The following is a 110,780-nucleotide window of genomic DNA, read 5'->3' on the forward strand; positions in this document are numbered from 1 at the left end:
CCCGCGCCAACGATCCCCTCTCGGTAACGCCGCGATCTACGAGCTTCTCGCCTCCGCCACCACGAGCTTCAGCCCCTTCCTCGAGCTGACCGCGACCGAGGCGCACACCGCCAGGGACAACGTGGCCGTCGCCTGGCACGGTTCCGCCATCACCCGGGACCTCAAGCCGGTCAACTGGTCGGGCATCAACGTGCTCGAGCCGCCCCGGCCAAGACCGCAATGGAGGAATGCGGCGAGCGACTCCGCAGGACACCGGTTCCCTCGAACTTCGGGGCTCCGGAGCTTCCGGCCGCGGGTTCAACAGCAGAGCCATGCCCGCTGCCCGCCGCAGGGCTAGAACAAAGACCTCGCCACGCCCACTGAGGCCGCGTACGTCGCAGCCCGATCAACGGGAGATGATTAATGCGCTTCGTCGAGGAGGGTGATCGCATCGTGGACCGGGCCAAGACGCGTGGGCCGTACGCCAAAACGGCGGCCCGGCGGGCGGAGATCGTTCGTGCGGCGCGTGCCTGCTTCGCCGAGCACGGCTATGCCAACTCCTCCCTGCGCACCATCGCGGAACGAGCCGGGATCACGCACGCCGGTCTCCTGCACCACTTCCGTGACAAGGACGAACTCCTCGCCGAGGTGCTCGCGCAGCGGGACTCCGAGGAATGGCGGCAGGGCCTGGAGGAGGTCGAGGGAATCGACCAGCTCGGGTCCTACCTCGCCGGGCTCATCCAGCGTCATCAGCGGGCCCCCGAGCTGATGCGGCTGTGGATAGAGCTCGCGGCGGCCGCCTCACGCCCCGACCACCCCGCCCACACCTACTTTGTCGAGCGGTACGAACTCAGCCGGGCCCAGTTCGTCGAAGGGCTCCCCAACGAGGCGGCCCGCACCCGACTCCGCGAGGGCGTCAGCCCGGAGAGCGCCGCCGTCCTCTTCCAGGCCGTGCTCAACGGGCTTCAACTGCAGTGGGTTCTTCAGCAGGACCTGGACGTCGTGGGACCGGTGACCGACTTCGTACGCCTGTTGTTCGCCCAGGACGACGACGCGGGCGACACCGCCTGAGCGACGGCGACGTCCGGCCCCGCCCGCCCACCGCTGCACCCGCCCCTGGCCGGTAAGCCGATCCGGCATGCCGCCCCCACCCCCATCGGGAAAGAGGGCTCCAGCCTGTCCGCCCGGGCCCCCCGGCCCGTTCGTGCGTTCTCAGCGCGCCGGGGCCGGGTCGGCCGGGGTCCGGTGGCGGGTGAGCAGGGTCCGGGCCGCGGCTGCCACCGCGGTCGCCGCGAGGGCGGCCAGCAGCAGCGTGGTGTGGGAGCCGGCGCTGTCGGCTGCCCGGGCGACCGGGTTGGGCAGGCCCAGGCGGTCGGCCAGCCAGCCCACGGCCGCGACGCCGGTGAGTACCGCGCCCGTCAGCCGCGCCGCGGGCCCGCCCCGCAGGCGGGCCAGGACAAGCAGGGACGGCAGGGCGAGGCACACCAGCAGGAGCTGGACCAGTTCGATGCCCAGGTTGAAGCCGAGAAGGCTGGTCGCCAACTGGCCGGTGGTCAGCCGCATCTCGGCGAGGACGAAGGAGAACGCCATGCCGTGACCGAGCCCGAAGATGCCGGCCACGAGTGCCTCACGGCCCGGGAAGAGGGGCCGGACGGCGTGGATCGCGCCGACGAGAATGCTGGCCGCGATGAACGCCTCCACCGGCCGGGCGGGCAGGTCGAGACGGCCGAACGCGGTGGCGGCCAGTGCGGCGGAGTGGCCGAGGGTGAAGGCGAGGGTGATCCGGCCGATGCGGGCCAGGGCTTTCCTGGGGCCCACCAGGCCGTTCCAGCGCCCTGCGTTCGCCGCGAGCGGGGCGGGCAGCAGCAGGATGAGCAGGAACAGCAGATGGTCGGTGCCGGTGAGGATGTGGTCGCCGCCCAGCCGGAGCATGGCGACGAAGCCCCGCCAGGCGCTGCCCGCGCCCAGGTCGACCTTCAGTGCCGGGACCTTCATGGTGCGGGTGTCGACGCGGATCGTGCCCACCTGTGTCGTCCCCTCGCCGTCGACCTGTCCCGCGGCCCAGTCCTGGCGGACCGACACCAAAGCCGTGTGGGTGACGACTTGGTGGACGATGACGTCGTAGCCGAAGGTGAAGTGCCGTACGTCGGCGCCGGCGGGCGGGGTGAGCACGGCCTGCGCGATCAGCTCGCGGTACTCGCCGGTGCCGGTCTGGACGGCCCGGCTCAGGCTGAGGCGGCCGACGGCGACCTGCCAGGTGCGGCCGTCGGTGGTGGTCGGGTGGATGTGCGCGGCCAGGTAGGCGCGGATGGCGCCGGTGCGGTCGGCCGGCGTCTTCTCGGGCACGCCGAGCCCGGAGGCGCGGGTGAACTCGTCGACGGGGACTTCCAGGCGGGCGGAGACCGAGTGTTCGTACACGTCGAGCCGGACCACCGAGTGCGGCATCGGATGCGCGGTGGCCGGCGGCGCCCCGATGAGGAGCGCCGCCGCTACCGCGACCGCGATCCCGGCAACCCGGCGCAGTGCCCTGGTCAGCCAGTTTCGCGGTCCGGTCATGAGAAGGAGAACTCGCTGCCGTAGTCGCGGGTGTGGTCGCGGTACACGGTGTGGTAGTGGACCTTGTCGCGGTACACCACACCGGTCTGGCAGATGAACTCGACCCAGACGCTCGGGCCGTCGATACGGACGTAGTCGCCGTTGGTGTCCAGGCCGGTGCCGCCGGAGTAGCTGATGTAGGTGTCCTTCAGCTCCTTGGCGTAGGTCTTCATCAGCTGCTTCGCGGTGGCGTCGTCGACGTCCGCGACCCAGGGGTGGATGGCCGCGAGGACGAGCTTTTGCTGCTTCGGGGAGAGGTCGCCGGCCTTCAGGCCCTGCTTGGTCGCCGGGAACTCGCCGTCGGAGCCCGGGCCGAGGAGTACGTCGCCGAAGGACGCGGACAGCTTGGCCGCGGCCAGCTGCTCGGTCGTCAGGCTGCCGGTGAGGGCGAGCATGCCGTCGCGGAACTCGGCCATCGGCTCGTAGGTCGTGCCGTCGTCCGCGGTCCAGCTGGTGGGCTCGATGCCGCTGAAGAACGGGCTGGCGCCGGCGACCTTGCCGTTCTTGAAGGTGATGTTGACGGCGAGGTGGTGGCCGCCGAAGTGCAGCTGCCAGGTGCCGGTCTTGGACGGGGTGCCGAGGAACGCCAGGTAGTAGTAGCCGCTGCCGTACGCGAAGCCTCCCCCACCGCCTCCGGTGCCGCCGGAGGGCGGGGCGCCCGTCGGGACGTCCGTCGGAGCGGTTGTGCTGGTCGCGGTGCCGGTGGCCGTCACGCTCGGCGCCGGGGTGGGTGAGCCGGTGGACTGCGCCGAGGCGAGCACGTCGTCGGCGAGGACGGTCTGCATGACGTGGTCGTAGCCGGTGTCCTTGCCGGACCCCAGAGCCACCTTCAGCACGCTCTCGGCGGCGGCCAGCTGCTCCTCGCTGAGCGAACCGAAGTCGATGCCGGGGCGGCAGGTGCCGGCGCACGGCAGGTTCGACCAGGCGGTCGCGTTGGCCTGGCTGAAGTCCAGGACGGTCGCCGACTGCTGGTCGGCGTCCAGGGTGTTGAGGAACGCGTTGGCCGCGCTGACCACGGCGGCGGTGCCGGTGGCGTTCTTGCTGACCGGGTAGTGCGCGGCGGCCTTCGTACCGGTGGAGGACGCGGCGTTGGCCGCCGCGAACCCGCCACCGACGAGGAGGACGCCGGCGGCCACGCCGGCGACACCTCGCCAGGTCCGTCGCCTACGCGCCTGACTGGTTCTTTCCCTACTCACGAACACACTCCCTGGGGACAAGGGCTGGGATGGACGCGCGCGCTGCCGACAGGACTATCAGCAAAATTGTTGACACCTCAATGCGCGCGCGTCCGGGCCTGTCCCTTTTGGGGGCCGTGTGACGCGTATGCAAGAAATAAGCATGGCCTGCTGACAGGTTCCGCTCATCGCGACCCCAGGCGCCGGGCGCCGGGCGCCGGGCTCATCTCATGAGGAGACCGGCGCCCCGCCCTGCGACGGACGCCGGTCGGTGACCCCTTCAGTGCTCGAAGAGCGCCGTCGCCACCGGCACCGCCAGCAGCAGGCTGAGTCCGACCGTGGGGAGGCGGTCCAGCCACACGACGGCAGCGAATTCGCGCAGGGTCGCGGCCGGCCAGTAGGCGGGTGAGGTCGGGGCGCCCACGACGTGCACGGGTACGCCGACGCGGCGGGCCAGCAAGGTCGTGCGGTAGACGTGGAAGCCGCTGGTGACCACCGTGGCCCGGTGGCCGGGGCCGGTCTTGTCCACGAGGGCCGCGCTGAAGCGGAGGTTCTGCCCGGTGTTGACGGAGCGGTCCTCCCGCATGATCCGGTCGGCGGGTACTCCGCGTCCGCGCAGATAGTCGGCCATCGCCTCCGCCTCGGAGCGGACCTCGTCGTCGCCCTGGCCACCCGAGACGACGAACACCACACCAGGTGTGTGCGGCGGGCGGGCGGCCTCGATCGCGAGGGCACGCTCCAGCCTGCGGGCCAGCAGCGGGCCGGGCCGGTCGCCGTCGAGCCCGGCCCCCAGGACGACGACATGGGTGGTTCCCGCGCCGGGGGTGCCCCGGCCCCGGACGAACACGTGGCCGGCGAAGACCAGGAACAGCAAAGTCAGGTATCCCGCGGCCGCGTTCACCGCGAGCACCAAGGCACCGAACGCCTCGCCGCCGGCCACGTGGAAGACCGCGTCCAGGCCGAGCACCGCCAGCACCGCGCAGCCGGCGGCCCCGGTCGCCAGCAGGGCCGGCTGCGCTCCGTAGCGCCGGACCAGAAGGAGGCCGTCGGCCAGCAGCAGCAGACCCACCGCGAGCGCCAGGAGCAGGGCGGCGACGGCCAGGACGGTGACGACGGCCGGGTGGGCCGCCGCACCGCGAACCGCCACGCCGAGTCCGGCAGAGGTCGCCGCCAGGCAGAACAGGACAGCGGTGGAGAACCGATGCGGTGCCAGCAAGGCGCTGACGACGCCACCTGCGGCGAACACGCCCGCGACGAGATATTCCGGGTACTCCGGCATGTACGGCACCGCTCCGCTCTCCCGCCCGCCTCGCCTCGCCTCCCGCGGGCTCCCGGACCCGGTACGGACGACTGCCGGCCATCCTCCCAGACCCGCTGTGGCTGATCGGCTTGGGAGTCCCGAACCGCTCCGGGGCGTCCGGCCTCCCGGGTGCCGGACAGCAGCCACGGTGACGTGGTGGTCGGCTCGGCTTCGACCCGCCGCGCCCGCACGGCCTGGACTCGGTGAACTCGATCAAGGCGATGCTGGAGGGCCGCGTCAAGGTCTTCCTCGCCCTGGCCGGGAAATTCGTGCGCGCAGCGCCCGACAGCGAGGCCACCGAGAAGGCGATGCGTCGTGCCGGCTGACCGCCCACATCTCCACCAAGCTCAACCGCTCGCACACCGTCTGCGGCGACACTGCCCTGATCCTGCCGACGCTGGGGCGCACCGAGCGTGACATCCAGGCCGACGGCGAGCAGTTCGTCACCGTCGAGAACTCCATGAGCGAGGTGCACACCTCGCGGGGACGGATCGAACCGGCCTCGCGCATGCTGCTCAGCGAGGTCGCCATCCTGTGCCGGCTCGCCCGGCTCAGCGTCGACGGCACGGGGGACATCCCCTGGGCGAAGTTCGAGGGCGACTACAACACCATCCGCGGCAGCATCTCCCGGATCGTGCCGGGCTTCCACGACTTCAACGCCCGGGTGACCCGTCCGGGACCGCTACCGGGGCATCCACGGCAGCCGCCACGTCGTCCTGGTCAACCCGGCCGGCCTGTCCGCGCTCGGCCTCGCCCCAGGCGACCGGGGGGACCTGGTGAGTGTCTGGGAGGACGGCACCGAGCGGCGGGCCGAGAACTTCGAGGTCGTGTCCTACCCGGCGGCCAAGGGGCCGGCCGCCGCCTACTACCCGGAGACGAACGTCCTGGTGCCGCTCGACAGCGTCGCCGACATGAGCAACCAGCTCACCTCCAAGGGCATCGTCGTCCGCCTCGAACCCACGGGCGACCGGTCCCGGCCGGCACCCGTCTGACCGGAACGGGGGCCGGGGCCGGCGACGTCGTGCCCCGGCGGGGCCCGCACACGGGTGGAGATGAGTTGAGTTGTTGTCCTGATCCGGTAACCGGCAGCGATTCTCCGCTGTATCGGACATCACCCGTGTCCCAGAATGAGCAGGCCGCGAGCGCTGACAACCGCGGTCGGCCACGGAGGGGGAGCGGGAAATGGGTATCGCCACGAGGTTCACCGGACTGCTCGCGGGCGCGGCGCTTGCGGCGGGGGCACTCTTCGCCACCGCGGCTCCGGCCCAGGCGTACAGCCCGAACCCGACGTTCCACGCGTACTACTACGACACCGACGGCTGCCCGTGCAGCGGCGGCAACCTCACCGACCCGTTCGACAACACGTACTTCGCACGGGACGCCGGCGGTTACGCCGTGAAGATGGAACTCACGAACGCCGGCGCGTTCGTCGGCAAGGTGGAATTCCACCCCAACGACGAGAAGCTGTGGGTGTACGACACCGCGAACGACGGTGACACCTACTACGTCAAGGTCAGCTACACGTCCGGCGGTACGACCCGCAACCTCGGCACCTTCAGCCCGCTCGGGACCTCGGCGGTGCTGGACTACGAGGTGGAGGACTTCGATCTGCCCGAGGGCGCCAACGTCGACATTTCCGTGTACGACGACGCAGGGCTCACCGACCTCATCGGCGCCGCCCGCGGCACCGGAGCGGCCGTCGCGTAGCGGCTTCGCCAGGACGCCGGGGCGGCCGCGCGCGGGCGGGCCCGGTACGCGGGGGCCGGTACGCGGGGGCCGGTCCGCGGGGGCCGGTCCGTGCCCGCGAGGCGACAGGAGACGATAGCCGGGGGCGCTGAGGTGGTCACGGCCGAAAGGTGGTCCTGCCAGGGGCCGGTGAGCTCAGGTGGGCCGTTCTGGTTGTGGTGGTGCGGGTCCTGGGGGCCAGTGCCGCGCGGAGTGCCGGGGCGAGGACGTGGCGTGCCTCGGAGGGGGTGAGGGCGGCGGGGGTGAGGAGGGGGTTGAGGTAGCGGGTGTAGATGAGGCCGCCGAGGATCGTCACCACGGCTGTGGCGCGGGCGGTCGCGTCCCGGCCGCCGAGGAATTCAACAAGCCGGGCCAGCAGCTCCTGTTCCAGGTATTCGCGGATGGCGTCGGCAGCCTCGTCGCCCTGGGCGGTGAGCCGGCGGAAGTCGGCGTCTTCCCACAGGTGTGTCACCGCGTCGATCAGCCGGTCGGCAAGGGTGGCCGGGTCACCGGCGAGGACGTCGTCGACGGTCAGCGCACGGGCGCACTGGAACTGCATCACGTCCGCGAACAGGCCCTTCTTCGAGCCGAAGTGGTACGCGATCAGTGCCGGGTCGACCCCGGCGGCCCCGGCCACCGCGCGCACGGTGGTGCGCCGGTAACCGCGTTCCAGGAACAGCGTCCGGGCGGCCGAGACGATCGACTCGCGGGTCGGCGGGTTGCCCTGGGGACGGCCCCGGGTGCGGACGGGCGCGGCAGCGGCGATATTCATCAGCGTTGAGCGTGCGGTTCGTGAGGGGACACAGTCAAGGGCGTTCCGCGAACCCCACGAAGGGATGCCCCGACACCATGCGTATCGCAGTCTTCGGCGCCAACGGACCGACCGGCCGCCACCTCACCGGCCAGGCCCTCGCCGCCGGACACGAGGTGGTCGCCGTGACGCGCCGTCCCGGTTCCCTTCCCGCACGGCCCGGCCTCACGCTGACCGTCGCCGACGCCACCGACCCGGCGGCCGTCGACACCGCCATCAGCGGAACGGACGCCGTCCTGTCCGCGCTGGGCGCGCGCTTCAGCAAGGAGACCATCACCACCTACTCGGCGAGCGCCACGGCCATCACCGGTGCCATGACCCGCCATGGCGTCAAGCGCCTGCTCGCCGTCAGTTCCAGCATCGCCGACCCGCACTGGCGGCCCACCGGAGCGCACTTCTTCAACCATGTGCTCGACCCCCTGGTGAACCGACGCCTCGGCCGCACCCTCCACGAGGACATGCGCCGTATGGAAGCGGTGATCCGTGCGACAGACCTCGACTGGACCCTCGTGCGGCCTTCTGGTCTGTTCGAGCACCCCGCCGCCACGGACTACCGCACCGCTGAGAACAGCGCCGACGGCGTCTTCACCGCCCGCGTGGACCTTGCCGCGAGCATGCTGCGCGAACTGGAGGAACAGCGGTACGTCCGCACGGCCATGGGCGTCATCACCACCGCTGTGAGACCGAACATCGCCAAGCTGATCTGGAACGAGGGCGTGAAGAAGAAGTGAGCCACTCCCGGTTCTCGACTCCGCCCTTCACCACCGCGTGTCGGGCGCCCCTGGCGGGCTGCCGGGGCGAGGCGCTTGCGGACACCGTGCACTGCACCACGCCAGGCACCGTGGTGAGCTGCGTGGCAGCGGCCTGGAAGCTGCAACCCCTCCCCCGCGGGCTCAGGGCTACGGGCCGTCAGACGTCGTGCCCCGTCGGCGCGGACATCGTCGAGGTGCTCTTGCGGACCGGTCCTACGCTGGAGGCATGGCCACCGATCCCTTGCTGAGACAGGGCCCCGACTCGACGGATCTGGTCCTGCGCGCCGGCCCGGCCGGGCCGGCATGGAACGCGCTGACCTCGGCAGGGCCGGCGCTGTTCGCCCCGCTCGTCCTGGGCGTGCCGACCCTGCTCGTCGCCTTCTGGATGGCGCTGGCCGGGGCGCAGGCGTCGACCGTGTTGACGGTGGTGGGGGTGATCGCCGGGCTGGAGTACCTGATCGGCTGGCCGGTGCTGGCCCTTTCCCGGGCCCGCGACATCTGGCGGGTGGAGTTCGCGCCGACCGGGGTGCCCGCATCCCTGCGGCTCGTCCGGGCCACCGGGCCCGACGACTGGCTGCCCGTCACGACCCTGCGCGAGGTCCGGCTGACACACAAGGTGGAGGAGCCCTACCAGGGGGACCACAAACCGGCCGTCTCCACGCTCACGCTCGAACTCGTCCTGAAGGGAACCCGGGAGCAGCTCACGCTCCCGTCCGGCGGCGACCCGCAACGGCTCACCGACGCGCTGGAAGCCCTGCTCGGCCCGGCCGGGATCGCGGTGGAGCTGCGCACCGAGCGCAGCACGCGCACCCGGCCGCAGCGAAACTCCGTCTGGACCTCCGGCGGTTCGGCCTCGGCCGGCTCGGGCGGCGGCTGACCCCGGGCTGAGATGGGTGTCTTCGAGCTGCACCCGTCGGGCGCGCTGGCGGCCCGGGCCCCCGAGGAGGCAGCGCGCCGGGCGCTGCTGGGCGAGTGGTCGTACCGCCTGCCAGGCGGCGAGGCCCTCGCCGATGTCGCGCTGCGTGTAAGGGACTTCACCACCGAGCTCGCCCGGACCGTCCACGAACTGCCGCCGGTCCCCGACGCCTCCGTCACGCACTGGCGAGGCGACGGACGCCACCTGCGGCTGTCCAACTGGGGCCAGATCGCCCACCTCACTGGTCTCCCCCTCGCGGAAGGAACGTCATGAGCGATCAGCAGCACCCCACCGATCCCGTGCTCTCCCGCGTCCAGCGAGTGCCCGGCGGCCTGTACGGCGACGAGCCCTACGAGGCCGCGCTCAGCGACCTGCGGGCGGCCGTCGCCCAAGTGTCCGCGGCGCTGTCGAGAACCCAAGATCCGTCCGTCAGCGAGTACCTGACGCGCTATCAGGCGGACCTCAACCGCGCCCAGCTCCAGCTGCACCCGCACGGCAGCGCCGCCCTTGAGCGTGCCCACGCCCTGTGCCGCACGGTGCGCCGCTACCTGACCACCGGGGCGGCGTGAGTCCAGTGCCGACCACCGAGGGTCAGCTGCCGCTGGAGGATATCCGGCACCGATGCTGTGGTCCGGCCGGACGGGGAGCTGGGGTGCGGGCAGGCTCACAGGGCGCCATTGTTTTCTCTTCGATCAGCCCTTCTGTCCGGTCTTCTCGACCATGCGGGCCAGTTCGATGCGGGAGCGCACGCCCAGCGCTGCGAAGACCTTTCTCAGGTGGTAGTCGACGGTTCGAGTGCTGAGCGAGAGGGTCAGTGCCACCTCCCGGTTGGTGGCGCCCTCGGCCACGCACCGGGTGATCCGCAGTTGCTGCGGGGTGAGTGCGTCGAGGCCCGGGCCCGGCCCCGGTGCTCGCCCTGCGCCGCTCTGCGCCACGCCGCCGGCCCGTAGTTCGGCCCGGGTCTGGTCCGCCCAGACGCGTGCGCCGCAGCGTTCGAACCCGACCAGGGCTGCGCCGAGTCGGTCGCGTGCCTCGCTCAGCCGGCGGCGTCTGCGCAGCCACTTGCCGTGCAGCAGTTCGGTCCGGGCGCGTTCGAAGTCGCCGCCGCCGGCCGCGTCGTGCAGGTCGAGCGCGCGGCGGTACAAGGTGTCGGCCCGGTCCGGCGGAGCCAGCAGCGCACGGCAGCGCGTCAGTTGGGCGGGGGCCTGCGGATCGGCGCCGAATCCGGCCCACCGGGCGAACTCCTCGACGACGTCGGCGACTTCGGTGACGCCGTCGTCGGTCCGTCCGGTCGAGGCAGCAGCTTCCACGAAGCACGGTACGGCGAGCATCCACACCGCGAAGTGCCCTCTGCGCGGGCCCGGGTGGACGAGTGGCCCGAGGCGGTCCGCGGCTTCCCGGGGGCGCCCGCCGGCCAGGTCGGCGCGGGCGATCGCCCACTGCGCCAGGGTCGCGGCCTGGACGAGTCCGTGCCGCCGGGCGGTGGCCAGCGCGGTGTCCGCGTGGGCGGCCACCTCCTCGGGGGTGCCCTCGATCGACGCGGCGAGGGCGAGTACCGCGTGGTGGTGGGCGGCCGTGTTGCGCTGCCCCGTCCGGTGCGCGGCCCGCAGCCCCTCCTCCGCATGGGTCCTGGCCAGCGCGTGCCGTCCGGCGCGCAGTTCCGCGTAGGCGAGGTACTCCCGGGCCCGCGCGCGGGCCGCGGCGGTCCCGGGGGTGCCCGCGGCGGCCAGGGCCCGCGCCCCGGCGCGGCGGGCGGCCGCGAGATCGCCAAGCAGCAGGGCGGCAGCGGACGCGCGCAGCGCGGTGTCCGGCTCGTCGGCCCCGGCCGCACCCGCGGCACCTGCGGCTTCCGCGTCCACGATCAGCCGCCGCAGTGGCCCGGCCGCCTGCGCGAACTTCCCTTCGAGCAGGGCCCGGAGACCGGCCCGGTATCCGAGGTCTCGGGACAGTTCGGTGCGATTCCGTGCGTCCGGGGCCGGGGCCTGGGCCTGGGCCTGGGCCGAGGCCGGAGTTGGGGGGTGCGCCGCGGGCCGGGGGGTGTCGGCTGTGGTCAGGGCGTGTAAGCAGCCCTGGGCGTCGCCCGCTGCCCAGGCGGCGTCGACCGCGGCCAGCAGGGCCGACTCGGACTTGTGTGGGGACGACTCGGCGAGCAGGCGGGCCGCCAGGAGCAGGGAGGCTCTGGCCTCGTCGACCGCGCCGTCGTACAGGACCACCGTGCCGCGTATCAGTTCGGCGCGGCCGCGCAGCGCCGTGGGTGCGGCACTGTCCCGGGCGCGGTCGAGCAGGCGCAGGGCCCGGTGCGTGCGGCCGGTGTGCAGGGCCTGTTCGGCTGCGGCCGTGTACCACTGCGCGCGCCGGGTGCCGTCGTCGGTGAGGTCGGCGGCGTGGGTGTAGGCCGCGCACCGCAGGTTCCGGGGGTGTGTCCGGTCGTCGGCCGCCGCGGCCAGTGCGGTGGCCGTCCCGGGCCCGGGCGCGGCGGTGGACCGGGCGCGGTGCAGCAGGACGGGCAGGCCGGTGGATCCCGTCTCCTCCAAGGCCCGGGCCAGCGCGTGGTGCGCGGCCCGGCGCCGCTCGGGCCGCGCGTCCGCGTACACCGCGCGGCGCAGCAGATCGCTGTGGAAGCCGACCTCGGCGTCGGTGCGGACGAGCAGTTCGGGCAGTGGGCCGATGGAGTGGGCGGACTGTGCGCCGGGAGGTGTCCCCCGCAGTTGTTCCGCCGCCCGCCGGGCGAGCGTCAGGGCGATCCGGGCGTCCTGCGTGTCGTGCGCGTACCGGACGGCCGCCGCGACCGTCAGCAGCAGGTCCTCCTGCGCGGGGGTGCACCCGGTCAGGAAGTGGCCGGCGAGGCCGGTCAGCAGCTCGGCGTCGGCCGGTGGAGCGGGCAGCCGGCGGTGACCGCGGATCTGGGCGGGCGACAGCCGGCGGACCATTCCCAGCAGCAGCGCCGGGCTGCCCTCGGCCGCGTCCACCAGGTCGTCGCGGACCGCCCGGTCGAGGGCCCCGTCCGTCGCCTCGTCCAGGAGCGTGGCCGCCTCGTCCGGGGAGAGCGGGTCGACGCGCACCACCGGCGCGCCGAGAGCACGCAGCAGGGCGCGCAGACCGCCGAGGGGTACGGCCGAAGCGACCGGGTCGGCCCGCACACCGACCACGTACGCGGCCGGGTATGCGCGGGCGGCGCGGGCCAGGAACGCCGTGCGGCCGCAGCCGGGTTCACCGGTCACCACCCGCACACCGCCGCCGTGGGTCGTCTGTCCGCTCATTCCCGTGACGGTACGTACGGGTAGCGGGCTGCGGAAGCCGTGCGACCGGTTCGGCGCCAGCGTCGCCGCGGGCTGTTCCGGGCCTGCCACCTGGGGGTTCGTGTGCGACGGCGGTGGCAGACCTTGTGCCGGATCCCAATGGCCGCCGCCGCGCCGCGTGCACCGGCACAGCGACGGCGGCGGCGGCCACTGCGGCTGCTGCTGCGCCGGTGGCGGTGCCGTTCTCCTCGCGTCGTCTCAGGACGTGTGCGGGCAGTTGCCCCGGTACTCGTCGATCGTCGTGCTCGGCCGCGGGAGCGGGCACAGGAACTGCTCGTAGCGCGTGTCGTTGTCGATGAAGCGCTTCAGCCACGAGATGCCGTACTTCGCGATCGTCGTGTTCGAGGAGTTGGGGGTGAAGTGGGTGGCGTTGTTCAGCTCCAGGTAGGCGCGGTCCAGGGAGGACGGCAGGCTGGTGTAGAACGGCTCGGCGTGGGTGGCGACGGGGGCGACGGTGTCGCCGTCGGAGCCGACGATCAGTGTGGGTGTGGTGATCTCGGGCCAGGTCTTGTCGAGGTTCCACGGCGTCAGCGGGATCGCGGCCTGGAGGGAGGGCCTCGCCTTCGCGGCTTCCAGGCTGCCGCCGCCGCCCATCGAGTGGCCCATGACGCCGAGGCGGCTGCTGTCGACGCGGGTGCGCACGGAGCTGACCTGGGTGAGGTGGTCCAGGGCGGCGAGCAGCTGACGGCCGCGGGAGTCGGGCTGGTCCAGTGTGGTGAGGGTGTCGATGGTGAAGACGACGAAGCCCTGGGACGCCAGCCGCGGGCCGAGCCAGGCGAGGGAGGACTGAGTGGCGGTGTAGCCGGGCGCGACGGCGATCGCGCCGAAGGTGCCGTCGGCCGTGCTGGTCGGGTAGTAGATCGTGCCGCCGCCGAAGCCGGTCACGGCGAGCGGGGAGACGGTGGTCTGGGACACCGCGTACGGACCGCGCAGTGCCTCGATGCTCGCGGTGGTCGGCGCGGGGCCGCGCTCGTAGGGGTTGTCCGCCGCCTGTGCGCCGGGGCCGCTGAGTGTGGTGAGGCCGACGACGGCGGCGACCGCCGTGGCGAGCCGGGCGAGCTGTCCCGACCCGGGGAGGTGGGACCTGCGGTGGGGGGAGCCGGTGGAGACGCGGTGGGGCGCACCGGTGCGCATGGGAAGCTGCACGACGAGTCGTCCTCTCGGTCGGGCGGGCCGCGAGGGGCGCCGCCGCTGGACTGGCGGTGCCACTGTCGGGGTCCGACCGGTGCGTGGGGATCGGTGATGTCACCGGTCTCACGGTTTTTCACCGGAAGGGACCTTCCGCTCGTCCTCGGCCCGGTCCCGAGGACGTAGGGCCTCCGGTGGAGCGGACCTCATCGGCGGCCTCGACGGCCGCGCCCCTTGGCCTGCGGCGGCAAGATCTTCGACGGCAAGAGCTGTCACGTCAAAGGCTGCACCTGTGCTGCGCGGTTCGTGGGCAGGAGCCGGGCGAGCCAGTCGGTGCGGGTTCGGCGGGCTGTGGCCGAGAGGTGTGCCTGCGGGTACAGGGCGTCGAATCCGTGGAAGCCGCCTGCCCAGACGTGGAGTTCGGCCTGGCCGCCGGCTGCCCAGATGCGGGTGGCGTAGTCGGTGTCCTCGTCTCGGAAGACTTCGGCGGAGCCGGTGTCGATGTAGGTGGTCGGCAGGCCGGCGAGGTCGTCGGCCAGGGCGGGTGAGACGTATGCGGGTACCTCGTCGTCGGTGAGGTCGCCGAGGAGGCAGCGCCATCCGAATCCGTTCATCTCGCGGGTCCAGACGCCGGGCCCGTCGGAGTACTGGAGGCTGGAGGTGGTGGTGTTGCGGTGGTCGAGCATGGGGCCGATCAGGACCTGGGCGGCGATCGTCGGGGTGCCGAGGTCGCGGGCCAGCAGGGTGACGCCGGCGGCGAGGCCGCCGCCCGCGCTGGCGCCTGCGACGATGATCCGGGCGGGGTCGATGCCCAGCTCTTCGCAGTGTTCGGCGATCCAGAGCAGTCCTCGGTAACAGTCGTCGACCGGGATACTGCCGGTGGCCTCGGGTGCGAGGCGGTAGTCGACCGAGACCACGACGGCGCCGAACTCGTCGAGCCACTCCAGTGGGATGTCGATCTGTGAGAAGCGGTCACCCATGACCATCCCGCCGCCGTGCATCCAGTAGACGCAGGGTGCGGCGGCGGTGCGGTCGGTGTTCGCGGGGCTGAAGACGGACAAGGGGATCGTGGTGCCGTCCGGACTCGCAGCGGTGACTTCGCGCCGGTCGATCGCTCGGCCTTCGAGGAGGGGTTCGACGGGTGTCGAGGAGAAGGGGCGTACCTGCGCCAGCACTTCCGGGCTGAGGTGAGACATCAGCGGCATGTCGGCCAGGAGTTCACGCAGTTCGGGGTCGAGGGCGGGTCGTGCCGTGGTCATGGTGGTCGCTGCCTTTCGCGGGTGGTGGCGGGACGTGGGACGAGGAGGGGGGCGCCTTGGCGGGCACCGTGGCGGCAGGGGCTTGGGGCTGGGGGGTGGGGGGTGGGGTGTTCGGTGGGTCAGAAGGCGGTCCTGCCGCGGACCGGCACGTAGTCGGTGTACTCGGACTCCTTGGCCAGCAGTGCGCCGATCTGCGCCACGATGGCCCGGGCGGCCTCGCCGGCGAAGATCCGGTGGTGATCGTCCTGGCTGGTCCAGCCCTCGGTGACGTGGACGACGTCGGGGGCGGACGCGGAACGGGAGACGAGGTAGACCACGCAGTGCTCGCTCGCGCCGGGGCTGCCTTCGTGCAGGCCGGTCAGCAGCAGGTCGACGAGCCGGTCGCCCATTCCGGGCCGGGCGGTCAGCGTGGCGTTGAAGCCGTATGCGGCAATCATGGCGGCCTTCTTTCTGCGTTGATGGAGTGAGGTGATTCCATTCAATCGCCGTGACCTGCGAAAACGTTAGATCGATGCTCGCTGGTACTTGCACGATCCTCGCGCGCACGGGAATTTCAGCACGGAGCGGTGCTGCAATGGACGCATGCACCTCGAAGAGTTCCGCACCCTGCTGGCCCGGCATGCCCGGCCCGACTGGACCACCGCCATCGACGGCGTCCTCATCTCCAGGGTCGAGCGGCCGGATCCGCCGGCGCCCTCGATGTCCGGCACGGTGCTCGCCGTCATCGCCCAGGGCGCCAAACGCCTTGCGCTGGGCGACCGGGTCTACGCGTACGGTGCCGGGCAGTACCTCGTCGCATCCGTCGACCTGCCCGTCACCGGACAGTTCACCCAGGCCGCCCCCGAGCAGCCGGCCCTCGGCTTCGGCCTCACGCTGGAACCGTCCGCCGTGGCCGAACTGCTGCTGCAAGCCCGTCCCGGCGACATCCCCCGCCCCGCCGCAGGCACTCCGTCCGCGATCGCCGTCAGCGACGCCTCGCCCGCGTTGCTCGACGCGGTGGTCCGGCTGCTGCGCCTGCTCGACGAGCCCGGCGACCGCGCCGTACTGGCCCCCCTGATCAAACGCGAGATCCTGTGGCGCCTGATCACCGGCGAGCAGGGCGCGACGGTGCGCCAGCTCGGCCTCGCCGACAGCGGCCTCAGCCACGTGTCCCGGGCCGTGCGCTGGATCCGCGAGCACTACGCCGAGCCCTTCCGGGTCGAGGACGTGGCGCGGCTGTCCGGGATGAGCGTCTCCGCGTTCTACCGCAACTTCCAGGCGGTGACCGCGCTGAGCCCCATCCAGTTCCAGAAGCAGATCCGGCTCCAGGAGGCCCGGCTGCTGCTCGCCACCCACCCGGGCGACGTCACCGGAGTCGGCCACCGCGTCGGCTACGACAACCCGTCACAGTTCAGCCGCGAGTACCGCCGCCAGTTCGGCGCACCCCCGAGCCGGGACGCGGCCCGCCTGCGGAGCACCGCAGGCGTCCTTCCTTGAGCGGACGGACAGTTGGGGAGGATCGTGCAAGACGAAGCGACGATCATTGTACTGTTTCAGCAGGTCAGAGCGATTCAATGGGATCACCGGTTCTTCCGCGGGGCAGAAAAATGCCTGTCCATCCGCGGATCCCCCTCCATCGCTAAGGACTACCGCATGAAGACAGTTCTGATCACTGGCGCCTCGTCCGGATACGGACGGGAGACCGCCCTGTACTTCCACTCGCAGGGGTGGAACGTCATCGCCGCGATGCGCACTGCGCGCGCGGGCGTCCTGCCCGAGTCTGACCGGCTCCGCGTCGTCGAGCTCGACGTGACCGAGCCCCGGACCATCACCGCCGCGTTCGAGGCGGCCGGGCCCATCGACGTCCTGGTCAACAACGCGGGCGTGCCGTCGATCGGCGTGTTCGAGGGCACCCCCATGGCCCGGGTGCGGGAAGTCTTCGAAACCAACACGTTCGGCGTGATGGCGACGACGCAGGCGGTGCTGCCCCAGTTCCGCGAGCGCGGCTCCGGCGTAGTGGTCAACGTGACCTCCAGCGTGGTGCTGGGCCACATGCCGCTCTCGGCCGTCTACAAGGCGAGCAAGATGGCCGTCGAGGGGTTCACCGCATCCCTCGCGCTCGAGCTCGCGGCCTTCGGTGTGCAGGCCAAGACGGTCCAGCCGGGCGCCTGCCTGACGACGAACTTCGCGGCCAACGCGACGAAGGGCGCCTCGCTGGACGAGCTGGTCCCGGCGCCCTACGCACCGTGGGCGAAGAAGGCCATGGGCGACTTCACGGGCCAGGACCTGTTCACCAAGGAGAGCGACGTCGCCGAGACAGTGTGGCGAGCCGTGCACGACACGACCGGCCAGCTGCGCTTCCCCGCCGGCCCCGACGCGGTCTCGCTCGCCCAGGCGAGGTGATCAGCCCATCAGTACGTCAGGGAGGGCTTTCGAGGCCCCCTCGGATCGGTCACCATAGGGGTCCGTCGGCGATCCGAGGGTGGGGATGAGCGAGGGCGGGAACGTTCTGGACGAGCGACGGAACAGACCGGAGCAGGTCGGACCCGCGCCGTGGCTGGCGCTTGCCTGTCTGGTCGGGCTGTTCATGGCCTACCTCGTGCTGACGCACTTCACCGCAGAGCTGCGGGCGGCGCTGTGGGGCGAACCCGGGACCGTGACGGCAGCCGACTGCCGCACGTACGACAACACCGTGGCCAATGCGGGAACGTCGACGTCCTGCTCGGGTGCCTTCACCCCGGACGGCGGCGGCTCGTCGTTCGACGTCCCCGTCGAGGGCGACATCGATGCGCGACCGGTCCGCGCGCGGCTGGTGGACGGTACCTCGGGCACCGCGTACGTCTCACCGACGCTGTGGGCGGGGGTGCTCCCGGTGGGGCTGTCCCTCCTCCTGGCCGCTCTCCCGGCGGTGGTGACGGTGAAGTACCTGCGCCGCGTCCGCGCACAGCGCCCTGGGGAGCCGCTTCACGGATCGGACGCAGAGTCGAGTGCGTGATCGACGACGACGAGCACGACGGGTTGGCTTCGACGGGCCCTGCCTGTCCAGGTCTGTCCCTGTCACAGCCGGCGGCCGGCGACATCCCCGCCGGGGTCGTCGGCCAGCACGATCGCCGTGGTGATCCGCTTGCCCACCGGTTCGCGGTGGACGGCGAAGCTCTGGCAGACCGCCATCACGATCTCCAGCCCGTGCTGGCCTATCCGGGTCGGGTCAGGCGCAAGGACGGCGGGCGGGGTCGGGTTGCTGTCCCAGACGGTCACCTCGACGGCGCCGCCGCTGATCTCCAGGGTGAGCAGGCAGGTGCCGGGTGCGTACTTGCGGGCGTTGGTGACGAGCTCGCTGACCACGAGCTGCACCGTTCCCATGGCGCGGCCGGAGACCGGAAGCCCGTGCAGCGCCTGGACGTCGGTGAGGAACGTGCGGGCCAGGTCGCGGGCGACGGCGATGTCCTCGCTGCCCTCGAACGCTCCGGACACCGACAGGACGTCCCGCAGGACCAAGGACCCGCCCTTGTTCTCCGCTGTCTGCTCCATGCCGGTCCGCCTCCCCGTGCTCTGATGTGCCTTGCCGCGTTTACCCCCGAACCTTCACTTCAGGCGCGGGCAGGTCAGGGGCGGCAGACCAGTGCGCCGCCCGGGCTGCCTGCGGCCTTGGCCCCGGCCTGCCGGGCTGCGGCTTCGGCCTTGGCCTTCACTCGGATCGGGGAGCTCGTCCTGCACCCGGACTGCGGTCCCGGCCACTGGAGCCAATGACGCAAGAGGAGATGCGGGGGGCGTGGCGGGTGAGCCGGGCGCCGGCCAGGTGGCCGGCGTCGACGCCGTTGAGGCCGGCCTCGCCGACAGGCCGGGGCCACGCTCCTTCACCCTCGGGCCGCGGAGGTGGGTCACGCTGGGGTGAGCAGCTCTGCGTGGCCCGTTCGCCGGAGGTATTCGATCACCGCGTCTCGGCTCTTCTCCAGGCACACGATCCTGTTCTCGACGACGCGCAGCTCGCGAGCGAGCTCCTGTGCCAGGGTCTGGGTGCACGCGCCTGCTGCGTCCTGGGCCGAGGGAGCCTCGATGTCCAGCACGATCTTGATCATCCTTGTCGACAGACCAGCCTCGACGAGCGCCCGGACGTGACGTGCGTGCTCGACCTGGTCCTCGGAGTAGTCGCGGTAACCGTTGGTTGACCGCGACGACTCGATGAGCCCCTGCTGTTCGTAGTAGCGGAGCATCCGAGCCGGGGCTCCTGTTTTTTGGGCGGCCTCACTGATCTTCATCACTCGCTCCTCCTCGTCAGCCGACGACTTGACCTTGACACTGATGTCAAAGTTTACGGTGATTCTCGAGACCCCAGCGACCAGAACACACTGGGGCAAGACGAATACGGCAGGGACCTTCTGATGACCGACTACAGCTCGAACTCCACCTCCCGGGACATCCTCATCATCGGAGCCGGGGAGCTCGGCATGCCCGTCATCCGCAACGTCGTCCGACGAGCGAAGGACGTGGAGGGCTCCTCCGTGAGCGTGCTTCTGCGGGCCGGCGCCCTCGCGTCCACTGCACCCGACAAGCAACGCGACGTCGCTGAGATCGAGAACCTGGGCGTGAAGATCGTCGAAGGGGACCTCGTGAAGAACACCGTCGACGAGCTCGCCTCCCTCTTCGCCGACTACGACACGGTCATCGGGTGCACGGGTATCACCGCCGGCCTCGAGACCCCCATGAAGGTCGCCCAGGCAGCCCTCCAGGCACGGATCCCGCGGTACTTCCCGTGGCAGTTCGGCGTCGACTTCGACGTCATCGGCCGAGGAAGCCCGCAGGACATCTTCGACTCCCAGCTGGACGTCCGTGACCTGCTCCGGTCCCAGGACCGGACCGAGTGGGTCATCATCTCCACCGGCATGTTCATGAACTACCTCTTCGAGCCCGGCTCGGGCATGGTGGACCTGCCCAACGACACCGTCAACGCACTGGGAAGCCTCGAGACGGCGGTCACCGTGACGACACCCGAAGACATCGGCGTCCTGACCGCGGACATCCTCTTCGCCGAACCTCGTATCCGCGACGAGATCGTCTACCTCGCCGGTGACACCATCACCTACGGCGAGCTGGCCGAAACGCTCGAGACCGTGCTGGAGCGTCCGTTCCGCCGTGTGGTGTGGACGGTTCCGTCGCTGCTCGACGAGCTGGCCGCCGACCCGGACAACATGACGCGGAAGTACCGGGCGGTCTTCGCACAGGGCCGCGGCGTCGCGTGGGCGAAGGACGACACCTACAACGCACGCCGCGCGATCCCCGTGACCGGCCTCCGCCAGTGGGTCGAGAAGAACCTCGCCGGCTGACGCACTCTCCGCCCCTGCACCGGCCGGCTCCCCCGGCGGGCGCGATCCGGCTCCCCGCTGGGGCAAGCGGATTCCAGCCCGCCGACACGCACCACGCGGCGTGCCCCCCTGGCAACGCGCGTGAACCAACAAAGGACACGACCACCCGTGCCAGGCCGACTCCCCCAGCAAGACCTTCTGATCAACGGCCGGTACAACCGCAGGCCATGCAACGGCCAAAGCCCGCCCGGCCCTCGGTGGTGCCGCAGTCGGTCGGCAGACACACCACCGCCCGCATCTCCCTGTTCGAGCCGCCCCGCATCAGCACCCCGCCCCTGACGACCATGTCCACCGGGCAGACCCGAAGCGTCACACCCACTCCGTGTACATGCCTGGACCATGTTGTCCGGCGACGGCGCGTGCGCATCGGTCCGGGCGCGTGGGGCAGACTCATCCCCTCAGGCCCGAACGCGGGCGCGCCCAGGACAGCCGAGGACATGGTGAGCGACAACGACGTAGCGGGCAGACCGGAGCTCTTCATCGAGGAGCGCTTCGTCGACGGGGCCCGTGTGGTGAGCGTGCGGGGCGAGATCGACCACGACGGCAAGGACGTCCTGCGCAGTGTCCTGCTGTCCGGCGCCGGCGCGGCGCCTGCCCGGCTGGTGGTGGACCTCAGCGGTGTCCCGTTCATGGACTCCAGCGGTATCAACGTCTTCGTCGCCGCCCACCAGGCCGTCTCCGGCACCGCAGGCTGGGTGCGAATCGCCGCGGCCCAGGAACCCGTTCTGCGTGTCCTCGAGCTGGTCGGCGTCGACGCGGTCATCACCTGTCACCCGACCCTGGAACAGGCATTGCGCCCCTGAGCGGGCGCTGTCCGGATGAGCCCGGGGAGCCGTCCTGGCGCCTGTGCCCGCGCCGGCAGGCAGGCCCTGGCACGAGCGCGGCTCCGGCGGTGTGTCCGGGGACGGTCGGACGTGGACGTCAGATGTGGACCTTGCCGAAGATGTGGTTGGCGGGGGCGTGAGGGTCGTCGCCGTAGAAGAACTCTTCGAGTGCCCGGTGGAACTCCTCGCGGTCCAGTCCGCCGGAGCCGTCGAGGTCCAGAGCGGCGAAGACGGCGGCGCAGTCCTGGCCGGGGACGGCGGCGACCGAGTCGAACATCTGCTGGAACTCGGCCTGGTCGATCTTGCCGTCCGCGTTGAGGTCGACGAGGTCGAAGAAGCAGTTGGTGACCGGCTCGATCTGGTGCGGGTAGAGCGCGCGGTCGGTCAGGACGCTCTTGAAGCCTTCGGTCATCTCCCGCACGTCGACCTTTCCGTCGCCGTCCTGGTCCATCGGGGCGATGACGTTCGACCAGAACTGGTCCATACCCTCGGTGAGCCGGCGGGCGGTCTCCGGGTCGGGAGTGGTCTCGCGGGCGTTGATGTAGCGCTCGCTCATCATGCGGACGTCGCGCTGGGTGATGAATCCGTCGCCGTCGACGTCGGCGCCCCTGAACCACTGGCCGTACTTGAGGTCTTGAAGTGCAGTCATGGCTGCGGATCGTAATCACCGGTTCCGGCGGCGCAGGCGTCCGCGGGGAGGGCGGGCGCAGGGCGGGCCTGCCGGCCGGGCGCCCGGTGACGGTGAACACGGCAGACGTGCCCGTCGCGGAGGGGGCTTCGGTTCAGTGTTCGAGGTGTGGTGGTGTGAAGGCGAGTACCTCCTCGAGCGGCCCGTCGTAGGCCTCGACGTCGACGAGTGCGCTGTGTGCGCTGGGTCCCTGGGACAGACGGGAGCAGCCGCGGTCGCCGGTGAGGGTGTTGGGGTTGCCGTGGCGGTCCAGGGTTCCGCTGCGGCCCGGCTGGGCCGGGTCCCACCACGCTCCGGTGGACAGCTGGACGACGCCGGGCATGACGGCGTCCGACAGGATCGCGCCCGCCAGGCAGCTGCCCCGGTCGTTGAAGACGCGCACGATCACGCCGTCGTCGATGCCGCGTGCTGCCGCGTCCTGCGGGTTGATCGTCACGGGCTCGCGGCCGTGGATCTTCGACTTGAGGCTGTGGCCGCCGTTGTCGTACTGGCTGTGCAGGCGGGAGGCGGGCTGGTTCGAGATCAGGTGCAGCGGGAAGCGGCTCGCCAGGCCGGCGCGGAGCCACTCCACGGGTTCGAACCACGCCGGATGTCCGGTGCAGTCGTCGTAGCCGAACGAGTCGATCTTTTCGGAGAAGATCTCGATCCGGCCCGAGGGGGTCGTCAGGGGGAAGCGCTGCGGATCGGCGCGCAGTGCTGCGAAGCTGCCGGGGAACGGCCCGCCGAGGGACGGCAGTTCGACGCCGCGGGCGCGTTGCCAGAAGTCGTCGAAGTCCGGCAGGGCCGCGTCGTCGCCGAGGTCCGCACGGGTCCGGGTGTAGAGGTGGCGGACCCATTCGATCTCGCAACGTCCTTGGGTGAATGCGTGCTCGTAGCCGAGCCGGGCCGCCAGAGCGGCGAAGATCCGGTGGTCGGTGCGTGCCTGGCCGGCCGGTTCGCGGACCTTCGGCATCGCGACGAGGTGGGGGTCGGAGAATCCCGCGGCGAAGTCGTCGCGCTCCAGGCTGGTCGCGACGGGGAGCACGATGTCGGCGAACTTCGCGGTGGTGTTCCACCAGGCTTCGTGGACCACCACGGTGTCCGGGCGCTGCCAGGCCCGGGTGAGGCGGTGGAGGTCCTGGTGGTGGTGGAAGGGGTTTCCGCCGCACCAGTAGATCAGGCGCAGGTCGGGCAGGGTCAGGCGCCGGCCGTCGTAGTCGATGGTGGTGCCCGGTTCCAGCAGGGTGTCGGCGATCCGGGCGACCGGGATGAAGTCCGTGACAGGGTTCGCCGCCTGCGGCATCGACGCCACGGGCGGGCGGCCGGGGGCGACACCGGTCGCGTCCATCGTCGCGTAGCCCGCGCCCCAGCCGCAGCCGGGCCGGCCCAGTGAGCCCGCCATGGCGGCCAGGACGACCGACATCCAGATCGGCTGCTCGCCGTGGTCCGCGCGCTGTACGGCGTAGTTGACCATGACGAGGGAGCGCTGTGCGGACAGGCGGCGGGCGAGATCGGTGATGGTGTCGCGGTGGATGCCGGTGATGCGCGCGGCCCAGTCGGCGTTCTTGGCGATGCCGTCCGCGTCGCCGGTCAGGTAGGGGGTGAAGCGGTCGAACCCCTCGCAGCAGCGGGTGAGGAAGTCCTCGTCGTGCCAGTCGTTGACCAGCATGGTGTGGGCGATGCCGAGCATCAGGGCGGTGTCGGTGTTGGGGACGACCGGCAGCCACTCGGCGTCCAGGAAGCCGGCGGTGTCGCTGCGGATCGGGCTCACGTTGACGAACCGCACCCCGGCCTCACGGCACTTGCGTTGCAGGTCCCGTGTCTGGTGGCGGGCCAGTCCGCCGGGGTTGATCTGGCTGTTCTTCAGGGCCAGTCCCCCGAACGCCACCACGAGCTCACAGCTCTCGGCGATCTCGTCCCACATCGGCATCCGGGACTGGTAGCTCCACGGAGCCCCGCCGATCACATGCGGAAGGACGACCTCGAGGGCTGCGGTGCTGTAGGTGTTGCGCGAGTCGGTGTAGCCGCCGCCGAGCGCCAGGAAACGCTGGAGCTGGCTTTGCGCGTTGTGGAATCCGCCCGCGCTGGCCCATCCGTACGAGCCGCCGAACACCGCGCTGTCGCCGTGCTGTGCGCGGACGCGGCGCAGTTCGTCGCTCACCAGTGTGAGCGCTTCGTCCCAGCCGACCTCCACGAAGGCGTCGGAGCCTCTGGCGGTGTCACCGGCGCGCGGTAAGCCGTCGAGCCATCCTTTGCGTACCGCGGGACGCAGTATCCGCGCGCTGTCCTCGGCGGCCGTCACCATGCCCGGGCCGATCGGCGAGGGGGCGGGGTCATCGCCGCGGGGCTCGATGCGCACCAGCCGGCCCGCATCGACCACGGCCTCGAAACTGCCCCAGTGCGTCGCCACCGGCATGCGTCGTTCCACCGTGCCTCAACTCCCTCCCTGAGGTCCGTCCGGCTCTCGAACAACGGCCGCTGCGCCACAGGGGTTTCGCGTCGGTCAGCGGTCCGCCCGACTCAGGCTCCCCCCGGCGGATGCGGCCCAATCCTGCCGGTTCGTACGATTCCTGCCGCCGGCGCCCGGGCGGAGCACGGCACGGTCATCACATCGCCTGCAAGCCCTTGGCCGGCACGGAGAGGCCGCCGGTCCGCAACGCGCGCGCCCTGCGCCGGTCAGGTCTGGGGCGGGGTCACCGGTGGCACCGGCGGTACCGCGCCGCGCGCCCGCAGGTCGGCGGCGCCGCCCTCGCCGAGGACCCCGGTGGTCCGTTCCAACTCCTCGGACGGCAGCGCCGACAACGACCGCCGTGCCACCGCCGACACCACCAGCGGCAGCACCGGACGCAGCGGCTGCACCAGACGCAGCCACGGGGGCGCGTAGACGCTGACCGCGCGCCGCTCCACCCCGCGCACCAGCCATCGGGCGACCTGCTCGGGGCTGTGCACGCGGCGGGCGGGGGCGGGCTGATGGGAACGCAGGGCCCGCAGCACCGGATGCTCGTCGAGGGCCGCGATCATGTCGGTGCCGGTCCAGTGCAGGTACGCGATGCCCACCCCCACGCCCGCCGGGCGCACCTCGGTGCGCAGGGCCTGGGCGAACGACTCCACGCCCGCCTTCGAGGCGCAGTAGGCGCTCATCAGCGGCGCCGAGCCGAACGCGGCGGTGGATGCCACCTGGAGGAAGTACCCGCCGGTGCGCACGAGTTGGGGCAGGAAGACGCGGGCGGTGTTCGCGCTCCCGATCAGGTTGACCTCGACCACCCGGTCGAACAGCGAGGCCGCGCACGTGGCGAACGGGCCCGCGGCGGCGATGCCCGCGTTGGCGACCACCACCGAGGCGGGCCCCAGCCGGGCATCGACGCTGCGGGCCGCGCCCTGGAGCGCCGCCTCGTCGGTGACGTCCACCTCGAAGCAGTGCGCCTCGGTCGGCAGCCCGGCCGCGACCTTGCGCAGCGAGTCGAGTTCCCGGCCCAGCAGCGCCACCCGCATACCCCGCAGGGCCAGCCGGCGTGCCACCGCCGCTCCCACGCCGCGTGCCGCCCCGGTGACCACAGCGATCCGCGCGTACGGTCCGCCCTGCGCCATGACCGCCTCCAGGCCCGTCCTTACGACACGACCCGCGCCGCACCGCGCACCCGGCCAGTCGACCACGCCCCCGCGCGGGCCGCCCGCCACCGCGAGCCACGAGGGTGACGGCACCGCGGTCCTGGGGGCCGTGGCTCGGGGGGCCGGGAGGACGGGTGCTGGGGGGGGGACGGTGGTCGCGGAGGTGAGGCCGGTGCCGCCGAGGGCGGCCAGGACCGGGCCCGTACGGCGCACCGCGCAGGCGGCGATGGCGGCGGCCGCTGCGGCGCCGAGCGTGCCCCGGAGCAGGTCGGGGCGGGCGCGCGCGGAGGGTTCAGCCGGTGCAGGCGCATCCGGCGGCTGCCTTGGCCTCGGCCGGGGTCCGGGCGGGGTCGACGCTCTGCTCGCCGGGGGTGCAGCAGCCGGTGGTCCCGCAGCAGGCGTCCGGTGCGCTGTCGGCGCTCTTGCCGAGGGTGTCGGCGTCGGCCTTGACCACGTAGACCTCCCACGGCTCCTTGCCGGGGCCGTGGACCCACACCTTGTCCTGGAGGGCGTAGCAGCAGGAGGTGTCGTTCTCCTCGAAGGTGGCCAGGCCGGCGTCCTTCAGGCGGGTGGTGGCGGCGTCGACCTGGTCGGTGGAGTCGACCTCGACTCCGAGGTGGTCCAGGCGGGTCTCCTCGCCGCTCTCGCCCTCGATGAGGACGAGCTTGAGCGGGGGCTCGGTGACGGCGAAGTTGGCGTAACCGGCGCGGCGCTTGGCGGGCTCGGTGCCGAAGAGCCGGGTGTAGAAGGCGATCGAGGCTTCGAGGTCGGCGACGCGCAGGGCGAGCTGGACACGGGACATGGCGGTCTCCCAACGGCTTGTTTCGACATCTGTCGATACAGCCGACCTTGCCACCGACATCGACAGCTGTCAATATTGAAGAATGTCGAAACAAGCTGGCCTGCCGGTGCTCGGACAGGACGACGCCGCGTGCTGCGCGCCGATGGTCCGCGAGCCGCTCGGCGAGGACGCCGCGGCCGAGCTGTCGCGGATGTTCAAGGCCCTGTCGGACCCGATCCGGCTGCGCCTGCTGTCCCTGATCGCCTCCCACGAGGGCGGTGAGGCCTGCGTGTGCGACCTCACCGGCCCCTTCGACGTCTCCCAGCCGACGATCTCCCACCACCTGAAGGTGCTGCGCGAGGCCGGGCTGGTCGGCTCCGAGCGGCGCGGGACCTGGGTGTACTACTGGGTGCTCCCCGAGGCGCTGGTGAAGCTGTCCGCCCTGCTGGAGATCCCCGCGATGTCCGCGAGGACGCCCGCGTGAGCGCGTCCGCGCCGCTGCTGCGCCGGGCGGCGGTCGAAGGGCTGGGGACGGCCGCGCTGGTCACGATGGTGGTCGGCTCCGGGATCCAGGCCTCCGAACTCACCCGCGACGCCGGCACGCAGCTGCTGGCCAACTCCCTGGCCACCGTCTTCGGCCTCGGCGTGCTCATCGCCCTGCTCGGCCCGGTTTCCGGGGCTCACTTCAATCCTGCGGTCACCCTGGCGGCCTGGTTCACCGGCCGCCGCACCGGCGACGGCCCCGGCCTGCGCGACGTCGCCGCGTACCTGCCCGCCCAGGTCGCCGGGGCGATCGGCGGCGCGGTGCTGGCCGACGCCATGTTCGGCAAGCCGCCGGCCGCCTTCTCCACCCACGACCGGTGGGCCGGGCACCTGTGGCTGGCGGAAGCCGTGGCCACCGCCGGACTGGTCTGGCTCGTCCTCGGCCTGGCCCGCGCCGGCCGCGCGCACCTCGCGCCGCTGCTGGTCGCCTCCTACATCGGCGCGGCGTACTGGTTCACCTCCTCCACCTCCTTCGCCAACCCGGCCGTCACGATCGGCCGGGCGTTCACCGACACCTTCGCCGGCATCGCCCCCGCCTCCGTGCCGCCCTTCCTCGCCGCCCAGCTGGCCGGCGCCGCTGCCGGTCTCTGCCTGGTCGGCGTCTGCTTCGGCCGCCCGGCCGCCGCAGACGCCGCAGACGCCGCAGACGCCGACCAGGCTGTCGTCCCCCACGGCGGGCAGCAGCCCGCCGCTCCCGCCCGTTCCGCCGAAGAAAGCGCCCTGACCCGATGAGTTCCCCCTCCGCCGCGTCCGCCCCCTCCGCTGCGTCCGTGCTGTTCGTCTGCGTGCACAACGCCGGCCGGTCCCAGATGGCCGCCGCCTTCCTCACCCGCCTCGGCGGTACCCGCGTCCAGGTCCGCTCCGCCGGATCCGCCCCCGCCGACACGGTGAACCCGGCCGTCGTGGAGGCCCTGGCCGAGGTCGGCATCGACATCTCCGCCGAGACCCCCAAGGTCCTCACCACCGAGGCCGTGCAGGACTCCGACGTCGTGATCACCATGGGCTGCGGCGACGCCTGCCCGTACTTCCCCGGCAAGCGCTACCTGGACTGGCAGCTGAAGGATCCGGCCGGGCAGGGCGTCGCCGCGGTGCGGCCGATCCGCGACGAGATCGAGCGGCGCATCCGCGGCCTGCTCGCCGAACTCGGGATCGAGCCCGCGGCATGACGGCAACCGGCACCGGCGTACGCATCGCGCCCCTGCGCGCGGAGCACGCCGAGCAGGTCCTGGCGATCTACCGGCTGGGCATCGACGAGGGCAACGCCACCTTCGAGACCACCGCCCCCACCTGGGAGGCGTTCGACGCCGCCAAGCTGCCCGACCACCGCCTGGTCGCGCTCGACGGCGGCCGGGTGCTGGGATGGGCCGCTGTGGTGCCGGTCTCCGACCGGTGCGCGTACGCCGGCGTCGTCGAGCACTCCGTCTACGTCCACCCCGACGCACGCGGCCGCGGCATCGGCCTGACCCTGCTGAGCGCGCTGCTCGACTCCACCGACGCAGCCGGCATCTGGACGGTGCAGTCCGGCATCTTCCCCGAGAACACCGCCAGCCTCGCCCTGCACCGGCGCGCCGGGTTCCGCGTCATCGGCACCCGCGAACGCATCGGCCGCCACCACGGCACCTGGCGCGACGTCGTCCTCGTCGAACGCCGCAGCCCCGGCGTGAACTGAGAGCGGCGGCCGCCACGGACGATGCCGAAGCGTCTGCCGCCCTGCCAGGCACCCGGGAACCGGCCGCCACCGAGGATCTGACGCGCCATCAGGCGTACTTCGACGGTGTCCCCCTGACTGACGTTGTCATTCCACGGCCGACAGCACCTGCCGTTCGTGGTCGACACGATAGGACTTGCCTCGTTCCAGCTGGTGATCGGGAACATTGAGCACGGCGAGGTCAGCCGCTCCCTGTTCCCTCAGCCGAGGGGAGACGTAGCTCAGAGCCGCTTGCTCCATCTGTTCGCGGCTGGGGGCTTCCGCTCCGGGGAGGTTGACCACTCGGTGGACGTGATGGATCGTCCCACTGCCTCGGTCGTAGACGACGAACACATACTGCGATGCGGGCTCTGTGGAGCCGTCGGTTCCTTGCGGCAGCATGATCAGCTCCAGCGTAGGATGTTGCAGACGACGGTGCCTTCTTGGTGTGAGCCGAGCGCGAGCGCGAAGGTGACACTGGTCAGGCTCTGATCGAATACGGTGTTCGGCCAGTTGTAGAAGTTGTCGCCGAAATCCGTCACGTTCTCCGGCCCTGCGGGATTGGGGCGGGTCCGAAAGCCTCGGATGCCTGAATTGCAGAGGCCTTCACCATCGGCCTGCCCCAGGCTGGCCTGTCCCACGGCTTTCTGGGCGCCGATGTTCATTTCCAGCGTGCCGCCCCCGGTGCTGGACCAGAGGATATTCCAGTTCATATCAGCGATCGGCATGGGTGCCCTCTTCTCGCTGGAGTTCAGTGCCGGGGTGGCAACCTGCACGGCGGCTGCCTGCGCGCAACGATCAAACGATCTTCCTGCGCTTTGGAATCCTCTTTTCATCATCATCCTTGGCCCAAGGGCTCGCAACTTTCGGTAGGCACCAGGCCAGGATGACGAGTTGAGGATTTCAGCGGCTTCGATGAAACGTGGCCGCCGGCATCCGGCGGCTGCTCAGCCGGGCGGGACGGCCGGGTCGACGATCCGGTATCCCACGCCGGGTGTGGTGGCGATGACCGGGGTGTCGCCGAGCTTGCGGCGCAGGCGGCTGACGGTCACCGTGACGGTGTTGGTGAACGGGTCGGCGTGCTCGTCCCAGACCTGTTCGAGGAGGTCCTCCGCGCTGAGGAAGGCCGGGCTCGCCTCCAGGAGGGCTTCGAGCACCGCGAACTCCTTGACCGACAGGTCGAGTCGGCGGCCCTCACGCCCGGCGGTGCGGCGCACCGGGTCGAGGTCGATGCCCGCCGCGCTCAGGGTGCGGGACCGGACGGCGGGCCGGCGGCGAGCCAGGGCGCGGATGCGCAGGACGAGTTCGGGAAAGTGGAAGGGCTTGGCGAGGTAGTCGTCGGCGCCCAGGGTCAGACCGCTGACGCGGTCGCCGGGTGAGCCGGCGGCGGTCAGCATCAGGACCATCACGCGGCTCTCCCGCCCGGTGATCATCTGGCAGAGGGTGTCGCCGTGGATGCCGGGCAGGTCACGGTCGAGCACGACGACGTCGTACGCGTTGACGTCCAGCTTGGCCGCGGCGTCGAGCCCGTCATGGGCCACGTCCACGGCCATGCCCTGGTCCCTCGGCGACGACCTCGGCGAGGGAGCGGGCGTCCTCCACCACCAGGACCCTCAACGCGCCGCCCCCGCCCCGGCGCCGGGGCCCCCGCCGTCGCCCCGCCGCTCGTGCGGGGCAGGGTGACGGTGACGCGCAGGCCACCGCCCGGGCGGGCGCGCAGTTCCAGGGTGCCGTGGTGGGCCCGGGCGACGGCCGCGACGATGGACAGGCCGAGCCCGCTGCCCCGGCCGGCGTTGGTCCGGTCGGCGCCGAGGCGGCGGAAGGGCCGCGCCAGGTCCGCCACCCGCCGCTGGTCGAGGACCGGCCCGCTGGACTCCACCACGAGGGACACCGCGTCCGCCGCGTCCCCCTCGGCCCCTACCGTGACACCGATCCAGCCTCCGGGATCGTTGTGCGCGATCGCGTTGTCGACCACGTTGTCGACCATACGGCGCAGCAGCGTCCGGCTGCCCCACACCCACGCGCGGTCGTCGATCCGGCTTTCACGCACCGTCAGGCCCTTGGCCGCGATGTCCGTGTCCCGTGCGGCCAGGGCGGTCCGCGCGAGCCGGCCGAGGGCCAGGCGCGCCGAGTCGGTGAACTCGCCGTGCCCGGCGCGCGCCAGGACGAGGAAGCCTGCGCGCGGCCGCGGGCTCGGTCCTCTACCTCGTCCTCGTCGCCCTGCTCGCTCTCGGCGTGGCGACGGCGGTACGGGAGGCGGCAGGCGCCATCGGGCTCGTCCTCGGGCTGCTCTACCTCTTCCCGGTCGTCGCCCAGGTGGTCGGGGACCCGCAGTGGCAGCGTCATCTCCAGCAGATCTCGCCGATGACCGCCGGACTCGCGGTCCAGGTCACCGTCCGTCCGCACGAGCTGCCCATCGGCCCCTGGGCCGGCCTGGGCGTGCTCGCCCTGTGGGCCGCGGCCGCGCTGTCGGCCGCCGGCCTGCTGCTGCACCGGCGCGACGCGTAACCGGAACGGGCTGTGCGTGTATCTCGATGGTGTACACAGTCGGCCGGTCAGTGTTCAGATCTGACAGACAGACCCGACCTACAGACAGACCCGACCTGCCGGAGGCGGGTGTATGCGCGGCGCCCCGCCGCCGGAGTCCGGGGGCGGGGCGCCGGAGCGGCCGGGAGCGGGTTGTCAGTTGGCGCAGATGGCGTAGACGCTGATGCCGACGCTGCTGTAGGCGTTCTGCCGGCCGAGGGCGATCCAGCCGGTTGCGTCGGGGGTGGGGAAGCTGCCGACGAGGATCGCGTCGTTGCCCTGGGCTTCGGCTCCGCCGCCGATGACGTGCTTGCCGGACGGGCAGTAGGCGGTACGGCGCTGGAAGTTCGGGACGTTGGCGTTGGGGAGCGTGACGATCTGGTAGCCGTCGACGACGCGGGTGTGTGCGGGCTTGGTGGCGGGGGTGTGCACGGGGGTCGCCTGGGCGGCCCATCCGGCTCCGGCAGCGAGGGTGAGTGCCAGTGCGCCGGCGGTGAGGGCCGTCTTTGCTCGCATGCGTTTCCTCCTGGTCGTGCGGGGCGCGGCGCCCCGTCACGAGGCGTAACACTGCCGCGAACGGAGGTTGAGGGGCGGGCTGTTGAGGGTGAAACGCCCTGATCGTGGGAGGTGGATGCGCGAGGCACGGGAGAGGCGTGAAGGCAACCGGGATGACCGGTGGGTGCGCGGTCGCGCGTTCCCCGGGGGCGTTCGCTCCTGCGACCGCTCGCCGTCGCGTCCGGGGCGGGGCCGGCGCGTAGGTCATCGCGGCCGCCGTACGTCATCCGTTCGCGTAAGGGCCCGGCTGTCCCACCCCCCCTTCGGCCTGGTGCTCTCGGCGGCCGTCCCGAGGAGAGAACGCGCTCGGGGACCGGCCCGGACCGGAACCCTGCGCGGGCGGCGAAGTGACAGCGGCGGGGCGCGCGCTGGTGCCGGACGACAGGGCCTGGACGTCGTCCGCGCACAGGGCCGGCACCGTGCCGATCGAAGGACTCGCGGGTTCGGACGGCACGGGCGCCTGTGAGCGTGGCCGGCGCGGGAGCTTAGGGTCTCCGTCCATGAACCGAACCACGCCGCCCCGCCCGGTGAACGTCGAGGCACTCTTTCCGAAACTGGGCGCGTTGCGTGGGACGACGACCCGGCTGCACCCGCGGCCGGGGCGTCCTGATTCTTCGGTCAGCTCGATCGGCGGGCCTTTGCTGTGGCCGGCCGACGAACCGTGGCCGCTCTGCACCGAGCCGCACAAGCGCAGCAGCGGGTACCGCATCACGGACATCCGGCGCGAGCGTCAGGTGCTCGCGGATGCCTGGGCCCGTGACCGGCCCACCGACGAGGAACGAGTCCTTCTCGAAGAGCTCGGCCGCAGGCACCGCGAGCGGGAGATCGCTGACACCGATCCGATCCCGCTGATCGGCTTGGCCCAGCTGTACCGGCGAGACGTGCCCGGCCTTCCGCCCGGCCCGGACGGATGCGACCTGCTCCAGGTCCTCTGGTGTCCGTTCGAGGCACATGGCCCGAGCCGCTACGGCCTGGCCCTGCACGTGCGCTGGCGCCATTCCGGCCAGGTCGCCGTGCCGCTGGACACTCCGCCGCGGCCGGCACTGGTCGGTTTCAAGGGCTCGGTCGCCGAACCCTGCGTGCTGCACCCCGAGCAGGTCGTCACCTACCCCTACGCCGGCTCACTGCCGGCCAGGCTGTGGAGAAGAATCGATTCCTGGGAAGAGGCGCAGGCCCGTAAGGCGGAACGACGCGGCCTGGACGACGAGCCGCCCACCTACCACCACGACCTGTCGATTCCCCAGGGCTGCCGAGTGGGTGGCCTCCCCTCCTGGCACTCCACCGACCCCCACCCGATGAACTGCGAAGCCTGTGCCGCACCGATGGTGCTGCTGCTGACCCTCGACAGCTGCGAGTGGAGCGGCGCCGACGGAAGCTGGATGCCCGACGAGGAACGGACCATCGCCGAGCGTCTACGGGAGCGCTGCCCCACGCAGCTCACGATCGGCCGAGACGGCCTGCTGAACGTCTTCGTCTGCCCCGCCGACCCCGGACACCCGCACCAGTGGTCCCTCCAATAGACCGGGCAGAGCCGCCTCGGGCCGGCTCTGGAGACCCCTCGGTGCGACCATCGCGCTGTTCGTGCTGGTCGCCCCCAGGGAGGCGCTGGTCTCCGCCGTGATCGTGGCCGGTCTGCTGTCGGCGGGCGCGTTGTCCCTCCTCGTCCTGCTGACGCCGGCCCGTGAAGCGCTGGAGACCGAGCCCGGCGAGACGTCACAGGCCCTGCGGCGTGACGCGAAGGGACCGCCTGCCTGCCGATGGAACCCGGGGGTGCACCGTCTGCTGCGGGATCCGGCTTCCCCATCTGCTCGCGGCAGCCGGTCACGTCTGACGGGTGATCGGGCCGCGCCGGGCAATCCCGTCCGATCCGTTGACGCCTCGACCGGAGGGCGCTCATCATCGGGCCACCCGATGTCATCGTTGACACAAGTCATCGATGACACTCTCTGGCCGACGGTGCGGACAGCATCGCGGGCCAACGGCCGCAGCACAGGAGAGACATGAGCTCTGGACGTGTATCCCGGCACGCCCGCGTGCGGACGGCCGCCGCGGCGGCGGCCGTCTGCGCCCTGTCCGCCACCCTGCTCGCCCCTCGGGCCGCAGCGGCCGACACCCCGCCGTACTCCGAGACCTACCGCCCCCAGTTCCACTTCACTCCGGAGAAGAACTGGATGAACGACCCCAACGGCCTTGTGTACTACAAGGGCGAGTACCACCTCTTCTACCAGTACAACCCCGACGGCAACGCGTGGGGCGACATGTCCTGGGGCCATGCGGTGAGCACGGACCTCGTCCACTGGCAGCAGCTGCCGCTCGCCCTACCGCACGACGACAGGGAGATGGTCTTCTCCGGCAGCGCCGTCGTCGACGAGGAGAACACCACCGGTTTCGGGACGAGGAAGAACCCGCCCATGGTGGCGGTCTACACCAGCCACAGCAAGACCACCGGCATCCAGTCGCAGGCACTCGCCTACAGCACCGACCGCGGCCGCACCTGGACCAAGTACCAGGGCAACCCCGTCATCGACATCGGTTCGAGGGACTTCCGCGACCCCAAGGTCCAGTGGTACGAGCCGACCAGGAGCTGGCTGATGACGGTGTCGCTGTCCGCCGAGCACAAGGTGCGCTTCTACTCCTCCAAGAACCTCAAGGACTGGACGCGGCTCAGCGAGTTCGGGCCGGCCGGTGCGACGGGCGGGGTGTGGGAGTGCCCCGACCTGTTCCCCCTCGCCGTCGACGGCGACACCAACAACATCAAGTGGGTCCTGGTCGTCAACATCAACCCCGGCGGGATCGCGGGCGGTTCGGCCGCCCAGTACTTCATCGGCGACTTCGACGGCACGAAGTTCACCGCCGACGACAACGGCGCCTACACGCCGCCCGCCGGCACGGTGGTGCAGGACTTCGAGGGCACCGGCTTCGGCGCGTGGACGGCCACGGGGAGCGCGTTCGGCCCGGGCCCGGCGGCCGGAACGCTGGAGGGGCAGCAGACCGTCTCCGGCTTCGACGGCCGGGGCCTCGCCAACAGCTTCCACTCCGGGGACGCCACCACCGGCACCCTCACCTCGCCCTCCTTCACCGTGACCAGCCCCTACCTGAACTTCGAGATCGGCGGCGGCCGGCACCCGCACCAGTCCGGGAAGCTCCTCGCCGACTTCGACGGCGGCACCTACGCCGGCTGGACGACGACCGGCGACGCCTTCGGCCCGGCACCGGCCACCGGCACCCTCCCCGGCCAGCAGCAGGTCTCCGGCTTCCAGGGCGGCGGCCTGGTCAACACCTTCCTCGGCGGCGACGCCACCACCGGCACCCTCACCTCGCCCGAGTTCACCGTCGACAAGCGCTACGTCAACTTCCTCATCGGCGGCGGCGATCACCCCGCCGACTCCCCCGGCCCCACCGCCCTCGAACTCCTCGTCGACGGCGAGGTCGTGCGCAGTGCCACCGGAAAGGACGCCGAGGCACTCGAGACGGCCTCCTGGAACATCCAGGACCTCGCCGGCAAGAAGGCACGGATCCGGGTGGTCGACGGCAACACCGGCGGCTGGGGCCACATCAACGCCGACCAGATCGTGCTGTCCGACACCCGGGCCCGGCCCGGCGCCCAGGAGACCGCCGTCAACCTGATCGTCGACGGGCAGGTCGTGCGCACCGCGACCGGATCCGACAGCGAGATCCTGGACCGGGCCTCCTTCGACACGCGCCCCTACCTCGGCAAGGAGGCGCGGATCCAGCTCGTCGACATGAACACCGGCGGCTGGGGCCACATCCTCGCCGACCAGTTCACCGCCGCCGACGCCCCCGCCCTCTCCGCCTTGCAGCGCGCCGGCTGGGCCGACTACGGCAAGGACTACTACGCGGCCGTCTCCTGGGAGAACGCCCCCGGCGGCAAGCGGTACATGATCGGCTGGATGAGCAACTGGGACTACGCCGGCGCCGTCCCCACCTCCCCCTGGCGCGGAGCGCAGAGCATCCCCCGCCAGATGGCACTGCGCACCGTCGACGGCCGCGTCCGGCTGACCAGCAAGCCGGTGAGCAGCGTGAAGTCCCTGCGGCAGGCCTCCCCGGCGACCGCGACCGCCGGCATCGTGACGAACACGTCGAAGGCGCTGGCCGGTCCCGCCGCCGACGGCGAGACGCTCGACATCGAGGCCGCCTTCTCCCTCAAGGACGCCGAACGCTTCGGGCTCAAGGTCCGCACCGGCGCCGCGGGCGAGGAAACCGTCATCGGCTACGACACCACGGCCCAGGAGCTGTACGTCGACCGCACCCGCTCCGGCGCCGTGGACTTCGACGGCACCTTCCCCGGCGTCCAGAGCGCGCCCCTGAGGGCGGTGAACGGCAAGATCAAGCTGCGGATCCTGGTCGACCGGTCCTCCGTCGAGGTCTTCGGCGGCAGCGGCGAAGCCGTGATCACCGACCAGATCTTCCCCGACCCCGCCGCCCAGGGAGTCCAGGTCTTCGCCGAGAACGGCTCGGTGCAACTCGACAAGGCCACCGTCTGGCACCTCGACTCCGCCCACCGCTGACGCAACGGCCCCGCCGCCGCGGCATCACGCGAAGACACGAGACCTGAAGGAAACGCTGCTCGCAGAGTTCACCACCTGTGAAGGAGCAGAAGACGAGGGCGCCTGCCAGATCGGGCCGAGTGGAACGCCAAGCTCAGACGTTCCCGTCGTGGGTCCGCGTACCGAGATCGTCTGCCCACTCGAGTGCCCACGCCTTGAGTTCTTCGATCTGCTGGGAGTTGAGCCCGTACGCGGTGTAATCCTCGTCCTCGTACCAGTCCGCGCCGGTCAGCCGGTCCCTGAGGTCTTCGAGGCTGAACTCGTCGTGGGCACGACGGCGGCCCAGGGATTCGAGGTCGGCGGTGGAGCGGTGACGGGAGGCAGCCTGGACGTCGATGAGGTCGCGCACGGTGCCGCGGTCGGCGAGGGCACGAACCTTGGTGCCGATCACGTCGTCGAGGGAGAGAACAGGGCCGTAGGGGGTCTGGGCGGGCGGAGCCCAGAACGCCTCCTTGAGGACGTCGACCTCGCACTCCTCACCGGTGTCCGGATCGGTGACGAGAAAACGGCCGCTGAGGGGATCGGTCTGAACGTGCGTGGTCCGCCAGCCGCGCGCGCTGAGGCCTGCCGTGAGTGAGGCAACGATCTCCTGCATCGGAGCGGGATTCTCGGTGGCGACGTCGAGGTCGCGGCTGACGCGTTCGACCAGGCCGTGGGCCTGTACGGCGTATCCGCCGGTGAGGACCAGAGGATAGGGGGCACCGAGGTCGAGGATGTCGGCGAGGAGACGCTCGTGGAGCGGAGTGAGCCTCACGCGGCGGTCGTGCCGGCCGTAGGGAGCAGCTCGGGAAAGGCGTCTTCCCAGACTTCGCGGATGTAGGGACTGATCAGGCGCCGCAGCACGGGCCACTGCTCGGCGAGCAGTCGGTGGTGCAGGAGGCCCACCAGGTCCTCGCTCAGCCCTTCGGCGAGGACGGTCCGGTAGAGCGTCATGCGGGACTTCGGCCGGTCCAGGCTGTAGCTCGTCCGTCCGGACCAGACGATGTGGAGCGGCAAGTCCACTGTGCCCTCGACGGGGCCGGCCAGCTTCTGCAGCCGCGCGGGCAGTCGGCTGCGGTAGCGGTCCCGCAGTACCTCGGCGCGGGGAGCGGTGATCGTCGGGTCCATGCCTCGAGTATCGCTGCTGAGCAGCGGTGGCATGGCGGGTGCGGGGCTTTCCTGTCGTTCGTACAGGTCGGGCGCCAGCCGCCCTGCCGTCGAGATCTCACCCCGTTGGCGATTAGCGCATCACGGCCTACCCGCGAGCGCACAGGTGGTGCGACAACCGGCTGCCCTGCCGACCTGAGGCAGCCACCCTCGCGGGTGCGAGTGATCATGACGCGGCCCAGCCTCCCGAGGGGAGCCAGGCACCGGCGGCCGGGTCCCCTCGTCGATGCCGCCTGGCCAGCAGGCCGGGACACTCCCCGCGCCCGATGCCGACCGTCCGGCGGCCGAGCGTGGCCATCGAGCCCGCTCCGAGCGCCTCGGTAGCGTCCGGCCGGGCAGAACCAGGTCAGAAGGCGATCCGGACCTTCAGCGCCTCGCGGGTGTGCATCGCGTGGTAGCCGCCGGGGACGCCGTCGAGGTCGACGGTGCGGTCGAAGACCAGACCCGGGTCGATCGCGCCGGACAGGACGTCCGGCAGCAGCTCGGGGATGTAGGCGCGGGCCGGGGCCACGCCGCCGCGCAGCGAGACGTTGCGGTCGAACATCTCGCCGATGGCGACGCCGGCGCTGCCGCCGTGCGGGACGCCGACGTAGCCGACCGCGCCGCCGTCGCGGGCGATCGAGATGGCCGTCCGCATGGACTCCTCGGTGCCGACGGCCTCCAGCACGGCGTGGGCGCCCTTGCCGCCGGTCAGCTCCCTGACCGCCGCGACCGCCGCGTCGCCGCGTTCGGCGACCACGTCGGTGGCGCCGAACGCGCGGGCGATCGCGGTGCGGTCCTCGTGCCGGCCCAGCGCGATGATCCGGTCGGCGCCGATCCGCCGGGCGGCGAGCACGCCGCACAGGCCGACCGCGCCGTCGCCGACCACCGCGACGGTGGCGCCCGGCCGCACACCGGCCGTCACGGCCGCGTGGTGGCCGGTGCTCATGACGTCGGAGAGGGCGAGCAGGCCGGGCAGCAGCTTCTCCTCGCCCGCCGCATCCTTCGGCAGCTGCACCAGGGTGCCGTCGGCGAACGGCACCCGCACCGCCTCGCCCTGGCCGCCGTCGGAGCCGACCTCGCCCCAGAAGCCGCCCTGCGGGCAGGAGGTGTGCAGGCCCTCGCGGCAGAAGTCGCAGGTGCCGTCGGACCACACGAACGGGGCGACCACGAAGTCGCCGGGCCGGAAGCCGTGCACCTCGGCGCCGACCGCCTCGACGACGCCGAGGAACTCGTGGCCGATCCGCTGGCCGGCCGTCCGGGCGGCAACACCGCGGTACGCCCACAGGTCGCTGCCGCAGATGCAGGCGTTCACCACGCGGACCACCGCGTCGGTGGGATGCCGGACGACCGGGTCGGGCACCTCCTCGATCCGGATGTCGTCGGGGCCGTGGATCACGGTGGCACGCACGGAACTCTCCTGGCACTGCTCGGGGCTGGGCTGGAACAGCCAGGGTCGCCGTACGCACGTTCCCGTGTCCAGCTACATTTCCTACAGCACCTCTTTAAGCTGAGCTAATGCTCGATGTGCGACGACTCGTCCTTCTGCGCGACCTGGCCGCCCATGGCACGGTGACCGCCGTGGCCGAGCTGCACGGCGTCACGCCCTCCGCCGTCTCGCAGCAGCTTCGCCTGCTGGAGGACGAGACCGGGACCCGCCTGCTGGAACGTACGGGCCGCTCCATCCACCTCACCGCCGCCGGGGAGCAGCTGGCCGGGGACACCGAGCACGTGCTCACCGCTCTCGAACAAGCCCAGGACAGGCTGTACACCGCCGTCGGGGAGCCGACCGGCGCCCTCCGTCTCGCCTGTTTCCCCAGCGCCCTCGCCCCCGTGGCCGCGCCTCTCGGCGAGGCGCTGGAAGGCACCCACCGGAGCCTGCGTCTGCACATCACCGAGGCCGAACCCGAAGCCGCCGTACGGCTGCTGCTCCAGCGACGCGCCGACATCGCCCTGCTCTACCGCTACACCAACCTCGCCACACCGCCGTATCCCGGCGTCGAGACCTGCGTCCTGCGGACCGATCCGCTGGTGGCAGTCCTGCGGGACGACCATCCGGCTGCCGGCCCCGCCGGGAACCCGGTCGACCTGCGGGAGCTCGCAGACACCCCGTGGATCTCCGCCCCGCCGCAGACAGCCTGCGGGGACGCCGTCCTCCAGGCCTGCCGGTCGGTCGGCTTCACCCCTCAGGTGCGGCACACCTGCACCGACTTCTCCGCCATGATCGCCCTCGCCGCGAGCGGCGGCCACACCGTCCTCGTCCCGCGCATGGCCGCGACCCGTCTCCCGCCGGCGCTGACCGCACGACCGGTGACCGACACCACCCTCACTCGCACGATCGAGGCCGCCGTCCGTCACGGCACGGCGCACGAACCCGCGATCGCCGCCGGCCTCACGGCACTTCGCGCTCTCGGCGACAGCACGACAGACACCGCACAAGACTCCACACCGGCTGCCGGCACTTCCCATCTGACGGCAAACCCGCAGACAAAAAATCTCAATAGCCCACGACCTTCATCTCCGTCCCTCAGCTCACAGAGATAGCCGACTTGCCCCGGCCCTAAAGGACCGGGCTTGGAGGTGGCGCCCAACTGGCTGCCGGGTTGACTCCTCGGCCCAAACACCTCTGTCGGGGGCAGGGACGCGTGACTCACGCCCCGCATTCCACGCGCTCTGGCCACGGTGTGCGCTTCTGTTTCGGCTCCAGCCTGGCGGCAGGTGCGGCAAACCTGGCAGACAAGGTCCTGATCGACGTCGCCCAGCCACTGGACCACTCCCAGGGGCACTGGTGAAGGCCTGGAAGCTGTCTGGGTTCGTCCACCGGTAGGCCGAGGTCATGGATAGGCTGGCCACGGCGGCGGAAGGAGGACAAACGATGACGACGGCGTGGGATGCGCTCCCGCACTGGATGCTGCCTCCCCGACCGAGTGGGTGGGAGGCCGATGACCTCGATCACGCACCGGCTCTTCCCCGACACACCGAACTGATCGATGGATCGCTGGTTTTCATGACGTCCCCTCAGCGTTCCTGGCACGCGCGTGTCGTCACCCGGCTGACAGTCACTCTGGAAAATGCGGCGCCCGGGGAATTCGTCGTCGACCGGGAGATGACAGTTAAACTGAATGAGAAGAACCGGCCTGAGCCTGACGTTCTTGTCGTTACAGTCCCGTATGACCCCGACCGCACCCGCTACCTCGCTGAGCAGGTCACTCTTGCCATTGAGGTGGTCTCAGAGGAGTCCGCCGACCGGGATCGGTCATTGAAGCCATTCAAGTATGCAGAGGCGGGTATCGCGCATTACTGGCGCATCGAGGAGGAAAACGGAATTCCCGTCATCCATACCTACGAGCTGGACGCCACCACCCGCTCCTACGTCGCCACTGGGATTTACCGCGAGCGCTTGAAGACCGCGGTTCCGTTCGCCATCGACATTGAGCTGGCCAGTCTCGTCCGGTAATTTCAGGCCGCCGCACGTCACATCAGCCCGTACGAGTTCCTACATGCCTGGAGCCGGTGGTCCGGCGGGCTTCGATGCAAGGTGTCGCAGACAGTGGCTCGCGCGTACTGGAGGGTCTCCTGTCGGTTCGCTCGTCGTGGGTTTGACGCTTCGACCCGCTGGTGGCAGGGCGGACCGCCGGTCAGTGCGGAGTGTGCCTCGTCAGGCCGATGAGGTGGCTCCACCGGCCCGTGGTGCACCATGTGTCGCCGTGCGGCCAGATGGTGTCGGCGCCCATGTCACGGACGAGTTCGATGAGTTCTCGGTCGGGTTCGGCGGGCAGGAGGATCGCCTTGCGCAGGACACCGGGGGTGTGGCGGGTGTAGTGGGCGAGCTGTCCGATGGCCATGCGGACGTCGTCGGTGGGGTTCGGGCCGGCCTTGGCCTCGATGAGCAGATCGAGGTGGGCGATCCAGGTGTCGGTGAGCATCGGGGAGCAGCCCGCGGTGTGCCGGATCCCGAGGCGGTGGACGGCGTAGCCCTGGCTCATGACGTAGCGTTCGAAGGCCTTGGACAGTCTGGTCTCGGGCCGTTCGCGGGTCAGGGGGGTCTCGCGGGCTTCGCGGCACAGCAGGTCGCAGCGCTCGACGCGGCGTACGTCCACGTAGCGGGGATCGCCGGGTGGCAGGAGCTGTCCCGGCCGGTGGGTGACGCTGTCGATGCTGCGCAGCCGGAACAGCGGGTAGCGGGCCGGTGGTCCGCCGGGGTGGTGGGCGACGGTGAGTTCTCCGGCGATGTCCTCCAGCATGAAGGAGTCGACGAACCGCCACAGCCGATCGCGGCGGACGGCGGGGGCTTCGAGGATCTGTAGGCGCCAGCCGCGGCTCCAGGCCGTCTCGATCGCCTTGTTCGCGGGGTGGGACTCCCAGTTGGCAGTACCGGAGCGGCCGCAGGCGCCGGCGTAGTAGTAGAAGCCGTCGTCCCGCCATCCGCTGCCGGGTGCGTGCTGCATGCCGAACAGGAAGACGTGGGTGCTCTTGGTCGTGGGAGTGATTCCCGACATCCGTGAGCCGCCGTAGCGCTCGTGCAGCGCCGCGCGTGACGTGAAGTCGCCCTGGCTGAAGATCCATCGGTCCGGCGTACGCGATGTGAGCACTTGGCCCGGCTCTCCCTCGGTCGTTACGGGCGGGCCAGGTTAACCGGTGGCACTGACAGCCGGGGGCGGCCGAAGGGCTGGGGAGGCCGAGGGTCCGGTGGCGACCGGGGGCGTCATGGGAAGGCCCGTCCCCGGCGGCTGCGATGCCGGGGACGGGCCGATGCGCTGCGGTCAGGGCGCGGGGGTCAGGTGCGTACCGTGAAGTAGAGCCAGCCGCTCCAGGTGCTCACGTTGGTGAGGTCCTTGGTGGAGCGTTCGTACTCGGAGCGGACGCGGAACTTTTGGTTGAGGGCGTTGGTGAGGGTGAGCTGCGCTTTCGTGCTGCTCGTGGAGGACAGGGCGTGGCAGCCGGATGTGGTGAGGGTGTGCCAGGCGGCGCTGTAGTAGCGCTGGACCTGGAAGCGCTCGCACTGGCCGGCCTTGTCGGGTGTGACGGTCGCGGTCACCGTGGGCTTCACCGTCTTGTGGAAGACGCGGTAGGTGATCTTGCTGTAGGTGGTGCTCGTGTAGGAGCCGGAGAGCGCCGTCGCGATCTTCACGTAGCCGTTGACGGCGCGGGTGGCCGTCGCGGGGGCGTAGCGGTAGTCGCCCGCGAAGGACGCGGTGAAGGTGGTGTTGCGGGTGATCTTGTAGGTGACCTTGAGGTTGCCGTTGGCGTCCGCGGTGCCCGTGGTGAGCAGGGTCTTCGTCCCGCCGTAGGGGGTGGCGTAGAGGGACACCGTGCGGCCGTTGTAGGTGGTGCCCAGGTGGGCGGTGACAGTGGCCGTCGCGCCGTACGCGTACGAGGGGGCGCTGCTGGTGAGGGTCAGGGCACTCGCCGCGCGGGAGACCTGGACGGTGGCGAGGGCGGTGGCCGCCCGGTGGGAGGCGTCGCCGGGGTAGGTGACCGTGTAGGTGGTGGCGCCGCCGGTGTCGGGGGTGTCCTTCACCGTGAGGGTGCCGTCGGCGGCGACCGGCGCGGTCCAGGTCACCGGGGTGCTGTGGGCGGCGTCCTTGCGGGAGACGGTGACCGTGCGGCCGGCGCCGTACGGGCCGTCGCCGAGCTTGCCGTTGAAGGACAGGGCCGCTCCCCGGGCGGCGGTCGCCGGGGCGCTCAGTGTCAGCGCCGGGGCGTAGGGGGCGACCATGATGCCCATGCCGCTCTCGGACGGCTGGTGGGTGGTGTCCCCGGCGTAGGTGAGGAGATAGGTGAACGAGCCGGCGCTGCCGGGGGCGTCGGTGACGGTGAAGCGGAGGGTGGCCGGGTCCACGGGGACGGATCCCAGCGGCACGCTCTGCTGGGTGGCCTCGTCGCGCCGGGCCACCTGGACGGTGGTGCCCTGCGGGAAGGTGCCCAGGCCCAGTTGGGCCGAGAGGCTGCCGGTGAGGACGACCGAGCCGGGGCTGGCCGAGGTGATGTCGGTGCCGACGACGTTGGTGGGCAGTTTGGCCACGTTGACGGTCAGTGAGGCCGTCGCGGGGCGGTGGGTGGCGTCGCCTGCGTAGGTCACCTGGTAGGCGGGGGTGCCTTCGTCCTGGCGGAGGTCGGTGAACGTGAAGGTGCCGTCCGCGCCGAGGGTGGTGTCGGGCAGGGCGGTGCCGTCGCGGGTGACCTTCAGCGCGGCGCCGGCCGGCAGGAGGCCGCGGGTGCTGAGCGAGCCGCCGACCGTGTACCGCTCGGTCGGCACCGCGTACTGCGGGTGCCGCAGGGTGAGTTCGGTGTCCGTCAGCTTCGGGGCGCCCAGCACGTTCAGGCTGTAGGCGCCCGAGGAGTCCTTGGTGACGGCGTAGAGGGTCGTGCCGTCGGCGCCCCACTCCAGGCCGTCGGGGGCGACGGTGCCGGACGGCAGGGTGAGGTGGTTCTCGGCGAGGGTGTTCGGGCCGGCGTAGAGGTAGATGCCGGAGGTGCCGGCGACGGCGACGGTGCCGTCGGTGTCGACGGCCACCGAGCCGGGGGCGGAACCGGAGCCGCCGGTGAAGTAGGCGCCCGGGTCCGCGGCGGCGAGGTCCGTGGCGCGGTAGGCCCGCAGGGCGAGCTGCTGCGGAGCGGCGAGCAGCACGCGTGTGCCGTCGCCGGTGACGGCGAGTGCGGTCGCCGTGCCGCCGTAGACCCAGGTGTCCGCCTTGACCGACGCCGTGCCCGAAGCGACGGCGAAGGTCGCCACGTGGCTGAGGCCGCCCTGCGGTTCCTCGGCGGCGAGCACGTCGCCGCCCGTGGCGAGCAGCGGGGCGGTCGTCCACTGCGACAGGGCGGGCTGCGGGGTCGCCGCCGGTGCGGGCGCGGACGGGTCGAGCGAGCCGATGCCGCCCTTGCCGCCGGCCGTGTAGCCGTACCAGACGCGGCCGCCCGCCACCGCGACGGAGACCGGGGAGCTGCCCGCGCCGGTGGACCAGCGGGCGGTCTCGGTGAGCGTCGTGGTGTCGATCGCGGCGATCGCTCCGCCGTCCGCCAGCGCCGCGTACAGGGTGCCGCCGTCGGGTGACAGCGCCAGACCGGTGGCGCCCTGCTCCCCCGCGACGGTGGTGACCGGGGTGCCGGACAGATCGGTCACCACGATGCCGGTCGAGCCGGCGCCCTGGCTGATGAAGACGTGCTGGTGGGCGGTGTCGGCCACCAGGTGTGCGTAGCCGGTGAGCGGCAGCGCGGCCGTGTCGTCGGCGTACGCCGCGGAGCCGGGCAGCACGAGGGTGACGGTGGTCAGGCCGGCCACGAGCGAGAAGGTCGTGACCAGGGAGGCCTGTCTGAGGCGCATGAGGCTCCTGTGAGAAAAATGAACAAGCAGCGGGACGATAACCCGCCGGTACGACAGGCCCGGAAGGAGGGGCCCGCTGCGGGTGGGCGGGCGGCAGGCGCCGGGGATGTGGGGTGCGGTCACATCGGCGGCGTCGGCGGGGAGTTCGGGGCGGGTCCGCGCGGGGCGAGTTACGGCGCCGGGTGCCGGTACTGGTCCGGGGCGTGTCGGTGGCGTGGTCGGCCGCGCCGGGCCTACCGGGGGTTTCGGGGCCCGGATGCCCGGTGGTGCGGCTCTTTTCGGCCATGTCCCTGTGACGTCCCTGTGTGGAAAGGTACTTCCGCAAAGAGGCATGCACCTGACATCTTGCTTCCACCATTCGTTTCGTACGGCCCCGCCGGTGCTCTCAGCGCGGCGGGGCCGTTTCCGGAGGACGCATTGACACCCCCCATATCCGGCCGACCCAGACGCACGCTGGTGCTGGCGGCCACGCTCGGCGCCGCCCTCGCGTTCGGCGCCCCGGGCGCCCTCGCGGGCACGCTCCCCGTCACCCCCTCCACCGCGCCGGCCGCCAAGGCCCCCGCACCGGCTGCCAAGAGCCCCGTCACGGCCGCCGCTCCGGCTGCCCGCAGCGCGAGCGCTAGTGCCGCCTGGGTGGCCGGCACGCGCGCCTACCTCGTGATCAGCGCCCCCGGTGACAGCTCGGCGGTCCGCTCCGCGATCGTGGCCAACGGCGGCACCGTCTTCTCGGCCTTCGACGCCATCGGCGTGATCGTCGCCCACTCGGCGTCCAGCACCTTCGCCGCCACCCTGCGCGGCGTCGCGGGCGTGCAGCAGGTCGGCGCCACGCGCACCTCGGACGTCCCGGCCGCCGCCTACGACCCGGCGCTCCCGGCCGATCCGGCCCAGGCCACGACCCCGGCCGGGGAACCGGTCCGGGCCGACATGAGCCAGATCAAGGCCGACCAGGCCTGGGCCGTGAACCCGGGCTCCGCCTCCGTCAAGGTCGGCATCCTGGACACCGGTGTGGACGACCGGCACCAGGACCTGGCGCCCAACTTCGACGCGGCCGACTCGGTCTCCTGCGCCTACGGCAAGCCCGACACCCGGGCCGGCGCCTGGCGCGACGTCGACACGCACGGCACCCACGTGGCGGGCACCGTCGCCGCGGCCAAGAACGGCAAGGGCGTCGTCGGCGTGGCCCCCGGGGTGAAGATCGCCGCGGTCCGGGTCGCCGAGCCGGGCAACTCCTTCTTCTTCGCCGAGAACACCGTCTGCGGCTTCGTCTGGGCCGGTGACCACGGCTTCAAGGTCACCAACAACAGCTATTACACGGACCCGTGGCAGTTCAACTGCCCCGACAACATCGACCAGGCCGCCATCATCGAGGGCGTCAAGCGCGCCCAGGAGTACGCCGAGAGCAAGGGCTCCCTCCAGATCGCCGCGGCCGGCAACGAGAACTACGACCTCGCCCACAAGACGACCGACTCCGCGAGCCCGAACGACTCGACGCCGGTCACCCGCACCATCACCAACGCCTGCCTCGACATCCCGACCGAACTGCCGGGCGTGGTCACGGTCGCGGCCAACGGCACGGGCGTCACCAAGGCCTCGTTCTCCAACTACGGGCAGAACGTCATCGACGTCGCGGCGCCGGGCAGCAACGTGTACTCCACCGTCCCCGGCGGCGGCTACGGCAGCAAGAGCGGCACCTCGATGGCCACCCCGCACGTCGTCGGCGTGGCGGCGCTCATCGCGAGCGCCGAGCCGGGCATCACCCCGGCGCAGATCCGCGCCAAACTGGCCGCCCAGGCCAACGACATCGCCTGCCCCTCGGACAGCCGCTGCACGGGCACGACGGCGAACAACTCGTTCTTCGGCGAAGGACAGGTCGACGCCCTCAAGGCCGTCGGGACCACCCCGCCGCCCGGCGCGTACTTCGAGAACCTCACGGACTTCGCCGTCAACGACAACGCGACCGTGGAGAGCCCGATCGCCGTCACCGGCGTGAGCGGCAACGCCCCGGCCACCCTCAAGGTGGGGGTGGACATCAAGCACACCTACATCGGTGACCTGAAGGTCGACCTGGTGGCGCCGGACGGCACCGTCTACACCCTGCACAACCGCACCGGCGGCAGCGCCGACAACATCGCCCAGACCTACACCGTGAACGCCTCCTCGGAGGTCGCGAACGGCACCTGGAAGCTGCGCGTCAACGACAACGCCGCCTCCGACACGGGCAAGATCGACGCCTGGAACCTGACCTTCTGACGCCCTGGCCTTTTGAGGCCCTGGCCTTCTGACGCCCCGTGTCCGCGCCGACCGTACGGTCGGCGCGGACACGGTCGCGCGCGCCGCGGCCCTGAGGGGAACGGGTCACCTGGAGGACAGGCGGTCCCAGAACGGGCAGGCGTGTGCGGCATACGCGTCGACCGGATGGATCCCGCCCGGCCCCGGGGCCAGCGACAGCACCGTCGGTGTGTGAGACGAAGACGGGCGCAGGGCGGGCCATCGCGGGGCGTCGGGGGTGCCGGAGGTGTTCGGGTCGCCGGTGCGCGCGAAGACCGTCCAGTAGCCGGCCATCCGGTCCGCCAGGGCACGCTGGCCGTCGGTCAGCGGCCGCTCGGTGGGGACGGAGGGGAACAGGAACGGCATCTCGAAGCCGTGCGCCGCACCGTAGGAAAAGCCCGGGTCCGCCGGGAGACCGGCGAGGACGGGAGCGTCCGGATCGCTGAACTCGTAGCCGTACAGGGGCAGGCCGGGAGCGTGCGCGGCGATGGCCCGGCCGGCTGCCAGCGTGGTGCACGTGAAGGAACGGTCGGTCAGCACCGCCGCCCAGGCCAGCGCGGGAGAGGCGTGGTGTGCCGCCGGATACCGGGCCTCGACGGCCGGGGCCGCGGGACCGAAGGCGTCCGCCAGACGGGCGCGGTAGTCGGCCTCGGTACGGATGGGGAACGCGGCGAGCGAGAGGCCGACGAACATCCGCATCTCGTCGTGGTTGGTGCCCAGCACGACCGGCACGCGGTGGAAGCGTCCCGCCTCCAGTGCCCGGCCGGGGGCGACGGGAAGCAGCCCGTTGCCGAAGGCGGGCCGGTTGAAGGACTGCATCAGCTGCGCGGTGGCGAGCCGGTCCGTGCTCAGCCGGCGCAGGCACGCCAGCACCTCGTCTCCCCCGCCGGTCGTGCAGCCCAGTTGGCGGGCGGCTTGTTCCCCGGCCGTCCGGACGTCGGCCTGTGCGGCGAACGGCTCGTACGCCGGGGTCGCGGGCCCGAGTGCGCCGCGCGGGAACGACGTGAGGCAGGAACCGCTCTGGAGCACGGCGCGCTGGAAGAGTCCGGCGGCGGTCGGCGAGGTGAGGTGTGCGCAGATGCTGAGGGCGCCGGCGGATTCACCGAACAGCGTGACCCTGCCCGGATCGCCCCCGAACCGCGCGGCGTTCGCCCGCACCCAGCGCAGGGCGGCCTGCTGGTCCGCCAGCCCGAAGGGCGGGGCCGCGCCCAGGGCGGAGTGGCCGAAGTAACCGAAGATCCCCAACCGGTAGTTGACCGTGACGACGACCGCGTCCCCCCGGACCGCGAGCCGTTCAGCGCCGTAGTCGCTGCCGGAACCGCCCAGGAACGCGCCGCCGTGCACCCACACCAGCACGGGCCGCTTCTTACCGGCCGGCTTCGTCGCCGGCACCGTGACGTTCAGGTAGAGGCAGTCCTCCGAGCCGACGACCGCGCCCGCGCCCGCACCTGGTGCCGGCATCTGCACACAGCGTTCGGCCGGCCGCCTCGCATCGCGGACACCGCGCCACGCGGCGGCCGGTACGGGGGCCCGCCAGCGCAGCACTCCGGTCGGCGGCGCGGCGTAGGGGATGCCGTCGAAGGTGATGTACGAGCCGTGGGAAAGACCGCGTACCAGGCCCTGTTCGGTCCGTACGACGGCACCGCCGTGCCCCGAGGAGTCGGAGGAACGGGGGCCCGAGCCGGCCGCGGGCACGGTGAGGACCGAGAGGAGTGCCGCCGCGCACAGCAAGGGGAACAGCACCGCACGCAGTGCGGCTCTTCGGCATGGACGCGGTGCTGTCAGGGTCGGGGTCGGGGTCATACGCACCCACCGTTCTCGGGTCGGGAAGGGCAAGGGGACGACGCCGCAGCAGGCCGCACCAGGCTGTCGGGCCGTATGCGGCCGCGCCGGTCCGGCCGGAGCGCAACGGGCTCCGGGCCGCGGTTGACGGTGCGGCCCCGGCGGCGTCGGTGATCAATACGCTAGGACCTCCCGCGCGCTGGAGGTTCAAGGGACTGTGACGCACGACACGTGGAGCATCGGTGAACTGGCGGCCGGAACAGGGGTCCCCGTCAAGACGCTCCGCTACTACTCCGACAGCGGTCTGCTGCCGGTGGCCGTCCGCAGCCCCGGCGGCCATCGGCGCTACGGCCCCGAGGCGTGGGAGCGGATCCGGCTCATCAGACGCCTGCGGGCGCTGGACACCCCGATCGCGGCCATCACGCAGGTGGTGACGGGCGAGTGCACGCTCGCCGACCTGGTGGCCACCGAACTCGAAGCGGTGCAGGAACGGCTGACCGCATTGCGGTGGCGCGAGGCCACCCTCAGGTCCCTGGACGACTGCACCGGCGAGGAACGGCTGCGCCGTCTGGAACTGCTGTCCCGCGTGCAGCGGCTCCCCCAGGCGCATCGCACGCTCACCGACCACTGGTACCGCGAACTGTCCGCGGCCATGCCCGAGCGCCGGCTCGACATCATGATCGCCATGCTGGCCCCCGCACCGCCGCAGGACCCCTCCCCCGCCGCGGCGCTGGCCTACGCCGAGTTGCACCTGCTCATCGCCACACCCGGTTTCACCCGCTGGACCCAGGACCACGACCAGGAGATGCGGGACGGTCCGGCCTTCTACGCGGAGATCGACGAAGCCGCCGCCCTGACGTCCGCCGCCCTGGCCCAGGGGCTGGCGCCCGGCGCCGGGGATGCGGTGGACGCGTTCGTGTCCGCCCACGCGCGAGCCCGGCGGGAGTCGGACACCCCCGCCTTCCGCGCCCGCCTGCACGCGCTGGTGTCACGCTCGTCCGGCTTCGACCCCCGGCTGGAGCGGTACTGGGCCCTGGTCGGCACCGCCACGGGCGGGCGCGTGCTGAACATGACCGTGGCGCACCGCTGGCTGACCGACGGACTGTCGATCTCGATCGGCGGCAACGCACAGGGGACTTCGGGGAGTTCGGGCTGACCCGCCGCGCGCGGTGCAGGCCTTCGCCGGCCTCGCGGGCTACGGAGCCTGCACCTCGGTCTCAGCCCCGGCCCCGGCCCCGGTCTCGGTTTCGCTCTCGCTCTCGCTCTCGTGGGGGACGACGAAGAAGTCGGTGAGGAAGCAGGCGACGCTGCCGTCGGCGGCGCGGCCGATCCAGGTCGGGTAGGAGCCGTCGCCCCAACCGGACGTGAATCCGGCGAGGTTGTGGCCGTCCTCGCCCTGGGCCATGAAGACGTCGGGTCCGTGCCCGACCGACTCCATGGCCGCCCACACCGCCCCTTTCTCCTCCTGCGTCCCCGGGAAGGCGTTCTCGGCCGAGGCGTCGTAGAAACAGCCGGTCCCCGCGTCGACGCCGTAGCCGAAGTACTCCTCCTCACCCAGTTCCGCCGGATCCTGCCCGGGCAGCAGCGCGAGCTCCCAGCCGGCCACCTCCACGTCACGTATCACCAGCCGGACGGCCGCGACGCGCGTGTGCGGGCGGGACTCCGGCTCGGCGCCCGGCCGGACCAGCGTGGCGACGGCGGCGTCCACGGCGTAACGGCCGGGCTCCACCGCGACGGTGAACGGCTCCACGTCCCCGCTGCCCAGGTACACGAACGGGTCGCACGCCACCACCTGGCCCGTGGACAGGGCGAGTTCGCCCACGCGCACCGCGGACAGCGTCCCGGTCATGTCGCGTCCGCAGGCGAAGGAGGTCCCGTCGGTGAAGTACCGGGAGTAGTCGGGGGCGGTGATGGGCATGCGAGGAACCTTCCGTGGCCGGTGCGTATGCGGGGGATCCTAGAAGCAGGCACTGACATCTCCCGTGGCACGTCGGGGGCACCGGTGGCCTTCGATGACTCCGACGGACAGGGAGCGTTTCCTTCGATGACCGCACGGCCCGTACGTTCGAAGCGCAGCGGTCCGGGGGCCGCCCCGGCCATGGGTGTCTGCGATGCGCCGTTCAAGTCCTCTCTGGTCAAAGCGGTGTTCAGGGACGTGACCGCGATGCATGTCTCCCGCTCGGCCGCGTGGGCCGCCGCGTCGGTGACGCGGACCGTGGTGGCGGGGGTCGTCGACGGCGCGCGGCGGGTGGCGGCGGCGGAGGGCCGCACGAGGCTGGTTCCGGGGGACCTTCTCTCGGCGATCGACCGGGACGTCGAGCTCGAGGTGGGGAGCACGTGGTACGACCACAGCCCGACGTTCCGGGGCCTGACCGGTGTCCTGTACGACGCCGGGGGTGTCGTGGTGCCTTCCCGCGGGCGTGGCGGGTCGCGCAAGGTGGGTGCTGTGGTGGGTGCCCACAGGTTCGAGGCGGGGGTCAGGAAGGTGCTGCGCGGCCAGGGGGTGACGGCCGTCCCGGCGATGGTGCGTGACCTGGACGGGATCGCGAGCGTGTTCCTGACGGATCTCGCCCGGGACGCGGCCGGGGTCGTGCGCGAGGGCGGGGCCGGTCGTTTCGGCGCGGTCACCCTGGTGATGCCGGGCGAGCCGGCCTCTCCCCCGCTGCGCAAGGACTCCTTCCGGGCCCGGCCCGCGCGCCGGGGGGACGGGCGGACCATCGGCAGGGACGACGTCCTGGCCGCCGCCAGGGTGCGGTTGTCCGGCGGCCGGCTCGGACAGCGGGCCCTCACCGAGGCACGCGCGGCGGCACCGGACACTCCGGGTCACTGAGCGGGGGCGACCGGTATCGCCGTCTGCGCCCTCGGCCGTCGGCGCGGACTCGCGTGCGGGGCGGGGATCAGGTGGGGTCAGGCGTTCTGGTCGGCGCCGGTCATCAGGGCGAGCACGCTGTGCGGTGCGTGTTCGTCGATCATGAGCCGGTAGAAGCCGTCGTCGTCGGCCTCCACGGTGGCGGCGCGGGCGTACATGGCCTCTTCGTTCGCGGCGAGGGCCGTCGAACTCCTTCGCCACCCGTGCGGTGAGGGCTGCGGGGTCGGTGGTGTCCAGGCCTGCGAACCAGTTCTGGGGCTTGCTCAGTTGCGCGTAGGTGTGCAGGGTTCCGCCGCCTCCCGGTGGGCCAGCAGTCCCACGGCTGCACGCGGACGACGGCGACGGCACGGACCGGGAGGCCTTCCTGGAGGACGCCGCCGCGCAGTGGGCGCAGATCGACCCCGGCCGGTACCCGTTCGTGCACGCGGCGGCGACCCGGCTGGGTGAGCACGACGACCGCGAACAGTTCCTCGTCGGGGTCGACATCTTCCTCGCCGGCGTCTCGGCGCTGGGGTGACGGGCAAGGCGACGCCCGGGCAGGCTAGGTTGCTCGGGTGAGTCTTCTTGATGATGTGGCCGAGCGTGACGGCTGGCGGTGCTGGGTGTGCGACGAGCCGGTCGACCCCGGCAAGTCGGTGAACGATCTCCAGGGGCCGAGCGTCGACAGCCGGACCGCGGACCGCAAGGCCAAGGTCGCCGAGCGGCTCGCGCACCGCGGCTGCAACTCCCGCAAGGGCGCGGTCAAGGTGGTCATCGCCTGGCCGGACCGGCTGTACGTGGTCGAACCCGCGCCGCTGCTCGCCGTCGCCGCGCGACTGGAGCGCAAGGGGGGCCGCGAGACGGTGGGGCGCTGTCCGACCAGGCAGGACGCGCAGGACGCGGCGGACTGGCTGGTCGACAGGTTCTCCCGGCTGACCCCGGGGCTGCCGGTGACCGCCGGCGTCGAGCCGGGCGGCGGTCAGTTCCTCGTGGTCCTGGCGACCGGCCGCCGCTGACCGCGCTCACCGTACGGCCCGGCCGGAGGCGGCCGGGTCGGAGGCCGGGGCGCACGGCGCGTTGCGCCGCGGTCCCCTGCGCAGGTCTGACGTCCGATCAGGCGGAGGCGAAAGCCTCCTCGGGGACGTCGTCCAGGACGAATCCGTTGTCGAGGCGGACGCGGACCGTGACACGGAGCATCCGTAGCCGGTGGGCGATCCAGTGCTCCTCCAAGGCTTCCACCTGCTCTTTCAGTTGCCTTCTGCTCTCCGGGGGCATCTGGTGGCCGAAGTCGTCGAGCAGCGACTTCAGGCGCAGGTACTCGCCGACCTCGTGGCTCTGCCGGCGGCGATGCTCGTGCACCCGCTCGACGGTGCCTTCGACGCCCGCCGCCAGGGCCACCGAGCCGGTGAAGGCACCCGCCTCCTCCGCCTCCTCCGCAGGCTCCCCGGCCGGGGTCACCGACCCGGCCAGCCGAAGGTCCGCCGCCAGCCGCACCCGTTGACCTACGTTCAGCATGATCGGCCCTTCACCTTCCTCGTCGGTGCGGTCCGGTCAGGCGTGCGTCGCCAGGCGTGCCGGACAGAACTGGATCATCCCATCCGCCCGCGCTCCCCCGGCACGGGCGAGCCTGGGCACCGCCGAGACCGAGCAGGTCCTGCGGCGCTTCACCCGGGGCGGGCCCAAGCACCCGACGTGCGAGCGATCGAAGAGCTGGTCCGGGCGGTACGTACTTCGTTCGTCTGCGACTACCTCGCCGATGTCGAGATGCACCAGAAGATCCCTCCGAGCGACGGTGCCCGGCGCGCGCACCTCGCACGGGGAGACAGTCGCAGCCACGGCGTGACACCTGGTGACCTGTTCGGTGGGTCCGACGAGTTCGGCGGGCAGAGCGCCGGGGCAGCCGGATTTCCTTTCCTGCTCGGATCCCGGCGGGGCGACCCTTTCCACTCCATCCGATGTGCGGCAGGACAACAATCGGGTGAGTACGAGCAGAAATTCCCGGGACGGTCAAATCATCTTCTCCCCGACCAGACTTTTATCAATTCGTCAAGGCCGGACTTGCCACTTTTCCCGGCGGTCGCTGCGGAAGAACGAGATCAGTGAAGAACCGCACATCAGAGGGATGATCCGCTGCTGACGGCAGGATTTCGGTGTAGCCTTCCAAGGCACACAAAATTGCTTTCCGGTTGGTAGTCCGGACCGCAGGCACGGTTTTCCGCTCCACTGCGTCAACGTCCTCCCCTTCAGGGGAGTCCTGGTGTGCTCCGAGTACGAGAAGAAATCTGCACTGGGAGTACTGTGTCTGGAATGCGTATCGTCATCGCCGGCGGCGGACTCGCCGGGCTGACGCTGGCCCACTACCTGAACCGGAACGGCCTGGACGTGGCCGTCCACGAGCGCGACGCCAACGTGGCGGCACGTGAGGCCGGGTACCGGATCCACATCAATTCCACCGGCACCTCCGCGCTGCACGCAGCGCTGGAGCCGCGTCTGTGGGAGCTGTTCCTGGCGACCTGCGGCATGCCGAGCGACGACATGCTGCTGTTCGACGAACAGTTCAACCTCCGCCCTGGCCGGGACAAGTCGGCCACCGAGGGCACCGGGGTGCCCACCGACATCCCCGAGCACCTGGTGGTGTGCCGCTCGACCCTGCGCCGCATCCTCTGCCTCGGCCTGGAGAAGGCCGTGCACTTCGGTTCCCGGGTCACCGGCTACCGCACCCACCCCGACTCGGCGATCACCGTGCTGCTGGAAGGCGGGGCCACGGTCGAGGCCGACGTGCTGATCGCCGCGGACGGCATCAACTCCTCCGTACGCGCCCAGCGCCTGCCCCAGGTCCGGATCGCCGATCTCGGCTCGCGGCACATCGCCGCGAAGATCCACCTCACCGACGAGGCCAAGGCCAAGCTGCCGGAGCGGATGTTCAACGCCTTCTCGCTCGCCTACGCCGCCGACTTCACCGGGCTGACCCTTGGCCCGCTGGAGCGCACCGACCCCGCCTCGCCGCTGATCGCGGAGCAGGGGCCCGACTTCCGGCGCGAGGCCACCGCCGACTACGCGCTGAGCATCTTCAACTCCCTCGCCGGCCAGATGCTCCCCGACGAAGAGCTGTTCACCGCCGGCCCGGACAAACTCAAGGCGCATGCCCTACAGCGCGTCGCCACCTGGCATCCCGCCCTGGTCGACACGGTCCGGCTGTGGGACACCGCCACCGTGCAGGCCCTCAAGTGCCGCAGTTGCGTGCCCGTCGACGCCTGGGAACCCTCCCACGTGACCGTCATGGGCGACGCGATCCACGCCATGAGCCCCGCCCTGGGCATCGGAGCCAACACCGCGCTGCGCGACGCGCACACCCTGGGCGAGCAACTGCTCGCCGTCGCCCACGGCGACAAACCGCTCATCGAGGGCATCGGCACCTACGAGGACACCATGCGTGACTACGCCTACCACGCGGTGCGGACGTCCGCATTCGTCGGTCAGAAAGTGATCGGGCACCTCCCCCTGCCTGAATAGTCACCGCGCCGCTCGGGTGGTGCGTATGGACGCACCACCCGAGCCCGCCGGCTCTCGGCGGACGAAGCAACACCGGATCGACCGCCAGGACGAGACCGCGCCGCGCGGGCTTCCGCGCCCGCCGCAGAGGCGCGCAGGGGTCGTGGCGCGCCGCCGGGCCGGCAGCGGTTGACGTAAGCCGAGAACAGGGCCGTCACGCGTGCCTCAGGATCCCCCGAAGCAATTACTTGGCTAGCCACACATTCGGTGCTACTTTTATGTGGCTGGCCACAGAAGTGGGCGGCAGGGCACCTCCCCGAGGAGAGCACCGTGATGAAGGCCATCGTTTTCGACGCGTTCGGCGGCACCGAGGTCCTGCACGAGACGGAGATCGACGTTCCCGAGCCCGGCGCCGGCCAGGTGCGGGTGCGGGTACACGCCGTCGGCGTCAACCCGGTGGACGGCAAGATCCGCTCCGGCGGCATGGAGGCCATCTTCCCCACCACGCTGCCCGCCGTCCCCGGCGGGGAGATCGCCGGTGTGGTCGACGCCGTCGGCGAGGGCGTCGACGACCTCAAGGCAGGGGACGAGGTCCTCGGCTGGTCGGACACCGGCTCTTACGCCCAGTACGCCCTGGCCTCCGCGGCCGTCCTCGCGCCCAAGCCGGCCGGCCTGGACTGGACGCACGCCGCGGCCCTGCCCGTGGCGAGCGACGGCGCCGAACGCGTACTGGACCTGCTCGGCGTCACCGCCGGCGAGACGCTGCTGATCCACGGGGCGTCCGGCGCGCTCGGCACCATCGCCGTCCAGCTCGCCGTCGCACGCGGCGCCCGCGTCATCGGCACGGCCGGAGCCGCCAACCAGGAGTACGTCACCTCGCTCGGCGCGACCGCGCTGGTCTACGGGGACGACCTGGTCCGGCGGGTCCGCGAACTCGCCCCCGACGGAGTGGACGCCGTCTTCGACGCCGCGGGCAAGGGCGCGCTGGAGGACTCCATCACGCTGCGCGGCGGCACCGACCGGATCGTCACCACCGCCGACTTCCGCGCCCGCGAACTCGGCGTCGTCTTCGCCGAGGGCCCGCAGCGCCGCTCCGCGAAGCGGCTGGCGGAACTGGCCCGGCAGGCCGCGGACGGCACACTGGTCACCACGATCAGCGCCGCCTACCCGCTCGCGGAAGCCGCCAGGGCACAGCAGGCCAGCGACGCCGGTCACAACCGCGGCAAGATCGTCCTGACCGTCAGCTGACCGGTCGCCCGCAACTCTTCAGGCCAGGGAGCAGAACATGTCCGACCCCACCGCATCGGAACTGCCGGACGCGGCACGCGACGGGCGCCTGAGCTACGCCATCTTCCAGCTCGCCCGCGCCCACCGCGGTCACGCCGCCGCCATGCTGCGCGCCCTGAACCTGCACCCGGGACAGGAACTGCTGCTGATGCAGCTCTTCGACCGTGACGGCCAGACCCAGGGAGAACTGCTGGAGCGTGCGGGCCTCGACCACTCCACCGTCTCCAAGTCGCTGCGCCGCATGCAGGAGGCCGGGCTGCTCACCCGCGAGCCCGCCGCCCACGACCGGCGGGTCATGGTGGTCAGCCTCACCGACGCCGGCCGCGCCCTGCGCGAACCCATCGCCGACATGTGGCGCACCCTGGAGCGGATCTCCGTACGCGATCTGACCCCTGAGCAGGTCGACCTGTTCACCACGTGTGCGCGGACCATCGAGAAGTCGGTCAGGGACCACAGCCGGCAGACACCCGCCGGGTAGGGGCGAGCCGTCCCCCGGCCCTCGCCGCAGGGCGAGCATCGCGCGAACCTCCCGCCGAGGTCCTCGCCGAGGTCCTCCCGCCCCGCCCGTCCGTCCGTCGTCTCTGTTCCGTCCCGCTCAGGAGACCGGCTCGGGAACCTCGCCGGGCCTGACCGGGACGATCTCGACGCGGGTGCAGCCCACGGCCTTCAGCTCGGTACGGCGGTGCTTCGCGGACCGCTTGTCGTACCGGCCGGCGGACGCCTGCGGAGTGCCGTCCGGGTCGGTCCACAGGAGACCGTAGTTCTGCGTCGCGCTCGTCATGGAGATCATCACTTCCCCGGTCCCGGCAGCCATAAGCACGCCGATGGTAGCCCCCATCGGGCTCGCGGGGAGGGCACTCCCGCGGGGCGCGTGGCGGTACGCCGGCCGGGCCGTGCGTGCGCCTGGCGGGAACGGGGGCGGCCCCCGGGGCGGCGAGGCCGCCGGCCGGGGGCCGCGGAGAAAAGGGGTGTGGTCGTGGAGGGCGGTCGCCTACGCGGCGAAAGGCTCTGCGGGGCTTCAGCCGGACGATCGTCCCCGCAGGCAATAGGTGAGGCCCGGGGACACTGTCCCCTCCACGACCACACCGTTCACAACACAGCCCGCCGCGTGGGCATTCCCGCACCGCGCGGCGGGCGTGCTGTCAGCCCTGGCGTGCCTTGAAGCGGGGGTTCTTCTTGTTGACGACGAAGACCACGCCCCGGCGGCGCACCACTTGGGCCCCCGGTTTCGACTTCAGCGCACGCAGTGACTTACGCACCTTCATGGTCTGCTCCCTTCTTCCGCGATGACGGCCCGCGGCCGGCCCGGGTCAGGACCGGGTCAGGACCGGGCCGTTGCCGTGCGGCCGTAGCGGCGCTCGAACCGTTCGACCCGCCCGGCGGTGTCCACGACCCTCGAGGTCCCCGTGTAGAACGGGTGACTCGCCGAGGAGATCTCGACGTCGATCAGCGGGTAGGTGGTGCCGTCCTCCCACTCGATCGTCCGGTCCGAGGTCGCCGTGGAGCGGGTGAGGAAGAGGGCGTTCGCGGCGCGGTCACGGAAGGCGACCTGCCGGGATTCGGGATGGATGCGGGGCCTCATGGTGTTCCTTCCTTGTGCCTGTGTGCCCGGGTCGGGAGCGTGGGTCAGCGTTCCTCGCGGAAGGCGACGTGCTTCCCGGCGAGCGGGTCGTACTTGCGCAGCACGAGCCGGTCGGGGTCGTTGCTGCGGTTCTTGCGGGTCACGTAGGTGACGCCGGTCCCGGCCGTCGACTTCAGGGTGACGACGGGACGCATGCTGTTGCGTGCCATGGGGTCCTGGTCCTCCTTCCACCCGCACCCTCCGGAAATGACCGGAGCATGTCAGGTTCATGCGGTAGAACACCCGCCCCGGCCACCGCATTCCCGGAGCGCGAGGACGGCGACTGCGACGACGACGGCGCGGCGGGGCGCCGCCCGGTGGGTACGCTGCCCCTGTGTCCGAGCCGCCTCCCTTCAGTCCCACCGTCGCCCTGCTCACGGTGGGCCGGGGGTGGGAGGCCGCGCTCGCCGAGGGGCTGAAGCCGCTCGGGCTGACCACCCGCAAGTACGGCCTGCTGGGGCACGTCCGCGCGGCGCCCGGCATCTCCTTCAGCGAGCTGGCCCGGCGCTCCCGCATCACCGTGCAGAGCGTGCACAGCGCGGTCGCCGCCTTCGTGGCGGCCAAACTCGTCGACGACGGGACCGCGCACGCCGGAGCCGCCTCCAGCCTGCGGGTCACACGGGAGGGCGAGGCCCTGCTGGCCCGCGCCGCCGAGGTCGTGGCCCGCCTGGACGCGGAGTTCGCCGTCCGGCACCCCGAACTGACCGAGGCGCTGCGCGCCCAGACGGCACGGGCGGCGGCGCGGACCACCTGACCTCCGGACTCACCTTCAGCCCGACCTTCAGTTAGCCTGAAGGTTATGGAATTCCTGTTGCCGTACGTCCGTGTCGTGACAGGCGCCCCCCGCGTCCGCCGCATCCGCCCCGCCCGTGCCGTCCGCCGCGTCCTGCGCGTCGTCGGACCTGCCGCATGCGGGGAGGTGCGTGGCGCATGAGCTTCCGTCACTACCTGCGCCGGGCCCCGGCCGTCAGCGCGGCCGAGGCGGTTCGCCTGGTCGCGGACGGCGCTCTCGTCGTGGACGTCCGCCGCGGCTTCGAGTGGAACCGTGTGCACATCCCCGGCGCCGTCCACATGCCGCTCGAAGTCCTGCCCGCACGCTGCCTGGAGCTGCCCGAGGACCGTCTGCTCATCACCTTCTGCACCGGCGGCCTGCGCTCCGCCGGCGCGGCGAACCTCCTGGTGGAGCACGGCTTCGACGCGGTCAACATGAGCCGCGGCCTCGTCGACTGGCGCGCCGCCGGCGGACCGCTCACCAGCTGAAGCCGCTCCTGGGCCGATGAGTTTTCCGGCCGATCGGGGTCTTCATCCAGGACGGCACCAAGGACGGCGCACTACGCCGGCCGGAGCGGAGACGACATGGCGGACAGCGAACCGGAGGCCGTGCTGGGGCCGTTCTCGTCCCCGGACGCGCGAGCGACGCCGTGGGCGTCGGCGCTGGCGCTCCTTCGCGAGGCGGAGGTGTTCTGGCTCTCCACGGTGCGGCCCGACGGGCGGCCGCACGTGACGCCGGTGCTGGCGGGCTGGAGCCTGGGCGGCATGTGCTTCACCACCGGCGCCCGGGAGCGCAAGGCGCACAACCTCCGGGCCAACCCCCACTGTGTGCTGACGACCGGCACCAACGCCCTGACCGGCACGGACGTCGTCATCGAGGGAGTCGCCGCCCTGGTGGGCGAGCGCTCCGCGCGGGAACGGGCCGTCGCGGACCTCGAGCGCAAGTACGGCCCGCACCTGACCAGCCCCGAGGGCACCTGGTACGGGCTGGGCGAGGCCGTCGTCGCGGGTGACGTCGGGCTCTACCGGGTCGAGCCGGCCGTCGCCTTCGCCTTCGGCAAGCTGCCGACGTCCGGCCAGACCCGCTTCACCTGGCCGGACCGGTGACCATGAACGCCGCATTGCAGCGCGAGGTCCAAGGCGTCCTGGACGAACTCGTCGCCACCGGCGCCGAGAGCGGTCTACAGGTCGCCGTGTTCCACCACGGGGTCCGTGTCGTCGACGCCGTCGCCGGTGTCGCCGACGGCCGGACCGGGCGCGAGGTGACCCCGCACACCCCCTTCTTCAGCTTCTCCGCGGGCAAGGCCGTCACGTCCGTCCTCGCTCATCTGCTGGTCGAGAACGGTGCCGTCGGATACGACACGCCCGTGGCCGACCTGTGGCCGCGGTTCGCCGCCCACGGCAAGGCGGCGGTGACCCTGCGGCACGTGCTCACGCACTCGGCCGGCGTGCCGGCGATGCCGCGGGGCATCGGTGCTGCCGACCTGGCGGACCGGTCACGCGTCTGCGACGCGATCGCCGACGCCGCACCGCGCTGGGCCCCCGGGACCCGGACGGGATACCACGCGTTCACCTACGGCTTCCTCGTCGGCGAGATCGCCCGCCGGGCCACCGGCAGAGCGATGCGGCAGCTCCTGCACGACCGGCTCACCGTGCCGCTGGGGCTCGACGGCGAGCTGTACTTCGGTGTGCCCGCGGCCGACCTGGCCCGCCTGGCACGGCTCGAGGACGCCGCACCGCCCCCGCCCGCACCGCCCGGCGGTCCCGGCGGCCCCCGCCTCCTCGCGCCCTGGGAGGCGCGGCCGAGCGCGGCCCTGGGCAACAGCGAGGAGATCCTGCGAGCGGACATCCCCTCGGTCGCCACCTTCACCGCCCGGGGGATCGCCGCCGTGAACGCCGCGTTCCTCGACGGCCGGCTCATCGGCCCGCACCGCCTCGCCGAGGCGACGAAGACGGCCTTCGAGGGCACCGACCAGGTCTTCGGCAACCACGTACGGCTGGCCCTGGGCTGGCCGCTCGGCCGCATCGGCACCCAGCCGGACGACACCCCCACCACGTTCGGATGGATCGGCGGGGGCGGCAGCTACGTCTACGCCGACACCGCCACCGGCATCTCCTTCGCCCTGACCAAGACCCGCCTCACCCCCCACTTCCGCACCGCACAGCGACTCGCCGACCTGATCACGGCCGGGACCACTGCGCCCTGCGTCAGGGCGGTCAGGGCGTGAGGTCCAGCACCCGGACCGGCTCCCCCGCCCACCGCCGCGGGGCAGTGGTGGCGATGATCGCACCGTCCGGGCGATCGGGGGTGGGCTGAGCCGCGTGCTGGCAGTGCGCGGCAGCCCACGTCTCCTGGCGTGCGACGGCCAGTGCGGCAGCCAGGTCCAGTTCAAGGACGGTGATGCCCGGCAGAGAGGCAAGATGCTCGGCTGTTCCGGGCCTGGCTCGGTCGGCTTCCACCAGCGCACACGCCGGGGCGTACAGGAACCAGCCCGATTCGGCGTGTGCACGGTGGATCAGACGGGAAGCAAGAACGTTGCCCTGCCCGGCTGCGGCCATCGCGGTGTCGTCCAGGACGATGTGCATCGCATCGCTCACTGGCCGGCCGCCTCGGCCAGACGCCGGTCCAGTTCACTGTCCAGGTCACGCGCTTCGGCAGCAGTCGGCGCGTAGCCGTTCCAGTCCTTGAGCGCAGCCCGAGCCTTCTCCGCACGCTCGGCCCTCTCCGACGGGGTCAGCATCGTCTCGGCAAGACGAGCGAGATACGCACGCAGCGACAGGCCCTCGGCCGCGGCAATCGCGGCCAGGCGGTCTTTGGCTTCCTCAGGGATACGGACATTGGCATCAGACATGGTCGTGCTCCTTCCCATGCCCCAAGGGTACGGGTACGGGTACGTACCCGCTAGGGGCTCGGTTGCGATCCGGTCGTCAGACCGCCGCCAAATGCGCGGAGGGTCCAGCATCACCGGCAAGGCGCCGGCGGACCCGGGGAGAGCCCTCGCCGATGCACCCGCACGGGTTAAGCGGGGAGGCTATATCCGGGGTTAAGCGTTGCTAGTGTGGTGGCGGAGGTGGATCCCCCATGGCGTCTCAGGAAGAGCTGTTCGCGTCGGTGGACGCGCTGCTGCACGAGGAGCCACAACTGCCGCTCCCGGCAGAGCGGGCGCGGCTACGGGAAGAGGCCGGCATCACGCAGGCACGGCTGGCGCAGGTGCTGAAGACGACGCCTCAGACGGTGAAGAACTGGGAGAACGGGCGCAGTGAGCCGCGGCCGCCGCGGCTGGAGGCATATCAGAGGCTGCTGGAGGGTTGGGCGGCGAAGTACCCGAAGACGACTCCCGCCGCCTCTGCCGCGCCCGCCCCTTCCCCCGCTTCGGAGCCGGTGGCGGACATCTCGCCCGCCCAGGCCCCCGCACCTGCCCCGAAGACTCCAGCGGCATCCCCGGAACCGAGCGCGACCCGGGACCCGGCGCGCCGTCCTGCGCGGACCGCAGCGCGGACCGCCGCCCCGGCCGTCGCCGATCCGCGTTTCCCCCACGGGCCGCTCGTCGTGCTGGACGGTGACGGCACCGCCCACGGCGTCGGCGGGATCGTCCTGGACTGCCCGGCCGCCACCGTGCCCGAGCTGGTGGAGTGGACGCTGCGGGGGGCCGGGCTCGGGGCGGGACGGCTGCACCGGCACGGCAAGGATGCCGACCCCCTCGTCGTCCTCACCCGCGAGGCCGCCGTACGGCTCGGGCTGCCCGAACGGCTGGCGGACCGGCGCGGACTGCGCCTGGAGGAGGGCCACCCGGTCCTCAAGCAGCTCGCCCGGGCGAAGTGGAAGCTGACCCGGCGCGGGTTCGGGCCGTGGGCGCGCGTCTACCGCCCGGCCGAGCGCGGCGAGCGGCAGTGCGTGCAGCTGGCCGTGGTGCCGTGGGACGCCTTCGACGCGCGGGCCTGGCCCGGTGTGGAGGGGATGGGGCCGGCCGAACTCGCCCGTGTGCTCGGGGTGTACGCGCAGCGGGTCCTCACCCCGCGCGGGTCGACCGCGGTGTCCGGGCTGGAACTGATGACCGCCCTGCGCCCGCCGACCCGGGCCGTGCGTGACGCCGCCACGGGCGGGTGGGTGTCCGGCTACAACCCCGGCTCGCTCGGCACCGCTGCCGTGGACCCGGCACCGCCGGAGGCGCCGGCCGAGCATCCCGTCGCGCGGGACTGGGAGGGCGGGTTCCTGGACGAGGAGGCCTACCAGTGGGTGCGTGACGTCGATCTGCTCACCGGGGAGGAGGCCTCGCTGCCGTGGGCGGTCGGCCTGGACGTCAACACCGCCTTCCTGGCGGCGGCCTCCCGCCTCACCGTCGGGCTGTCCGCCCCCGAGCACGTCGTCCGCCCGGTGTTCGACCCGAAGATCCCCGGCTGCTGGCTCGTCGACCTGAGCCATGTGGACGTCGACCCGCGCCTGCCGTCGCCGTTCACGCCGAGCGGCGTACGGCCGTCGGGGCCCGCCTGGTACGAGACCCGCACCGTCGCCTACGCGCAGGAACTCGGCTGGAACGTGACGCCGTCGCAGGCCTACCTGCGGCGGGCCACGGGCGCGTACCTCGACCCGTGGCACGACCGGCTCAGGACCGCCTACGTCGACACCATGGCCGACCTCGGCGTCACCGCAGGCCTGGACGACACGGCGCTCCTCGCGGCGATGGAACACCACAAGGACACCGATCCGGCGATGGCGGCCGTCCTCGCCGCGGTGAAGGCGACCGTGAAGGGCGGGGTGGGCAAGCTGCGCGAGCGGCCGCAGGGGCGTCACTACCGCGACGGCGAGCGGTGGCCGGCGCTCGAGCGGCCGACGTGGCGGCCCGACATCCGGGCCGCGGTCATCGCCAAGGCGCGCGTCACCATGCACCGCAAGATGGCCAACATGGCGGCCGCGACGGGCCTGTTCCCGCTCGCCGTGCTCTCCGACTGCGTCGTCTACCCCTCCCCCGGCCGCTCGCCGCTGGACTTCCTGCCCTACAGCACCTCCGGCAAGCCCCTGCCCGGCGTCTTCCGCATCGGCGTCACCCCCGGGCTGTGCAAGGTCGAGGGCGTGCAGAGCATGGCGTGGGCGGTGGACCTGATGGAGGAGGGCGCCAACCCCGCCCGCCACATCAAGGGCGACGGCCACGACGCCGCCCTCGACGAAGGAGAATGACCCGGCGTGGGAGACATCGACGAAGCCCTCGAACGCGCCGGGCAGGAGGCGTTCACCCGGGAGCCGCCCAAGAGCGTCAGAGCGCGGATCGGCTTCCTGACGCGCCGGCTGGGCAGTACGCGGGCCGTGGCGGCGGAGGTGGGCGTCAGCCGGCGGTCGGTGGAGCGCTACCTCAAGGGCGAGCGCAAGCATCCGCCCGCGGACATCGCCGCCCGCATCGACGCGGCCGTGCGCGCCCACTGGCAGCCGCGGGTGCGCAGCCGGGCGCGCAAGCAGGCCGCCACGGCCGGCGGGATCACCGTCGAGACCCGCGCCCGCTTCGGCTACAGCGCCCCCGCCGGCTCCACCGACGACGGACGCCTGCGCCGTCTGACCGTCCACCTCCCCCCGGCCTACGCGGGCAGGCTCTTCGACGCCCAGCGCGACGGCGCCGGTGACGCGGAGCTGCGCGCGATCGTCGCCGAGGGGCTTCAGGAGATCTACTTCAAGGACGGCGGCCGCCGTGCCGACCACCTCGAAGTCGAACTCAACGACATCGACTACATCGACGTCAGCTTCTGAGCGGCGAGCCAGTCGGTCAGCAGGCCGTTGACCTCGTCGGGGCGTTCCTGCTGGATCCAGTGGCCGCAGTCTTCCAGGAGGTGGGAGGCCGACAGGCCGGGGAGGGTGGTGGGGTAGGCGTCGATGGCGTCGGACATCCAGAGGGTGGAGGCGTCCAGGGCGCCGCCGATGAACAGGGACGGCTGCTCGATCGGGGCTCCGCGGTGCGGGGCGAGGTCTTCCCAGTCGCGGTCCATGTTGCGGTAGCGGTTGAGGGCGCCGGTCAGGCCGGTGCGCTCGAACTCCCCGGCGTAGACGTCGAGGTCCTCCTCGCTCAGCCATGCCGGGAGCGGGCCGGCGGGGAAGCGGTCGCGCAGCCGGCCGCCCCGGGCGACGAAGTGCGGGTCGGGCTCGCCCCGGGCGGGCATGGTGTCGGCGGACAGGGCCGCGTAGAAGCCCGCGAGCCAGCCGCGGACGTCGGGCTCGATCTCGGCCTCGGCGCGGCCGGACTCCTGGAAGTAGGAGACGTAGAACTCCTGCTCGGGGCCGCCGAGCCGGCCGAGGACGTCGGTGGGGCGGGGGCCGCCGGGCGGCGCGTACGGGACGCTCAGCAAGCCGGTCGCGCGGAAGACGCCGGGGTGGAGCAGGGCGGAGGCGGCGGCGATGTTGGAGCCCCAGTCGTGGCCGACGATCACCGCGCTCTCCTCGCCGAGGGCGCGCACGACGGCGACGTTGTCCTCCACCAGGTCGAGCATGCGGTAGGCGTCGGTCGCGGCGGGCCTGGAGGAGCGGCCGTAGCCGCGTACGTCGATCGCCGCTGCCCGGTACCCGGCTGCGGCGAGAGCCGGGAGCTGGTGGCGCCAGGAGTACCAGGACTCGGGGAAGCCGTGCACGAGCAGGACCAGCGGGCCGGTGCCCTGCTCTGCCAGGTGCAGGCGTCCGGCCGGGGTCCGGACGGTGCGGTGGCGGAGTGCGGTGGCCGGCTCGGATCGCGATCGCATGGAGGACCTCTCCTCGGTTCGGGGGTGGCGGGGACCCGTCGATCATGCGGCGTCGCGGCCGTTCGGCGCGATCGGCGTTGCCGTTCTGGCAAGGTTGCAGGACAGGGCGGTGATGCGGCACGGCGGGAAGGAACGGGGACGATGGCGGGTGACGACGTGACCCGGACGCTGGCGGCGATGGGGCCCCGGCTGCGGGACGTGCGCGAGCGCCGTGGCGTCACACTGGCCGCTGTCAGCGGCGCGACCGGCATCTCGCCCAGCACGCTGTCGCGGATCGAGACCGGCCGGCGCAAGCCCACCCTGGAGGTGGTGCTGCACCTGGCGAAGGAATACGGCGTCTCCCTGGACGAGCTGGCCGGCACCGCACCCGCGCCCGAGGCCGAGCCCCGCGGCGCGGCGCCGCACAGCTTCGGCGACGACAAGGCGGTGCTGCCGCTGACCCGGTACGTCGGCGGCCTGCACGCCCACAAACACGTGCTGCCCGCCGTCGCGGGGCCGTCCGGGCGGCCCCGCCAGGTGTCCCACGAGGGCTACGAGTGGCTGTGCGTCCTGTACGGGCGGTTGTGGGTCGCACTCGGCGACCAGGATCTCGTCCTGACGGCCAGGGACGTCGTCGAGTTCGACACCCGCATCCCCCACGGGGTCGCGAACGCCGGATCCACCGGACCGGTCGAGTACCTGATCATGTTCGGGCCTCAAGGAGAACGTCTACGGCAGCGGACCCTCCAGCCGCCGGTCGCGCACCGGTGACAGAGCAGAAAGGGTGCTGAACCCTCAGCGGCAATGGTGAGCCGTGTCCGGTGCGAGGGCGTGTCCGGTGCGGGCTGCGGGGGCCATGGGGGCGGGGAAAACGCAACTTCGACAGGGGGCGCCGGGGCGGTTACCTTCGCCTGGTTCTCGGCGATCGCCCGCTGGCGCACAGGAGTTGCTTCAGGCCGGGCCGCCCGCGCGCCGTAGCGAGTCGGTCGTGCCCGGCGGCTCCTCGTGCGCCGTGTGCCGAGCCGTCGGACCGGGTCCGCACCAGACACCCCGACCAGGGAGAGACGACGCATGCCCCGACTTGCGCTGTACACGTTCGGCGTCCTGAAGACGCCTCTCGCCGATCCCACGCCCCTCATGCGCGAGTTCTACGACGTTGGTGGGGCCGTCTACCCGGAGATCGGCCGGCGGCCCGGCTACCTCGCGCACGCGGAAGCGGCGGGCGGTGCGCAGGGCGTGCTCTTCGGGGCGGACTGGGGCGCCTGGGGGGAGTTCGCCGTACCGGCCTGGTACGGCAAGGGCCGCACGCCCGGGACCACCGCGCTGGCCGCGACGCTCTCCCTGTGGACCGGGCTGCGCCCCGCCTTCGACGCCGTCTACGCCGGTGTGCACCGTGAGGCGCTGAACCGGCGCTACGACTGGTTCGAGAGGACGGGGCACCCCAATCACGTGTCCTGGTGGGTCTTTGACGAGGTGACACCCACCTGGCAGGACGGGGTGTCCCGGCTGGAGCACCTCCACGAGCACGGCCGCGCGCCGCACGCCTTCACCTTCCACGACGCGTTCGCCCCGGACGGCACCCCGGCCGGCGTCAAAGGCACCGGGCCGTCTTCAGGACGCCTTCGGCCGGGATCCGATCACCAGTAGTGGCGGTGTCCGGCGACGGCGTGTCCCATGGCGCCGAGGATCCACAGGACGGCTCCGACGGCCAGCAGGATGATCCCGATGGTCCACAGGGCGGCGATGCCGGTGACGAGACCGATGACGAGCAGAATGACACCCAGGATGATCACGGTGTCCTCCTTGAGGGGTGGCGGCCGCTCCCCCGTGAGCGGCCGGGTGGGATGTGCGGGCTCCGAGTACCCGTTTCTGCGGCGTCGCGAACGAGGCCGGGCGCAAGGCCGCGGGAGGGTTGGGGATCACGTACCGCTCATCGGCGTTCAGGCCCCGCCGTTGCGGTGATCGTGTTCGATGCGTGTTCCGGGGCCCGAGCGGACAACATCGGCTGCCGGGGAGGAAGCGGTGGCTGCCGTGGGCCGTCTCGGACAGACTCCCGGGCATGTCCGACCACTCGCTGTTCGTCGCCGGTCTCACGGGTGCGACGGCGATCGCGGCCAGTTCCCTGGCGAGCTGGCTGACCAGCAGGGGCACCACCCGTGCCGCACGGGTCCAGGTCGACGCCAGCACTGAGGCGCAGCGCCGCGAGAGCATCCGTCAGACCCGGCGCGGCGCCTACCTGGGGCTCATCGAGCAGGCCCAGGTGGTGGCCGACGGGCTGCGGGGCGTCGACGGCCTCTCCCCCGGCGAGTCCGCGGCCGCGCTGGCCGCCCATCGCGAGCGGCATCAGCAGCTGCGCCGGGCGGTGACGCTGATCGACCTGGAAGGCCCCTCCACGGTCCAGGTCACCGCGTCGAACCTGCTGATCATGTCGGGCACCCTGGCCACCGCCCTGGCCGCCATGGCCGAGAACGCCGGCCGGGACAACCGCCGCGAGTTCCAGGAGACGCTGCGCGCCTACATCCGGCTGATCACGCCCTTCGTCGACGCCGCCGCGGCAGCCCTGGACGACACTCACCCGTGAAGTGCCGTCCGGTGTCCGGTCCTTCACGGGTGGATCAGGATTCCGTGCCGGCGGCCGCTTGTTACTCTTCCCGATCATGCGAGCCCTCTTCCCGGGGTCCTTCGACCCGATCACCCAGGGGCACCAGGACATCCTGCGGCGCGCTGCCCTGCTGTTCGACTACTGCCGCCGGGCCGGCATCGACGTCGTCGTGCGCGGGGTCCGCGGGGTCCGCGACCTGGACTACGAGATGCCGATGGCCCGTATGAACCACGAGCTGGCCGGGGTCGAGACGTTCTTCCTCGCCGCCGACCCCGCCCTGGCCCACATCTCCTCCACCCTCGTCACCGCGATGGGGCGACAGGAGCGCGCCCCCGGGTGACGAAAATGACGACGTGAGCGGGCCCGCGCCGGCGGCCGGAGAAGAAGTGCGGGAAGAACGTGCATACACCTCCCGGCCGGGGGCAGCAGGCGAGTAGGAGCTCGACACGATGCCATCCCCCCGGCCGTTCGAGCGCACGCCGGCCCCACCCCCCTCCCCCCCGGGGGCAGTGGGGCCGGCACATCTCTCCCCCTCACGGATCCGGGCCGCCGGCGCCGGCCTCCCGCCCACGCACGCACCGGTGGGTCTCGGGACGCCCGCACGGGACACGCCCGGAAAGAACTCGGGCGGCGTTGTCGATCCGGCCGGGTCCCGTTCGACATCCTGATGTAGGACGCATCGCCCTACGGAGTCGACAGAGCCTGATGAGGTAAGACATGGATCAGCTGCTGCGGGTGCAGAACTTCACCGTCTCCAGCGACGGCGTCGCCGCCGGTGAGGGGCAGAGTCTGGAACGGCCCTTCGGTCACGACGTCGATCCGGGACAGCTCTTCTTCTGGGCCGGCGCCACGGCGAGCTGGCCCAACCGCACGGAGCCCGGGGGAAGCCGGGGCCTGGACGACTACTTCGCCCGGGACTTCAGCCACAACATCGGCGCCGAGATCATGGGCCGCAACAAGTTCGGCCCCCAGCGCGGCCCGTGGAACGACCACGAGTGGCGCGGCTGGTGGGGTGACGAGCCGCCCTTCCGCACTCCGGTGTTCGTCCTGACCCACCACGAACGCCCGTCGTTCACGCTGTCGGACACCACGTTCCATTTCGTGGACGGCGAGCCCGCCGACGTGCTCGCGCAGGCGCGCAAGGCCGCGCAGGGCAAGGACGTCCGGCTCGGCGGCGGCGTGAGCACCGTCCGGGAGTTCCTCGACGCCGACCTCGTCGACACCCTGCACGTGGTGGTCGCGCCGGTGGAGCTCGGTACCGGGCTGCGCCTGTGGGACTCGCCCGAGGAGCTGACGGACCGCTTCCACCTGGAGGTCGTCCCCAGCCCGAGCGGCGTGACGCACCACCTGTTCTGGCGTAAATGACCTCGTGAGTGACCTGCCGGGCGGGCCGGGAAGGGGTGCTTGTGCGGCACGGGGTCAGGCCCGTGCCGCACAAGCGGTCAGGGGGCGACGGCCGCCATCTCGCCCTCGGGGGCGGGGTCGGGGTCGGTGCGCAGGACCCGGGCGCCGACGGCGGTGGTCACGCACAGCAGGGTCAGCAGGACGAAGGCGTGGTTGAGGGCGACGAGGTGGGTCAGCCAGCCGATGACGGCGGGGCCGGCGAGCATGCCGACGTAGCCGAGTCCGGCGACGCGGGAGACGTTGGCGCCGGCGGCCGCGGGGTCGGCGTGCCCGGCCGCGCTGAACAGCTGCGGGACGCAGCCGGACAGGCCCAGTCCGAACAGGGCCCAGCCGGTGAACGCGGCCCACATCCACGGGCCGAGGGCGACGAGGGTGATGCCGACGGCGGCCGTGGCCGCGCCGTGGCGCAGGATCGCCTGGGAGCCGAAGCGGGCGACGAAGCGGTCGGCGAGCAGCCGGCCGAGGGTCATGGCGGCCGCGAAGGTGCCGTACGCGAAGGCGGCGGTACCGGCGGGCGCGCCCAGGACGTCCTTGAGGTGCAGGGCGCTCCAGTCGTTGGCGGCGCCCTCGCACAGCATGACCATCAGCGCCAGGACGGCCAGGAGCCAGACCCGGCCCGTGGTGGCGGCCGTCCTGGAGGCGGCCGGTGCCGCCCCGGCCTCCCCGGCCGGGGCGGGGCTTTCGGCGCCGGGGGCGGGGTCGGGGCTTTCGGCGGGGGCGGCGGGGAGCAGGGCGCGGGCCGTCGCCAGGGAGATCACGATGCCCGCGGCTCCCATGGCGGCCATGCCCGCGGCCGGGTCCAGGCCGGCGCCGGCCGCGCCCGCGGCGAGGAGCGCGGCGAGGACACCGCCGACGGAGAACGTGGCGTGGAAGCCTGACATGACGGGCCGGCCGTAGGCCTTCTCCACGTGCACGGCGTGGGCGTTCATGCTCACGTCCAGGCAGCCGTTGCAGAACCCGAAGACCAGCAGGGCGCCGGCGAGCGTCCACAGGTCGCGGGCGAGGCCGGGCAGGACGAGGGTCGCGCCGCAGAGCACGCCGCCGGCGGGGACGACGACGCGGGCGCCGAGGCGGTCGGTCAGGGGGCCGGCCGCCTGCATTCCGATGAAGGCTCCGAGCCCGAGCAGCACCAGCAGGCCGCCGAGCGTGGCGTGGCTGATGCCCACGCGGTCCTCGATGGCGGGGATGTGCACCACCCAGGCGCCCATCAGGGTGCCGCACAGGACGAAGTAGACGTAGGTCGCCCCACGGGCGGCTCGAAGCGAACGTTCCATGCCGCCACCATAACGAACATATTTTTTGTTCGAAAGCCGGGCAAGTGAACAGATTGCTTGTTTGTTTTCCGGTGGTGTTCAATCGCGGTATGAGCAACGCAGACCGGCACGCCCTGATCGCGAAGACCGTCAGGGACTCCGCAGGCGCCACGGTCCAGGAGCTCGCCGGGCTGACCGGCGCCTCGGAGATGACCATCCGGCGCGACCTCGACACCCTGGCCGCCCAGGGCGTCCTCGAACGCGTCCGCGGCGGGGCGCGCACCCTGCTGCTGCGGGGCGAGGAACCGCCCTTCGCGCTGCGCGCCCACGAGGCCGTCGACGCCAAGCGCCGGATCGCGGCCGAGGTCTGCGCGCTCGTCGCCGACGGCGAGACCGTCCTCCTCGACAGCGGCACCACCTGCCTGGAGGTCGCCCGCCTGCTGCGCGAGCGGCCCGTCACCGTGATGCCCCTGTCCCTCCAGGCCATCCACCTGTTCGCCGAGACGCCCGGACCGGCCACCCTGATGGTGCCCGGCGGCCAGCCCCGCGCCGCCGAAGGAGCCCTCACCGGCCCCCTCACTCTCGCCTCCCTGGCCGCGCTGCGCTTCGACACCGCCGTCATCGGCTGCTGCGGGCTGAGCGCGGCCGACGGCCTGACCGCCTACGACCTCGACGACGCCGCGGTGAAGAAGGCGGGCATCGCCTCCGCCCGCCGTACCATCGCCGCCACCGACGGCGGCAAACTCGGCCGCACCGCCTACGCCCACGTCGTCCCCGCCGCACTCCTGCACACCCTCGTCACCGACACCACCGCCCCCGCCGAAGAGGTGGCCGCTCTCGAGGGCGCCGGCACCGTCGTCAAGACCGCCTGATCACCGTGCGGGCACGGGCCGGGGGTGCGGGCGGGCGGTAGCGTTCGGGGCATGACGCCAGCGACGCCCCGGTTCCCGCCGTATCCGATCCGGGGCGTCGGCGTGCTGCACCAAAAGCAGAACTGCGCGCCGCACTTCGCGGGGATCGAGGTGGACTTCGAGCCCGCCGCCGAAGGCTTCGTCTTCGAGGTGGCCAACGGGCTGACGGTGGATCACGAGCCCGCCGAGGAGCTGCCGTTCTTCTTCGCGGCCGCCGCCACGGGGATCGAGGAGCAGCTGCGCCTGCCCGAGCACGGTCTCGTGATCGCCACCCGGGTGGTGCTGCGCCGGGCCCGCGCCGACACGTTCGGCTCCCACCGTCAGGCCTTCAGGATCGCGGGCTATCTCGCCGCCCGCAAGGCCCTGGAACGGGCGGGCCACCTGCGACCCTGAACGCCCCGGGCGCCCGCGGTGCCCGTCACACATCACGACGGGCGCCGCGGACGCCGCGGACGTCAGGGCCGTCGTGCCTGCCGGCCGGCCGCAGGGGCCGGCGCGGGAGAGTCCGGGCCCCGCAGGACCGCCCGGTGCTCTCCCCCGTCGCCGGACACGGGCCGCTGCGCCGGGCGGCCCTCCAGCTCCCGTTGCCGGGCGGCCAGGGCCCTCGCCAGCATCTTCGCCCGGAAGGGGTTCGCCGCCCCGAGGGCCTTCGCCACCTCCACGGCCTCCTCCAGCAGGGCCAGCCGCTGCTCGGGCAGCTCCCGCACCAGGGGCGAGGCGCTCGCCTCCACCAGGACGTAGGCCAGCTTCGACCCGTAGATCTCCGGCTCGACCTGTGTCAGAAGGCGGTAGATCCACAGCCCTTCCGCCCCGCGCACCACGCGCCGGTTGGCGCTGAGCAGCCTGACCCTCGCCTGTACGACCATGTCCTGATCCATCGTTCCCCCTTCGTCGCGCCACCCCCGGCCCGGTGCCTGTCACACGGCGAGACAGCACGACGAGCGCGCCGGCAGCCGATCAGGGCTGCCGGCACGTCGGCCGGAGAGTGGATGACGACGAGTCTGACGCGGGGCACAAGCGCTCACAAGGCTGAAAGCACGTGCGCTGTGTCCTACCGAAACCGCCCCCGAACAGCCATGATGGACCTGACACTCACTTAGGAGCAGGGGGCCGTCTCCTCCCCGGCCCTCTCTCCTCGCCCCGCGTCCACCGATGGGGTCACTCCTCATGCGGTACTTCGACCGGGGCATCCTCACCGTGGCCGACGAACTCGCGGAGGCGTACGCGGAGGTCTTCACCGCCCCTCCCTGGGAACACCGCGACCGCGAGGAGACCCGGGCCGCGTTCGCGAAACGGCTGGAGAGCGACGCGCACCGTCCCGGCTTTGTTCCTGGCGCCGCGGTGATCGTCGGCCGGGCGTGGGTGGTGTGGGGTGGGGGCAGGAGTGGGGCAGGTGCGAGGGTGGAGGAGTGTCGATGGGTGAGGGTCAGGGCGGTGAGTGGCTGGCGATGACGCCGGCCGACTTCGACCAGGACGTCCCGCTGCGTCTGAACGTGGCGGCGGGGGCCGCCGCGGTGCCGGCCGAACCCGACGAGTACGGCACGGTCCCGCTCTTCGGCAAGGAGCCGCCCGCGCGGCGGCCGGTGCGGCGCGCCGGGGGCGGCCGCACCGGTGCCATGGAGCAGGAGGAGCTGTTCTGATCGCACCTGGCTCACCGGACCGACCCCGATCTCGCCGGACCGGTCCGGGGCAACCTGCCGTCCGGGGAACGGTGCTGACTGGGCATCAGGGGCGGTAGCCGACCGGGGCCACGGTCCAGGTGTCGGAGCCGGTGAGGAGGGCGGCGAGGTCGCCGGTGCCCTGCTGGGCGACGGCGGTGTCGAGCTGGGCGGCCATCTCGGTGTCGTAGACCGGGCGTTCGACCGAGCGCAGTACGCCGATGGGGGTGTGGTGCAGGGTGTCCGGGTCGGCGAGGCGGGACAGCGCGAAGGCGGTGGCCGGGGACGCCGCACGGGCGTCGTGGAGCAGGATCCGCGCTGCGTTGTGCGGGGTGACGTCGACAATCTCAAGGTCTCCGGTGGCGGGGTCGCGCACGACTCCCCTGGCGCCCTTGCCGTCCGCGCCGGGTGTGCCGAAGCGGATCGGCTCGCCGTGTTCGAGGCGGATGACGGCCTGCTGGGCCCGTTCCTTGTCCTTGAGGGCGTCGAAAGCGCCGTCGTTGAAGATGTTGCAGTTCTGGTAGATCTCCACCAGGGCGGTGCCGGGGTGGGCGGCGGCCTGCCGCAGGACGTCGGTGAGGTGCCTGCGGTCGGAGTCGACGGTGCGGGCGACGAAGGAGGCCTCGGCGCCCAGGGCGAGGGAGACCGGGTTGAAGGGGGTGTCGAGGGAGCCCATCGGCGTCGACTTGGTGATCTTGCCGGTCTCGGAGGTGGGCGAGTACTGGCCCTTGGTCAGGCCGTAGATCCGGTTGTTGAAGAGCAGGATCTTGAGGTTGACGTTGCGGCGCAGGGCGTGGATGAGGTGGTTGCCGCCGATGGACAGCGCGTCGCCGTCGCCGGTGACCACCCACACGCTCAGGTCCCGCCGTGAGGCGGCCAGGCCGGTGGCGATGGCGGGGGCGCGGCCGTGGATGGAGTGCATGCCGTAGGTGTTCATGTAGTACGGGAAGCGCGACGAGCAGCCGATGCCCGACACGAAGACGATGTTCTCCCTGGCCAGGCCCAGCTCCGGCATGAAGCCCTGGACGGCGGCGAGGACGGCGTAGTCGCCGCAGCCGGGGCACCAGCGCACTTCCTGGTCGGACTTGAAGTCCTTCATGATCTGCCGGGTGGCGGACTTCGGCACCAGGGAGAGCGCGGCGGGCGGCGGGGCCTGCGTGACGGTGTCAGGCATGGCGGATGGCCTCCTCGAAGGCGTGGGCCAGCTCCTCGGCCTTGAAAGGCATGCCGTTGACCTGCGTGTGGGAGCGGGCGTCGACCAGGTAGCGGGCGCGGACGAGCAGGGCGAGCTGGCCGAGGTTCATCTCGGGGACGATCACCTGGTCGTAGGCGGTGAGGAGCTCGCCGAGGTTGGCGGGGAAGGGGTTGATGTGCCGCAGGTGGGCCTGGGCGATCTTGTGGCCTGCGGCACGGACGCGGCGGACGGCGGCGGTGACGGGGCCGTAGGTGGAACCCCAGCCCAGGACGAGGAGCCTGGCGCCGTCTCCGTCGGCGGCACCCGGGTCGTCGGCTTCGAGGTCGGGGACGTCGATGCCGTCGATCTTGGCCTGCCGGGTGCGGACCATGAGGTCGTGGTTGGCGGGGTCGTAGGAGATGTCGCCCGAGCCGTCGGCCTTCTCGATGCCGCCGATGCGGTGCTCGAGACCGGGAGTGCCGGGGATCGCCCAGGGCCGGGCCAGGGTGCGTGGGTCGCGCTTGTAGGGCCAGAAGACCTCGGTGCCGTCGTCCAGGGTGTGGTTGGGTCCGGAGGCGAACCGCACGCGCAGGTCCGGGAGTTCGCCGGTCTGCGGGATCCGCCAGGGTTCGGTGCCGTTGGCGAGGTAGCCGTCGGAGAGCAGCAGGACGGGGGTGCGGTAGGTCAGGGCGATGCGGGCGGCGTCCAGTGCGGCGGTGAAGCAGTCCGACGGGGTGGCCGGGGCGATCACCGGCACCGGCGCCTCGCCGTTGCGGCCGAACATCGCCTGGAGCAGGTCCGCCTGTTCGGTCTTGGTGGGCAGGCCGGTCGACGGGCCGCCGCGCTGGATGTCGACGACCAGCAGGGGCAGTTCGAGGGAGACGGCCAGGCCGATGGCTTCCGATTTCAGCGCGACGCCGGGGCCCGAGGTCGTCGTCACGCCCAGGGAGCCGCCGAAGGCGGCGCCCAGCGCGGCGCCGATGCCGGCGATCTCGTCCTCGGCCTGGAAGGTCCGTACGCCGAAGTTCTTGTGCCGGGACAGCTCGTGCAGGATGTCGGAGGCCGGGGTGATCGGGTACGAGCCGAGGAACAGCGGGAGTCCGGCCTGCCGGGCGGCGGCCACGAGCCCGTACGACAGTGCCAGATTGCCGGAGACCGAGCGGTAGGTGCCCGGCGGGAACGCCTCGGTGGCCGGGGCGACCTCGTAGGAGACGGCGAAGTCCTCGGTGGTCTCGCCGAAGTTCCAGCCCGCGCGGAAGGCGGCGATGTTCGCCTCGGCGATGCCGGGCCTGCGGGCGAACTTGGTCCGCAGGAAGGCTTCCGTGCCCTGGGTGGGCCGGTGGTACATCCACGACAGCAGGCCCAGCGCGAACATGTTCTTGGACCGGTCGGCGTCCTTGCGGGACAGGCCGAACTCCTTCAGCGCCTCCACCGTGAGGGTCCCCAGCGGTACCGGGTGGACGCTGTGGCCGTCCAGGGAGCCGTCGTCGAGCGGGTCCGTCCGGTATCCGGCCCTGGTGAGCGCGCGCGGGGTGAACTCGTCGGTGTTGACGATGATCTGCGCGCCGCGCGGCACGTCCGCCAGGTTCGCCTTCAGGGCGGCCGGGTTCATCGCGACCAGGACGTCCGGCGCGTCGCCCGGCGTGAGGATGTCGTGGTCGGCGAAGTGCAGCTGGAAGGAGGAGACGCCGGGGAGGGTGCCGGCCGGTGCCCGGATCTCCGCGGGGAAGTTCGGCAGCGTGGACAGGTCGTTGCCGAACGAGGCGGTCTCGGAGGTGAAGCGGTCGCCGGTGAGCTGCATGCCGTCCCCGGAGTCGCCCGCGAACCGGATGACCACCTGGTCCAGCCGGCGGACCTCCTTGCCGGCGGATTCGGTCTCGGCGGAGGCGGCGGCGGACTCGGTCTCGGCGGTGGCCGCTTCGGCTGCGGGCCCGGCTTCGGCGGGCGGGCTGGTCCGGACGAGCATCGGAAAGCTCCTGTCGGTCCTTGATGCGAACGGCGGCCGCCCTGTTCCGGGTGCCGGTGCCGGGATCGGGGTTTTCAAGGGGTCAGGGGCCCGGGCGGCCCGTACCTGCGAGTGCGGGCCGCCCGGGGGTGCGGGGCGCCGGAGGGGTGCGCCCGGGTCCTGCTTGCCGCGTGCCGGCGGGTGTCGAGGGGGTGTCAGCCCGCCTGCGGGGCGGCTTCGGTGACCTCCGCTCCCGGCGCCGGGGCGGGGGAAGCCTCGGGGGCCGGCCGGGGCTGCTTCTTCAGGCCGAGTCCGATGAGCGCGCCGGCGAGGGTGCCTGCGGCGGCGACCCACCCCGCCGTCCGGAGCCCGCCGACCAGCGCGTGGGGGTCGGGGTCGTGGCCGGCGTGGGAGTTGGCGACCGCGACCAGGGCGGCGAGGCCGAGGGCGCCGCCGATCTGACGGCAGGTGGAGGCGAGCGCCGAGGCGACGCCCTGCTGGGCGGGTTCGACGCCCGAGGAGGCCACCGCGACGAAGAGCGACGGGAAGGCGAAGCCGCCGCCCGCGCCCCAGATCGCGATGCCCGGCACCAGTGCCCAGTAGGAGCCGTTCGTGGACATGCCGGCGATGATCGCGGCAAGTCCGACGGCGGTGCCGACCGTGCCGAGGAAGAGCGTCGTACGGACCCCGAGCAGCCCCAGCACGCGGGCGTTGAGCTTCATCGCCACCGCCATGCAGATCACGGTGGGCGGCAGGAACGCGATCCCGGCGGCGAACGGGCTGTAGTCGAGGACGGTCTGGAGGTAGGTGGTGAGCAGGTAGTACGTTCCGCCCAGGGACGCCTGGAAGACGATCAGCGCGAGCATGGGGACGTTCAGGCCGCGCAGGCGGAACAGCTTCAGCGGCACCAGCGGGTCGGCGGAACGCTTCTCGATCAGCACGAAGACCGCCAGCAGCAGTGCGCCGACCGCCAGGGCGCCGGCGCCCTCGGTCGAGCCCCAGCCCTTGGAGGGGCCGCTGACCAGGCCGAACACCAGGAGCGTCGAACCGATGGTGGCGACGACGGCTCCGACGGCGTCGAAGCTGCGGCCGGTGCCGAGCGGGCGGTCGGGCGGCAGGATCCGGGTGGCGGCGAACGCCGCGATCAGGGCGAGCGGGACGTTGACGTAGAAGACCCAGCTCCAGCCGAAGGCGCTGGTCAGCACTCCGCCGAACAGGGAGCCCGCCGCCAGGCCCGCGCTGCCCACGGCGCCCCAGACGGAGGTGGCCCGGTTGCGTTCGGGGCCGGGGGCGAACGTGGTGAAGACGAGCATCAGCGTCGCCGGCGTCAGCAGCGCGCCGCCCACACCCTGGAGCGCGCGGGCGGCCACCAGGAGCCCGGCGTTCTGTGCGAGTCCGCCGGTGAGCGAGGACAGGGCGTAGATGGTCAGACCGGTGACCAGCATGCGCCGCGGGCCGATGCGGTCGGCTGCGCGGCCTCCGAACAGCAGCAGTCCGCCGAGCGCGACGGCGTAGGCGCTGACGACCCACTGCAACGACTGCGCGGAGAAGCCGAGCTGGCTGCCGATGTCCGGCAGCGCCACATAGACGATGTTGTAGTCGATGGTGACGATGAACTGGGTGAACGCCAGCAGGGCGAGTGTGTACCCGGCCCACCGTGGCGATCGGGAGTCTGAGGTGGCCATGGGGTGGCTTCTTCCTTCGGGGTGAGCGGGGCGTGGCCGCCCGAGGTGGGTTCCACTGGTTCCACACCAAAGATAATCCCTTCGCGAAGGTATGTAAATCTGGGGCACGGAAGTACGGCCGGTCAACTGCACAACGCCGCGGCGCAGTTGGGGCTCCGCCCCGCACCCCCGGCGTCCCCAGCACCCCAGCACCCCCGGCACCCCCGGCGCCCCTAGGCACCTCCCGGTGTCCGCCGGGGTGGTTGTGCAAGTGCGGACGGTCCTCACTTGCACAGGCCCGGGCGCTTTCCGAGGTGCCCGCCGCGCCGGGTGATGCAGGCAGCGCCCGTGGGCCCGGATCCGCCCGGCGGGGGCCGGCGGGCGCTCGCGGAGGCCGGGCCCCGCCACAGTTACATACCTCTGCGAAGGTATGCGATTGTGACGGCAAGCCACGGGTGGCCCGGTGCGCCCGTTCCGCTCCCGCTGGCGGACCACCCGCCTGCCCGCACCGCGCCCCGGCACGGCGTGCCCCTCCTGCCCGGCCGGGCAGGACCGCCGGGCCCCTCTCCCGGCCTCCGCCCACGGCCGCGGACCCGCACTCCACACGGATCCCGAGCTTTCGAAGGAGCCTGTATGAAATTCGGAAACGATCTGCGGATCAAGACGGTGACCTCGTGGTTCCCACCGGACCACGAGAGCGTCGAGGACGCCGTGGCGGCGGGGAAGCTGACCGCACAGGACGCGGAGCGGCTCGGTGTCGGCCGGCTGCCGGCCTCGGCCGACCTGTCCGCTCCCGAGATGGCGGCGCAGGCCGGCCGCGCCGCGCTGGAGCGGGCGGGCTGGAGCCCGTCGCAGGTGGGCCTGGTCCTGCACACCTGGATCTACCACCAGGGCCATGACATGTGGTCGCCGCCGCACTACGTGGCCCACGCGGTGGGCGCCGGCGGTGCGACACCGTACGGCGTCCAGCAGGGCTGCAACGCCGGTTCGCTGGCGCTGCAACTGGCCGCGATGCACCTGGACGCCGACGCCGGGCTCGACGCCGTCCTGGTCACGACGGGCGACCGGTTCTGCCCTCCGGGCATGGACCGCTGGACCTCCGACTACGGCCTCGGCTTCGGTGACGCGGGCACCGCGGCGCTGGTGCACCGCGGCGGCGCCGGGCCCGACGACTACGCCCTGCTGTCCCTGGCCACCGCGACCGACGCCCAGTTCGAGCTGATGATGCGGCACGGCAACGACTTCAGCCCGGCGCCCATGTGGCACGACGGCTTCATCGACCTGCGCACGCCCAAGAAGTCCTACCTGGCGCAGTACGGCAAGGAGAAGTTCGAGACCGTCGCCGGCCGCAACATCCGCAAGGTGATCGCGGACAGCCTGCACGACGCCGGTCTGGAGCCCGACGACCCGCGGATCAGGTACATCGCGCTGCCGCGGCTGGGGGCGAGCCTGCTGGACTCCATCTACGGCCCGGTGATCGACGAGCTGCTCAAGGCGGAGGCGCTGCGCTTCGGCGCCGACACCGGCCACCTGGGATGCGGGGACTTCCTGGCGAACCTGGCCGACCTGCGCGACCGGATGCCGCTCCAGCCGGGCGACATCGCCCTGGTGATCAGCGGCGGGGCGGCCTGGACCTGGGCCTGCGCCGTCGTCCAGGTACCGCAGGAACACAGCGTGGCGGGGGGCGAGTGATGGGCTTCGGATTCCTCGGCCTCGGCGGACACGTGCCGCCGCTGGTCGTCGACAACGCGCAGGTCGCCGAGTGGACGGGTGCCCAGGAGAGCTGGATCGTCGAACGGACCGGCATCCTGGAGCGCCGCTACCGCGAGCCCGGCACCGTCACCTCCGACCTGGCGCTGCACGCCGCCCGCGAGGCACTGGGGGCGCTGCCCGGGGCGGCCGACCGGCTCGGTGTGCTGATCGTGGCCACGTCGACGCCCGACCAGCCGCAGCCCTCCACGGGGGCGATCCTCCAGGACAAGCTCGGCCTGTCCGGCATCCCGGCCTTCGACGTCAACGCGGTCTGCTCGGGCTTCCTGTACGCGCTGGCGGTCGCCGAGTCGATGCTGTCGGCGCGGCTGGCCGGCCAGGGCGGCGACCACGCCCTGGTGGTCGGCACCGACATCTACTCCTCGCTGATGAACCGCTCCGACCGGCGCACCGTCAGCCTCTTCGGCGACGGCGCAGGGGCGGTGCTGCTCGGCCCGGTGCCCGAGGGCTACGGGGTGCTGGGCTGGCGGCTGGTCGCCCACGGCGAGCACCGGGACCTGGTCGAGGTGCCCGCCGGAGGCACCCGCATACCGCTGGACGCCCGCAGCCGGGAGGCCGGCGAGCACCAGTTCCGCATGCGGGGCCGCGAGGTGCGCGAGTACGCGCTCGGCGTGCTGCCCAAGGTGATCGGTGAGGCGCTCGACTCGGCCGGGGTCCGGCTGGAGGACGTGGACCGCTTCATCCTGCACCAGGCCAACACCCGTCTGGTGGAGGCGTGCACGCGGGAGCTCGGCGTCGATCCCGGCCGGGTGCCGCTGACGGCACCGCGGTTCGGCAACACCGCCACCGCCTCCATCCCGCTGACCCTGCGCGCGGAGAACGAACGGCTGCCGCTGCGCCGGGGCGAGCGCCTGGTGCTGGCCGGGGTGGGCGGCGGCATGACGGCGGGGGCCGCGGTCGTCCGCTGGCACTGAACCCCCCTCCCCCGCGACACACCGGTGCACACCGTGCAAGCGCTGCGAAAGGAGCAAGACATGCCGACAGCGGCTGCGGCGGGACTCCGCTGCTACGAACTGTGGGATCCGATGCCCGACGAGGTACGCGAGGGCGCCAGGCGGTTCGCCACCGTGCAGGCGCTCAACGAACTGGTGGGGGTGCTGCCGTTCGCCGAGTGGCTGGACCGCGCGCCCGGTTACAGCAGGCGGCAGATGCTGATGGCCAAGGTCCAGGACGAGGTGGGTCACGGGCACGTGGCCGCGCGGGTCGCCGAGGACCTGGGCATGCCGCGCGAGCGGATCCTCCTGGACTACGTGGAGGGCCGCTCCAAGGTCCACAACATCTTCCACTACTCCTTCGCGTCCTGGGAGGAGTTCGGCCCCGGGCTGCTGCTGATGAACTCGGCGGCGATCCTGCAGTTCCGGTCCCTGATGAAGGGCGTGTACCTGCCCTACGCCCGGGCGCTGCGCAAGATCGAGCGCGAGGAGTCCTTCCACTACCAGCACGCCCTGGACCTGACCCACGAGGTGCTGACGCACGGTGACGCCGACCAGCGCCGCCGGGTGCAGGAGGGGTTCGAGATGTGGCTGCCGCGGGTGCTGGCCTACCTCGGCCCGCCCGACACCGAGACGCTGCACGCCAACCGCATGTACCAGATCGGCCTGAAGCCCGAGGGCAACGACGAGCTGCGCCAGGCCTGGCTGAGCAAGATCATTCCGGTTTTCGAGAAGCTCGGCGTGCACGTGGACCCCGCGCTGGTGCGCCGGGCGCCGTCGGGCGAGTGGGAGTTCGCCATGCCCGACTGGGCCGAGGTGAAGAAGGTCATCGCGGGCGGCGGCCCGGCCTCCCAGCGCCGGCTGGAGTGGGTGCGCGGCGCCCTGGACCGCAATACGCGCTACCGGCGCGCGCTGCGGGGGGTGGCGTGATGCCGCACGTTCCCGTCGACACCGACGTCTACGAGGTGTTCGCGCAGACCGGCGCCGGCTCGGCGCTCAGCCACGTCGGCTCCATCGTCGCGCCGCGCCGGGAGGCCGCCTGGCACCTGGCCAAGGAGACCTACGGGCGCCGCGACGACCTGTCGCGGCTGTGGGTGGTGCGGCGCACCGACATGATCGTCTCCAGCGCCGGTGACCGCACCCTGCTCGCCGCCAAGACCCGGATGCCGCACCGTCAGCCCCGTTTCCCCACCACGCGCCGCCGCGACCGCTCCGACGGCCCGGACACCCCCGCGACGGCCCCCGACACCGCCATCGCCGGTGCCGGGACGCAGAGTTCGGCGGCCGGGCCCGGTGAGGCGGGCTCCGCTCGCGCGGGCGCCGACCCGGTCCTGAGCGGGCTGTGGCGGGCCCTGGCCGACGACCTGTTCGTGCTGGGCAACCGGCTGGGCGAACGCATCGTCGACTACATCGACCTGGAGGAGTCCCTGGCGGTCGGCTCCATCGGCCAGGAGGCACTGGCGCACGCCGAGACGGTCCTGGCCCTGCACGGATTCGACGAGGCCGCCGCCGACGCCCACTTCTTCGACCGGCCGCAGAGCCGGTGGCAGGTCTCCCGTGTCACCGGCCTGCTCGGCGACTGGCCCTCCACCGTGGCGTGCGCCCTGGTGGTCTCCGCGGCCGTCACCGTCCTCGCCGAGGAGAGCGCCGCGTACGGGCCCGCGATCGCCGCCGTCCGCGACGAGCAGCTGGTCCACCTCGACCACTGGCGGCGGTGGGCGCGGGCGCTGGCCGCCTGGCCCGAGACCCGCGAGGAGTTCGCGCGGGCCTACGCCGAGGTGACCCACCACGCCGGCGACCTCTTCGGCGCCGCCCCTGACGACACCCCGGCGGGCGCGGCGGACGCTTCGGCCACGGCCGCACGGCTGCACGCCCGTCTGGCCGCCCTGGTCGGCGACAGCGGCGGCCCCGGATCACGCCTGCCGCACCAACCGGTGCCGCGGGAGGCGGGAGGCGGCGGGAGCGTCCTGGCCCGCTGCCTGGCGCGCGGCAGCCTCGTGCGCGAGCACTACGCCCCGGAGGTGTTCCTGTGAGCCCCGACCCGCTCACCGGCGTCGTCGCCGCCGTACGCGACCCGGAGATCGACGTGGGTCTGGGCGACCTCGGAGTGGTGCGTTCGGTCTCGCGGACCGGCGCCCGGATCGTGGTGCGCCTGGCCCCCACCCGGCTCAGCTGCCCCGCCCGCGGCGAGATCGCCCGGCGGGTCCGGTCCGCGCTCACCGACGCCGCGCCCGGACACGGGATCGAGATCGTGTGGGAACGCGGCGCGTGGCAGCCCGCGTCGGTGACCTCCGCCGGCCACGACGCGCTGCGCACCGCCGGATACCGCGTGGCGGGCACCGCCGCCCGGTGCCCCTACTGCGCCAGCGACGACGTCGCGCGCGCCGGCCGCTTCGGCGGCGCGGTGTGCAAGGTGCCCTACGACTGCCGCGCCTGCGGCTCGCCCTTCGATGTGATCGGTACGGCCGGCTGCGCCGTGCTCCCGGTACCCGACGTCAGGCAAGGAGGATCATGATGAGGCTCGCCGGAAAGACGGCCGTGATCACCGGGGGCTCCCGGGGACTGGGCCGCGCCATCGCGGAACGCTACCTGCTGGAGGGCGCGCGGGTGGTGTGCGCGGCGCGCAGCCCCTACGACATCAAGGAAGTCCTCGACCTGGCGCCCGGCCGCGGCGCCTACGTCCCCGTCGACGTCACCAGCAGCGAGTCGGTCACCGCGCTGATGGCCGAGACCGCCGAGCGCTTCGGCGGCATCGACGTCCTGGTGGCCAACGCCGGGGTGAGCCGCGACGGGCGGGTGGACCGGCTGGCGGTCACCGACTGGCAGGACATGGTGGCCACCAACCTGACCGGGGTGTTCCTGTGCACCCGCGCGGCGGTCCCCTACCTCGAACGCAGCCCGGCCGCCCGGATCGTCAACGTCTCCTCCAGCATGGCCACCCGGGTCGCGATCGGCGCGGCCGGCTACTGCGCCACCAAGGCCGCGGTGGAGATGTTCACCCGGGTCAGCGCCATCGAGCTCGGCCCGCGCGGCATCCTGGTCAACTCCCTGGCCCCGGGCATCCTCGACGAGGGCATGGGGCAGCAGCTGACCGCCAACGACAAGATCTGGTCGCGCTACAAGAGCAGGCTGGCGCTCGGCCGGCCCGGCAGCGCCGACGAGGCCGCCGACGCCGCCGTCTTCCTGGCCGGCCCCGAGTCCGGCTACGTCAACGGCCACGTCCTCGAGGTCAACGGAGGCCTGCTGTGGTCGTGACGAGCGCACCCGCGGTGCAACGCCCCACCGCATGGCTGGACCTCGACGGAGCGGTGGGCGTCCTGCGTCTGGACCGGCCGCCGCTGAACGTCCTCGACCGTGCGGCGCAGTACGCGCTGCGCGCCGCGGCCGAGCAGGCCGCGGCCGACGAACGGGTCCGCGCGGTGGTCCTGTACGGCGGGCCCGGCGCGTTCTCGGCGGGGGCGGACATCAAGGAGATGGCCGCGATGACGCACGCCGACATGGTGCGCCACGCGGCCGTGCTCCAGGGCGCCTTCGACGCGGTGGCCGCCATCCCCAAGCCGGTGGTGGCCGCCATCAACGGCCCTGCCCTGGGCGGCGGTTGCGAACTGGCACTGACGGCCGACGCACGGATCTGCGGCAGCCGGGCACGCCTCGGGCTGCCCGAGATCCTGCTGGGCGTCATCCCGGGGGCCGGCGGCACCCAGCGGCTGCCGCGGCTGATCGGCCCGGCCCGCGCCAAGGAACTGATCTTCACCGGACGGCAGGTCGGCGCGGACGAGGCGCTCGGCCTGGGCCTGGTGGACCAGGTCGTGCCGGCCGAGGAGGTGCTGCCGAGCGCGCTGCGCTGGGCGCGGCGCTTCGAGAAGGGGCCCGCCCTGGCCCTGCACGCCGCGAAGACGGCCGTCGACCAGGGGCTGGCGGGCGATCTGGCCGCCGGGCTGAGCGTCGAACGGTCGGTGTTCGCGGCCCTGTTCGCCACCGAGGACCGGCTCACCGGCATGCGGAGCTTCGCCGCCGACGGGCCCGGCCGCGCCACCTTCGACGGGAGATGACCACCATGCCCGATGCGACCGGAGAGTTCCGGCGCGCCCGCGACCACCTGCTGTCCTCCTACGGGGACCTGCCGCGCGCCCGCGCCTTTCCCCGGCCCGGCCTCGGCGAGACGTTCAGCTGGGTCGCGGACTGGTTCGACGTCATCTCCGACGGCAACACCGCCACCGCGCTGCGCGTGGTCGACCTGGACCGGCAGGGCGCGCTGCTGGCCGACACGGCGGTGAGCTTCGCCGAGCTCGCCGAACGCTCCCGGCGGGTCGCCGGATGGCTGCGCTCGCTCGGCGTGGGGCGCGGCGACCGCGTCCTGCTCATGCTCGGCAACCGGGTCGAGCTGTGGGAGTGCCTGCTGGCCGCGTTCCGCCTGGGCGCCACCGTGATCCCCGCGGCCGTCCAGCTGACCTCCGAGGACCTGGCCGAACGGCTGGAACGCGGCCGGGTGCGGCACGTCATCGCGCAGGCCGACCTCACCCCCCGGCTCGACGCGCTGCGCGGCGGATGGACCCGCATCGCCGTCGGGGAACGGGTCGCGGGCTGGCAGGACTACGGCCGCGCCCGCACCGCCGCACCGCTGCGGCGGACGGTCCGCACGCGGCCCGAGGAGCCGTCGCTCATCTACTTCACCTCGGGCACCACCGCCCGCCCCAAGATGGTCGGGCACACCGGCCTGAGCTATCCCGTCGGTCACCTGTCGACGATGTACTGGCTCGGGCTGCGCCCCGGCGACGTGCACCTGAACATCTCCTCGCCCGGCTGGGCGAAACACGCCTGGAGCTGCCTGTTCGCGCCGTGGAACGCGCAGGCGACGGTCCTGGTCGTCAACCAGCCGCGGTTCGCGGCGCGTCCGCTGCTGGAGACGATGTCACGCTGCGCGGCGACGTCGTTCTGCGCGCCGCCCACCGTGTGGCGGAGCCTGATCCAGGAGGACCTCGGCCGGTGGCCGGTGTCGCTGCGCGAGGCGGTGGCCGCGGGAGAACCGCTCAACGCGGAGATCGTGCACCGCATCCGCGACGCCTGGGGCGTGACGGTCCGCGACGGCTACGGGCAGACCGAGACGACCGCCCAGATCGGCACCCCGCCGGGGATGGAGGTCGTGGAGGGCGCGCTGGGCTGGGCGCTGCCGGGCTACGAGGTGGCGCTGCTGGACCCGCACAGCGGCGCCCCCGTCCCGGACGGCGCGGAGGGCGAGATCTGCCTGCCGCTGGCGGGCAGGCCGCTGGGCCTGATGAGCGGCTACCTCGGCGATCCCGAGGCGACCGCGCGCGCCATGCGCGACGGCCACTACCGCACCGGCGACTTCGCCACCCGCGACGCCGAGGGCCTGGTGCGCTACCTGGGACGCGGTGACGACGTCTTCAAGGCGTCCGACTACCGCATCTCCCCCTTCGAACTGGAGAGCGTGCTGCTGCGGCACGCGGCCGTCGCCGAAGCCGCGGTGGTGCCCTCGCCCGAGCCGCTGCGGCTGGCCGTGCCCAAGGCGTACGTGGCGCTCGCCGCCGACTACCGCCCCGAGGCGCAGACCGCGCGGCAGATCCTCGCGCACGCCCGGGAACACCTCGCGCCCTACAAGCGGATCCGCCGGATCGAGTTCGCCGAACTGCCCAAGACCATCTCCGGCAAGACGCAGCGGGCCGAACTGCGCAGGCGCGAGGAGCAGCGGGTCACGCGTTCGGCGCAGGAGTGGTGGGAGGAGGACTTCACCGGCTAGCCGTACGGGGTGCGGCCGTCCGGGCGACGTCGTCCGCGGACGACCGCACCCCCGGCCCGTCGCGTCCGGGCCTGTCGCGTCCGGGCCGTCGTGTCCGGGCCTGTCCCGCCCGCTCCGGTCGCCGGACGGCACCGCAACGCACGCGAGCGGTCCGAGCCGGCCCGCGGTGCGGGCGGGCAGGCCCAAGTGGGCCTGCGCAGGCGGCGGGTGGACCTCCCGTCGGCTACGGGCGAGCCTTCCAGCGGCTGCGGGCGCGGCCTCCCGTCGGCTGCGGGCGGGCCGCCCCGGCGCCGCACCCGCACAGCACCGCACCGCACCGACACCCGCACCGGCGCCCGCAGTGGCCCGGCGCCGTCGTCCATCGAGCCCCGGAGAGCCCCATGCATGACGTCCTCACACCCGAGGGGCTGCGCAGAAGAGCCGTCCTGAGCAGCCTCATCGGCAACAGCATCGAGTTCTACGAGTTCCTGATCTACGGGTCGTTCTCGTCCCTGTACTTCGGCAAGCTGTTCTTCCCCTCCTTCTCCCCCACCGCCGGGACGCTGCTGTCGCTGTCGACGTTCGGCGTCGCGTTCGTGGGCCGGCCGCTCGGCGCCTTCGTCTTCGGGCACTTCGGGGACCGGCTGGGCCGCAGAACGACCCTGATCACCACGCTCACCGTGATGGGCGGCGCGACGGTCCTGATCGGTCTGCTGCCCACCTACGCGACGATCGGCGTGGCCGCCCCGGTCCTGCTGACGGTCCTGCGCTTCGTCCAGGGGTTCTCGCTGGGCGGGGAGTCCAGCGGCGGGTTCCTGATGGCGCTGGAGAGCGCCCGGCCCGGCCGGCGGGGCCTGCTCACCGCCGTCGTCGGCACCGGCAACGCCTGGGGGCTCCTGCTGGCCAACGGCGTCCTGCTGCTGGTCACCAGGCTTCCCGAGCGGCAGGTGCTGTCGTGGGGATGGCGTCTGCCGTTCCTCTTCAGCGCGGTGCTCGTGGTCTTCGCGCTGCGCGTGCGGCTGCGGCTCGCGGAGACCCCCGAGTTCCAGCGGGTGCGCGCCGAGGGCGCGGTCAGGTCGGTACCGGCGCTGGAGCTCCTGTCGCGGCACGGGCTGGTCACCCTGTGCGCGTCGCTGTCGGCGCTGCCGATGTTCCTGGTCTTCTACCTCGGTTCGGTGTTCTCGCTGAAGTACGCCTCCACCGTCCACGTCGGCCGGGCGCAGATGCTGACGCTGCTCGCCGGGTCGTGCGTCTTCCTGATCCTCGCCATGCCGTTCTTCGGCCGGCTGGGTGACCGCCGCGGCCGCAAGGCGGTCTTCGTCGGCGGCATCGTCGTCATGACGGTGGCCCCGTTCGCGTGGTTCCCGCTGCTGGGCACCGGTTCCTTCCCGCTGATGGCGCTCGGCTTCCTGGTGCTGTTCGCGGGGTTCGCCGCGAACTACGGGGTGCAGGGGGCGTTCTACCCGCAGCTGTTCCCCACGGCGCTGCGGTACTCGGGGATGTCCGTCAGCTACAACGTGGGCGGTCTGCTCGGCGGCGCCGTCAGCCCGCTCGTCGCCACGTCTCTGCTCGGCAGGTACCACAGCTGGATCCCGATCGCCTGCTACATGGCGGCGGCCGGTGTGATCGGCCTGACCGCCTCGCTGTTCCTGCGCGAGCGCGCCGACACCCCGCCCCCGCGGCCCGCCGCCGACACCACACACACCGTCGCTGCCGGGAGTCGGCCGGAACCGGCGGATGTCCCCCGCGCCGTTCTCCAGTGAGGAGCTGTCCCATGTCGTCACCGGCCATCACCCGATGCCCCGTCCTCGATCCCACCGGCCGCGCGATGCACGCCGAGGCCACCTCGCTGCGCGAGGCGCCGGCCGTGCTGGTGGAGCTTCCCGGGCCCGTCCGCGCCTGGGCGGTCACCCGGCACAGCGTCATCCAGGCCCTGACCAACGATCCCCGCGTCTCGCGCGACCTGCGCCGGCACTGGCCCGCCCTGGACGAGATGCCCGAGGGCTGGCCGCTCGCCGCCCTCGCCCTTCAGCAGAGCTTCTTCAACTTCTACGGCGAGGAGCACCGCAGGTCGCGGCGGCGTGTCGCGCCCACCTTCTCGCCGCGCAAGGTGGAGGGGATGCGCCCGCGGGTCCGGGAGACCGCCGACCGTCTGGTCGACGCGCTGGCCGCACTGGAGCCGGGGACCGTCGCCGACGTGCGCCAGTCCCTCGCGCTGCCGCTGACCCTGACGGTCATCTGCGACCTGTTCGGCGTCCCCGGCCCGCTGCGCGCCGGGATCGGCGCGGGGATCGACGCGGTGCTGAACTCCTCCCTCGGGCCGCAGGAGGCGCTGGCCGCCCACGACACCCTGTACGAGCGGCTGGGCGAGCTGCTGCGCCACAAGCGCGCCCATCCGGCCGCCGACCTGACCAGCGATCTGCTGCTGCCGTCCGACCCCGGTCAGGAGCCGCTGTCGCAGGAGGTGCTGCTCGGCACGCTGTTCCTGATGATCGGCGCCGGTTACGAGACCACCGTCAACCTCATCACCAGCGCCGTCCAGGCCGTGCTCGAGAACCCCGGGACCCTCGACCGGATCCGTGAGGGGAGCATCGGCTGGCCGGACGTCATCGAGGAGACGCTGCGCGTCGAGGGCCCGATCATGCACATCCCGATGCGCTGCGCCCTGGAGGACATCGACCTGGGCGAGGGGGTCGTCATCCGCAAGGGCGACGCGATCACCGTCGCCTTCGCGGCCGCCGGCCGGGACCCGCAGCTGCATCCGCGGTGCCCGGAGCGCTTCGATCCCACCCGCTCCGGCAAGGAACACCTCGCCTTCGGTCACGGGCCCCACTTCTGCCTCGGCGCGCATCTCGCCCGCCTCGAGGCGGACGTCGCCCTGAGCACGCTCTTCGACCGGCTGCCCGACCTGGCCCTGGCCGACCCCGGCCGGCGGCCCGACCGCGTGGAGTCCTTCATCATCAACGGCCCCCTGGGCCTGAAGGTCGTCCCCCGCCCGGCCTGACGTACCAAGCCGACGGCGCCGCCCCTGAACGATCCGGGGCGGCGCCGTCGGCGTGCGTACCGGCGTGCGTACCGGCGTCCGTGCCCGCTGCCGGAGGGTCCGGGCGGACGGCGCCCGCCCGTACCGGCGCGTGCGGCGGCGCCCCGCGGGAGGTCCGCGGGGCGCCGCTGTAGCGTCCCGGCCGGCGGGCCGGGCGGGTTCAGTTCCAGAGGGGGCCGAGGGCGGCCGGGGAGCGGTGGCGCAGGGTGTTGTCGAGGTGGATGCTGCGGGCGACGCGTTCGGCCTGGGCCCGGGTGGAGGCGATGAGCAGCGGCATGACCGAACCGCCCTCGGGCAGGCCCGCGTAGTAGAGGCCCGGCAGGGTGCCGGTTCCCGCGCGGTGCACCGGCAGGCCGCTGCCGTCCAGGGCGGTGGGCGGCAGGATGCGGTAGTCGGGCACGAATCCGGTGGCCCAGACGATCGTGGTGATGTGGTGGGCGGTCAGGTCGAGGGTGTCGCCGTGGTCGGTGAACTGCGCGGGGTCGAAGGGGGGTTGGGGGGCGGGGTCGGGGACGACCAGGCCGTTGCGTTCTATCGCGGTGTCGATGGCCCGCAGGAGTTCGCTCTCGGCGCGGGCGGCGTCGCGGGCGATCGCGCGGACGTTGTCCTCGAGGTGCAGGACGCCGCCGCGGGCGTCGCGGACGCTGCCGACGAGGGTGACGCCCTTGCGGGCGAGCACGCCGAGGCTGAGATCGCGGCCGCCGGCCTTGCCGCTGAGGACGGACACGCCGGGCAGGACGGGTGAGTCGCCGCGGCCGCCGGAGGCGGACTCCAGGTTGCCCTCCAGCGGCAGCAGTTGCAACCAGTCCAGGACCTGGGCTCCGCGGTAGCGGCGCGGCGAGGTCTTGTGGCGGCCGACCGAGAGGTAGACCTGGCGGCCGGCGTCGCGCAGGTCCTCGGCGATCTGCTGGCCGCTGTTGCCGGAGCCGACGACGAGCACGGCGCCGGGCGGCAGGGACCGCGGGTCGCGGTAGTAGCGGGTGTGCAGCTGGGTGACCGAGGGGTCGATCCGGGCGGTCAGCTCGGGCAGGCGGGGCGCGGAGTAGCCGCCGAGGGCGGCGACGAGGTTGCGGGCCTCGACGCCGGAGCCGTTCTCCAGGTGGAGGCGGAAGCGGGCGTCCGGGTGGGCGGGGGAGCCGGCGGGCGCCTCGACCGAGCGCACGGCGGTGTGTTCGCGCACGTCGACGCCCGTCTCGGCGACGTAGCGGCGCAGCCGTGAGGCGACCTCGCGGGCCGGCATGTAGCCCTCCGGGTCGTCGCCGTCGTAGGGCATGCCGGGGAAGGTGACGGTCCGGTTGGGGGTGTTGACGCGCAGGCTCTCCCAGCGTTCCTTCGCCCAGGCATGGCCGATCTCGCCGCGCTCGAAGACCACCGCCCGGTAGCCGAGCCGGGCGAGGGAGCCCGCGACCGAGCATCCTTGCTGGCCGCCTCCGACGACGGCGGTCTCGACGAACTCGGTCACCATGGCAGTACTCCTGGTCGGCAGAGGAAGTGGATGGTCGTCACGCGGTGGTGCGTCGCGGGCGGTCGTGCGTCGCGGGCGGCGGCGCGGGGCGGCCGGCGCGGGCCCGCCCCGGGTTCGTCGGCGATCCGCCGCAGCCGGCCGACCCCGGCGCCGGTCATGCTCCGGCCGGTCAGGCTCCGTCGACGACGTCGAGGGAGGGCGCCCAGCGCGGGATGGCCTCGCGGCCGGAGGGCAGGCGCAGGCTGCGGCTGAAGCTGTACTCCTGAAGCGTCTCCAGGGCGTGTTCGCGGCCGTAGCCGCTGGCGCCGACGCCGCCGAAGGGGGTGCCGGTGAAGGAGCGGTTGTAGTGGTTGACGAAGACGATGCCGGCCCGCAGTTCGCGGCTGACGCGCAGGGCGCGTTCGGAGTCGCGGGTGAACACGCCGGCGACCAGGCCGAAGTCGGTGCCGTTGGCGATGCGGACGGCCTCGTCCTCGTCGTGGAAGGGGATCAGGCACACGACCGGGCCGAAGATCTCCTCCCGGGCGATGCGCATGTCGGGGGTGACGCCGGTGAACAGGGTCGGGGCCACGTAGTAGCCGTCGGCCAGGCCGGGGTCGGTGGGCAGGGGTGCCTGGGCGGCGATCGTGGCGCCCTCGGCGACGCCGATCTCCAGGTAGTCCAGCACGCGTTGCCGTTGTGCGGGGCTGACCAGCGGGCCGACGTGGGTGGCGGCGTCGGAGCCGGCGCCGACCTTGAGCCGGCCGACGGCCGAGGCGAGGCGGCGGGCCACCTCGTCGTGCAGGTCGGCGTGGACGAGGATCCGCGAGGCGGCGGTGCACGCCTCGCCCTGGTTGAAGTAGCCGCCTTCGACCGCCCAGGGCAGGGCGGACTCCAGGTCCGCGTCGTCGAAGATCATCAGGGCGTTCTTGCCGCCCAGTTCGAGCAGTGTCGGCGTCAGGTTGTCGGCGGCCGTCTTGACGACGGCCCGGCCGGTGGAGGGCGCGCCGGTGAAGGAGATCTTGCCGACGAGCTCGTGGCCGGCGAGGTGGGCGCCGGTGGGGCCGGCGCCGGGCACGATGTGCACGACGTCGTCGGGCAGCACCGACTGGACCAGTTCGGCCATGCGCAGCACCGACAGCGGCGCCTGCTCCGGCGGCTTGAGGACGACGGCGTTGCCCGCGGCGAGGGCGGGGGCGAGCTTGCCGGCGGTGTGCAGCGGGGGCCAGTTGAACGGGACGATCGCGCCGACCACGCCGACCGGCTCGCGGACGGTGACGTCCAGCATGCTGCCGGCGTCGCGGACCTGGCCGGGCATCGCCTCGCACAGGCCGGCGAACATCTCGAAGATGGTGGCCGCGCCCTCCAGGTCGAACTGGCGGGCCTGGGAGTAGGGCTTGCCGTTGTCGCTGGACTCCAGGGCGGCGATCTCGTCGGCGTGCTCGCGGATCACCTGGGCGGCCTTGGCCAGCCAGCGGCCCCGCTCGCGGGGGGTGCGGGCCTTCCAGGCGTAGTGGGCCCGGTGGGCGGCCCTGACCGCCTGGTCGACCCCCTCGGCGTCGGCGCCCTGGACGACGGCCAGGGGCCGGCCGGTCGCCGGGTCGTCCACGGTGAACCGGTCGGCCTCGTTCTCGGACGACCAGCGGGTACGCAGGACTTGTACGGCTTCGACGGTCGTGGACACGGGGATCCTCCTGAAATCGTGCGCCGGGCGGCCCGGCTCGGCTGGTGGTGGGGCTCAGGTGTGCGGGGCGAGGCGTTCGCGCAGTACCGAGGCGATCCGCTCGGCGACCACGACGGCGGGGACGTTTGTGGCCACGCGGGGCATCGCCGGGAACACCGAGGCGTCCGCGACGCTCAGCCCCTGGACGCCGTGCACGGCGCCGTCGGCGTCGACCACGGCGGCCGGGTCGTCGGGGCGGCCCATGCGCATCGTGGCGGCGGCGTGGTTGTAGTGCGCCGGTGCGCGGCGGACGGTGTCGGCGAGTTCGCGGTCGCTGATGTCCGCGCCCGGTATCCGCTCGTCGGCGAGCAGGTCGGCCAGCGGGCGGGTGCGGGCCAGGCGGCGGGCCAGGCGGACCCCGTCGGCGACCCGTTCGGCGTCCTCGGCGGCGCGGTACAGGCCGAGGTCGATGACCGGCGCGTCCAGGGGGTCGCGTGAGGAGAGCCGGACGCTTCCGCGGGAGCGGGGCTGGACGCAGGAGATGAAGAAGACCATGTCCCAGCCGGTGGGGTGGTGGGCGGTGCGCGGGACGAACTGTTCGGGCAGGCTGCCGGCCGGTACGGCCGCCGACGGCAGGATCTGCACGTCGAAGTCGGGCTCGTCGGGTGCGGTGGCGACGCTGAGGACGCTGCCGAACACCGACCGGGCCCGCTGCGTCGGCGGTTTGGCGGCGTGGACCATCCAGTAGGCGGGGTGTTCGGTGAGGTTGCGGCCCACGCCGGGCAGGTCGGCGACCGTGCCGATGCCGAGCGCCGTCAGGTCGTCGCGGTCGCCGATGCCCGAACGCAGGGCGATGGCGGGCGAGTTGTAGGCGCCGGCGCTGAGGACGACGTGCCGGGCGGGGATCTCCTCGCCGGTGGTGAGGCGTACGCCGCGGGCCCGGGTGCCGTGGAAGAGCACCCGGTCGGCCGTCGTCTCGCCGCGGATGTGCAGGTTGGGCCGTTCGCGGACCGGGTTGAGGTAGCCGATGGCGGTGCTCAGGCGGACGCCGTCGGCGGCGCTGAGCGGGGTGCGGGCGAATCCCGGCGTGCCGGGGGCGTTGAAGTCGGCGACCTCGGGGTGCCCCAGGTGTGCGGCGGCGCGCTGTGCGGCGGCGGCGTGCGGGCCGAGGTCGCGGGGGTCGGCGAGGGTCATGCGGTAGGGGCCGTCCAGGCCGTGGTACTTCTCCTCGCCGTGGGGGTAGTGCTCCATCTGCCGGTAGAGGGGGAGCATGGCGGGGTAGCCCCAGGCGGGGCCTGCGGCGTCGGCCCACGCGTCGTGGTCCGAGGGCCTGGCCCGCATGGCGACGCAGACGTTGACGGCGGAGCAGCCGCCGATGACGCGGCCGCGCGGCAGGGGCACCTCGTTGCCGAAGGCGTCGGGGAGGGAGCGGTAGCCCCAGTCGTAGGTGTAGGGGGCGTAGGTGGCGTCCTTGAGGTCCGCCGGCGTGTCGGCGGTGGTGGCGAAGTCGGGGCCCGCCTCAAGGAGCAGGACCGAGCGGTGCGGGTCGGCGCTGAGCCGGTTGGCCAGGACGCAGCCGGCGGATCCGCCGCCGATCACGATGACGTCGTAGGTCATGGCGGCCGCCTACGCGGGCCCGGGCGGGCCGTCGGCGCGACGGGGGCCGGGCACTGGTGCGGTCATCGGGGGGCCTTTCGCGGGCTCGGGGGCGTCCCAGTGCAGGTGCAGTTCCTCGAATCCGCGGGCGATGACGAGGCGTTCGCGGGTGCGGGAGCCGGCCGGGCCCGGGCGCAGTGCGGGGAGGCGGTCGAAGAGCAGGGGGATGGCGATGCGCAGTTGCAGGCGGGCCAGGGCGGCGCCGAGGCAGGCGTGGACGCCGCGGCCGAAGGCCATCTGGTGGCGGCCGGGCCTGCTGCGCAGGTCGAAGGCGTCGGGGTCGTCGAAGACGTCGGCGTCGCGGTTGGCGGAGCCCCAGTGGACCATCACCCGGTCGCCGGGGGCGAGGTGGCGGCCGCCGAGTTCGGTGGGCCGGGTGACGGTGCGGAACAGGCCCTGCACGGGGGATTCGAAGCGCAGGGTCTCCTCGACCATCGTCTCCGCGGACGCCTCGCCGGTGCGCAGGGCCTCGAGCTGGTCGGGGTGCTCCAGCAGGGTGAGCAGGCCGTTGCCGATGGCGCGGGTGACCGTGACGTGTCCGGCGATGATCAGGTTCATCACGATGCGCATCAGTTCGACGTGCTCGAGGCGGTGTTCGAGGCCGTAGCGGGCCAGGGAGGAGATGAGCGAGTCCGGGTCGGCCCGGTCGGTGTCGTCGAGCAGGCTCATCACGTAGTGCTGCATGGTGACGACGTCGCGGGCCCATTCGACGCGTTCGGCGGGCTCGCCGGTGCCGACGGACAGCTTCAGCCAGTTGGAGCTCCACCGGCGCAGCAGGGGCACGTCCCGGGGCGGCACGCCGAGGATCTTGGCCATGACGATCAGGGGCAGGGGCCAGGCGTAGCTCTCGATGATGTCGGTGTGGCCGTCGGCGGCGAACCGGGCGATGAGGTCTTCGGCGGTGTCGCGGACGAAGGGTTCCAGGGCCGCGACGCGCCGTGGGGTGAAGACGCGGTTGACCGCGACGCGCAGCCGGGTGTGTTCCTCGCCGTCGCTCTCGGTCAGGTTGGGTGTCAGGGACCAGCCTTCGGCCAGGACCTGTTGGACCTCTTCGGACTCGGGTCCGCCGGAGATGCGGACCGCGCTCTCGGAGGAGAACGTCCCGGGGTCGTGGACGACGCGCGCCACGTCCTCGTGGCGGGTGAGGACCCAGATGTCGCGGTCGCGGTCGTGCAGGACCGGGCACCGGGCGCGCATCTGCGCGTAGCGGGGGTAGGGGTCGGCGAGCTGGTCGTCGGAGGTGGGGTCGAAGGCGGGGTCGAAGGCGGGCGGGGCGCTCATCGCGGTTCCTGGGGCCGGGCGTCGGCGGTGGGGGTGGGCGGTGTCGGCCCGGTGCCGCCCGCGGGGCCGGGGCCGGGTGGGATGGCGGGCATCGGTGTTCTCCCTCGTGGTGTGGGGGCCCGGGTCACTCGGCGGCGGCCAGGGCGGGCACCGCGGCGTCGAGTTGTCCGCGTCCGGCGGGCAGGGGCCAGGGTGTGCCGGTGCGGTCGGGGGCGGCGGGGTGGACCAGGGGGGCCGGCAGTTCGGACAGGAAGGCGTCGTGGACGGTCTGGGTGGCGGCGGCGAGGTCGCCGCGGCCGGTGAGCACGCTGAGCCGGTTGGAGGTGACGTGCAGGTCGGTGCGGGCGGCGCCGGCCGTGCGCAGGGCTTCGAGCAGGCGCAGGGGCGCGTAGGGCCGCCGTCCGATGCCCAGGCCGACGACGGACAGGCGGGCCAGGTTGGACGTCCAGTGCGCTTCGTCGAGGCGGATGCCTCGGTCGGTGTCGGCGAGGAGTTCGCGCATGTCCTGCACGCTGTCCTCGGGCAGGGTCAGGGCGATGTCGCCGGCGTCCTCGGTGCCGAGGTTGCCGTAGCGGCGCAGTTCGACGTCGGTCTCGCGTTCGACGAGTTCGCCGAGCAGGCGCAGGACGTGGTCGGAGGTGATGCGCCGCAGGACGCACCGCACCAGTCCGGAGCGGCCGGCGACGCCGGCGATGGGGCGGATGCGGCCGGCGGGGGTCCAGGGCTGCCCGGCTCCCGTCGCGGCGGCGCGGCGGCCGTCGCCGACCCAGGTCTGCGGGCCGGTGGCGGCGCTGTTGGAGCGGACCTTGAGGTCGACGCCGTGGGTGCGTGCGTAGTCGACGGAGTCGGAGGCGAGCACTTTGGCGCCGCTGACGGCCAGTTCGGCCATCTCCTCGTAGAGCAGGGCGGTGTGCCGGCGGGCGCCGGCGACGGTGCGGGGGTCGGCGGTGTAGACGCCGGCGACGTCGGTGACGATCTCGCAGTGGTCGGCGCCGAGGGCCGCGGCCAGGGCGACGCCGGTGGTGTCGGAGCCGCCGCGGCCCAGGGTGGTGCGGGCCGCGGTGGCGATCGACTCGCCCTGGAAGCCTGCGACGACGGGGACGCTCGCCTGGGCGAGCGCCTCGCGCAGCCGGCGCGGGTCCACCTCCACGATCGTGGCCCGGCCGTGGCGGTGGTCGGTGCGGATGCCCGCCTCGGGGCCGCTGAACGAACGGCTCGCGACGCCCTGGTGGTTGAGGGCCAGCGACATCAGCGCGGCGGACCCGGCCTCGCCCGTGCACAGCAGGGCGTCGAGTTCGCGTGCGTCGGGGCGGGCGGTCACCGCGGATGCCAGCCGCAGCAGTTCGTCGGTGGCCCCGCCCATGGCGGACACGACCACGACGACCTGGTTGCCGTCCTCGCGGGCCGCCCGGATCTGCCGTGCCGCTTCGATGACCTTTTCAGGTGTGGCGACCGAGGTGCCGCCGTATTTCTGCACTATGAGCGCCATCTCGCGCACTCTCTTCCTTCAGATCCGCGGGACGTGGAAGACGTTGCTCGGCTGCCGCGCCGACCGCCGATTCCCGGGCGGCGGTCACGTGAGCGGCTCGGGCTCTACTGCTCGTGGAGGAACTCCCGGATCGCGTAGCCGACGTGGCGCTGGTCGGTCATGGTGTGGCCGAGGATGACGTCGCCGGGGCGCAGTTCGGTGAAGTTGTGGACGCTGCCGCCGGGGCCGAGGGCCCGCACGTGCCAGTCGTCCTGGCCGACCATGTCCACGAGCTGGCCGCTGCGGGTGCGGGCCTCGATGCGCAGCATGGGGCGCGATTCCATCTTGATGCGGCCCACGACGACGGTGCGCACGCTGCCGTCCGTGCTGACGGCGAGGATCTCCGATCCGCAGTGCAGCTCGGACAGGTACTGGGTGCGGTTGCCGGGCGTCAGGGTGTAGGAGGACAGGGCGGCCGCGTTGACCCGGAACGGGCGGGTGGGCATGTACGGCAGCGGGTGGGTCTCGCTGCTGACGAGGACCAGGCCGGTGGAGTACGAGCCGACGAGGATGCCCTCGTTGGGGCGCAGGTGGGAGCAGGTGTCGACGCAGACCCGGTCGCCCAGGCCGAGGTGGGTGAGCTGGACGATCTCCAGTTCCTCCATCTCCAGCGAGGCGGCCTCGCCGCGGGTGACCTGGACCAGTTCGGTGGCGTCGCCGACGCGCTTGGGGGCCAGCAGGACGGCGTCGGAGCCGCGCTCGAGCACGCCGATGGTGGTGGCGGCGTCCTCGACGTCCGTGACGACGGTGACGATGGATCCCTTGGCCTTGTCGGCGGCGGCGAGCAGGATCTCCAGCGGGATCTTGCTGGGGTCCTGGCGGAACTCGACGAGGGTCAGTTCCGCCTCGTTGGCGATCCGGCAGGCGAGGTCGAGGCTCTGCTCGTCCAGCACCTTGATCAGGACGCCGGAGCGCAGGTCGGGGCGGATGCCCTCGAACTTCTCGGCGATGCTGTGGTCGGCGATCAGGATGTCGACCACGTCGACGAGACGGTCGATGAGGGTGGTGGGCGTCTCCCCGGTGACGACGGCGGCCTTCTGCACGTTCGGCGGGACCTTGGCGGCCAGTTCGGGGTCGTCCAGCACGACGGTCTCGACGCCGATGTGGGTGCTTTCCTCGATGATGGCGGTGGCGAGCTCGGCGGCGGTGCCGCGCAGGTCGATCCATGCGGATTTCATGTTCGCACCTTCGGTTGTGGGTGGCTTTGCCTGTGGTGGTCGCGCCTGGCTGGTCGGTGACGTCCGCTCACGGTGTGCGGACGGGCTCAGGGGGGTCCCCTTGAGACGGGTGGGGGCCGGCCCTCAGACGGTGGCCTCGGACAGCTCCTGGCGCAGGGCGGCCAGGGTGTCGAGCGAGCGGGGGCCCGCGTGGACCCGGCGGGCCACCGAGCGGGCCAGGGCTCCGGGGTCCGGGGCCTGGAAGACGTTGCGTCCGACGGCGACGCCGAGCACCCCGGACTCCATCGTGCTGTCGATGACGTCGAGGAACTTCCCGCTGTCCTCGAGGACGCCGCCGCCGGCGGTGACGACCGGGATCGGGCTGGCCTCGACGACCTCACGCATCGTCAGGGGGGAGCCGGTGTAGGGGAGTTTGACGATGTCGGCGCCCAGGTCCGCGGCGACGTTCGCCGCGTGCGCCAGCAGGACGGGGTCGGCCGGGTCGCTGATGCGCGGGCCGCGCGGGTAGACCATCGCCAGCAGCGGCAGGCCCCAGCGGGCACAGCCGGCGGCGACCGCGCCGAGGTCGGTGAGCTGGGCGGCCTCGGTGCTCGATCCCAGGTTGATGTGCACGCTGACGCCGTCGGCGCCCAGGGCGACCGCCTCTTCCACGGCGCCGACCAGGATCTTGGCGTCCACGTCCGGGGCGTGCTGCGTGCTTCCGTTCAGGTGGACGATCAGCGCCAGCCGCCCGAGCGCGTCGGCCGGCAGGAACCGCACGCGCCCCTTGTGGACGATGATGCCGTCGACCTCGTTGGCGGCCATCGACTCGACGAGCCCGGCGAATCCGGCGGCGGAGGCCACCGGGCCGTCGGCCAGGGAGTGGTCGAGCGGCACCAGGAACGTCGTCCCGGAAGCCGAGTGGACAATGCGCCGAACCCGGCGCTCTTTTCCGTTCCAGCCGTATGCATCGGTCATTTTCTCAACACCCCGTCCCAGGTCCAGATATCCGGACCGGTTGTCCGGTGCGCAATTCGATGCGCTTTCTTCGGAGGTTTCGTTTCGCTGTTTTCCGGTGTTGCTCGAATGACGAAACCAAGGAATTCGATGCTCCGTCAAGCCCCGCGATTTCCCCGCTTTTCAGGGTTTACGGTTCACCGTCGGCTGTTTGCGGGCGGGCGGGGCCGAGCGGCGCTGCGAGACGCGCACGGCGAGGCCCTGCCAGGCCTGCACGCTCGCCTGCGCGAGTTCCGCGACGAAGTCGAGGCAGTGGTCGGGCAGGTCGAGGACGAGACCGTCCTGCGCCTGCGGGTCGATGGCGGCCACCGCGAGGATGCTCAGCAGCAGCCGGCCGGACTGGTTGAAGCGCAGGGAGGGGTCGGTGCGCAGGGAGCGCAGCAGCGCCGTCGACCGGTCGAGTCCGCCCTGCTGCCCCGGCGGGGCGTGGTGCCCGGGCGGGGCGTGGTGTCCGGGCGGGGCGTGGTGTCCGGGCGGCGAGCCGTGCCCCGGCGGGGCGGCCTGGGCCGAGGGGGCGCTGCGCTCGCGCGGCGGTTCGGCGCCCGGTGCGGGCGCCGCGCGCCGCTGGGCGGGGATCACCGCCCGGCTCTCGCGCGCGAGCTGGTCGCGTACGTCGCGGACGGTGCCGGTGGAGACGCCGGCGACCGCGCTGACCGCGCGCAGGGAGGAGGCGGGTTCCCGCAGGAGCATCTCCTTGGCGCGCTCGCGCCCGGCGGCGGTGCTGACGGGCCGCACGCGGCCGTCCCGGCCGATCCTGGCCCGTCCCCCGGGACGTCCGAGCGCCTCGCGCAGGGCGGCGATCGTCTTGGGCGACAGTCCGACGGCGGACGCTATCGCGCGGTTGGACCAGTCCTCCTGCTCGCACAGGATGCGGGTGCCGGCCGCCTTGCGGTCGGCCAGCGACAGCGGCAGTCCGTGGCGCACGTTCAGCCGCACCGCCAGGACGAAGGCGCTCGCGTCGTCGCCGTCGAACCAGCGGGCCCGGACGGCCGGCTCGCCCCGCAGCCGGGCCGCGCGCACCCGGTGCACGCCGTCGACCACCCGGTTGGTGCCGCGCTGCACGATGATCGGCGGCAGGTCGGCCTGCGATTCGGCCAGGACCCGTATGTGCTCGCCGTTCTCCCCCGCGGAGCGCGGCGAGTGCGACAGGTCCAGCTCCGCGACCGGCACCCATTCGACGTCCGCGCCGGCACCGGGACCGGTGTAGCGCGCCTCGGGGTCCTCGCGTTCCGGTGGGTGCACGCGCGCGTCCCGCCGCCGGAGCACTGCTTCGCTGTTCGTCACGTTCGACCACTCCTCAGCCGCACCGCCGCTCTCGGTCAGGGGCCCGGAGTCTGTGCGCACTCCGGCCGACCCGTCATAAGAATACCTACGACAAGGTATTTTTTTGCAACCGTGCGGCGGCATCCGATCCGGTGTGCAACCGGGGATTTCCCCGCTTGCACACCGGCCGGCCACACCGCCGGACCGCGGGCACCCCACCGAGGAAGACCCGGCCCCACCGCAAGAGCGCAGGCCACCACCGGGGCGGACCCCTCTCCGGGTGGGGAAGGGACGCACCGGGCACCGGGGGGCCGCGGCGGGACCGCACCGAAGGCCGGACCTCACCGCCGCCCCGAAACGGGCCGCGCCGGAGAAACCGGAGGGACTGGAGGGGCCGCGGGGGCGGAGGGACGGACCGGCCGGAAGGGTCCTGGGGTCGGAGGGTCGGAAGGCCCTGGGGGCGGAGGGCTGGACGGGTCGGAGGGCGGAGGGTCAGAGGGGCCGCGCCGGGATCCCCGGCGATCGGCACGGTTGCGAACCGGCTGCCGGCGACGACAGGCGACAGGCGACAGGCGACAGGCGACAGGCGACAGGCGACAGCAGCTCTCTCCCCCGGCGGCGGGGATCCCGTCGGCGCCGGCTCTCCGCCCCGCCGCACTGCACTGCACCGCACCCCGCCGCACCGCACCGCACCGCACCGCACCGCACCGCACCGCACCGCACCGGCCGTCCTCCCCGTGACACCGGTCTCCAATCCCGTCGGCGACTTATCAGCCCGCCTCTCCCCCACCGCGTCCCAGGAATCTGGTGTGTATTTCTTTTCGCGCGGTAAGCTGACCGCGCCTTGGCTGCCGGGGCCCTCTTTTTCCCGTGCGCCGGCCCGGCCCGTGCGGGCCTTCTTCGGCTTTCGGCCGGGCTCATGTGCCGGAAAGAATTCGCGGTCACAGAAAGGCGTGGTCATGGGTAATGATTCACCGGGCATCACCGCGCGCGCTTCCGTGGGGAAAAGCCGGAAGCAGCGCATCGCCGAGTTGTTCCGGGCCGAGCCCGGGCTCGCCGCCTGCATGCCGGTGGCCGGCGTCTTCGAGGAGGGCGGCGGACACGGGCTACGGCTGTCCGAGATCGTCAGGCGGACCCTCGCGGCGTACGCCGACCGCCCCGCGCTCGGCGAGCGGGCCCGGCAGTACGTCAGCGTGGACGGCCGGGTCACCGTACGGCTGCTGCCCCGGTTCGACACCCTCTCCTACGGCGAGCTGTGGGCGCGGCTGGGCGCGGTCGCCGCCGACTGGTACCACCACCGGCAACACCCTGTGCGCGAGGGCGACTTCGTCGCGGTCCTGGGCTTCGCCGGTATCGACTACACCACGGTGGACCTGGCCTGCGCCCAGGTCGGGGCGGTGGCCGTGCCCCTGCACACCAACGCCTCGGTCGGCCACATCCGCCACCTGGTGGCGGAGGCCGCCCCGCGGGTCTTCGCCACCAGCACCGACCGGCTGGCGACCGTGCTCGAGGCGCTGGCCGGGCAGAGCAGCAGCGTGCGCCGGATCCTCGTCTTCGACCACCACCCCGAACTCGCCGAGCACCGCGAGGCGTTGGAGGCCGCCGGCCGGCTGCTGGCCACGACGGGCGCGCCGATGTCGCTGGAGGTGCTGTCCGACGTCGTGGGCCGGGCCGGCTCGCTGCCGCCGGTGCCCGAACTGCCGCCGGACCCCGGCGCCGGCGACGCGCTGTCCGCGCTGATCTACACCTCCGGCAGCACCGGCACGCCCAAGGGCGTGATGTACCCGGAGTCGACGGTGTCCCTCATGTGGCGCCCGCCCGCGGGAGCGGACAACCAGTACCCGCTGATCACGGCCAACTTCCTGCCGCAGAGCCATCTGGTCGCCAGGCGGCTGGTGATCAAGACGCTGGCCACCGGCGGCACCGCGCACTTCGTGGCCGCCGCCGACCTGTCGACCCTCCTGGACGACCTGGCGCTGATCCGGCCGACGGAGATCGCCATGGTGCCGCGGGTGTGCGAGCTGCTCTTCGAGAGCTACCACGCGCAGCTGAACCGGCGGGCGGCGCACGGCACGCCGGGCGAGGACGATCACGCCGAGGTGATCGCGCACCTGCGTGACCATGTGCTGGGCGGGCGGGTCGTCCACGCTCCGTGCGGATCCGCGCCGCTCGCGCCGGAGCTGTCCGCGTTCCTGCGTGACGCCCTGGACGTGCCGCTCCTGGACAGCTACGGCACGACCGAGACCGGTCTGGTCATGCTGGACCACCGGGTGCAGAGCCCGCCGGTGCTGGACTACAAGCTCGTGGACGTGCCCGAACTGGGCTACTCCGGAGCCGACTTGCCCCACCCGCGCGGTGAACTGCTGGTGCGGACCGCGCTGATCACCCCCGGCTACTACCGGCGCCCCGAGGACACCGCCGAGGTGTTCGACGGGGACGGCTACTACCGTACCGGCGACATCATGGCCGAGACGGCGCCCGGCGAACTGGTCTACGTCGACCGGCGCAAGAACGTGCTCAAGCTCTCCCAGGGGGAGTTCGTGGCGCTGTCGAAGGTGGAGGCGGCGCTCGTCGCCGCCCCGCCGGTGCGGCAGGTCTTCGTGTACGGCAACAGCTCGCGCTCCTATCTGCTCGCCGTGGTGGTGCCGACGCCGGAGGCGATCGCGCAGGCCCGTGACGAGGAGTCGCTGAAGGCGGCGCTGGACCGGTCGCTGAAGAGCGTCGCCGAGCAGGCGGGGCTGGCGCCGTACGAGGTGCCGCGCGACCTGATCGTCGAGACGGTGCCGTTCAGCCAGGCCAACGGCCTGCTGACCGACTCGACCAAGCAGCTGCGCCCGCGGCTGAAGGAGCGCTACGGCGAACGGCTCGAGCAGCGTTACGCCGAGCTCGCCGAGGGGCAGGCCGCTCAGCTGCGCGCGGTGGTGCGCGAGCAGCGCGGGCGGCCGGTGGCCGAGACGGTCGCCCGCGCCGCGCGGGCGCTGCTGTCGGGGCTGGACGCCGAGCCGGATCCGCAGCGGCGTTTCACCGAGCTGGGCGGGGACTCGCTGTCGGCGCTGTCCTTCACCGGCCTGCTGCGGGAGATCTTCGGTGTGGAGGTCCCGGTGGGCACCCTGCTGGGGCCGGCCAACAGTCTGGGCGAGATCGCGGACCGCGTGGAGCGGCTGCGCGCCGGGGGCGGGCGGCGGGCCACCTTCGCCTCCGTCCACGGCGCGGACGCCACCTCGGTGCGGGCCGGCGACCTGACGCTGGAGAAGTTCATCGACCCGGCGACGCTCACCGCGAGCCGTGCGCTGCCCGGGCCGGCCGGCGAGCCGCGCACGGTGCTGCTCACCGGCGCCAACGGCTACCTCGGCCGGCTGCTGTGCCTGGAGTGGCTGGAGCGGCTGGCGCCGGTGGGCGGCACGCTGGTCTGCCTGGTGCGTGCCGCCGACGACCGGGCCGCCCGGCGGCGTCTGGAGGAGGCCCTGGACAGCGGGGACACCGCGCTCAAGAGCCGCTTCGCCGAGCTGGCCGCGGGCGGCGCGCTGCGCGTGCTGGCCGGTGACGTCGGCGCGGCGCGGCTGGGCCTGGGCGAGCGGGACTGGCGGGAGCTGACCGCCGCGGTGGACCTGATCGTGCATCCGGCGGCGCTGGTCAACCACGTGCTGCCCTACCGGGAGTTGTTCGAACCCAATGTGGCCGGGACCGCCGAGGTGGTGCGGGCCGCCCTGACCACCCGGCTGAAGCCGGTGGCGTACGTGTCCACCGTGGCGCTGGCGGCGCACGGCGCGGCCGCGGCCGACGAGGACGGCGACATCAGGGCCGGCGATGCGGAGCGTGCGCTCGACGACCGGCACGCGGGCGGTTACGCCACCAGCAAGTGGGCGGGCGAGGTGCTGCTGCGCGAGGCCCACGACCTGTGCGGGCTGCCGGTGACCGTGTTCCGCTCCGGCATGATCCTTGCGCACGCCCGCTACGCCGGGCAGCTCAACGTGCCGGACGCCTTCACCCGCCTGCTGCTGAGCCTGGCGGCCACGGGGCTCGCGCCCGGCTCGTTCTACGACGGCGGCACGCGGGACGGCGGGCGGCCGCGGGCGCACTACGACGGGCTGCCGGGCGACTTCGTCGCCGCCGCGGTGGCCGCGCTGGGCTTTCGCAGCGCCGGGTTCCGGACGTTCAACGTGGTCAACCCGCACGACGACGGCGTCTCGCTGGACACCGTCGTCGACTGGCTGGCCGACAGCGGGATCGCGGTGCGCCGGGTCGGCGGCCACCAGGAGTGGCTGGAGCGGTTCGAGGCCGCGCTGCGCGCGCTGCCGGCGGCGCAGCGGTCGTCCTCCCTGCTGCCGCTGATGGCCGCCTGGCGTCGGCCGCTCGTCGCGCGCACGACGTCGGCGCTGCCCGCCGAGCGGTTCCGCGAGGCGGTGCGGGCCGCCGGGATCGGTGCCGAGCGGGACATCCCGCACCTGTCGCGGCAGCTGATCGAGAAGTACGTGGCGGACCTGCGGCACCTGGGCCTGATCGCGTAACAGTCGTGCCCGTCAGGGGACATGACGGCACGTCATGTCGCCAGTGCCCCTTCCGTGCCGCATCCGAGCCGCTCCCGGGGCGGGCGCGGCGGCGGCACCGCGCGGGAGCGGCCCCGGAGCGGCGCGGGAGCCGGTGCGGCACGGGAGGTGGAGCCGGAGCCGGTCCCGGTGCGGCCCGGCCTCCGGGAAGGGAGGCCGGGCGCCCGCGGGTGCGCCGCGCCGAGTGCGTCGGCGCGGCCCGCGGGCGGTCACCGCCGCCCCGGAGCGCGCGGCCCCCGGGGTGCGTCAGCGGTACCCCGCGAACGTGCCGGGACCCGCCGTGGGCAGGGCGCTTGCCGTCGGGGCGGGCACCGGCACCGGACCGTTGCGCACCCGTCTCGGCCGCGCCCGCCGGGCGGTCGGGGCGTGGCAGGATATCGCCGCGCGGCCCGGGACACCTGGATAAGATCACGTCAACACGTGCGGCGGCCCGCCGTCCGTAAAACATACCTTTTCAAAGGTTTTATTCGGGGGGTGGAGGCTCGGCATGGTCCAGCAACGCGCAGTGCGTACCCGCGAGCAGGTGCTCGACGCCGCGGCGGAGGAGTTCGCCGCCCACGGCTACACGGGCACGACACTGCTCGACGTGATCCAGCGCACCGGCATGACCAAGGGCGCGCTGTACGGGCACTTCTCCTCCAAGGAGGAACTGGCGACGGCGCTGATCGAGGAGGCCGGGGGTGAGCTGAGCACACGCGCGGCGCGGGCCGCCGAGGCGGACGCGGCGGCGGTGTGCGCGCTGCGCGAGACCGTGCTCGGGCTGGCCCGGCACCTGCGCGAGGACACGCGGGCCCGGTCCGCGCTGCGGCTCGCCGTGGAGAGCCCTCATCTGGACCGGCACGACCTCGGGCTGGTGCAGCGGATCTGTCTGCCGCTGACCCGTGCCGTGACGCAGGCCCAGGGCGGCGACGGGAGCACCGGCGGGCATCCCCCGCAGGCCGTGGCCCGGTTGCTGGTGGCGGTCTTCTTCGGGGTGCCCCACCCCGTGCCGCGTGACGACGCCGACGCGGCACGGCAGTTCGACGACCTGTGGGCGGCCCTGTCCGGCCCGGCGAAGAAGCCGCGGCCCGGCGCGTGTCCGCGGGAGCAGTGACATCGGCATCTACGGAGACCTACCCCCAGCGGCGTCCTGCCCACCATCCGTCGTCGGGTGAAGCGAAGGGGTCGGGCCAGGTCTGGGCGATGTAGAGGTCGTCGAGCGGTTGCACCGGAGAGCGCAGTCACGCGCGGCCTTCGGCGGGAGGGCGTGCATGGCCGCTTCCAGGACTGCGCGGTCTTCGGTCGTGTGGAAGGGGTCGCGCCAAGGGCAGCCGCAGCCGCCGGAGAGCGCACGGCCGGGACGGTGGGCCGTGCGTGACCGCTGCCGCAAGGCCTGCGCCACCGCCCCGGGCCAGAGCCGGCCGTGTTCGAGGCGGGAGACCGCTCCGGCAAGCCTGCCCGAGCCCCGCGGAAGACCGGGCACCAGTGTCTCGGGGGGCCGCCGCCTGCGGTGACGGCCGAAAGCGCGACCCGTGACGGCCGATTACGCGGCATCGTCCTTTCGGAGTGCGTTGTCCACGGGGCCGGCATGCCGGTTCCGGGGGCGGCTGCGCGCCCCCGGAACATGCTCAGGCGTCCACCCGGCGGGCCTCTGCGGCGCCTCGCGTGACGGGCGGGAGGAGGGCGGGGACGTCGCGTGCGGCGTGGGGGTCCAGGACCCGCGCCCGGGGCAGACGCGCCGTCAGTTCCGCCGAGCCGCCCACGATGACGGGGTGGCCCACCTCCGCCAGCATCGGCAGGTCGGAGAGGTGGTCCCCGTACGCGTAGCAGCGCGCCGCCTCCACGTCCGGACGGCGCCGCAGCGCGTCGCGGACCGCCGCGCGCTTGGCCTCTCCGATGCAGGGCTCGCCCACGAGCCGCCCGGTCAGCACCCCGTCACGGGTGCCGGGCACCGAGCACAGCAGGCGTGTGGCCCCCACTTCGGCGGCGATCGGCGCCAGGACCGCGGGGAACGAGCCGGACACCAGGATCACGGTGTCCCCCGCGTCGCGGTGCAGTTGCAGCGCCCGGCGGGTGGCGGCGAGGTAGAAGCCGGGGTCCCGGGAGCGCTCGGCGTACCAGGCCTGGGCCAGCTCGGCGACCCGGGCGGCGGGCTCGCCCGCCCAGGCGCGGTAGTACCGGCGGTTCATGGCCTCGCGGGGAGCGCCGGCCGAGGTGCGGCGCGCCAGGTCTCCCCGGACGTCCGCCGCGAGGCGGGCGCCCCGTGGTCCGCGGGTGCCGCGGAAGTAGTAGGCGAGGAAGTCGAACATCGACTTCACCGCGGTGAGCGTCTCGTCGACGTCGCTGAACACCAGGCGGGACGGTCGGCTCACCGTGCCCCCCGCGGGCCCGCCGCCGCGCCCTGCGCGCCGCCCTCGCCCTCGGCCGCGGTCTCGTGCTCGCGCCAGGCGGCGTACACGCCGGCCGCGGCGTCCAGCCGCAGGGCGCCGTGCGCGGCCACCGTGTGCGTGTCCCGCCAGGCCCGCTGGACCTCGCCGGTGGCGTCGCGGACGTGGGCCCCGCCCGTCCTGAAGAGCCGTTCGACGGCCTCCACCAGCAACTCGGCCGCCACCGCGGCGTCGCGCCGGTTGACCGCCTCGACGCGGGCCGCGGTGGGTTCGGCGTCGGCCCCGGCGCCGGCCCGCTCCAGCAGCAGGGCCGCGGCGTCGATCTCGGCGGCGGAGCGCGCCAGCACGCGCCGGACGGCCGGGTCGGCCAGGGCCGCCGGACGTCCGGCGGGGGCGGTGGCGGCCCAGCGGGTCCAGGACCGCAGGGCGAGCCGGGCCGCGCCGAGCGCGGGCGCGCAGAACATCGCCGTGCCGGCCAGGTGCGCGGACGCCTGGCGTGCCGGTGAGGCGCCGGGCTCGACGGCGGCGGCGAGCACGTCCCGCAGCGGGCGGGTGCGCCGGTCGGGGACGAACACCGCCTGTACGTCGACGGAGTTGCTGCCGGTGCCGCGCAGCCCGGTGCTGTGCCAGGTGTCGTGCACGGTCACCTCACGGCGCGGCACCGCCAGCACCCACACCTCGGTGTCCGGGGCGGGGACGTCGGTGGCGGGGGCGGCGAGGAGGATCCAGTCGGAGGTGTCGGCGCCGCTGACGCAGTCCCAGCGGCCGTCCAGGAGCCGGCCGCCCGGTACCGGGCGGGCCGTTCCGGCGGGCGGGGTCAGGGCCGCGGCGATCAGGGTGTCGGGGCCCCGGCCCCACAGTTCGCGCTGTCCTTCCTCGGGCAGCCGGGCGGCGTAGCGTCCGTGCGCGGCCCAGAGCATGCCGCACCAGGCGGCCGAGGGGCACTGTCCGGCGATCAGTGCCGTGGCGGTGATCAGGTCGGCGAAGCCGCCTTCGCGGCCGCCCCACCTGCGGGGCACGAAGTGCCGTGCGAGGCCCGCCTCCTTGAGCGCGGTCACGGCCGCGGGAGCCAGCCGCCGGTCCCGGTCCGCCGCGGCGGCGCCGCGTCCGGCCTCCCGGGCGGCCCGCAGGACGGCGTCCGCGGCGAGCGTGCCGCCGGTCCGCACGGGTAAGGAACGGCCGGATCGCTGCTTTTCTTGCGGCTCCGCATGATCGAGCATCGTTCAGCTCCTTGTCGAGCCGGACAGGGATGTGAAAACATACTTTCTTAACGGTTTCTTACTCGGAGGTGCGGATGCCGCGAGAGCAGGAACACCCCCTGCGCGCGCACGCGTCGGCGCACGTCCCGGTACGGGAGGCGCTCGCGGCCGCGGGGCACGGTCGGCCGGCCGGCGCGGCTCCGCTCCCGGGCGCCGGCCGGCGGGCGCGCCGCGCACACCTCACCGGGTGCGGCGGGTCTTCGGCTGCCCCGGACATCGCAGGCCGGGGCCGCGGCCGAGGGGGGCGGGCCGGTCGGTGCGCACCGCTACACCGCCGCGCCGGAGCCGACCGCGGAGCGGGAGAGGACGGGCCCGCCGGGCGCGGCGGGCAGGGTCCTGGGCAGCCATTCCATGGCGACCGTGGCGACGGTTTCCTCGCGCTGGACGGCCGTGATGCGCAGCCTCGTGACGTCCGCCGCGGTCGCCGGGGGCTGCAACCCGGCGGTCAGGCGCACGGGTTCGTCGAGGTCGGCGAAGGCCGGGCAGTCCACCCGGACGGCGCGCAGCACCGCTCCCGCGGGAGCGCCGCGGCGGCGGTTCACCAGGCGGTGGCCCAGCTGGCGGGCGCCTTCCAGGGTGACCATCAGCGGTATGTGGTCCCCGGGATGGTCGAAGAGCACGGCGTGGTGGAGGTCGACGAGCAGCTGCCACTCCCCCGCCCGGGTGCGGCCCAGCACGCTGTCCTTGGCACGCAGGCGGCCGACGTCGGCGGCCGGCTGGCGGATCGCGGTGCCGTCCGCGGCACGGGCGACCCCGTCGCGGCCGCACCCCTGCGTGCCCTGCACGCCCCGCGTGCCCTGCCAGCGCAGCCGCTGGTAGAGGCGTTCGTCGACGGCGTAGACGCTCAGCGAGGCCCGGGCGCACTCGCGTCCCGCGACGGACACCACCGCGTCCACCCGCATGCCGTAGCGCCGGGGCGGCCTGTTGGCCACCCAGGACCACTGCACGTCCAGGGTGAGGTGCAGGGGGGTGTCGCCGACCATCAGCGCCTCGTGGTCGGTGATCTCGAAATGGGTGTCGCTGCCGACGAAGCGGTGTCCCAGCGGGATCCCGCAGTACTCGTGGGCGAGATAGACCAGGGACTGGCGGACCGTCTCGGTCAGCAGCAGCGGGTCGGACAAGCCCTGGGCGTCGGGGTAGTACAGCGCGTGGTCGCGGGGCCACTGGGCCCCCACGAGGAAGCGGTCCTCGCCCACCTGAAGGGCGTCGGTGATGAAGACCTCCGCGACCGCGGCCCGGTGGACCAGCTGCCGGGAGACCGGCTGGAGGAACTTCAAGGAGGCATCCACTACTGCCGTGCCCGGTTCGCCTGGGACCCTGGTCGACAGTTCGTACAACTGGTCCATGGTCTCTCCCCCATTGGGTTCGGGAATACCGTGGTGGTGCGCCGTGAAAATATACCTTCGCAGAGGTATCTTGCAAGGGAACCATCTCGTGCGGTGCATTCGCACCAGGCACCGTCGAAGCGTACGGAAGAGGAATCATGAGCAACCTGAACAGCGACGTGCGGGCCGCCGCCGCGACCAAGGCCGCACCGCGGGAACTGAAGCAGGAACGGGCGGGCCGCACCCGCAGGCAGCTCCTGAACGCCGCGGCCACGGCCTTCGCCGAGAAGGGGTTCCCCTCCGTCACGCTCCAGGACATCGCCGACCGCGCCGAGGTGACCAAGGGGGCCGTCTACTTCCACTTCACCAACAAGGAGGCGGTGGCCGTCGCGGTCACCGAGGAGTTCTACACACAGCTGCCCGCCATCGCCGAATCGGTCACCGCACGGCTGCTCCCGCCGCTCGACGCGGTCGCCGAGCTCCTCCTGCAGACCGCCGTCGCGCTGCGGGACAACCCGGTGATGCAGGCCGGCGCCCGGCTCCAGATCGAGCGCAACCTGGTCGACGCCGACATGCCGACGCCGTTCAGCGAGTTCACCCATCTCATCACCGAACTGCTGGCGCAGGCCCGGCACGAGGGGACCCTGCGCACCACCACCGACATCTCCTCCATGGCCCGGGTCATCGTCGCCGCGTTCTTCGGCAGCCAGCACATCTCCTGGGTCCAGCACAACCGGGCGGATCTCACGGAGCGCGTGCGGGAGATCATCGACGTCACCCTCCCCCATCACGCGTGACCCGCGCCCCGCGTGACCTCCGCGCCTCCCGGCGTGCGAGGTCCCGCGCCGCGCGCCGTGCGGGATCCGCGCCCGCCCGGCCACCCACCGCCGCACAAGGAGAGCCCCTGCCATGTCCGCTCCCCTGCC

106 protein-coding genes and 4 pseudogenes (1 of these 110 only partly in view) are annotated in these 110,780 nt (G+C 72.6%); 58 read left to right on the plus strand and 52 right to left on the minus strand.

What is annotated here, in order from left to right; all coding sequences use genetic code 11:
• A protein-coding gene (locus Saso_RS36850; protein WP_229901505.1) for an MFS transporter crosses the window boundary here: on the plus strand, positions 1–27 show its final stretch. The gene continues 960 nt to the left of window position 1, outside the view; only the last 27 of its 987 coding nucleotides appear in the window; the start codon falls outside the window, past its left edge; its stop codon occupies positions 25–27.
• Positions 28–402: 375 nt separating this feature from the next.
• Positions 403–1,050 (plus strand): TetR/AcrR family transcriptional regulator, encoded by a 648-nt coding sequence (locus Saso_RS36855; protein ID WP_372442552.1) that lies wholly within the window; start codon positions 403–405, stop codon positions 1,048–1,050.
• Positions 1,051–1,191: 141 nt separating this feature from the next.
• On the opposite strand, the gene Saso_RS36860 is transcribed toward Saso_RS36855, so the two are convergent.
• From Saso_RS36860 to Saso_RS36870, 3 genes are all read right to left on the minus strand, one after another.
• The gene (locus Saso_RS36860; protein ID WP_189927136.1) at positions 1,192–2,535 is read right to left on the minus strand and encodes a HupE/UreJ family protein; all 1,344 of its coding nucleotides are present in this window, start codon (positions 2,533–2,535) and stop codon (positions 1,192–1,194) included.
• Positions 2,532–3,710 (minus strand): DUF3500 domain-containing protein, encoded by a 1,179-nt coding sequence (locus Saso_RS36865; RefSeq protein WP_229901506.1) that lies wholly within the window; start codon positions 3,708–3,710, stop codon positions 2,532–2,534. Before Saso_RS36865 ends, Saso_RS36860 begins: the two co-directional genes overlap by 4 nt.
• A gap of 319 nt (positions 3,711–4,029) precedes the next feature.
• On the minus strand, positions 4,030–5,028 hold the full coding sequence (locus Saso_RS36870) for a YdcF family protein (RefSeq protein ID WP_189927137.1): 999 nt from the start codon (positions 5,026–5,028) through the stop codon (positions 4,030–4,032).
• 188 nt (positions 5,029–5,216) lie between these two features.
• Here Saso_RS36870 and Saso_RS36875 point away from each other — a divergent pair.
• Together Saso_RS36875 and Saso_RS36880 are read left to right on the plus strand one after the other, a co-directional pair.
• A pseudogene (locus tag Saso_RS36875) lies at positions 5,217–6,041 on the plus strand (hypothetical protein); the annotation flags it as partial.
• Positions 6,042–6,231: 190 nt separating this feature from the next.
• The gene (locus Saso_RS36880; protein WP_189927138.1) at positions 6,232–6,756 is read left to right on the plus strand and encodes a hypothetical protein; all 525 of its coding nucleotides are present in this window, start codon (positions 6,232–6,234) and stop codon (positions 6,754–6,756) included.
• A gap of 136 nt (positions 6,757–6,892) precedes the next feature.
• Here Saso_RS36880 and Saso_RS36885 read toward each other — a convergent pair whose 3' ends face one another.
• On the minus strand, positions 6,893–7,546 hold the full coding sequence (locus Saso_RS36885) for a TetR/AcrR family transcriptional regulator (protein ID WP_189927139.1): 654 nt from the start codon (positions 7,544–7,546) through the stop codon (positions 6,893–6,895).
• A 77-nt stretch (positions 7,547–7,623) separates the two neighbouring features.
• On the opposite strand from Saso_RS36885, the gene Saso_RS36890 reads away from it, so the two are divergent.
• The 4 genes from Saso_RS36890 (at position 7,624) to Saso_RS36905 (ending at position 9,822) form a co-directional block, all read left to right on the plus strand.
• Positions 7,624–8,316, plus strand: coding sequence for an NAD(P)-dependent oxidoreductase (locus Saso_RS36890; RefSeq protein ID WP_189927140.1), 693 nt, complete (start codon positions 7,624–7,626; stop codon positions 8,314–8,316).
• Between the two features lie 247 nt (positions 8,317–8,563).
• On the plus strand, positions 8,564–9,214 hold the full coding sequence (locus Saso_RS36895; protein WP_189927141.1) for a hypothetical protein: 651 nt from the start codon (positions 8,564–8,566) through the stop codon (positions 9,212–9,214).
• A gap of 12 nt (positions 9,215–9,226) precedes the next feature.
• The gene (locus Saso_RS36900; RefSeq protein WP_189927142.1) at positions 9,227–9,526 is read left to right on the plus strand and encodes a hypothetical protein; all 300 of its coding nucleotides are present in this window, start codon (positions 9,227–9,229) and stop codon (positions 9,524–9,526) included.
• Positions 9,523–9,822, plus strand: coding sequence for a hypothetical protein (locus Saso_RS36905; protein WP_189927143.1), 300 nt, complete (start codon positions 9,523–9,525; stop codon positions 9,820–9,822). Before Saso_RS36900 ends, Saso_RS36905 begins: the two co-directional genes overlap by 4 nt.
• A gap of 123 nt (positions 9,823–9,945) precedes the next feature.
• Here the strand turns inward: Saso_RS36905 and Saso_RS36910 are convergent, their stop codons facing one another.
• From Saso_RS36910 to Saso_RS36925, 4 genes are all read right to left on the minus strand, one after another.
• Positions 9,946–12,513, minus strand: coding sequence for a helix-turn-helix transcriptional regulator (locus Saso_RS36910; protein ID WP_189927144.1), 2,568 nt, complete (start codon positions 12,511–12,513; stop codon positions 9,946–9,948).
• Positions 12,514–12,750: 237 nt separating this feature from the next.
• A complete protein-coding gene (gene bdeA, locus Saso_RS36915) occupies positions 12,751–13,686 on the minus strand; it encodes a bis(hydroxyethyl) terephthalate hydrolase (RefSeq protein ID WP_189927312.1) in 936 nt (311 codons plus the stop codon).
• A gap of 266 nt (positions 13,687–13,952) precedes the next feature.
• Positions 13,953–14,939, minus strand: a complete 987-nt coding sequence (locus Saso_RS36920) for an alpha/beta hydrolase (protein WP_189927145.1) — start codon at positions 14,937–14,939, stop codon at positions 13,953–13,955.
• Positions 14,940–15,058: 119 nt separating this feature from the next.
• Complete coding sequence (locus Saso_RS36925) at positions 15,059–15,376, minus strand: putative quinol monooxygenase (protein WP_189927146.1); 318 nt, start codon at positions 15,374–15,376, stop codon at positions 15,059–15,061.
• 145 nt (positions 15,377–15,521) lie between these two features.
• Here Saso_RS36925 and Saso_RS36930 point away from each other — a divergent pair, with 145 nt between their 5' ends.
• The 3 genes from Saso_RS36930 to Saso_RS36940 all read left to right on the plus strand — a co-directional run bounded on the left by Saso_RS36930 (position 15,522) and on the right by Saso_RS36940 (position 17,913).
• The gene (locus Saso_RS36930; protein WP_189927147.1) at positions 15,522–16,415 is read left to right on the plus strand and encodes an AraC family transcriptional regulator; all 894 of its coding nucleotides are present in this window, start codon (positions 15,522–15,524) and stop codon (positions 16,413–16,415) included.
• A gap of 156 nt (positions 16,416–16,571) precedes the next feature.
• Complete coding sequence (locus tag Saso_RS36935; protein ID WP_189927148.1) at positions 16,572–17,321, plus strand: SDR family oxidoreductase; 750 nt, start codon at positions 16,572–16,574, stop codon at positions 17,319–17,321.
• 85 nt (positions 17,322–17,406) lie between these two features.
• The gene (locus Saso_RS36940) at positions 17,407–17,913 is read left to right on the plus strand and encodes a hypothetical protein (RefSeq protein ID WP_189927149.1); all 507 of its coding nucleotides are present in this window, start codon (positions 17,407–17,409) and stop codon (positions 17,911–17,913) included.
• A 62-nt stretch (positions 17,914–17,975) separates the two neighbouring features.
• Here Saso_RS36940 and Saso_RS36945 read toward each other — a convergent pair whose 3' ends face one another.
• Both Saso_RS36945 and Saso_RS36950 read right to left on the minus strand, forming a co-directional pair.
• The gene (locus Saso_RS36945) at positions 17,976–18,449 is read right to left on the minus strand and encodes an ATP-binding protein (RefSeq protein WP_189927150.1); all 474 of its coding nucleotides are present in this window, start codon (positions 18,447–18,449) and stop codon (positions 17,976–17,978) included.
• 350 nt (positions 18,450–18,799) lie between these two features.
• On the minus strand, positions 18,800–19,177 hold the full coding sequence (locus Saso_RS36950; protein WP_189927151.1) for a MerR family transcriptional regulator: 378 nt from the start codon (positions 19,175–19,177) through the stop codon (positions 18,800–18,802).
• Between the two features lie 123 nt (positions 19,178–19,300).
• On the opposite strand from Saso_RS36950, the gene Saso_RS36955 reads away from it, so the two are divergent.
• The gene (locus Saso_RS36955; RefSeq protein ID WP_189927152.1) at positions 19,301–20,242 is read left to right on the plus strand and encodes an aromatic alcohol reductase; all 942 of its coding nucleotides are present in this window, start codon (positions 19,301–19,303) and stop codon (positions 20,240–20,242) included.
• Between the two features lie 476 nt (positions 20,243–20,718).
• A complete protein-coding gene (locus tag Saso_RS36960) occupies positions 20,719–21,084 on the plus strand; it encodes an STAS domain-containing protein (RefSeq protein WP_189927153.1) in 366 nt (121 codons plus the stop codon).
• A gap of 118 nt (positions 21,085–21,202) precedes the next feature.
• Here the strand turns inward: Saso_RS36960 and Saso_RS36965 are convergent, their stop codons facing one another.
• From Saso_RS36965 to Saso_RS36980, 4 genes are all read right to left on the minus strand, one after another.
• Positions 21,203–21,754, minus strand: coding sequence for an EF-hand domain-containing protein (locus Saso_RS36965; protein WP_189927154.1), 552 nt, complete (start codon positions 21,752–21,754; stop codon positions 21,203–21,205).
• A gap of 133 nt (positions 21,755–21,887) precedes the next feature.
• On the minus strand, positions 21,888–24,200 hold the full coding sequence (locus Saso_RS36970; protein WP_189927155.1) for a molybdopterin-dependent oxidoreductase: 2,313 nt from the start codon (positions 24,198–24,200) through the stop codon (positions 21,888–21,890).
• A gap of 248 nt (positions 24,201–24,448) precedes the next feature.
• Positions 24,449–25,360: an SDR family oxidoreductase gene (locus Saso_RS36975; RefSeq protein ID WP_189927313.1), complete on the minus strand. Its 912-nt coding sequence runs from the start codon at positions 25,358–25,360 to the stop codon at positions 24,449–24,451.
• 313 nt (positions 25,361–25,673) lie between these two features.
• Positions 25,674–26,183 (minus strand): ArsI/CadI family heavy metal resistance metalloenzyme, encoded by a 510-nt coding sequence (locus Saso_RS36980; RefSeq protein ID WP_189927156.1) that lies wholly within the window; start codon positions 26,181–26,183, stop codon positions 25,674–25,676.
• An 82-nt stretch (positions 26,184–26,265) separates the two neighbouring features.
• Here Saso_RS36980 and Saso_RS36985 point away from each other — a divergent pair, with 82 nt between their 5' ends.
• Genes Saso_RS36985 through Saso_RS37000 form a run of 4 tightly spaced genes read left to right on the plus strand, consistent with a single transcriptional unit; the run spans position 26,266 to position 28,374 of the window.
• Positions 26,266–26,646, plus strand: a complete 381-nt coding sequence (locus Saso_RS36985) for an ArsR/SmtB family transcription factor (RefSeq protein WP_189927157.1) — start codon at positions 26,266–26,268, stop codon at positions 26,644–26,646.
• Entirely contained in the window at positions 26,643–27,437 is a 795-nt protein-coding gene (locus Saso_RS36990; protein ID WP_189927158.1) for an aquaporin, read from the plus strand. Before Saso_RS36985 ends, Saso_RS36990 begins: the two co-directional genes overlap by 4 nt.
• Positions 27,434–27,871 (plus strand): arsenate reductase ArsC, encoded by a 438-nt coding sequence (locus tag Saso_RS36995; protein ID WP_189927159.1) that lies wholly within the window; start codon positions 27,434–27,436, stop codon positions 27,869–27,871. Before Saso_RS36990 ends, Saso_RS36995 begins: the two co-directional genes overlap by 4 nt.
• Positions 27,868–28,374: a GNAT family N-acetyltransferase gene (locus tag Saso_RS37000; protein ID WP_189927160.1), complete on the plus strand. Its 507-nt coding sequence runs from the start codon at positions 27,868–27,870 to the stop codon at positions 28,372–28,374. The genes Saso_RS36995 and Saso_RS37000 overlap by 4 nt, the downstream gene beginning before the upstream one ends.
• A 126-nt stretch (positions 28,375–28,500) precedes the next feature.
• Here Saso_RS37000 and Saso_RS37005 read toward each other — a convergent pair whose 3' ends face one another.
• The 4 genes and pseudogenes from Saso_RS37005 to Saso_RS38615 all read right to left on the minus strand — a co-directional run.
• Positions 28,501–28,794, minus strand: coding sequence for a hypothetical protein (locus Saso_RS37005; RefSeq protein WP_189927161.1), 294 nt, complete (start codon positions 28,792–28,794; stop codon positions 28,501–28,503).
• A 2-nt stretch (positions 28,795–28,796) separates the two neighbouring features.
• Positions 28,797–29,120, minus strand: coding sequence for a hypothetical protein (locus tag Saso_RS37010; RefSeq protein ID WP_189927162.1), 324 nt, complete (start codon positions 29,118–29,120; stop codon positions 28,797–28,799).
• Positions 29,121–29,339: 219 nt separating this feature from the next.
• A pseudogene (locus Saso_RS37015) lies at positions 29,340–30,009 on the minus strand (response regulator transcription factor).
• 61 nt (positions 30,010–30,070) lie between these two features.
• A pseudogene (locus Saso_RS38615) lies at positions 30,071–30,442 on the minus strand (sensor histidine kinase); the annotation flags it as partial.
• 185 nt (positions 30,443–30,627) lie between these two features.
• Between Saso_RS38615 and Saso_RS37025 the strand changes: the two are divergent.
• The gene (locus Saso_RS37025; protein ID WP_189927163.1) at positions 30,628–30,900 is read left to right on the plus strand and encodes a hypothetical protein; all 273 of its coding nucleotides are present in this window, start codon (positions 30,628–30,630) and stop codon (positions 30,898–30,900) included.
• A 174-nt stretch (positions 30,901–31,074) separates the two neighbouring features.
• On the opposite strand, the gene Saso_RS37030 is transcribed toward Saso_RS37025, so the two are convergent.
• Complete coding sequence (locus tag Saso_RS37030) at positions 31,075–31,434, minus strand: hypothetical protein (protein ID WP_189927164.1); 360 nt, start codon at positions 31,432–31,434, stop codon at positions 31,075–31,077.
• 539 nt (positions 31,435–31,973) lie between these two features.
• Between Saso_RS37030 and Saso_RS37035 the strand changes: the two genes are divergently transcribed.
• Both Saso_RS37035 and Saso_RS37040 read left to right on the plus strand, forming a co-directional pair.
• On the plus strand, positions 31,974–32,993 hold the full coding sequence (locus tag Saso_RS37035; protein ID WP_189927165.1) for a hypothetical protein: 1,020 nt from the start codon (positions 31,974–31,976) through the stop codon (positions 32,991–32,993).
• 480 nt (positions 32,994–33,473) lie between these two features.
• On the plus strand, positions 33,474–36,002 hold the full coding sequence (locus Saso_RS37040) for a glycoside hydrolase family 32 protein (RefSeq protein WP_189927166.1): 2,529 nt from the start codon (positions 33,474–33,476) through the stop codon (positions 36,000–36,002).
• A gap of 133 nt (positions 36,003–36,135) precedes the next feature.
• Here Saso_RS37040 and Saso_RS37045 read toward each other — a convergent pair whose 3' ends face one another.
• The 3 genes from Saso_RS37045 to Saso_RS37055 form a co-directional block, all read right to left on the minus strand.
• On the minus strand, positions 36,136–36,795 hold the full coding sequence (locus Saso_RS37045; protein ID WP_189927167.1) for a nucleotidyl transferase AbiEii/AbiGii toxin family protein: 660 nt from the start codon (positions 36,793–36,795) through the stop codon (positions 36,136–36,138).
• On the minus strand, positions 36,792–37,148 hold the full coding sequence (locus Saso_RS37050; protein WP_189927168.1) for a hypothetical protein: 357 nt from the start codon (positions 37,146–37,148) through the stop codon (positions 36,792–36,794). Before Saso_RS37050 ends, Saso_RS37045 begins: the two co-directional genes overlap by 4 nt.
• Positions 37,149–37,533: 385 nt before the next feature.
• Positions 37,534–38,577 carry a zinc-dependent alcohol dehydrogenase family protein gene (locus tag Saso_RS37055; protein WP_189927169.1) on the minus strand — a complete coding sequence of 348 codons (1,044 nt, stop codon included), beginning with the start codon at positions 38,575–38,577 and terminating at the stop codon, positions 37,534–37,536.
• A 107-nt stretch (positions 38,578–38,684) separates the two neighbouring features.
• Here Saso_RS37055 and Saso_RS37060 point away from each other — a divergent pair, with 107 nt between their 5' ends.
• Both Saso_RS37060 and Saso_RS37065 read left to right on the plus strand, forming a co-directional pair.
• A complete protein-coding gene (locus tag Saso_RS37060) occupies positions 38,685–39,710 on the plus strand; it encodes a LysR family transcriptional regulator (RefSeq protein ID WP_189927170.1) in 1,026 nt (341 codons plus the stop codon).
• Between the two features lie 331 nt (positions 39,711–40,041).
• Positions 40,042–40,623: a Uma2 family endonuclease gene (locus Saso_RS37065; protein ID WP_229901507.1), complete on the plus strand. Its 582-nt coding sequence runs from the start codon at positions 40,042–40,044 to the stop codon at positions 40,621–40,623.
• A gap of 181 nt (positions 40,624–40,804) precedes the next feature.
• Here Saso_RS37065 and Saso_RS37070 read toward each other — a convergent pair whose 3' ends face one another.
• Positions 40,805–41,758, minus strand: coding sequence for a hypothetical protein (locus Saso_RS37070; protein WP_189927171.1), 954 nt, complete (start codon positions 41,756–41,758; stop codon positions 40,805–40,807).
• A 185-nt stretch (positions 41,759–41,943) separates the two neighbouring features.
• Positions 41,944–44,490 (minus strand): lactonase family protein, encoded by a 2,547-nt coding sequence (locus tag Saso_RS38865; protein WP_189927172.1) that lies wholly within the window; start codon positions 44,488–44,490, stop codon positions 41,944–41,946.
• 456 nt (positions 44,491–44,946) lie between these two features.
• Between Saso_RS38865 and Saso_RS37080 the strand changes: the two genes are divergently transcribed.
• Positions 44,947–46,740 (plus strand): S8 family peptidase, encoded by a 1,794-nt coding sequence (locus tag Saso_RS37080; RefSeq protein ID WP_189927315.1) that lies wholly within the window; start codon positions 44,947–44,949, stop codon positions 46,738–46,740.
• 105 nt (positions 46,741–46,845) lie between these two features.
• Here the strand turns inward: Saso_RS37080 and Saso_RS37085 are convergent, their stop codons facing one another.
• Complete coding sequence (locus Saso_RS37085; RefSeq protein WP_229901508.1) at positions 46,846–48,501, minus strand: carboxylesterase/lipase family protein; 1,656 nt, start codon at positions 48,499–48,501, stop codon at positions 46,846–46,848.
• Between the two features lie 256 nt (positions 48,502–48,757).
• On the opposite strand from Saso_RS37085, the gene Saso_RS37090 reads away from it, so the two are divergent.
• Positions 48,758–49,696 (plus strand): MerR family transcriptional regulator, encoded by a 939-nt coding sequence (locus Saso_RS37090; protein WP_189927174.1) that lies wholly within the window; start codon positions 48,758–48,760, stop codon positions 49,694–49,696.
• 39 nt (positions 49,697–49,735) lie between these two features.
• On the opposite strand, the gene Saso_RS37095 is transcribed toward Saso_RS37090, so the two are convergent.
• Positions 49,736–50,458 (minus strand): DUF4241 domain-containing protein, encoded by a 723-nt coding sequence (locus Saso_RS37095; RefSeq protein ID WP_189927175.1) that lies wholly within the window; start codon positions 50,456–50,458, stop codon positions 49,736–49,738.
• Positions 50,459–50,584: 126 nt separating this feature from the next.
• On the opposite strand from Saso_RS37095, the gene Saso_RS37100 reads away from it, so the two are divergent.
• On the plus strand, positions 50,585–51,370 hold the full coding sequence (locus Saso_RS37100) for a hypothetical protein (RefSeq protein WP_189927176.1): 786 nt from the start codon (positions 50,585–50,587) through the stop codon (positions 51,368–51,370).
• A gap of 219 nt (positions 51,371–51,589) precedes the next feature.
• Here the strand turns inward: Saso_RS37100 and Saso_RS38625 are convergent.
• Positions 51,590–51,726: pseudogene (locus Saso_RS38625) on the minus strand (FAD-dependent monooxygenase); the annotation flags it as partial.
• A 237-nt stretch (positions 51,727–51,963) separates the two neighbouring features.
• On the opposite strand from Saso_RS38625, the gene Saso_RS37115 reads away from it, so the two are divergent.
• On the plus strand, positions 51,964–52,404 hold the full coding sequence (locus tag Saso_RS37115) for a hypothetical protein (protein WP_189927177.1): 441 nt from the start codon (positions 51,964–51,966) through the stop codon (positions 52,402–52,404).
• Positions 52,405–52,501: 97 nt separating this feature from the next.
• Here Saso_RS37115 and Saso_RS37120 read toward each other — a convergent pair whose 3' ends face one another.
• Positions 52,502–52,903, minus strand: coding sequence for a hypothetical protein (locus tag Saso_RS37120; protein WP_229901509.1), 402 nt, complete (start codon positions 52,901–52,903; stop codon positions 52,502–52,504).
• 177 nt (positions 52,904–53,080) lie between these two features.
• Here Saso_RS37120 and Saso_RS37125 point away from each other — a divergent pair, with 177 nt between their 5' ends.
• The 4 genes from Saso_RS37125 to Saso_RS37140 all read left to right on the plus strand — a co-directional run bounded on the left by Saso_RS37125 (position 53,081) and on the right by Saso_RS37140 (position 56,645).
• The gene (locus Saso_RS37125; protein WP_189927178.1) at positions 53,081–53,491 is read left to right on the plus strand and encodes a hypothetical protein; all 411 of its coding nucleotides are present in this window, start codon (positions 53,081–53,083) and stop codon (positions 53,489–53,491) included.
• A gap of 204 nt (positions 53,492–53,695) precedes the next feature.
• Entirely contained in the window at positions 53,696–54,901 is a 1,206-nt protein-coding gene (locus Saso_RS37130; protein WP_189927179.1) for an FAD-dependent oxidoreductase, read from the plus strand.
• 312 nt (positions 54,902–55,213) lie between these two features.
• Positions 55,214–56,128, plus strand: a complete 915-nt coding sequence (locus Saso_RS37135) for an NADP-dependent oxidoreductase (protein ID WP_189927180.1) — start codon at positions 55,214–55,216, stop codon at positions 56,126–56,128.
• Positions 56,129–56,165: 37 nt separating this feature from the next.
• Positions 56,166–56,645, plus strand: a complete 480-nt coding sequence (locus Saso_RS37140) for a MarR family winged helix-turn-helix transcriptional regulator (protein ID WP_189927181.1) — start codon at positions 56,166–56,168, stop codon at positions 56,643–56,645.
• Positions 56,646–56,762: 117 nt separating this feature from the next.
• Here Saso_RS37140 and Saso_RS37145 read toward each other — a convergent pair whose 3' ends face one another.
• The 4 genes from Saso_RS37145 to rpmG form a co-directional block, all read right to left on the minus strand.
• Complete coding sequence (locus Saso_RS37145) at positions 56,763–56,981, minus strand: hypothetical protein (RefSeq protein ID WP_229901510.1); 219 nt, start codon at positions 56,979–56,981, stop codon at positions 56,763–56,765.
• A gap of 328 nt (positions 56,982–57,309) precedes the next feature.
• The gene (ykgO, locus tag Saso_RS37150) at positions 57,310–57,432 is read right to left on the minus strand and encodes a type B 50S ribosomal protein L36 (protein ID WP_189927182.1); all 123 of its coding nucleotides are present in this window, start codon (positions 57,430–57,432) and stop codon (positions 57,310–57,312) included.
• A 56-nt stretch (positions 57,433–57,488) separates the two neighbouring features.
• The gene (locus Saso_RS37155) at positions 57,489–57,749 is read right to left on the minus strand and encodes a type B 50S ribosomal protein L31 (RefSeq protein ID WP_189927183.1); all 261 of its coding nucleotides are present in this window, start codon (positions 57,747–57,749) and stop codon (positions 57,489–57,491) included.
• A gap of 44 nt (positions 57,750–57,793) precedes the next feature.
• Positions 57,794–57,958: a 50S ribosomal protein L33 gene (gene rpmG / locus Saso_RS37160; protein WP_189927184.1), complete on the minus strand. Its 165-nt coding sequence runs from the start codon at positions 57,956–57,958 to the stop codon at positions 57,794–57,796.
• A gap of 164 nt (positions 57,959–58,122) precedes the next feature.
• On the opposite strand from rpmG, the gene Saso_RS37165 reads away from it, so the two are divergent.
• From Saso_RS37165 to Saso_RS37180, 4 genes are all read left to right on the plus strand, one after another.
• Positions 58,123–58,542, plus strand: coding sequence for a MarR family winged helix-turn-helix transcriptional regulator (locus Saso_RS37165; protein WP_189927185.1), 420 nt, complete (start codon positions 58,123–58,125; stop codon positions 58,540–58,542).
• A 176-nt stretch (positions 58,543–58,718) separates the two neighbouring features.
• On the plus strand, positions 58,719–59,048 hold the full coding sequence (locus Saso_RS37170; RefSeq protein ID WP_189927186.1) for a rhodanese-like domain-containing protein: 330 nt from the start codon (positions 58,719–58,721) through the stop codon (positions 59,046–59,048).
• A gap of 96 nt (positions 59,049–59,144) precedes the next feature.
• Entirely contained in the window at positions 59,145–59,666 is a 522-nt protein-coding gene (locus Saso_RS37175) for a pyridoxamine 5'-phosphate oxidase family protein (protein WP_189927187.1), read from the plus strand.
• A gap of 2 nt (positions 59,667–59,668) precedes the next feature.
• Positions 59,669–60,787 carry a serine hydrolase domain-containing protein gene (locus Saso_RS37180; RefSeq protein ID WP_189927188.1) on the plus strand — a complete coding sequence of 373 codons (1,119 nt, stop codon included), beginning with the start codon at positions 59,669–59,671 and terminating at the stop codon, positions 60,785–60,787.
• On the opposite strand, the gene Saso_RS37185 is transcribed toward Saso_RS37180, so the two are convergent.
• Complete coding sequence (locus tag Saso_RS37185) at positions 60,777–61,145, minus strand: PIN domain-containing protein (RefSeq protein WP_189927189.1); 369 nt, start codon at positions 61,143–61,145, stop codon at positions 60,777–60,779. The two genes, Saso_RS37180 and Saso_RS37185, sit on opposite strands and share 11 nt — an antisense overlap.
• Before the next feature lie 8 nt (positions 61,146–61,153).
• Entirely contained in the window at positions 61,154–61,411 is a 258-nt protein-coding gene (locus Saso_RS37190) for a hypothetical protein (protein WP_189927190.1), read from the minus strand.
• Positions 61,412–61,641: 230 nt separating this feature from the next.
• On the opposite strand from Saso_RS37190, the gene tap reads away from it, so the two are divergent.
• Both tap and tpg read left to right on the plus strand, forming a co-directional pair.
• Complete coding sequence (tap, locus tag Saso_RS37195; RefSeq protein WP_189927191.1) at positions 61,642–63,735, plus strand: telomere-associated protein Tap; 2,094 nt, start codon at positions 61,642–61,644, stop codon at positions 63,733–63,735.
• Positions 63,736–63,741: 6 nt separating this feature from the next.
• A complete protein-coding gene (gene tpg / locus Saso_RS37200) occupies positions 63,742–64,296 on the plus strand; it encodes a telomere-protecting terminal protein Tpg (RefSeq protein WP_189927192.1) in 555 nt (184 codons plus the stop codon).
• On the opposite strand, the gene Saso_RS37205 is transcribed toward tpg, so the two are convergent.
• On the minus strand, positions 64,275–65,276 hold the full coding sequence (locus Saso_RS37205; RefSeq protein ID WP_189927193.1) for an alpha/beta hydrolase: 1,002 nt from the start codon (positions 65,274–65,276) through the stop codon (positions 64,275–64,277). The two genes, tpg and Saso_RS37205, sit on opposite strands and share 22 nt — an antisense overlap.
• A gap of 141 nt (positions 65,277–65,417) precedes the next feature.
• On the opposite strand from Saso_RS37205, the gene Saso_RS37210 reads away from it, so the two are divergent.
• Complete coding sequence (locus tag Saso_RS37210; protein ID WP_189927194.1) at positions 65,418–66,026, plus strand: helix-turn-helix domain-containing protein; 609 nt, start codon at positions 65,418–65,420, stop codon at positions 66,024–66,026.
• 300 nt (positions 66,027–66,326) lie between these two features.
• Complete coding sequence (locus Saso_RS37215) at positions 66,327–66,902, plus strand: DUF3291 domain-containing protein (RefSeq protein WP_189927195.1); 576 nt, start codon at positions 66,327–66,329, stop codon at positions 66,900–66,902.
• On the opposite strand, the gene Saso_RS37220 is transcribed toward Saso_RS37215, so the two are convergent.
• A complete protein-coding gene (locus Saso_RS37220) occupies positions 66,893–67,048 on the minus strand; it encodes a DUF6131 family protein (RefSeq protein ID WP_189927196.1) in 156 nt (51 codons plus the stop codon). The two genes, Saso_RS37215 and Saso_RS37220, sit on opposite strands and share 10 nt — an antisense overlap.
• A 266-nt stretch (positions 67,049–67,314) precedes the next feature.
• On the opposite strand from Saso_RS37220, the gene Saso_RS37225 reads away from it, so the two are divergent.
• The 3 genes from Saso_RS37225 (at position 67,315) to Saso_RS37235 (ending at position 69,222) form a co-directional block, all read left to right on the plus strand.
• Positions 67,315–67,836: a hypothetical protein gene (locus tag Saso_RS37225; RefSeq protein WP_189927197.1), complete on the plus strand. Its 522-nt coding sequence runs from the start codon at positions 67,315–67,317 to the stop codon at positions 67,834–67,836.
• A gap of 76 nt (positions 67,837–67,912) precedes the next feature.
• The gene (locus Saso_RS37230) at positions 67,913–68,197 is read left to right on the plus strand and encodes an adenylyltransferase/cytidyltransferase family protein (protein WP_189927198.1); all 285 of its coding nucleotides are present in this window, start codon (positions 67,913–67,915) and stop codon (positions 68,195–68,197) included.
• A 377-nt stretch (positions 68,198–68,574) separates the two neighbouring features.
• The gene (locus tag Saso_RS37235) at positions 68,575–69,222 is read left to right on the plus strand and encodes a dihydrofolate reductase family protein (protein WP_189927199.1); all 648 of its coding nucleotides are present in this window, start codon (positions 68,575–68,577) and stop codon (positions 69,220–69,222) included.
• A 77-nt stretch (positions 69,223–69,299) separates the two neighbouring features.
• Here Saso_RS37235 and Saso_RS37240 read toward each other — a convergent pair whose 3' ends face one another.
• Positions 69,300–70,535 (minus strand): MFS transporter, encoded by a 1,236-nt coding sequence (locus Saso_RS37240; RefSeq protein WP_189927200.1) that lies wholly within the window; start codon positions 70,533–70,535, stop codon positions 69,300–69,302.
• Between the two features lie 89 nt (positions 70,536–70,624).
• Here Saso_RS37240 and Saso_RS37245 point away from each other — a divergent pair, with 89 nt between their 5' ends.
• The gene (locus Saso_RS37245; RefSeq protein WP_189927201.1) at positions 70,625–71,386 is read left to right on the plus strand and encodes a DeoR/GlpR family DNA-binding transcription regulator; all 762 of its coding nucleotides are present in this window, start codon (positions 70,625–70,627) and stop codon (positions 71,384–71,386) included.
• 51 nt (positions 71,387–71,437) lie between these two features.
• The gene (locus Saso_RS37250; RefSeq protein ID WP_189927202.1) at positions 71,438–71,818 is read left to right on the plus strand and encodes a hypothetical protein; all 381 of its coding nucleotides are present in this window, start codon (positions 71,438–71,440) and stop codon (positions 71,816–71,818) included.
• A gap of 62 nt (positions 71,819–71,880) precedes the next feature.
• Here Saso_RS37250 and Saso_RS37255 read toward each other — a convergent pair whose 3' ends face one another.
• Positions 71,881–72,303, minus strand: a complete 423-nt coding sequence (locus Saso_RS37255; protein WP_229901511.1) for a hypothetical protein — start codon at positions 72,301–72,303, stop codon at positions 71,881–71,883.
• Between the two features lie 274 nt (positions 72,304–72,577).
• Here Saso_RS37255 and Saso_RS37260 point away from each other — a divergent pair, with 274 nt between their 5' ends.
• Both Saso_RS37260 and Saso_RS37265 read left to right on the plus strand, forming a co-directional pair.
• Entirely contained in the window at positions 72,578–72,877 is a 300-nt protein-coding gene (locus Saso_RS37260) for a hypothetical protein (RefSeq protein WP_189927203.1), read from the plus strand.
• A complete protein-coding gene (locus Saso_RS37265; RefSeq protein ID WP_189927204.1) occupies positions 72,841–73,065 on the plus strand; it encodes a hypothetical protein in 225 nt (74 codons plus the stop codon). The genes Saso_RS37260 and Saso_RS37265 overlap by 37 nt, the downstream gene beginning before the upstream one ends.
• 85 nt (positions 73,066–73,150) lie before the next feature.
• Here the strand turns inward: Saso_RS37265 and Saso_RS37270 are convergent, their stop codons facing one another.
• The 3 genes from Saso_RS37270 to Saso_RS37280 all read right to left on the minus strand — a co-directional run bounded on the left by Saso_RS37270 (position 73,151) and on the right by Saso_RS37280 (position 77,887).
• Positions 73,151–74,257, minus strand: a complete 1,107-nt coding sequence (locus Saso_RS37270; protein WP_189927205.1) for a 2-oxoacid:ferredoxin oxidoreductase subunit beta — start codon at positions 74,255–74,257, stop codon at positions 73,151–73,153.
• On the minus strand, positions 74,250–76,223 hold the full coding sequence (locus Saso_RS37275) for a 2-oxoacid:acceptor oxidoreductase subunit alpha (RefSeq protein ID WP_189927206.1): 1,974 nt from the start codon (positions 76,221–76,223) through the stop codon (positions 74,250–74,252). Before Saso_RS37275 ends, Saso_RS37270 begins: the two co-directional genes overlap by 8 nt.
• A gap of 194 nt (positions 76,224–76,417) precedes the next feature.
• Positions 76,418–77,887, minus strand: coding sequence for an MFS transporter (locus Saso_RS37280; RefSeq protein ID WP_189927207.1), 1,470 nt, complete (start codon positions 77,885–77,887; stop codon positions 76,418–76,420).
• Between the two features lie 612 nt (positions 77,888–78,499).
• Here Saso_RS37280 and Saso_RS37285 point away from each other — a divergent pair.
• The 10 genes from Saso_RS37285 (at position 78,500) to Saso_RS37330 (ending at position 89,309) form a co-directional block, all read left to right on the plus strand.
• Entirely contained in the window at positions 78,500–79,558 is a 1,059-nt protein-coding gene (locus Saso_RS37285) for a ketoacyl-ACP synthase III family protein (RefSeq protein ID WP_189927208.1), read from the plus strand.
• On the plus strand, positions 79,558–80,550 hold the full coding sequence (locus Saso_RS37290) for a 3-oxoacyl-ACP synthase III family protein (RefSeq protein ID WP_189927209.1): 993 nt from the start codon (positions 79,558–79,560) through the stop codon (positions 80,548–80,550). The genes Saso_RS37285 and Saso_RS37290 overlap by 1 nt, the downstream gene beginning before the upstream one ends.
• A 60-nt stretch (positions 80,551–80,610) precedes the next feature.
• Entirely contained in the window at positions 80,611–81,498 is an 888-nt protein-coding gene (locus tag Saso_RS37295) for a Phenylacetic acid catabolic protein (protein WP_189927210.1), read from the plus strand.
• Positions 81,498–82,601 (plus strand): Phenylacetic acid catabolic protein, encoded by a 1,104-nt coding sequence (locus Saso_RS37300; protein WP_189927211.1) that lies wholly within the window; start codon positions 81,498–81,500, stop codon positions 82,599–82,601. Before Saso_RS37295 ends, Saso_RS37300 begins: the two co-directional genes overlap by 1 nt.
• Entirely contained in the window at positions 82,598–83,083 is a 486-nt protein-coding gene (locus tag Saso_RS37305) for a PaaD-like zinc ribbon domain-containing protein (protein ID WP_189927212.1), read from the plus strand. The genes Saso_RS37300 and Saso_RS37305 overlap by 4 nt, the downstream gene beginning before the upstream one ends.
• Entirely contained in the window at positions 83,083–83,823 is a 741-nt protein-coding gene (locus Saso_RS37310; protein ID WP_189927318.1) for an SDR family NAD(P)-dependent oxidoreductase, read from the plus strand. Before Saso_RS37305 ends, Saso_RS37310 begins: the two co-directional genes overlap by 1 nt.
• A complete protein-coding gene (locus Saso_RS37315) occupies positions 83,820–84,620 on the plus strand; it encodes an enoyl-CoA hydratase/isomerase family protein (protein WP_229901513.1) in 801 nt (266 codons plus the stop codon). Before Saso_RS37310 ends, Saso_RS37315 begins: the two co-directional genes overlap by 4 nt.
• Before the next feature lie 5 nt (positions 84,621–84,625).
• Positions 84,626–86,326, plus strand: a complete 1,701-nt coding sequence (locus Saso_RS37320) for an AMP-binding protein (protein ID WP_189927213.1) — start codon at positions 84,626–84,628, stop codon at positions 86,324–86,326.
• Between the two features lie 380 nt (positions 86,327–86,706).
• Complete coding sequence (locus tag Saso_RS37325) at positions 86,707–88,068, plus strand: MFS transporter (RefSeq protein ID WP_189927214.1); 1,362 nt, start codon at positions 86,707–86,709, stop codon at positions 88,066–88,068.
• A gap of 11 nt (positions 88,069–88,079) precedes the next feature.
• Positions 88,080–89,309 (plus strand): cytochrome P450 family protein, encoded by a 1,230-nt coding sequence (locus Saso_RS37330; RefSeq protein ID WP_189927215.1) that lies wholly within the window; start codon positions 88,080–88,082, stop codon positions 89,307–89,309.
• Positions 89,310–89,508: 199 nt separating this feature from the next.
• On the opposite strand, the gene Saso_RS37335 is transcribed toward Saso_RS37330, so the two are convergent.
• From Saso_RS37335 to Saso_RS37370, 8 genes are all read right to left on the minus strand, one after another.
• On the minus strand, positions 89,509–90,813 hold the full coding sequence (locus Saso_RS37335; protein WP_189927216.1) for a flavin-containing monooxygenase: 1,305 nt from the start codon (positions 90,811–90,813) through the stop codon (positions 89,509–89,511).
• A 169-nt stretch (positions 90,814–90,982) separates the two neighbouring features.
• Complete coding sequence (locus Saso_RS37340; RefSeq protein WP_189927217.1) at positions 90,983–92,476, minus strand: aldehyde dehydrogenase family protein; 1,494 nt, start codon at positions 92,474–92,476, stop codon at positions 90,983–90,985.
• Positions 92,477–92,530: 54 nt separating this feature from the next.
• Positions 92,531–94,072: a GMC family oxidoreductase gene (locus Saso_RS37345; protein WP_189927218.1), complete on the minus strand. Its 1,542-nt coding sequence runs from the start codon at positions 94,070–94,072 to the stop codon at positions 92,531–92,533.
• Between the two features lie 9 nt (positions 94,073–94,081).
• The gene (locus tag Saso_RS37350) at positions 94,082–95,392 is read right to left on the minus strand and encodes a cytochrome P450 (RefSeq protein WP_189927219.1); all 1,311 of its coding nucleotides are present in this window, start codon (positions 95,390–95,392) and stop codon (positions 94,082–94,084) included.
• Between the two features lie 124 nt (positions 95,393–95,516).
• Positions 95,517–96,881, minus strand: coding sequence for an aspartate kinase (locus tag Saso_RS37355; RefSeq protein ID WP_189927220.1), 1,365 nt, complete (start codon positions 96,879–96,881; stop codon positions 95,517–95,519).
• 104 nt (positions 96,882–96,985) lie between these two features.
• Positions 96,986–98,098 carry a 3-dehydroquinate synthase II family protein gene (locus tag Saso_RS37360; protein WP_189927221.1) on the minus strand — a complete coding sequence of 371 codons (1,113 nt, stop codon included), beginning with the start codon at positions 98,096–98,098 and terminating at the stop codon, positions 96,986–96,988.
• Positions 98,099–98,221: 123 nt separating this feature from the next.
• On the minus strand, positions 98,222–99,055 hold the full coding sequence (locus Saso_RS37365) for a 2-amino-3,7-dideoxy-D-threo-hept-6-ulosonate synthase (RefSeq protein WP_189927222.1): 834 nt from the start codon (positions 99,053–99,055) through the stop codon (positions 98,222–98,224).
• Between the two features lie 162 nt (positions 99,056–99,217).
• Positions 99,218–100,378: a ParB/RepB/Spo0J family partition protein gene (locus Saso_RS37370; RefSeq protein ID WP_189927223.1), complete on the minus strand. Its 1,161-nt coding sequence runs from the start codon at positions 100,376–100,378 to the stop codon at positions 99,218–99,220.
• Positions 100,379–101,355: 977 nt separating this feature from the next.
• Here Saso_RS37370 and car point away from each other — a divergent pair.
• Together car and Saso_RS37380 are read left to right on the plus strand one after the other, a co-directional pair.
• Positions 101,356–104,865 (plus strand): carboxylic acid reductase, encoded by a 3,510-nt coding sequence (gene car / locus Saso_RS37375; RefSeq protein WP_229901514.1) that lies wholly within the window; start codon positions 101,356–101,358, stop codon positions 104,863–104,865.
• Positions 104,866–105,391: 526 nt separating this feature from the next.
• Positions 105,392–105,997, plus strand: a complete 606-nt coding sequence (locus Saso_RS37380) for a TetR/AcrR family transcriptional regulator (RefSeq protein ID WP_189927225.1) — start codon at positions 105,392–105,394, stop codon at positions 105,995–105,997.
• A gap of 514 nt (positions 105,998–106,511) precedes the next feature.
• Here the strand turns inward: Saso_RS37380 and Saso_RS37385 are convergent.
• From Saso_RS37385 to Saso_RS37395, 3 genes are all read right to left on the minus strand, one after another.
• Positions 106,512–107,255 carry an HAD family hydrolase gene (locus Saso_RS37385; RefSeq protein ID WP_189927226.1) on the minus strand — a complete coding sequence of 248 codons (744 nt, stop codon included), beginning with the start codon at positions 107,253–107,255 and terminating at the stop codon, positions 106,512–106,514.
• Positions 107,252–108,490: an acyl-CoA dehydrogenase family protein gene (locus tag Saso_RS37390; RefSeq protein WP_189927227.1), complete on the minus strand. Its 1,239-nt coding sequence runs from the start codon at positions 108,488–108,490 to the stop codon at positions 107,252–107,254. The genes Saso_RS37385 and Saso_RS37390 overlap by 4 nt, the downstream gene beginning before the upstream one ends.
• 305 nt (positions 108,491–108,795) lie before the next feature.
• Entirely contained in the window at positions 108,796–109,875 is a 1,080-nt protein-coding gene (locus tag Saso_RS37395; RefSeq protein WP_189927228.1) for a ScbA/BarX family gamma-butyrolactone biosynthesis protein, read from the minus strand.
• Between the two features lie 137 nt (positions 109,876–110,012).
• Here Saso_RS37395 and Saso_RS37400 point away from each other — a divergent pair, with 137 nt between their 5' ends.
• The gene (locus Saso_RS37400) at positions 110,013–110,651 is read left to right on the plus strand and encodes a ScbR family autoregulator-binding transcription factor (protein ID WP_189927229.1); all 639 of its coding nucleotides are present in this window, start codon (positions 110,013–110,015) and stop codon (positions 110,649–110,651) included.
• Positions 110,652–110,780 lie beyond the last annotated feature (129 nt).

It is taken from the genome of Streptomyces asoensis, from assembly GCF_016860545.1.
Classification (GTDB): Bacteria; Actinomycetota; Actinomycetes; order Streptomycetales; family Streptomycetaceae; genus Streptomyces; species Streptomyces asoensis.

What these genes read in the sequence shown, in the direction of transcription:
- Saso_RS36855 (WP_372442552.1), top strand. Translation starts at nt 403, where the DNA reads ATGCGCTTCGTCGAGGAGGGTGATCGCATCGTGGACCGGGCCAAGACG.
- Saso_RS36860 (WP_189927136.1), bottom strand. Translation starts at nt 2,535, where the DNA reads ATGACCGGACCGCGAAACTGGCTGACCAGGGCACTGCGCCGGGTTGCC.
- Saso_RS36870 (WP_189927137.1), bottom strand. Translation starts at nt 5,028, where the DNA reads ATGCCGGAGTACCCGGAATATCTCGTCGCGGGCGTGTTCGCCGCAGGT.
- Saso_RS36880 (WP_189927138.1), top strand. Translation starts at nt 6,232, where the DNA reads ATGGGTATCGCCACGAGGTTCACCGGACTGCTCGCGGGCGCGGCGCTT.
- Saso_RS36885 (WP_189927139.1), bottom strand. Translation starts at nt 7,546, where the DNA reads ATGAATATCGCCGCTGCCGCGCCCGTCCGCACCCGGGGCCGTCCCCAG.
- Saso_RS36890 (WP_189927140.1), top strand. Translation starts at nt 7,624, where the DNA reads ATGCGTATCGCAGTCTTCGGCGCCAACGGACCGACCGGCCGCCACCTC.
- Saso_RS36895 (WP_189927141.1), top strand. Translation starts at nt 8,564, where the DNA reads ATGGCCACCGATCCCTTGCTGAGACAGGGCCCCGACTCGACGGATCTG.
- Saso_RS36900 (WP_189927142.1), top strand. Translation starts at nt 9,227, where the DNA reads ATGGGTGTCTTCGAGCTGCACCCGTCGGGCGCGCTGGCGGCCCGGGCC.
- Saso_RS36905 (WP_189927143.1), top strand. Translation starts at nt 9,523, where the DNA reads ATGAGCGATCAGCAGCACCCCACCGATCCCGTGCTCTCCCGCGTCCAG.
- Saso_RS36910 (WP_189927144.1), bottom strand. Translation starts at nt 12,513, where the DNA reads ATGAGCGGACAGACGACCCACGGCGGCGGTGTGCGGGTGGTGACCGGT.
- bdeA (WP_189927312.1), bottom strand. Translation starts at nt 13,686, where the DNA reads ATGCGCACCGGTGCGCCCCACCGCGTCTCCACCGGCTCCCCCCACCGC.
- Saso_RS36920 (WP_189927145.1), bottom strand. Translation starts at nt 14,939, where the DNA reads ATGACCACGGCACGACCCGCCCTCGACCCCGAACTGCGTGAACTCCTG.
- Saso_RS36925 (WP_189927146.1), bottom strand. Translation starts at nt 15,376, where the DNA reads ATGATTGCCGCATACGGCTTCAACGCCACGCTGACCGCCCGGCCCGGA.
- Saso_RS36930 (WP_189927147.1), top strand. Translation starts at nt 15,522, where the DNA reads ATGCACCTCGAAGAGTTCCGCACCCTGCTGGCCCGGCATGCCCGGCCC.
- Saso_RS36935 (WP_189927148.1), top strand. Translation starts at nt 16,572, where the DNA reads ATGAAGACAGTTCTGATCACTGGCGCCTCGTCCGGATACGGACGGGAG.
- Saso_RS36940 (WP_189927149.1), top strand. Translation starts at nt 17,407, where the DNA reads ATGAGCGAGGGCGGGAACGTTCTGGACGAGCGACGGAACAGACCGGAG.
- Saso_RS36945 (WP_189927150.1), bottom strand. Translation starts at nt 18,449, where the DNA reads ATGGAGCAGACAGCGGAGAACAAGGGCGGGTCCTTGGTCCTGCGGGAC.
- Saso_RS36950 (WP_189927151.1), bottom strand. Translation starts at nt 19,177, where the DNA reads ATGAAGATCAGTGAGGCCGCCCAAAAAACAGGAGCCCCGGCTCGGATG.
- Saso_RS36955 (WP_189927152.1), top strand. Translation starts at nt 19,301, where the DNA reads ATGACCGACTACAGCTCGAACTCCACCTCCCGGGACATCCTCATCATC.
- Saso_RS36960 (WP_189927153.1), top strand. Translation starts at nt 20,719, where the DNA reads ATGGTGAGCGACAACGACGTAGCGGGCAGACCGGAGCTCTTCATCGAG.
- Saso_RS36965 (WP_189927154.1), bottom strand. Translation starts at nt 21,754, where the DNA reads ATGACTGCACTTCAAGACCTCAAGTACGGCCAGTGGTTCAGGGGCGCC.
- Saso_RS36975 (WP_189927313.1), bottom strand. Translation starts at nt 25,360, where the DNA reads ATGGCGCAGGGCGGACCGTACGCGCGGATCGCTGTGGTCACCGGGGCG.
- Saso_RS36980 (WP_189927156.1), bottom strand. Translation starts at nt 26,183, where the DNA reads ATGTCCCGTGTCCAGCTCGCCCTGCGCGTCGCCGACCTCGAAGCCTCG.
- Saso_RS36985 (WP_189927157.1), top strand. Translation starts at nt 26,266, where the DNA reads ATGTCGAAACAAGCTGGCCTGCCGGTGCTCGGACAGGACGACGCCGCG.
- Saso_RS36995 (WP_189927159.1), top strand. Translation starts at nt 27,434, where the DNA reads ATGAGTTCCCCCTCCGCCGCGTCCGCCCCCTCCGCTGCGTCCGTGCTG.
- Saso_RS37000 (WP_189927160.1), top strand. Translation starts at nt 27,868, where the DNA reads ATGACGGCAACCGGCACCGGCGTACGCATCGCGCCCCTGCGCGCGGAG.
- Saso_RS37005 (WP_189927161.1), bottom strand. Translation starts at nt 28,794, where the DNA reads ATGCTGCCGCAAGGAACCGACGGCTCCACAGAGCCCGCATCGCAGTAT.
- Saso_RS37010 (WP_189927162.1), bottom strand. Translation starts at nt 29,120, where the DNA reads ATGCCGATCGCTGATATGAACTGGAATATCCTCTGGTCCAGCACCGGG.
- Saso_RS37030 (WP_189927164.1), bottom strand. Translation starts at nt 31,434, where the DNA reads ATGCGAGCAAAGACGGCCCTCACCGCCGGCGCACTGGCACTCACCCTC.
- Saso_RS37035 (WP_189927165.1), top strand. Translation starts at nt 31,974, where the DNA reads ATGAACCGAACCACGCCGCCCCGCCCGGTGAACGTCGAGGCACTCTTT.
- Saso_RS37040 (WP_189927166.1), top strand. Translation starts at nt 33,474, where the DNA reads ATGAGCTCTGGACGTGTATCCCGGCACGCCCGCGTGCGGACGGCCGCC.
- Saso_RS37050 (WP_189927168.1), bottom strand. Translation starts at nt 37,148, where the DNA reads ATGGACCCGACGATCACCGCTCCCCGCGCCGAGGTACTGCGGGACCGC.
- Saso_RS37060 (WP_189927170.1), top strand. Translation starts at nt 38,685, where the DNA reads ATGCTCGATGTGCGACGACTCGTCCTTCTGCGCGACCTGGCCGCCCAT.
- Saso_RS37065 (WP_229901507.1), top strand. Translation starts at nt 40,042, where the DNA reads ATGACGACGGCGTGGGATGCGCTCCCGCACTGGATGCTGCCTCCCCGA.
- Saso_RS38865 (WP_189927172.1), bottom strand. Translation starts at nt 44,490, where the DNA reads ATGCGCCTCAGACAGGCCTCCCTGGTCACGACCTTCTCGCTCGTGGCC.
- Saso_RS37095 (WP_189927175.1), bottom strand. Translation starts at nt 50,458, where the DNA reads ATGCCCATCACCGCCCCCGACTACTCCCGGTACTTCACCGACGGGACC.
- Saso_RS37100 (WP_189927176.1), top strand. Translation starts at nt 50,585, where the DNA reads ATGACCGCACGGCCCGTACGTTCGAAGCGCAGCGGTCCGGGGGCCGCC.
- Saso_RS37120 (WP_229901509.1), bottom strand. Translation starts at nt 52,903, where the DNA reads ATGCTGAACGTAGGTCAACGGGTGCGGCTGGCGGCGGACCTTCGGCTG.
- Saso_RS37130 (WP_189927179.1), top strand. Translation starts at nt 53,696, where the DNA reads ATGCGTATCGTCATCGCCGGCGGCGGACTCGCCGGGCTGACGCTGGCC.
- Saso_RS37135 (WP_189927180.1), top strand. Translation starts at nt 55,214, where the DNA reads ATGAAGGCCATCGTTTTCGACGCGTTCGGCGGCACCGAGGTCCTGCAC.
- Saso_RS37140 (WP_189927181.1), top strand. Translation starts at nt 56,166, where the DNA reads ATGTCCGACCCCACCGCATCGGAACTGCCGGACGCGGCACGCGACGGG.
- Saso_RS37145 (WP_229901510.1), bottom strand. Translation starts at nt 56,981, where the DNA reads ATGGCTGCCGGGACCGGGGAAGTGATGATCTCCATGACGAGCGCGACG.
- ykgO (WP_189927182.1), bottom strand. Translation starts at nt 57,432, where the DNA reads ATGAAGGTGCGTAAGTCACTGCGTGCGCTGAAGTCGAAACCGGGGGCC.
- Saso_RS37155 (WP_189927183.1), bottom strand. Translation starts at nt 57,749, where the DNA reads ATGAGGCCCCGCATCCATCCCGAATCCCGGCAGGTCGCCTTCCGTGAC.
- rpmG (WP_189927184.1), bottom strand. Translation starts at nt 57,958, where the DNA reads ATGGCACGCAACAGCATGCGTCCCGTCGTCACCCTGAAGTCGACGGCC.
- Saso_RS37170 (WP_189927186.1), top strand. Translation starts at nt 58,719, where the DNA reads ATGAGCTTCCGTCACTACCTGCGCCGGGCCCCGGCCGTCAGCGCGGCC.
- Saso_RS37175 (WP_189927187.1), top strand. Translation starts at nt 59,145, where the DNA reads ATGGCGGACAGCGAACCGGAGGCCGTGCTGGGGCCGTTCTCGTCCCCG.
- Saso_RS37180 (WP_189927188.1), top strand. Translation starts at nt 59,669, where the DNA reads ATGAACGCCGCATTGCAGCGCGAGGTCCAAGGCGTCCTGGACGAACTC.
- Saso_RS37185 (WP_189927189.1), bottom strand. Translation starts at nt 61,145, where the DNA reads ATGCACATCGTCCTGGACGACACCGCGATGGCCGCAGCCGGGCAGGGC.
- Saso_RS37190 (WP_189927190.1), bottom strand. Translation starts at nt 61,411, where the DNA reads ATGTCTGATGCCAATGTCCGTATCCCTGAGGAAGCCAAAGACCGCCTG.
- tap (WP_189927191.1), top strand. Translation starts at nt 61,642, where the DNA reads ATGGCGTCTCAGGAAGAGCTGTTCGCGTCGGTGGACGCGCTGCTGCAC.
- Saso_RS37205 (WP_189927193.1), bottom strand. Translation starts at nt 65,276, where the DNA reads ATGCGATCGCGATCCGAGCCGGCCACCGCACTCCGCCACCGCACCGTC.
- Saso_RS37210 (WP_189927194.1), top strand. Translation starts at nt 65,418, where the DNA reads ATGGCGGGTGACGACGTGACCCGGACGCTGGCGGCGATGGGGCCCCGG.
- Saso_RS37215 (WP_189927195.1), top strand. Translation starts at nt 66,327, where the DNA reads ATGCCCCGACTTGCGCTGTACACGTTCGGCGTCCTGAAGACGCCTCTC.
- Saso_RS37225 (WP_189927197.1), top strand. Translation starts at nt 67,315, where the DNA reads ATGTCCGACCACTCGCTGTTCGTCGCCGGTCTCACGGGTGCGACGGCG.
- Saso_RS37230 (WP_189927198.1), top strand. Translation starts at nt 67,913, where the DNA reads ATGCGAGCCCTCTTCCCGGGGTCCTTCGACCCGATCACCCAGGGGCAC.
- Saso_RS37235 (WP_189927199.1), top strand. Translation starts at nt 68,575, where the DNA reads ATGGATCAGCTGCTGCGGGTGCAGAACTTCACCGTCTCCAGCGACGGC.
- Saso_RS37240 (WP_189927200.1), bottom strand. Translation starts at nt 70,535, where the DNA reads ATGGAACGTTCGCTTCGAGCCGCCCGTGGGGCGACCTACGTCTACTTC.
- Saso_RS37245 (WP_189927201.1), top strand. Translation starts at nt 70,625, where the DNA reads ATGAGCAACGCAGACCGGCACGCCCTGATCGCGAAGACCGTCAGGGAC.
- Saso_RS37250 (WP_189927202.1), top strand. Translation starts at nt 71,438, where the DNA reads ATGACGCCAGCGACGCCCCGGTTCCCGCCGTATCCGATCCGGGGCGTC.
- Saso_RS37255 (WP_229901511.1), bottom strand. Translation starts at nt 72,303, where the DNA reads ATGGATCAGGACATGGTCGTACAGGCGAGGGTCAGGCTGCTCAGCGCC.
- Saso_RS37260 (WP_189927203.1), top strand. Translation starts at nt 72,578, where the DNA reads ATGGGGTCACTCCTCATGCGGTACTTCGACCGGGGCATCCTCACCGTG.
- Saso_RS37265 (WP_189927204.1), top strand. Translation starts at nt 72,841, where the DNA reads ATGGGTGAGGGTCAGGGCGGTGAGTGGCTGGCGATGACGCCGGCCGAC.
- Saso_RS37270 (WP_189927205.1), bottom strand. Translation starts at nt 74,257, where the DNA reads ATGCCTGACACCGTCACGCAGGCCCCGCCGCCCGCCGCGCTCTCCCTG.
- Saso_RS37275 (WP_189927206.1), bottom strand. Translation starts at nt 76,223, where the DNA reads ATGCTCGTCCGGACCAGCCCGCCCGCCGAAGCCGGGCCCGCAGCCGAA.
- Saso_RS37280 (WP_189927207.1), bottom strand. Translation starts at nt 77,887, where the DNA reads ATGGCCACCTCAGACTCCCGATCGCCACGGTGGGCCGGGTACACACTC.
- Saso_RS37285 (WP_189927208.1), top strand. Translation starts at nt 78,500, where the DNA reads ATGAAATTCGGAAACGATCTGCGGATCAAGACGGTGACCTCGTGGTTC.
- Saso_RS37290 (WP_189927209.1), top strand. Translation starts at nt 79,558, where the DNA reads ATGGGCTTCGGATTCCTCGGCCTCGGCGGACACGTGCCGCCGCTGGTC.
- Saso_RS37295 (WP_189927210.1), top strand. Translation starts at nt 80,611, where the DNA reads ATGCCGACAGCGGCTGCGGCGGGACTCCGCTGCTACGAACTGTGGGAT.
- Saso_RS37300 (WP_189927211.1), top strand. Translation starts at nt 81,498, where the DNA reads ATGCCGCACGTTCCCGTCGACACCGACGTCTACGAGGTGTTCGCGCAG.
- Saso_RS37310 (WP_189927318.1), top strand. Translation starts at nt 83,083, where the DNA reads ATGAGGCTCGCCGGAAAGACGGCCGTGATCACCGGGGGCTCCCGGGGA.
- Saso_RS37320 (WP_189927213.1), top strand. Translation starts at nt 84,626, where the DNA reads ATGCCCGATGCGACCGGAGAGTTCCGGCGCGCCCGCGACCACCTGCTG.
- Saso_RS37325 (WP_189927214.1), top strand. Translation starts at nt 86,707, where the DNA reads ATGCATGACGTCCTCACACCCGAGGGGCTGCGCAGAAGAGCCGTCCTG.
- Saso_RS37330 (WP_189927215.1), top strand. Translation starts at nt 88,080, where the DNA reads ATGTCGTCACCGGCCATCACCCGATGCCCCGTCCTCGATCCCACCGGC.
- Saso_RS37335 (WP_189927216.1), bottom strand. Translation starts at nt 90,813, where the DNA reads ATGGTGACCGAGTTCGTCGAGACCGCCGTCGTCGGAGGCGGCCAGCAA.
- Saso_RS37345 (WP_189927218.1), bottom strand. Translation starts at nt 94,072, where the DNA reads ATGACCTACGACGTCATCGTGATCGGCGGCGGATCCGCCGGCTGCGTC.
- Saso_RS37350 (WP_189927219.1), bottom strand. Translation starts at nt 95,392, where the DNA reads ATGAGCGCCCCGCCCGCCTTCGACCCCGCCTTCGACCCCACCTCCGAC.
- Saso_RS37355 (WP_189927220.1), bottom strand. Translation starts at nt 96,881, where the DNA reads ATGGCGCTCATAGTGCAGAAATACGGCGGCACCTCGGTCGCCACACCT.
- Saso_RS37360 (WP_189927221.1), bottom strand. Translation starts at nt 98,098, where the DNA reads ATGAAATCCGCATGGATCGACCTGCGCGGCACCGCCGCCGAGCTCGCC.
- Saso_RS37365 (WP_189927222.1), bottom strand. Translation starts at nt 99,055, where the DNA reads ATGACCGATGCATACGGCTGGAACGGAAAAGAGCGCCGGGTTCGGCGC.
- Saso_RS37380 (WP_189927225.1), top strand. Translation starts at nt 105,392, where the DNA reads ATGGTCCAGCAACGCGCAGTGCGTACCCGCGAGCAGGTGCTCGACGCC.
- Saso_RS37390 (WP_189927227.1), bottom strand. Translation starts at nt 108,490, where the DNA reads ATGCTCGATCATGCGGAGCCGCAAGAAAAGCAGCGATCCGGCCGTTCC.
- Saso_RS37395 (WP_189927228.1), bottom strand. Translation starts at nt 109,875, where the DNA reads ATGGACCAGTTGTACGAACTGTCGACCAGGGTCCCAGGCGAACCGGGC.
- Saso_RS37400 (WP_189927229.1), top strand. Translation starts at nt 110,013, where the DNA reads ATGAGCAACCTGAACAGCGACGTGCGGGCCGCCGCCGCGACCAAGGCC.